General features: G+C 43.8%; 94 protein-coding genes, 20 tRNA genes, 3 rRNA genes, 4 pseudogenes and 1 riboswitch (2 of these 122 running past the window's edge). Of the genes and pseudogenes, 43 read left to right on the forward strand and 78 right to left on the reverse strand.

Annotation, left to right across the window (positions count from 1 at the left end; genetic code table 11):
- The 7 genes from leuA to thiQ all read left to right on the forward strand — a co-directional run.
- Positions 1 to 1,287 carry the 3' portion of a 2-isopropylmalate synthase gene (gene leuA, locus Q7674_RS19980; RefSeq protein ID WP_305423199.1) on the forward strand. The gene continues 255 nt to the left of window position 1, outside the view, so the window shows 1,287 of its 1,542 coding nt (coding positions 256-1,542); its start codon lies beyond the left edge, outside the window; its stop codon occupies positions 1,285 to 1,287.
- 61 nt (positions 1,288 to 1,348) lie between these two features.
- Complete coding sequence (leuB, locus tag Q7674_RS19985) at positions 1,349 to 2,437, forward strand: 3-isopropylmalate dehydrogenase (RefSeq protein ID WP_045063532.1); 1,089 nt, start codon at positions 1,349 to 1,351, stop codon at positions 2,435 to 2,437.
- Positions 2,438 to 2,450: 13 nt separating this feature from the next.
- Positions 2,451 to 3,884 (forward strand): 3-isopropylmalate dehydratase large subunit, encoded by a 1,434-nt coding sequence (gene leuC / locus Q7674_RS19990; protein ID WP_305423200.1) that lies wholly within the window; start codon positions 2,451 to 2,453, stop codon positions 3,882 to 3,884.
- Positions 3,885 to 3,899: 15 nt separating this feature from the next.
- The gene (leuD, locus tag Q7674_RS19995) at positions 3,900 to 4,502 is read left to right on the forward strand and encodes a 3-isopropylmalate dehydratase small subunit (RefSeq protein WP_008989818.1); all 603 of its coding nucleotides are present in this window, start codon (positions 3,900 to 3,902) and stop codon (positions 4,500 to 4,502) included.
- 263 nt (positions 4,503 to 4,765) lie between these two features.
- Positions 4,766 to 4,878, forward strand: a riboswitch (TPP riboswitch).
- Positions 4,879 to 4,964: 86 nt separating this feature from the next.
- Positions 4,965 to 5,987, forward strand: a complete 1,023-nt coding sequence (gene thiB / locus Q7674_RS20000) for a thiamine ABC transporter substrate binding subunit (RefSeq protein WP_237156773.1) — start codon at positions 4,965 to 4,967, stop codon at positions 5,985 to 5,987.
- Positions 5,988 to 6,029: 42 nt separating this feature from the next.
- Positions 6,030 to 7,610, forward strand: a complete 1,581-nt coding sequence (gene thiP, locus Q7674_RS20005; protein WP_305424168.1) for a thiamine/thiamine pyrophosphate ABC transporter permease ThiP — start codon at positions 6,030 to 6,032, stop codon at positions 7,608 to 7,610.
- Positions 7,597 to 8,331: a thiamine ABC transporter ATP-binding protein gene (thiQ, locus tag Q7674_RS20010; RefSeq protein WP_023932265.1), complete on the forward strand. Its 735-nt coding sequence runs from the start codon at positions 7,597 to 7,599 to the stop codon at positions 8,329 to 8,331. The genes thiP and thiQ overlap by 14 nt, the downstream gene beginning before the upstream one ends.
- 82 nt (positions 8,332 to 8,413) lie before the next feature.
- Here the strand turns inward: thiQ and Q7674_RS20015 are convergent, their stop codons facing one another.
- The gene (locus Q7674_RS20015) at positions 8,414 to 9,790 is read right to left on the reverse strand and encodes a PhoH family protein (protein WP_045063525.1); all 1,377 of its coding nucleotides are present in this window, start codon (positions 9,788 to 9,790) and stop codon (positions 8,414 to 8,416) included.
- A 323-nt stretch (positions 9,791 to 10,113) separates the two neighbouring features.
- Between Q7674_RS20015 and rapA the strand changes: the two genes are divergently transcribed.
- The 3 genes from rapA to Q7674_RS20030 all read left to right on the forward strand — a co-directional run bounded on the left by rapA (position 10,114) and on the right by Q7674_RS20030 (position 14,958).
- Positions 10,114 to 13,032, forward strand: a complete 2,919-nt coding sequence (rapA, locus tag Q7674_RS20020; protein ID WP_045063524.1) for an RNA polymerase-associated protein RapA — start codon at positions 10,114 to 10,116, stop codon at positions 13,030 to 13,032.
- 151 nt (positions 13,033 to 13,183) lie between these two features.
- Positions 13,184 to 13,891: a bifunctional tRNA pseudouridine(32) synthase/23S rRNA pseudouridine(746) synthase RluA gene (rluA, locus tag Q7674_RS20025; protein ID WP_043128848.1), complete on the forward strand. Its 708-nt coding sequence runs from the start codon at positions 13,184 to 13,186 to the stop codon at positions 13,889 to 13,891.
- A gap of 113 nt (positions 13,892 to 14,004) precedes the next feature.
- Positions 14,005 to 14,958 carry a D-2-hydroxyacid dehydrogenase gene (locus tag Q7674_RS20030; protein ID WP_045063521.1) on the forward strand — a complete coding sequence of 318 codons (954 nt, stop codon included), beginning with the start codon at positions 14,005 to 14,007 and terminating at the stop codon, positions 14,956 to 14,958.
- 65 nt (positions 14,959 to 15,023) lie between these two features.
- Here the strand turns inward: Q7674_RS20030 and djlA are convergent, their stop codons facing one another.
- Positions 15,024 to 15,875 carry a co-chaperone DjlA gene (gene djlA, locus Q7674_RS20035; RefSeq protein WP_023932270.1) on the reverse strand — a complete coding sequence of 284 codons (852 nt, stop codon included), beginning with the start codon at positions 15,873 to 15,875 and terminating at the stop codon, positions 15,024 to 15,026.
- A gap of 172 nt (positions 15,876 to 16,047) precedes the next feature.
- Between djlA and lptD the strand changes: the two are divergent.
- From lptD to Q7674_RS20065, 6 genes and pseudogenes are all read left to right on the forward strand, one after another.
- Positions 16,048 to 18,457: pseudogene (gene lptD, locus Q7674_RS20040) on the forward strand (LPS assembly protein LptD).
- A 45-nt stretch (positions 18,458 to 18,502) separates the two neighbouring features.
- Entirely contained in the window at positions 18,503 to 19,804 is a 1,302-nt protein-coding gene (surA, locus tag Q7674_RS20045; protein ID WP_045063517.1) for a peptidylprolyl isomerase SurA, read from the forward strand.
- A gap of 10 nt (positions 19,805 to 19,814) precedes the next feature.
- A complete protein-coding gene (pdxA, locus tag Q7674_RS20050; protein ID WP_305424170.1) occupies positions 19,815 to 20,807 on the forward strand; it encodes a 4-hydroxythreonine-4-phosphate dehydrogenase PdxA in 993 nt (330 codons plus the stop codon).
- Positions 20,804 to 21,628 carry a 16S rRNA (adenine(1518)-N(6)/adenine(1519)-N(6))-dimethyltransferase RsmA gene (rsmA, locus tag Q7674_RS20055; protein ID WP_045063516.1) on the forward strand — a complete coding sequence of 275 codons (825 nt, stop codon included), beginning with the start codon at positions 20,804 to 20,806 and terminating at the stop codon, positions 21,626 to 21,628. The genes pdxA and rsmA overlap by 4 nt, the downstream gene beginning before the upstream one ends.
- A 110-nt stretch (positions 21,629 to 21,738) precedes the next feature.
- Entirely contained in the window at positions 21,739 to 22,131 is a 393-nt protein-coding gene (gene apaG, locus Q7674_RS20060) for a Co2+/Mg2+ efflux facilitator ApaG/CorD (RefSeq protein WP_179946574.1), read from the forward strand.
- A 34-nt stretch (positions 22,132 to 22,165) separates the two neighbouring features.
- The gene (locus Q7674_RS20065; RefSeq protein WP_045063514.1) at positions 22,166 to 22,981 is read left to right on the forward strand and encodes a symmetrical bis(5'-nucleosyl)-tetraphosphatase; all 816 of its coding nucleotides are present in this window, start codon (positions 22,166 to 22,168) and stop codon (positions 22,979 to 22,981) included.
- 61 nt (positions 22,982 to 23,042) lie between these two features.
- Here Q7674_RS20065 and folA read toward each other — a convergent pair whose 3' ends face one another.
- From folA to rplU, 7 genes are all read right to left on the reverse strand, one after another.
- Entirely contained in the window at positions 23,043 to 23,525 is a 483-nt protein-coding gene (gene folA / locus Q7674_RS20070) for a type 3 dihydrofolate reductase (RefSeq protein WP_045063512.1), read from the reverse strand.
- 35 nt (positions 23,526 to 23,560) lie between these two features.
- A complete protein-coding gene (locus Q7674_RS20075; protein WP_008989834.1) occupies positions 23,561 to 24,037 on the reverse strand; it encodes a threonine/serine exporter family protein in 477 nt (158 codons plus the stop codon).
- Positions 24,034 to 24,825, reverse strand: a complete 792-nt coding sequence (locus tag Q7674_RS20080; protein WP_045063606.1) for a threonine/serine exporter family protein — start codon at positions 24,823 to 24,825, stop codon at positions 24,034 to 24,036. The genes Q7674_RS20075 and Q7674_RS20080 overlap by 4 nt, the downstream gene beginning before the upstream one ends.
- Positions 24,826 to 24,965: 140 nt before the next feature.
- Positions 24,966 to 26,138 carry an Obg family GTPase CgtA gene (gene cgtA, locus Q7674_RS20085; RefSeq protein ID WP_008989836.1) on the reverse strand — a complete coding sequence of 391 codons (1,173 nt, stop codon included), beginning with the start codon at positions 26,136 to 26,138 and terminating at the stop codon, positions 24,966 to 24,968.
- A gap of 82 nt (positions 26,139 to 26,220) precedes the next feature.
- Entirely contained in the window at positions 26,221 to 27,147 is a 927-nt protein-coding gene (locus tag Q7674_RS20090; RefSeq protein ID WP_305423203.1) for a DMT family transporter, read from the reverse strand.
- A gap of 66 nt (positions 27,148 to 27,213) precedes the next feature.
- Positions 27,214 to 27,471 carry a 50S ribosomal protein L27 gene (gene rpmA / locus Q7674_RS20095; RefSeq protein WP_005369901.1) on the reverse strand — a complete coding sequence of 86 codons (258 nt, stop codon included), beginning with the start codon at positions 27,469 to 27,471 and terminating at the stop codon, positions 27,214 to 27,216.
- Between the two features lie 18 nt (positions 27,472 to 27,489).
- On the reverse strand, positions 27,490 to 27,801 hold the full coding sequence (gene rplU / locus Q7674_RS20100; RefSeq protein ID WP_008989838.1) for a 50S ribosomal protein L21: 312 nt from the start codon (positions 27,799 to 27,801) through the stop codon (positions 27,490 to 27,492).
- 277 nt (positions 27,802 to 28,078) lie between these two features.
- Between rplU and ispB the strand changes: the two genes are divergently transcribed.
- On the forward strand, positions 28,079 to 29,050 hold the full coding sequence (gene ispB / locus Q7674_RS20105; RefSeq protein ID WP_023932282.1) for an octaprenyl diphosphate synthase: 972 nt from the start codon (positions 28,079 to 28,081) through the stop codon (positions 29,048 to 29,050).
- A gap of 124 nt (positions 29,051 to 29,174) precedes the next feature.
- Positions 29,175 to 29,366, forward strand: coding sequence for a hypothetical protein (locus Q7674_RS20110; RefSeq protein ID WP_008989841.1), 192 nt, complete (start codon positions 29,175 to 29,177; stop codon positions 29,364 to 29,366).
- 73 nt (positions 29,367 to 29,439) lie between these two features.
- Here the strand turns inward: Q7674_RS20110 and mdh are convergent, their stop codons facing one another.
- A complete protein-coding gene (gene mdh, locus Q7674_RS20115) occupies positions 29,440 to 30,378 on the reverse strand; it encodes a malate dehydrogenase (protein ID WP_045063510.1) in 939 nt (312 codons plus the stop codon).
- 392 nt (positions 30,379 to 30,770) lie between these two features.
- Here mdh and argR point away from each other — a divergent pair, with 392 nt between their 5' ends.
- From argR to Q7674_RS20130, 3 genes are all read left to right on the forward strand, one after another.
- Entirely contained in the window at positions 30,771 to 31,241 is a 471-nt protein-coding gene (argR, locus tag Q7674_RS20120) for a transcriptional regulator ArgR (protein ID WP_008989843.1), read from the forward strand.
- A 261-nt stretch (positions 31,242 to 31,502) separates the two neighbouring features.
- Entirely contained in the window at positions 31,503 to 32,486 is a 984-nt protein-coding gene (locus Q7674_RS20125; protein WP_045063509.1) for a TAXI family TRAP transporter solute-binding subunit, read from the forward strand.
- Between the two features lie 121 nt (positions 32,487 to 32,607).
- Complete coding sequence (locus tag Q7674_RS20130; RefSeq protein ID WP_305424172.1) at positions 32,608 to 33,996, forward strand: IS4 family transposase; 1,389 nt, start codon at positions 32,608 to 32,610, stop codon at positions 33,994 to 33,996.
- A gap of 44 nt (positions 33,997 to 34,040) precedes the next feature.
- Here the strand turns inward: Q7674_RS20130 and Q7674_RS20135 are convergent, their stop codons facing one another.
- Entirely contained in the window at positions 34,041 to 34,655 is a 615-nt protein-coding gene (locus tag Q7674_RS20135; RefSeq protein WP_008989845.1) for a flavin prenyltransferase UbiX, read from the reverse strand.
- 13 nt (positions 34,656 to 34,668) lie between these two features.
- Positions 34,669 to 36,021: a UDP-N-acetylmuramate:L-alanyl-gamma-D-glutamyl-meso-diaminopimelate ligase gene (gene mpl, locus Q7674_RS20140; protein ID WP_045066263.1), complete on the reverse strand. Its 1,353-nt coding sequence runs from the start codon at positions 36,019 to 36,021 to the stop codon at positions 34,669 to 34,671.
- A 199-nt stretch (positions 36,022 to 36,220) separates the two neighbouring features.
- Here mpl and fbp point away from each other — a divergent pair, with 199 nt between their 5' ends.
- The 3 genes from fbp (at position 36,221) to Q7674_RS20155 (ending at position 38,294) form a co-directional block, all read left to right on the forward strand.
- Positions 36,221 to 37,234, forward strand: coding sequence for a class 1 fructose-bisphosphatase (gene fbp, locus Q7674_RS20145; protein WP_045066265.1), 1,014 nt, complete (start codon positions 36,221 to 36,223; stop codon positions 37,232 to 37,234).
- A 130-nt stretch (positions 37,235 to 37,364) separates the two neighbouring features.
- A complete protein-coding gene (gene ppa / locus Q7674_RS20150; RefSeq protein ID WP_008989848.1) occupies positions 37,365 to 37,895 on the forward strand; it encodes an inorganic diphosphatase in 531 nt (176 codons plus the stop codon).
- A gap of 33 nt (positions 37,896 to 37,928) precedes the next feature.
- A complete protein-coding gene (locus Q7674_RS20155; protein WP_237156809.1) occupies positions 37,929 to 38,294 on the forward strand; it encodes a rhodanese-like domain-containing protein in 366 nt (121 codons plus the stop codon).
- Positions 38,295 to 38,379: 85 nt separating this feature from the next.
- Here the strand turns inward: Q7674_RS20155 and tamB are convergent.
- The 3 genes and pseudogenes from tamB to Q7674_RS20170 form a co-directional block, all read right to left on the reverse strand.
- Positions 38,380 to 42,135, reverse strand: a pseudogene (tamB, locus tag Q7674_RS20160) (autotransporter assembly complex protein TamB).
- A complete protein-coding gene (gene tamA, locus Q7674_RS20165) occupies positions 42,132 to 43,859 on the reverse strand; it encodes an autotransporter assembly complex protein TamA (RefSeq protein WP_045066270.1) in 1,728 nt (575 codons plus the stop codon). The pseudogene tamB and the gene tamA overlap by 4 nt, the downstream one beginning before the upstream one ends.
- Before the next feature lie 522 nt (positions 43,860 to 44,381).
- Positions 44,382 to 44,588, reverse strand: a complete 207-nt coding sequence (locus tag Q7674_RS20170; RefSeq protein WP_023932289.1) for a DUF1107 domain-containing protein — start codon at positions 44,586 to 44,588, stop codon at positions 44,382 to 44,384.
- A gap of 224 nt (positions 44,589 to 44,812) precedes the next feature.
- Between Q7674_RS20170 and Q7674_RS20175 the strand changes: the two are divergent.
- Positions 44,813 to 45,363, forward strand: a pseudogene (locus Q7674_RS20175) (YtfJ family protein).
- 313 nt (positions 45,364 to 45,676) lie between these two features.
- Positions 45,677 to 46,528, forward strand: coding sequence for a TIGR03899 family protein (locus tag Q7674_RS20180; RefSeq protein ID WP_023932291.1), 852 nt, complete (start codon positions 45,677 to 45,679; stop codon positions 46,526 to 46,528).
- A gap of 256 nt (positions 46,529 to 46,784) precedes the next feature.
- Here the strand turns inward: Q7674_RS20180 and Q7674_RS20185 are convergent.
- From Q7674_RS20185 to cysG, 12 genes are all read right to left on the reverse strand, one after another.
- A tRNA-Asp gene (locus Q7674_RS20185) sits at positions 46,785 to 46,861 on the reverse strand.
- 65 nt (positions 46,862 to 46,926) lie between these two features.
- Positions 46,927 to 47,042 (reverse strand): 5S ribosomal RNA (rrf, locus tag Q7674_RS20190).
- Between the two features lie 85 nt (positions 47,043 to 47,127).
- Positions 47,128 to 50,018: ribosomal RNA gene (locus Q7674_RS20195) — 23S ribosomal RNA — on the reverse strand.
- A gap of 260 nt (positions 50,019 to 50,278) precedes the next feature.
- Positions 50,279 to 50,351: transfer RNA gene (locus Q7674_RS20200), tRNA-Ala, on the reverse strand.
- Positions 50,352 to 50,398: 47 nt separating this feature from the next.
- Positions 50,399 to 50,475, reverse strand: a tRNA-Ile gene (locus Q7674_RS20205).
- Between the two features lie 72 nt (positions 50,476 to 50,547).
- A 16S ribosomal RNA gene (locus Q7674_RS20210) occupies positions 50,548 to 52,099 on the reverse strand.
- The 16S, 23S and 5S rRNA genes sit together here with 3 tRNA genes alongside, the layout of an rRNA operon.
- 651 nt (positions 52,100 to 52,750) lie before the next feature.
- Positions 52,751 to 53,491, reverse strand: coding sequence for a 3'(2'),5'-bisphosphate nucleotidase CysQ (gene cysQ / locus Q7674_RS20215; RefSeq protein WP_201798098.1), 741 nt, complete (start codon positions 53,489 to 53,491; stop codon positions 52,751 to 52,753).
- Positions 53,492 to 53,518: 27 nt separating this feature from the next.
- The gene (gene cysC, locus Q7674_RS20220) at positions 53,519 to 54,142 is read right to left on the reverse strand and encodes an adenylyl-sulfate kinase (protein ID WP_045064913.1); all 624 of its coding nucleotides are present in this window, start codon (positions 54,140 to 54,142) and stop codon (positions 53,519 to 53,521) included.
- A 22-nt stretch (positions 54,143 to 54,164) separates the two neighbouring features.
- On the reverse strand, positions 54,165 to 55,892 hold the full coding sequence (locus Q7674_RS20225; RefSeq protein WP_045064915.1) for an SLC13 family permease: 1,728 nt from the start codon (positions 55,890 to 55,892) through the stop codon (positions 54,165 to 54,167).
- 5 nt (positions 55,893 to 55,897) lie between these two features.
- Complete coding sequence (cysN, locus tag Q7674_RS20230; protein WP_305423209.1) at positions 55,898 to 57,322, reverse strand: sulfate adenylyltransferase subunit CysN; 1,425 nt, start codon at positions 57,320 to 57,322, stop codon at positions 55,898 to 55,900.
- 10 nt (positions 57,323 to 57,332) lie between these two features.
- Complete coding sequence (gene cysD / locus Q7674_RS20235) at positions 57,333 to 58,241, reverse strand: sulfate adenylyltransferase subunit CysD (protein ID WP_008986127.1); 909 nt, start codon at positions 58,239 to 58,241, stop codon at positions 57,333 to 57,335.
- Between the two features lie 13 nt (positions 58,242 to 58,254).
- Entirely contained in the window at positions 58,255 to 59,667 is a 1,413-nt protein-coding gene (gene cysG / locus Q7674_RS20240) for a siroheme synthase CysG (RefSeq protein ID WP_045064944.1), read from the reverse strand.
- 418 nt (positions 59,668 to 60,085) lie between these two features.
- On the opposite strand from cysG, the gene Q7674_RS20245 reads away from it, so the two are divergent.
- The 4 genes from Q7674_RS20245 to Q7674_RS20260 all read left to right on the forward strand — a co-directional run bounded on the left by Q7674_RS20245 (position 60,086) and on the right by Q7674_RS20260 (position 64,125).
- Positions 60,086 to 62,053, forward strand: coding sequence for a bifunctional 2',3'-cyclic-nucleotide 2'-phosphodiesterase/3'-nucleotidase (locus Q7674_RS20245; protein WP_305423211.1), 1,968 nt, complete (start codon positions 60,086 to 60,088; stop codon positions 62,051 to 62,053).
- A gap of 75 nt (positions 62,054 to 62,128) precedes the next feature.
- Positions 62,129 to 62,713 (forward strand): Crp/Fnr family transcriptional regulator, encoded by a 585-nt coding sequence (locus Q7674_RS20250; protein WP_045064918.1) that lies wholly within the window; start codon positions 62,129 to 62,131, stop codon positions 62,711 to 62,713.
- Positions 62,714 to 62,803: 90 nt separating this feature from the next.
- Complete coding sequence (locus Q7674_RS20255) at positions 62,804 to 63,268, forward strand: GNAT family N-acetyltransferase (protein ID WP_045064919.1); 465 nt, start codon at positions 62,804 to 62,806, stop codon at positions 63,266 to 63,268.
- Positions 63,265 to 64,125 (forward strand): DMT family transporter, encoded by an 861-nt coding sequence (locus Q7674_RS20260; RefSeq protein ID WP_045064920.1) that lies wholly within the window; start codon positions 63,265 to 63,267, stop codon positions 64,123 to 64,125. Before Q7674_RS20255 ends, Q7674_RS20260 begins: the two co-directional genes overlap by 4 nt.
- A 90-nt stretch (positions 64,126 to 64,215) precedes the next feature.
- On the opposite strand, the gene Q7674_RS20265 is transcribed toward Q7674_RS20260, so the two are convergent.
- Positions 64,216 to 65,091, reverse strand: coding sequence for a LysM-like peptidoglycan-binding domain-containing protein (locus tag Q7674_RS20265; protein WP_045064922.1), 876 nt, complete (start codon positions 65,089 to 65,091; stop codon positions 64,216 to 64,218).
- A gap of 124 nt (positions 65,092 to 65,215) precedes the next feature.
- On the opposite strand from Q7674_RS20265, the gene bamJ reads away from it, so the two are divergent.
- Together bamJ and Q7674_RS20275 are read left to right on the forward strand one after the other, a co-directional pair.
- Positions 65,216 to 65,836 (forward strand): BamJ family beta-barrel-assembly machinery protein, encoded by a 621-nt coding sequence (gene bamJ, locus Q7674_RS20270; RefSeq protein ID WP_008986120.1) that lies wholly within the window; start codon positions 65,216 to 65,218, stop codon positions 65,834 to 65,836.
- 183 nt (positions 65,837 to 66,019) lie between these two features.
- Positions 66,020 to 66,535 (forward strand): DUF2780 domain-containing protein, encoded by a 516-nt coding sequence (locus tag Q7674_RS20275; RefSeq protein WP_008986119.1) that lies wholly within the window; start codon positions 66,020 to 66,022, stop codon positions 66,533 to 66,535.
- A 74-nt stretch (positions 66,536 to 66,609) separates the two neighbouring features.
- Here the strand turns inward: Q7674_RS20275 and Q7674_RS20280 are convergent, their stop codons facing one another.
- From Q7674_RS20280 to Q7674_RS20315, 8 genes are all read right to left on the reverse strand, one after another.
- A complete protein-coding gene (locus Q7674_RS20280) occupies positions 66,610 to 67,374 on the reverse strand; it encodes a phosphoadenylyl-sulfate reductase (protein WP_045064923.1) in 765 nt (254 codons plus the stop codon).
- Positions 67,367 to 69,058: an assimilatory sulfite reductase (NADPH) hemoprotein subunit gene (gene cysI, locus Q7674_RS20285; RefSeq protein ID WP_305423215.1), complete on the reverse strand. Its 1,692-nt coding sequence runs from the start codon at positions 69,056 to 69,058 to the stop codon at positions 67,367 to 67,369. Before cysI ends, Q7674_RS20280 begins: the two co-directional genes overlap by 8 nt.
- The gene (locus Q7674_RS20290; RefSeq protein ID WP_045064925.1) at positions 69,058 to 70,875 is read right to left on the reverse strand and encodes an assimilatory sulfite reductase (NADPH) flavoprotein subunit; all 1,818 of its coding nucleotides are present in this window, start codon (positions 70,873 to 70,875) and stop codon (positions 69,058 to 69,060) included. Before Q7674_RS20290 ends, cysI begins: the two co-directional genes overlap by 1 nt.
- Positions 70,876 to 71,041: 166 nt before the next feature.
- Positions 71,042 to 71,272, reverse strand: coding sequence for a hypothetical protein (locus Q7674_RS20295; RefSeq protein ID WP_008986115.1), 231 nt, complete (start codon positions 71,270 to 71,272; stop codon positions 71,042 to 71,044).
- A gap of 150 nt (positions 71,273 to 71,422) precedes the next feature.
- Complete coding sequence (locus Q7674_RS20300) at positions 71,423 to 72,052, reverse strand: TIGR04219 family outer membrane beta-barrel protein (RefSeq protein WP_023932176.1); 630 nt, start codon at positions 72,050 to 72,052, stop codon at positions 71,423 to 71,425.
- Positions 72,053 to 72,238: 186 nt separating this feature from the next.
- Entirely contained in the window at positions 72,239 to 72,481 is a 243-nt protein-coding gene (gene pspG / locus Q7674_RS20305; protein WP_008986113.1) for an envelope stress response protein PspG, read from the reverse strand.
- A 247-nt stretch (positions 72,482 to 72,728) separates the two neighbouring features.
- A complete protein-coding gene (dusA, locus tag Q7674_RS20310; RefSeq protein WP_045064945.1) occupies positions 72,729 to 73,745 on the reverse strand; it encodes a tRNA dihydrouridine(20/20a) synthase DusA in 1,017 nt (338 codons plus the stop codon).
- 577 nt (positions 73,746 to 74,322) lie between these two features.
- Entirely contained in the window at positions 74,323 to 74,565 is a 243-nt protein-coding gene (locus tag Q7674_RS20315; RefSeq protein WP_008986111.1) for a hypothetical protein, read from the reverse strand.
- Positions 74,566 to 74,940: 375 nt separating this feature from the next.
- On the opposite strand from Q7674_RS20315, the gene zur reads away from it, so the two are divergent.
- From zur to Q7674_RS20330, 3 genes are all read left to right on the forward strand, one after another.
- Positions 74,941 to 75,384 carry a zinc uptake transcriptional repressor Zur gene (gene zur / locus Q7674_RS20320; protein WP_008986110.1) on the forward strand — a complete coding sequence of 148 codons (444 nt, stop codon included), beginning with the start codon at positions 74,941 to 74,943 and terminating at the stop codon, positions 75,382 to 75,384.
- 39 nt (positions 75,385 to 75,423) lie between these two features.
- Entirely contained in the window at positions 75,424 to 75,885 is a 462-nt protein-coding gene (locus Q7674_RS20325; protein WP_008986109.1) for a chemotaxis protein CheX, read from the forward strand.
- Between the two features lie 229 nt (positions 75,886 to 76,114).
- Complete coding sequence (locus Q7674_RS20330; protein ID WP_008986108.1) at positions 76,115 to 76,321, forward strand: cold-shock protein; 207 nt, start codon at positions 76,115 to 76,117, stop codon at positions 76,319 to 76,321.
- Between the two features lie 73 nt (positions 76,322 to 76,394).
- On the opposite strand, the gene pgi is transcribed toward Q7674_RS20330, so the two are convergent.
- Positions 76,395 to 78,047, reverse strand: coding sequence for a glucose-6-phosphate isomerase (pgi, locus tag Q7674_RS20335; protein WP_043128802.1), 1,653 nt, complete (start codon positions 78,045 to 78,047; stop codon positions 76,395 to 76,397).
- 255 nt (positions 78,048 to 78,302) lie between these two features.
- On the opposite strand from pgi, the gene Q7674_RS20340 reads away from it, so the two are divergent.
- Positions 78,303 to 78,722 (forward strand): secondary thiamine-phosphate synthase enzyme YjbQ, encoded by a 420-nt coding sequence (locus Q7674_RS20340; protein ID WP_023932170.1) that lies wholly within the window; start codon positions 78,303 to 78,305, stop codon positions 78,720 to 78,722.
- A gap of 50 nt (positions 78,723 to 78,772) precedes the next feature.
- Here the strand turns inward: Q7674_RS20340 and Q7674_RS20345 are convergent.
- The 3 genes and pseudogenes from Q7674_RS20345 to Q7674_RS20355 form a co-directional block, all read right to left on the reverse strand.
- Positions 78,773 to 80,041, reverse strand: a pseudogene (locus Q7674_RS20345) (BamA/TamA family outer membrane protein).
- Between the two features lie 27 nt (positions 80,042 to 80,068).
- A complete protein-coding gene (alr, locus tag Q7674_RS20350; RefSeq protein WP_045064929.1) occupies positions 80,069 to 81,148 on the reverse strand; it encodes an alanine racemase in 1,080 nt (359 codons plus the stop codon).
- A gap of 27 nt (positions 81,149 to 81,175) precedes the next feature.
- On the reverse strand, positions 81,176 to 82,573 hold the full coding sequence (locus Q7674_RS20355; RefSeq protein ID WP_008986103.1) for a replicative DNA helicase: 1,398 nt from the start codon (positions 82,571 to 82,573) through the stop codon (positions 81,176 to 81,178).
- A gap of 246 nt (positions 82,574 to 82,819) precedes the next feature.
- On the opposite strand from Q7674_RS20355, the gene Q7674_RS20360 reads away from it, so the two are divergent.
- Positions 82,820 to 83,572 carry a DUF481 domain-containing protein gene (locus tag Q7674_RS20360; RefSeq protein ID WP_305423219.1) on the forward strand — a complete coding sequence of 251 codons (753 nt, stop codon included), beginning with the start codon at positions 82,820 to 82,822 and terminating at the stop codon, positions 83,570 to 83,572.
- 89 nt (positions 83,573 to 83,661) lie between these two features.
- On the opposite strand, the gene rplI is transcribed toward Q7674_RS20360, so the two are convergent.
- From rplI to nsrR, 7 genes are all read right to left on the reverse strand, one after another.
- Complete coding sequence (rplI, locus tag Q7674_RS20365; RefSeq protein ID WP_008986101.1) at positions 83,662 to 84,114, reverse strand: 50S ribosomal protein L9; 453 nt, start codon at positions 84,112 to 84,114, stop codon at positions 83,662 to 83,664.
- Positions 84,115 to 84,152: 38 nt separating this feature from the next.
- Positions 84,153 to 84,380 (reverse strand): 30S ribosomal protein S18, encoded by a 228-nt coding sequence (gene rpsR, locus Q7674_RS20370; protein WP_002539422.1) that lies wholly within the window; start codon positions 84,378 to 84,380, stop codon positions 84,153 to 84,155.
- 15 nt (positions 84,381 to 84,395) lie between these two features.
- Positions 84,396 to 84,698, reverse strand: coding sequence for a primosomal replication protein N (priB, locus tag Q7674_RS20375; RefSeq protein WP_305423221.1), 303 nt, complete (start codon positions 84,696 to 84,698; stop codon positions 84,396 to 84,398).
- A gap of 9 nt (positions 84,699 to 84,707) precedes the next feature.
- Complete coding sequence (rpsF, locus tag Q7674_RS20380) at positions 84,708 to 85,094, reverse strand: 30S ribosomal protein S6 (RefSeq protein WP_008986099.1); 387 nt, start codon at positions 85,092 to 85,094, stop codon at positions 84,708 to 84,710.
- 271 nt (positions 85,095 to 85,365) lie between these two features.
- Positions 85,366 to 86,100, reverse strand: a complete 735-nt coding sequence (gene rlmB / locus Q7674_RS20385) for a 23S rRNA (guanosine(2251)-2'-O)-methyltransferase RlmB (protein ID WP_045064932.1) — start codon at positions 86,098 to 86,100, stop codon at positions 85,366 to 85,368.
- The gene (gene rnr, locus Q7674_RS20390) at positions 86,097 to 88,664 is read right to left on the reverse strand and encodes a ribonuclease R (RefSeq protein WP_305423223.1); all 2,568 of its coding nucleotides are present in this window, start codon (positions 88,662 to 88,664) and stop codon (positions 86,097 to 86,099) included. Before rnr ends, rlmB begins: the two co-directional genes overlap by 4 nt.
- 140 nt (positions 88,665 to 88,804) lie before the next feature.
- Complete coding sequence (gene nsrR / locus Q7674_RS20395) at positions 88,805 to 89,236, reverse strand: nitric oxide-sensing transcriptional repressor NsrR (protein WP_008986096.1); 432 nt, start codon at positions 89,234 to 89,236, stop codon at positions 88,805 to 88,807.
- A gap of 103 nt (positions 89,237 to 89,339) precedes the next feature.
- On the opposite strand from nsrR, the gene hmpA reads away from it, so the two are divergent.
- On the forward strand, positions 89,340 to 90,542 hold the full coding sequence (hmpA, locus tag Q7674_RS20400; RefSeq protein ID WP_045064934.1) for an NO-inducible flavohemoprotein: 1,203 nt from the start codon (positions 89,340 to 89,342) through the stop codon (positions 90,540 to 90,542).
- 83 nt (positions 90,543 to 90,625) lie between these two features.
- On the opposite strand, the gene motX is transcribed toward hmpA, so the two are convergent.
- From motX to Q7674_RS20460, 12 genes are all read right to left on the reverse strand, one after another.
- Complete coding sequence (gene motX / locus Q7674_RS20405) at positions 90,626 to 91,264, reverse strand: flagellar protein MotX (RefSeq protein ID WP_392397302.1); 639 nt, start codon at positions 91,262 to 91,264, stop codon at positions 90,626 to 90,628.
- Positions 91,265 to 91,432: 168 nt separating this feature from the next.
- A complete protein-coding gene (locus tag Q7674_RS20410; protein ID WP_305423226.1) occupies positions 91,433 to 92,749 on the reverse strand; it encodes an adenylosuccinate synthase in 1,317 nt (438 codons plus the stop codon).
- Between the two features lie 122 nt (positions 92,750 to 92,871).
- Complete coding sequence (locus Q7674_RS20415; protein WP_008986092.1) at positions 92,872 to 93,066, reverse strand: DUF2065 domain-containing protein; 195 nt, start codon at positions 93,064 to 93,066, stop codon at positions 92,872 to 92,874.
- A gap of 73 nt (positions 93,067 to 93,139) precedes the next feature.
- Positions 93,140 to 94,144: a protease modulator HflC gene (hflC, locus tag Q7674_RS20420; RefSeq protein ID WP_305423228.1), complete on the reverse strand. Its 1,005-nt coding sequence runs from the start codon at positions 94,142 to 94,144 to the stop codon at positions 93,140 to 93,142.
- Between the two features lie 2 nt (positions 94,145 to 94,146).
- Positions 94,147 to 95,313 (reverse strand): FtsH protease activity modulator HflK, encoded by a 1,167-nt coding sequence (gene hflK, locus Q7674_RS20425; protein WP_008986090.1) that lies wholly within the window; start codon positions 95,311 to 95,313, stop codon positions 94,147 to 94,149.
- A gap of 54 nt (positions 95,314 to 95,367) precedes the next feature.
- Positions 95,368 to 96,657 (reverse strand): ribosome rescue GTPase HflX, encoded by a 1,290-nt coding sequence (gene hflX, locus Q7674_RS20430; protein WP_008986089.1) that lies wholly within the window; start codon positions 96,655 to 96,657, stop codon positions 95,368 to 95,370.
- A gap of 25 nt (positions 96,658 to 96,682) precedes the next feature.
- Entirely contained in the window at positions 96,683 to 96,949 is a 267-nt protein-coding gene (gene hfq / locus Q7674_RS20435; protein ID WP_008986088.1) for an RNA chaperone Hfq, read from the reverse strand.
- Positions 96,950 to 97,035: 86 nt separating this feature from the next.
- Positions 97,036 to 97,971, reverse strand: a complete 936-nt coding sequence (gene miaA / locus Q7674_RS20440; protein WP_008986087.1) for a tRNA (adenosine(37)-N6)-dimethylallyltransferase MiaA — start codon at positions 97,969 to 97,971, stop codon at positions 97,036 to 97,038.
- A gap of 1 nt (position 97,972) precedes the next feature.
- Positions 97,973 to 100,168 (reverse strand): DNA mismatch repair endonuclease MutL, encoded by a 2,196-nt coding sequence (gene mutL / locus Q7674_RS20445; RefSeq protein ID WP_305423230.1) that lies wholly within the window; start codon positions 100,166 to 100,168, stop codon positions 97,973 to 97,975.
- Positions 100,169 to 100,170: 2 nt separating this feature from the next.
- A complete protein-coding gene (locus tag Q7674_RS20450) occupies positions 100,171 to 101,922 on the reverse strand; it encodes a LysM peptidoglycan-binding domain-containing protein (protein WP_305423231.1) in 1,752 nt (583 codons plus the stop codon).
- A 5-nt stretch (positions 101,923 to 101,927) separates the two neighbouring features.
- Positions 101,928 to 102,392, reverse strand: coding sequence for a tRNA (adenosine(37)-N6)-threonylcarbamoyltransferase complex ATPase subunit type 1 TsaE (gene tsaE, locus Q7674_RS20455; protein ID WP_008986084.1), 465 nt, complete (start codon positions 102,390 to 102,392; stop codon positions 101,928 to 101,930).
- Between the two features lie 5 nt (positions 102,393 to 102,397).
- Positions 102,398 to 103,882: an NAD(P)H-hydrate dehydratase gene (locus Q7674_RS20460; RefSeq protein ID WP_045064941.1), complete on the reverse strand. Its 1,485-nt coding sequence runs from the start codon at positions 103,880 to 103,882 to the stop codon at positions 102,398 to 102,400.
- A 187-nt stretch (positions 103,883 to 104,069) separates the two neighbouring features.
- On the opposite strand from Q7674_RS20460, the gene queG reads away from it, so the two are divergent.
- Positions 104,070 to 105,203 (forward strand): tRNA epoxyqueuosine(34) reductase QueG, encoded by a 1,134-nt coding sequence (queG, locus tag Q7674_RS20465; protein WP_045064942.1) that lies wholly within the window; start codon positions 104,070 to 104,072, stop codon positions 105,201 to 105,203.
- 728 nt (positions 105,204 to 105,931) lie between these two features.
- Here the strand turns inward: queG and Q7674_RS20470 are convergent.
- From Q7674_RS20470 to orn, 18 genes are all read right to left on the reverse strand, one after another.
- Positions 105,932 to 106,007 (reverse strand) — tRNA-Gly (locus Q7674_RS20470).
- Positions 106,008 to 106,060: 53 nt separating this feature from the next.
- Positions 106,061 to 106,136 (reverse strand) — tRNA-Gly (locus Q7674_RS20475).
- A 53-nt stretch (positions 106,137 to 106,189) separates the two neighbouring features.
- Positions 106,190 to 106,265 (reverse strand) — tRNA-Gly (locus tag Q7674_RS20480).
- A gap of 52 nt (positions 106,266 to 106,317) precedes the next feature.
- Positions 106,318 to 106,393 (reverse strand) — tRNA-Gly (locus tag Q7674_RS20485).
- A gap of 53 nt (positions 106,394 to 106,446) precedes the next feature.
- Positions 106,447 to 106,522, reverse strand: a tRNA-Gly gene (locus tag Q7674_RS20490).
- A gap of 52 nt (positions 106,523 to 106,574) precedes the next feature.
- Positions 106,575 to 106,650, reverse strand: a tRNA-Gly gene (locus tag Q7674_RS20495).
- A 3-nt stretch (positions 106,651 to 106,653) separates the two neighbouring features.
- A tRNA-Met gene (locus Q7674_RS20500) sits at positions 106,654 to 106,730 on the reverse strand.
- A gap of 72 nt (positions 106,731 to 106,802) precedes the next feature.
- Positions 106,803 to 106,878, reverse strand: a tRNA-Gly gene (locus tag Q7674_RS20505).
- 2 nt (positions 106,879 to 106,880) lie between these two features.
- A tRNA-Met gene (locus Q7674_RS20510) sits at positions 106,881 to 106,957 on the reverse strand.
- 71 nt (positions 106,958 to 107,028) lie between these two features.
- Positions 107,029 to 107,104, reverse strand: a tRNA-Gly gene (locus Q7674_RS20515).
- 2 nt (positions 107,105 to 107,106) lie between these two features.
- Positions 107,107 to 107,183 (reverse strand) — tRNA-Met (locus tag Q7674_RS20520).
- A 71-nt stretch (positions 107,184 to 107,254) separates the two neighbouring features.
- Positions 107,255 to 107,330 (reverse strand) — tRNA-Gly (locus Q7674_RS20525).
- Positions 107,331 to 107,333: 3 nt separating this feature from the next.
- Positions 107,334 to 107,410, reverse strand: a tRNA-Met gene (locus Q7674_RS20530).
- A 72-nt stretch (positions 107,411 to 107,482) separates the two neighbouring features.
- Positions 107,483 to 107,558 (reverse strand) — tRNA-Gly (locus Q7674_RS20535).
- 2 nt (positions 107,559 to 107,560) lie between these two features.
- Positions 107,561 to 107,637 (reverse strand) — tRNA-Met (locus Q7674_RS20540).
- A gap of 71 nt (positions 107,638 to 107,708) precedes the next feature.
- Positions 107,709 to 107,784 (reverse strand) — tRNA-Gly (locus Q7674_RS20545).
- 2 nt (positions 107,785 to 107,786) lie between these two features.
- Positions 107,787 to 107,863 (reverse strand) — tRNA-Met (locus Q7674_RS20550).
- Between the two features lie 130 nt (positions 107,864 to 107,993).
- Positions 107,994 to 108,539, reverse strand: coding sequence for an oligoribonuclease (gene orn / locus Q7674_RS20555; RefSeq protein WP_008986081.1), 546 nt, complete (start codon positions 108,537 to 108,539; stop codon positions 107,994 to 107,996).
- 72 nt (positions 108,540 to 108,611) lie between these two features.
- On the opposite strand from orn, the gene rsgA reads away from it, so the two are divergent.
- The 3 genes from rsgA to Q7674_RS20570 all read left to right on the forward strand — a co-directional run bounded on the left by rsgA (position 108,612) and on the right by Q7674_RS20570 (position 111,752).
- Positions 108,612 to 109,664, forward strand: coding sequence for a small ribosomal subunit biogenesis GTPase RsgA (rsgA, locus tag Q7674_RS20560; protein WP_305423235.1), 1,053 nt, complete (start codon positions 108,612 to 108,614; stop codon positions 109,662 to 109,664).
- A gap of 200 nt (positions 109,665 to 109,864) precedes the next feature.
- Positions 109,865 to 110,737 carry an archaetidylserine decarboxylase gene (asd, locus tag Q7674_RS20565; RefSeq protein WP_045065593.1) on the forward strand — a complete coding sequence of 291 codons (873 nt, stop codon included), beginning with the start codon at positions 109,865 to 109,867 and terminating at the stop codon, positions 110,735 to 110,737.
- Between the two features lie 298 nt (positions 110,738 to 111,035).
- Positions 111,036 to 111,752, forward strand: coding sequence for a carbonic anhydrase (locus Q7674_RS20570; protein ID WP_023932152.1), 717 nt, complete (start codon positions 111,036 to 111,038; stop codon positions 111,750 to 111,752).
- A gap of 275 nt (positions 111,753 to 112,027) precedes the next feature.
- Here the strand turns inward: Q7674_RS20570 and epmA are convergent, their stop codons facing one another.
- Positions 112,028 to 112,996: an elongation factor P--(R)-beta-lysine ligase gene (gene epmA, locus Q7674_RS20575; RefSeq protein WP_107229666.1), complete on the reverse strand. Its 969-nt coding sequence runs from the start codon at positions 112,994 to 112,996 to the stop codon at positions 112,028 to 112,030.
- A gap of 525 nt (positions 112,997 to 113,521) precedes the next feature.
- Here epmA and frdA point away from each other — a divergent pair.
- Positions 113,522 to 115,343, forward strand: partial view of a fumarate reductase (quinol) flavoprotein subunit gene (gene frdA, locus Q7674_RS20580; RefSeq protein ID WP_045065591.1) — the 5' portion only. The gene runs 2 nt beyond the window's last position; the window shows 1,822 of its 1,824 coding nt (coding positions 1-1,822); its start codon is at positions 113,522 to 113,524; its stop codon straddles the right edge of the window (only 1 of its three bases is visible, at position 115,343).

The raw sequence follows: 115,343 nt of genomic DNA on the forward strand, positions 1-115,343 counted from the left end.
GAGTCCTTAAAAGTCGCAGAAGCTTTTCGTATTCATACTTTTATTTCCACTTCTACCGTTCATGTCCAAGACAAACTGCGTCGCAGCTATGATGACGTGATTGAGATGGGTGTTGCCGCAGTTAAACGTGCTCGCAATTATACCGATGATGTCGAGTTTTCTTGTGAAGATGCAGGCCGTACTCCTATTGATAACCTGTGTCGTATGGTAGAAGCTGCGATCAATGCAGGCGCGAACACCATTAATATTCCAGATACCGTAGGCTACACCCTACCAAGTGAATTTGGTGGCATCATCACTCAGCTATTTAACCGTGTACCAAATATCGATAAAGCCATCATCTCGGTTCACTGTCATGACGATCTAGGAATGTCTGTTGCGAACTCAATGGCGGCGGTTCAAGCGGGTGCTCGCCAAGTGGAAGGGACGATTAACGGCTTAGGGGAACGTGCGGGTAACTGTTCGCTAGAAGAGATCGCAATGATCATCAAAACCCGTCAGGAGCTACTTGGCGTGACGACTAATATCAAACACGATGAAATTCATCGCACCAGTAAAATGGTCAGCCAACTATGTAACATGCCTATTCAGGCCAACAAAGCGATTGTCGGTGCTAATGCCTTTAGTCACTCCTCAGGTATTCACCAAGATGGCATGCTAAAGAATAAGAACACCTATGAAATCATGACACCAGAGTCTATTGGTCTGAAAAACCAAGCACTAAACCTAACCAGCCGTTCCGGTCGTGCAGCAGTGAAAAGCCATATGGATGCCATGGGTTACACCGAAAACGAATACAACCTAGATAAGTTGTACGCTGATTTCCTAAAACTGGCAGATCGTAAAGGTCAGGTGTTTGATTACGATCTTGAAGCACTGATGCATTTTTCCAACCTACGTGATGAAGATGACTACTTCAAACTCAATTACCTAAGTGTGCAATCAGGTAGCGTAATGGCAACCACCAGCATCAAGCTGCAATGTGGTGATGAAGAAAAGTGTGAAGCAGCTGTCGGCAATGGTCCGGTTGATGCGCTATACCAATGTATTTACCGTTTAACGGGTTACGACATCGTATTGGATAAGTTTGATCTAACCGCCAAGGGTGAAGGTGAAGATGGCTTAGGTCAGGCAGATATTATCGCAAACTACAAAGGCAGAAAGTACCACGGTACTGGTCTCGCAACAGATATTGTTGAAGCTTCTGGTCAAGCCCTACTGCATGTTATTAATAGTATTCACCGTGCAGATCAAATTGAAGAGATCAAACAGCGCTCTGCTCATTGAGCTAATAGCAAACCCAGATAACAAATTTTAATGTTTAAATAATTACGGAGAGCAACAAGCCATGGCAGGTTCTTACAAAATTGCAGTTCTACCCGGTGACGGGATCGGCCCAGAAGTAATGCAGCAAGCACATAAAGTGCTAGATGCTGTTGAAGCTAAATTTAATCTCACTTTTGCCCGCACAGAGTACGATGTGGGCGGTATTGCTATCGACAACCACGGCAGTCCACTACCTGATGCAACCCTAAAAGGTTGTGAAGAGGCTGACGCTGTACTATTTGGTTCTGTCGGTGGCCCTAAATGGGAACATCTTGCGCCAAACGATCAACCTGAGCGTGGTGCCCTACTACCGCTACGTAAACACTTCCAACTATTTTGTAATCTTCGCCCAGCACAGATCCACCGTGGTCTTGAGAAGTTCTCGCCACTGCGTGCTGATATTTCTGAGCGTGGCTTTGATATTGCGGTAGTACGTGAACTAACGGGCGGTATCTACTTTGGTCAGCCAAAAGGTCGTGAAGGTGAAGGCGATCAAGAAAAAGCGTTCGATACTGAAGTTTATTACCGTTATGAGATTGAACGTATTGCCAAAATTGCCTTTGAATCAGCACGTCTTCGTAGCAAGAAAGTGTGCTCGATTGATAAAGCGAACGTACTACAAAGCTCAATTCTATGGCGTGAAGTGGTCGAAGAAGTGGCAAAAGACTACCCAGATGTCAGCCTTAGCCACATGTATATTGATAATGCGACGATGCAGCTTATTAAAGATCCTTCGCAGTTTGATGTGATGCTATGTTCAAACATCTTCGGCGACATCATTTCGGATGAATGTGCCATGATCACAGGATCTATGGGTATGTTGCCATCCGCCAGTCTTAACCAAGACAAGTTTGGCATGTACGAACCTGCGGGCGGCTCTGCACCTGATATTGCCGATAAGAATATCGCCAACCCTGTGGCACAGATCCTATCAGCAGCACTGATGCTACGTTACAGCCTTGGCGAAGAAAAAGCCGCACGCGCCATCGAGCAAGCAGTATCACAAGCACTGGAAGCCGGCGAACTCACCGCCGATCTTGCCAGTGATAAACCTGCATTAACCACCTCTGAAATGGGCGATAAGATCGCTGCATACATTCAGCAAGCATAAGGGAGCATGAGCAATGTCGAACACTAATAATAGCGCCCCTAAAACGCTTTACGAGAAAGTTTACGATGCCCACGTTGCTGTTGCTGCACAAGGCGAAAACCCGATCCTGTATATCGATCGCCACTTAGTACATGAGGTGACATCACCACAGGCTTTTGATGGTCTGCGTGAAAAAGGTCGTAAAGTACGCCAAGTATCAAAAACCTTTGCAACCATGGATCACAATGTCTCTACTCAAACTAAAGACATTAATGCCTCTGGTGAAATGGCACGCATTCAAATGGAAACGCTAGCCAAAAACTGTGAAGAATTTGGCGTCACCCTGTACGATCTAAACCATAAATATCAAGGTATTGTGCACGTTATGGGCCCAGAGCTAGGTATTACGCTACCGGGTATGACCATTGTTTGTGGTGACTCACACACCGCCACTCACGGTGCCTTTGGCGCGCTAGCCTTTGGTATTGGTACTTCTGAAGTTGAGCACGTTCTAGCAACTCAGACCCTAAAACAATCTCGTGCCAAGACCATGAAGATTGAAGTAAAAGGTAAAGTTGCTGAAGGTATTACCGCTAAAGATATCGTCCTTGCGATCATCGGTAAAACCACGGCTGCTGGCGGTACGGGTTATGTGGTGGAGTTTTGTGGGGAAGCCATTACCGATCTGACCATGGAAGGTCGTATGACCGTCTGTAACATGGCAATTGAACTAGGCGCAAAAGCCGGTTTGATCGCACCCGATCAAACCACGTTTGATTATATTAAAGATCGTGAATTTGCACCCAAAGGCGCTGAGTTTGATGCTGCAGTAGAGTATTGGACATCACTGAAATCGGATCCTGATGCCGAGTTTGATGCGGTAGTCACCCTTGATGCGAAAGATATTAAACCACAAGTGACATGGGGAACTAACCCTGACCAAGTGATTGCCGTTGACGAGCCAATTCCAACACCTGAAAGCTTTAACGATCCAGTAGAAAAAGCATCAGCGGAAAAAGCCCTCGCTTACATGGGGCTAGAAGCAGGTAAAACACTGTCTGATTTTTCTGTTGATAAGGTATTTATCGGTTCATGTACCAACTCACGTATTGAAGATATGCGTGCAGCAGCAGCGATTGCCAAAGGGCGTAAAGTTGCCCCTAATGTTCAGGCTCTGGTTGTGCCAGGTTCAGAGCAAGTTAAAGCACAAGCGGAAAAAGAAGGGCTAGATAAAATCTTTATTGAAGCCGACTTTGAATGGCGTCTACCTGGGTGCTCAATGTGCTTGGCAATGAATAACGATCGCTTAGGTCCCGGTGAACGTTGTGCCTCAACCAGTAACCGTAACTTCGAAGGTCGCCAAGGTCGTGATGGACGTACTCACCTAGTAAGTCCTGCGATGGCAGCCGCCGCGGCATGTGCAGGTCACTTTGTCGATATTCGTCAACTAGACGCAGCTTCTGCGTAACAAAAGGATGTGAACATGACTGGTTTTAAACAACACACTGGGCTTGTCGTACCGCTAGATGCTGCCAACGTCGATACCGATGCGATTATTCCAAAACAATTTTTGCAGAAAGTCACCCGAACTGGATTTGGTAAACACCTTTTCCATGACTGGCGTTTTCTTGATGATGCAGGCGAGCAAAACAACCCTGAATTTGTAATGAATGCCCCACGCTATCAAGGTGCAAGTATTCTGCTTGCTCGTGAAAACTTTGGCTGTGGTTCATCTCGTGAGCACGCACCATGGGCACTGGCTGATTACGGGATCCAAGTAATGATCGCACCAAGCTTTGCCGACATTTTCTACGGTAACTCGATCAACAACCAAATGGTGCCTGTTCGCCTAACCGAACAAGAAGTCGATGAGCTATTCCAATTTGTTGAAGCCAATGAAGGTGCTGAGATCAACGTCGATCTCGAAAAGATGATCGTCACCGCAAACAGTAAAACCTATTCATTCGAAATTGATGAATTCCGTCGCCACTGTTTGCTTAACGGTCTAGACAACATCGGCTTAACGCTACAACACGAAGATAAGATCGCCAGCTTTGAGAGCCAAATCCCTCGCTTCCTTGCTTGATCATTCATCATTTTAAACTTCATAGACGCCCTTTGTGGGCGTTTATTTTTTGTCGCTAATAACAAAACAAACAATAAAAGCAGGTTTTAGTCACCAAATACTCTATAGCCGTTTAGAAAAACGATTGCTTACTATTATCAAGGAATACAACATCTTGATGAGAGAGTGTTAATACTGCCATTGCTTTAAATAATATGCGCTTTGTCTACAACAGGCCGTGTATTCAGACGCTATCACTTATTTTCAGTAACAGGTACAATGCATTGTTCTCATTGGGGAGCCTGTTGGCTGAGATTGTTAAGCATACATGCTTTATACAGAACCCATCGAACCTGAACCAGGTAATGCTGGCGTAGGAATTGAGATACTCGAACATTTAACTAGGTGTTCGAGTCTGCTGCACCGCACGATGCGACAGCTCTCAAACCTGTGCCGCTCTCTCTTTCTATTTTTGTCCATAGGATGTCGGACATATCGGAGCGCATAGTGAAAAAAACAACCACTCTTCTAACACTTATCTCATTGTCACTTATCGCAAGCAGTGCTTTTGCTGCCGACAATACTCTCAATGTTTACACCTACAGCTCATTTGCATCTGAATGGGGTCCAGGCCCTGTGATCAAGAAAGCCTTTGAAGCGCAATGCAATGGCTGTAAGGTGAATTTTGTTTCACTAGAAGATGGCGTCTCTATTTTAAATCGTGTGCGTCTTGAAGGTAAAAACAGCAAAGCCGATATTCTGCTAGGGCTTGATAATAACCTGATGACAGAAGCGAAAAACACTGGATTACTAACAACCTCTAACGTTGATACCAGTAAGCTAACACTACCCAAAGGCTGGAGTGACAAGACGTTTGTTCCTTATGACTATGGTTATTTTGCCTTTGTCTACGACAGTTCAAAACTGCCAAATCCACCAGCAAGTCTTGATGCCTTGATCAAAGATCAAAACATTAGCGTGATCTACCAAGATCCTCGTACCTCAACGCCAGGCCAAGGTTTAATGTTGTGGATCAAGTCTGTCTATGGCGATAAAGCACCGGAAATGTGGCAGCAATTGGCAAAACACACCGTCACTGTAACCAAAGGCTGGTCAGAAGCTTATAACATGTTTTTAAAAGGCGAGTCAGATATGGTGTTGTCATACACCACATCACCTGCTTACCACATCATTGCTGAGAACAAGCATCAGTACAAAGCGGCTGATTTTAAAGAAGGTCACTACATGCAAGTAGAAGTCGCAGCGAAGATGAAAAATAGCCCACACCCAAAACTGGCTGATGAGTTCATGCAATTTATTGTCAGCGATGCTTTCCAATCACAAATCGCTACCCACAACTGGATGTATCCAGTGACAAAACAAAGCTTACCGAAAGGATTTGATGAGCTCACCGTACCAAGTAAAGCCCTTGAGTTTAGTGCCGATAAAGTGGCAACACACCGCAAAGCTTGGATCCGAGAGTGGCAACAAGCATTGACTCAATAATGGTTTAAGACTTTGAACAAACGCATCACCTTATTGCCCGGTATGATCAGTGCCGGGCTGATCATTTTCGTTGTCGTTTCTGCGCTGTATGCCTTAATCAGTGAAGCTGGCGACTGGCAACTTGCAACCTTATGGCATGATCCCTACCTGCGTCATGTAACGGGTTTTAGCTTCTATCAAGCGTTCCTCTCAACGCTACTTAGTATTATTCCAGCGATCCCCATCGCCTATGCTCTTTCTCGTCGTCAATTTATCGGCAAAGCCCTACTCCTTCGCCTCTTTGCGATGACATTGGTCATGCCCGTCTTAGTGGCCGTTTTTGGTTTGCTATCTATTTATGGCAAAAGCGGCATCATCAGCGACAGTTTGGGAACACTTGGCTTACCACCATTAAATATTTATGGCTTAAGTGGGATCTTACTGGCACATGTATTTTTAAACCTGCCGCTTACAGTACGCTTTTTACTGCAAAGCCTCGATGGTATTCCTGCTGAACAACATCAACTTGCTGCTCATTTAGGGATCACAGGATGGAGTAAGTTTCGCTTAATTGCATGGCCTCGACTACGCCAACAGCTACCGCACATTGCCGACTTAGTCTTCATGCTGTGCTTTACCAGTTTTGCGGTGATCATGTCATTAGGTGGCGGTCCTAAATCCACCACGATTGAACTTGCGATTTATCAAGCGCTTCGTTATGACTTTGATTTAGCAACTGGTGCTATTTTGGCGCTATGGCAAATGCTGCTGTGTTGTTCGTTAGTATTGATCACTCAACGCTTTGCTAAACCCCTCTCAACCCTAAATGGCTCGATCAATAAAATGGTGGTGAACTATCACGATCACTGGCGTGCTAAATGTTGGGATACCTTTTGGATCATCGTAGCATTACTGTTTGTCGTACCACCAATTTTCGCTGTGGTCGTTTCGGGTATTAACCGCCAATTGCTTAGTATCTTAGAGCAAGAGCAACTCTGGTCAGCGATTTATAATTCACTGCATATCGCCCTGTTTTCTTGTGTTCTCGCTTTCTGTGCTGGGGTGATGATTTTGATCACCAGTCGCAGTTTACGTTTAGCCCGTCGCAAGCTTGCCGCCGATGGTATCGAGATGATAGGTACCGTGATTTTAGTGACGCCGGGGCTGGTACTCAGTACCGGGATCTTCTTATTATTACGCCACTACACCGATGCTTATAGTGCTGCATTTTGGGTCGTAGTCTGTGTTAATGCCCTAATGGCGCTGCCGTATGTGATCAAAACATTAAGCCAACCAATGCTACATCTAGCGCAACAATATAATCCGTTATGTCGCAGTTTAGGTATGACACATCTATCACGATTACGCTTAGTTGAATGGCGTGCATTGCGTGCTCCTATCGCTCAGGCTTTAGCGATAAGCTTTGTGTTATCACTGGGGGATTTAGGTGCGATTGCATTATTTGGCAGCCAAGATTTTCAAACCTTGCCATTGTATTTATTTGAATTAATGGGCAGTTATCGAATGGATGCAGCAGCAGTTGCAGCACTCATTCTACTATTACTCAGCTTAGGTTTATTTAGTGTTGTCGAGTTTTTGGTTGTGACTCGCCATCGCCAAGGAGTTCATCATGCTAAACATTAATCAGCTCAACTATACCTATTTACCTCAACATAAAAATGAGGTGCCGATGGCATTGAGCTTTGATGTTCAACTTGAGCAAGGTGACATCGCCGCCCTTATTGGCCCAAGTGGTGCGGGTAAAAGTACTTTATTGGCGCTTATTGCAGGCTTCCTCGTGCCTGATAACGGTGATATTACGATTAATGGTGCATCTATCTGCCAGCTAGAGCCTGCGCAACGTCCGCTATCTATGCTATTTCAAGAGCACAATTTATTTCCCCACCTTAGTGTGTTTGAAAATATTGCATTGGGAATAAACCCTAAGCTCAAACTCACGACAGAGCAAAAACAGCGGGTGATTGATAGTGCTAAACAGGTAGGGATTGATACCTACCTTGAGCGTTTACCTGAACAGCTTTCTGGTGGTCAACGTCAACGGGTTGCGCTTGCGCGTTGTTTACTCCGTGATCGCCCTCTGCTGCTGCTTGATGAGCCCTTTTCAGCGTTAGATCCTGCGCTTCGCGCTGAAATGCTGACGTTAGTGAAACAACTGGCGAAAGAGAAAAACATCACGGTATTAATGATCACCCACAGCCCTGATGACGCCAGAAAAATCGCCGATAAATGTATTTTTATTGATGATGGCAAAATTAAAACGGCAGGTGTAACGCAAACAATACTTGATAATCCAAACATACCTGAGCTGAAAAAATACCTCGGATTAACGCCTACTGTGATTTGATTTATCTCTATCTACAATTAATTAACGACAAAAAAGCGAGCACCTAATGTGCTCGCTTTTCATATCTATTAAACAATGTGAATTAGAGGTTTTCTTCAGCAAATTCTGCAAGGCGGCTTCGCACCACACCATTGAGATAAATGTTGGCGCTGCCTTCGAAGTTTTTAAAGCGCTCAACAATGTAAGTTAGCCCTGATGTCACAGGCGATAAGTAATTCGAGTCAATTTGCGCTAAGTTACCCGAACAGACAATTTTAGTTCCTTCACCACAACGGGTGATAATGGTCTTGATTTGAGAAGCGGTTAAGTTTTGGCACTCATCCAATAATACAAAGGCATTTTGGATCGAGCGTCCGCGCATAAAGTTAATCGATTTAAATTGAATATTCGCTTTATCAAAAATGTACTTCATTGAGCCATCAGTACACACATCATGCTTATGAAGTGCTTCCATAGTATCGGTAACGGCAGCAAGCCAAGGCATCATTTTCTCTTCTTCTGTGCCCGGTAAGAAGCCGATAGATTCTGCAATTTCAGGTGTATTACGAGTGACAATGATCTTGTCATACATCCCTTTTTCAATCACCTGCTCAAGTGCTGCAGCCATCGCTAAGATGGTTTTACCACAGCCCGCAGGGCCCGTTAAGATCACCAGATCAATGTTTGGATCGAGCATGGCATCAAGTGCCATTCCTTGATAAATGTTTTTCGGGGTAACACCCCATGCTTGTCGATGCATTAACCGCTCTTGGCTAATGTCTTTGATGGTGACTGTTTCTTCATTAATACGCTGAATTCGCGCAGCAAAATCACTGCCTTCATCAACAAGGTACTGGTTTATATAAGGAGTCTCAAAAAGTGATTTAGGGAGTGTGTGCAGTGTCGCTCGGCCTTTATTTTCAGATTGGCACTCAGCAACGTTATCCCAAAAGTCACCACTGTAACGATGAAAACCTTTACTTAATAAGGCAACATCATCAATAAGTTGGTCGGTACGATAATCATCAACATGTAATACACCTGCACCTTTAGCGCGCAATCGCATATTAATGTCTTTGGTCACTAATACCACAGGTCGTGGCGCATGTTTTTGTTGCAGAAAAAGAACACTGTTAAGGATACGGTTATCACCTGCTTTATCACTAAAAGCATGAACCGTTTCTTTTACTTCATAATCGGCAAAAATAGAGATTGTGCCGCTATGTGCGACCGTGTCATTGAAAGGAATACCTGCTGAGATTTGCTCAGGTGGCGCATCGTGAAAAATATCTTCTAACGCACGTATGGCGACTCGTGCATCACGAGAAACATCACGTTTACTGTCTTTAATTCTGTCCAATTCTTCCAGTACCGTCATGGGAATAACCACGTCGTGTTCCTGAAATGAAAAGAACGCCAGAGGCTCGTGGAGCAGAATATTTGTATCTAGTACAAACAGTTTCCGTGCGGCGTCGTCCATAGGCACCTCCTTGGTTGTCTGGACAGCGATAATTTAGCTATCACTCTTTTAGCTTACGTCATAATTTACAATCCGGTTTAATTCTGACGTTTTTCTTATTAAGCCCTCTCTAAATGAAAGTTTTATGATGATTTTACTGTGACGTATTTTCATCACTTTCACCGTGACCTTAATCACATCATGCAGTAACATTACTCCCCTTTTTTGAGCTATGCACAAATTTCAAATTCTAGCGTACACTTATCTTCAGTGTCGCTTATTAATAAACTGCATAGCTTAATGCACTCTCTTTGATATCAAATAATTAGAAGGTTTCTACCACTATGCCATTTGCTTTGGGTCAACGTTGGATCAGTGATACAGAAAGTGATTTAGGTCTAGGTACCGTTGTCGCTCTTGAACCAAGAACGGTTACCTTGATGTTCCCCGCATCAGATGAAAACCGCCTATATGCACGTAATGATGCCCCTGTTACCCGTGTCATGTTTAATATTGGTGATGTGATTGAAAGCCATGAAGGTTGGTCACTAAAGGTAGAAGCGATCAACGAAGACAATGGTGTGATCACTTATATCGGTACTCGCACTGATACCGAAGAAGAAAATGTCTCGCTACGCGAAGTTTTCTTAAGCCACCAAATCCGTTTCAACAAGCCACAAGATAAGCTATTTGCAGGTCAAATCGATCGCATGGATCGCTTTGCATTGCGTTACCGTGCGCTAAAAAACCAATACGAGCAGCTTAAGAGCCCATTACGTGGTTTGTGTGGTATGCGTGCAGGCTTGATCCCCCATCAGCTATACATCGCCCATGAAGTAGGTCGTCGTTACGCACCTCGTGTTTTACTTGCCGATGAAGTTGGTTTAGGTAAAACCATTGAAGCAGGCATGATCATCCACCAACAAGTGCTATCAGGCCGTGCTGAACGTATTCTGATCGTGTTACCTGAAACCCTACAGCACCAATGGCTAGTTGAAATGATGCGTCGTTTCAATCTGCACTTCTCAATCTTTGATGAAGAGCGTTGTGTTGAAGCCTTTGCTGATGCGGCCAACCCTTTTGATACCGCGCAATATGTGCTGTGTTCTTTAGACTTTTTACGTAAAAGCCGTCGTCGCTTTGAACAAGCACTAGATGCTGATTGGGATCTACTGGTTGTCGATGAAGCGCACCACCTTGAGTGGAGTGAAGATAAGCCAAGTCGCCAATACCAAGTGATTGAAGCACTAGCTGAAAAAACACCGAGCGTACTGCTACTAACCGCAACACCTGAGCAATTAGGTCGTGAAAGTCACTTCGCACGTCTACGTATTCTCGATCCTGATCGTTTCTACGATTACGAAGCGTTTGTTGAAGAAGAGCGTCAATATGAGCCTGTTGCTGATGCCGTAACTCAACTGCTTTCTGGTGAGAAACTCAATAACGACGCTAAAAACACCTTAACAGAGCTGTTATCTGAGCAAGATATCGAGCCAATGTTGCGTGTTATCGAAGATTCAACGCAAGACGATCCTGAAGCTTTAACGGCACGTCATGAGTTGATCAACAACCTGATGGATCGTCATGGTACGGGTCGCGTATTGTTCCGTAATACCCGCTCTGCAATTACAGGTTTCCCTCAACGCCACCTAAACATGTATCCGCTAGCAATGCCAAGCCAATACACTACTGCAATGCGTGTAGCTGCAATGATGGGCGGCAAAATGGGTGTCAACGAGAAAGCAATCAAGCTGCTGTATCCTGAAGATATCTACCAAGAGTTTGAAGGTGAATCTGCAACTTGGTGGAACTTCGATCCTCGCGTGAACTGGCTGCTAGATATGCTAAAAGCCAACCGTAACGAGAAGGTATTAGTGATCTGCTCTCGTGCACAAACAGCACTTACGCTAGAACAAGCACTGCGTGAACGTGAAGGTATTCGCGCTACTGTGTTCCACGAAGGTATGTCGATCATCGAGCGTGATAAAGCAGCCGCTTACTTTGCGCAAGAAGAAGATGGCGCACAAGTATTGCTATGTTCGGAAATTGGTTCAGAAGGTCGTAACTTCCAGTTTGCTAACCAATTAGTGATGTTTGATCTACCAAGCAATCCAGATCTGCTAGAGCAGCGTATTGGTCGTTTGGATCGTATTGGTCAAAAACGTGAAATCGAAATTCATGTACCTTACCTAGAAGGGACTTCTCAAGCACTATTGGCACGTTGGTTTAACGAAGGTTTAAATGCCTTTGAAGAAACGTGTCCAACAGGTCGTGCGGTTTATGAAGAAGTCAGTGAAGATCTGATCACCTTACTTGCTAGCGATAAGCATGATGTTGAAGCGCTAGAGTCTGTGATTCAACGCAGTGCAGAAATGCACAGCGAGCTAAAAACAAAGCTTGAGCAAGGTCGTGACCGCCTATTAGAAATTCACTCTAATGGTGGTGAAGAAGCACAAAAACTGGTTGAAGAAATTGGCGCAAAAGATGGCGATACTAACCTGGTGACTTTCGCACTTGGCTTATTCGATACCATTGGTTTGAACCAAGATGACAAAGGTGAAAATGCGATTGTTGTGACGCCTTCAGAGCACATGATGGTGGCAAGCTACCCTGGCTTACCTTACGACGGCTGTACCATCACATTTGATCGTGATACGGCACTATCTCGTGAAGATATGCACTTTATCAGTTGGGAGCACCCAATGATCCAAGGTGGTATCGAGTTACTACTTAGCGAAGGTGTCGGTACAACAGCGGTTTCTCTGCTTAAGAACAAAGCACTACCCGTTGGTACACTGCTACTTGAGCTGATCTACGTGGTAGACGCACAAGCACCAAAACAATCAGGTATTGGTCGTTTCTTACCGAAAACCCCAATCCGTATTCTGCTTGATGGTAAAGGCAATAACCTATCGGCTAACGTTGAGTTTGAAGGCTTTAACCGCCAGCTAAGCCCTGTTAATCGCCACCTTGGTAGCAAACTGGTTAACTCAGTACAAAAAGACATTCATACCTTAATTGAGTTTGCAGAGCGCGAGATCAGTAAAGAGTTAGATGTGGTTCGCAGCCAAGCGCAAGCTGAAATGGAAGCAACACTACGTGCTGAGTTTGATCGTCTACAAGCGTTAAAAGCAGTTAACCCGAATATTCGTGATGACGAATTGGAGTTAATCGAAAGCCAGATTAATGAGCTGACAGGCTACATTGAGAAAGCTCAGATCCAATTAGATTCACTACGATTAATTGTTGTGAGCCATAACTAAGCCACGATAGATTGATAACAATGAAAAGCCGTGAGTATTTAAACCAATACTCGCGGCTTTTTTCTTAAACCCCTTCGCCAAACATACCAATTTGCTACTATTCATATTAGTATTCAGCCCGTTTTTTTCACCTTAACCCTGCGAGCGCATCATGAAACCATTGCCAGTGCTGAACTACAATCCACCAACAGATCCATGGTTGGATACCCTTTTTCTTGATAGCGACATTATTGCGGTTAATAAGCCTTCCGGCATACTGTCAAACCCAGGGCGTGCACCTGAGCACCATGACAGTATCTTTGCTCGTGTCCTCGCTGAGCACCCAGAATCCCAAATCGTCCATCGTTTAGATATGGGCACTTCAGGTCTCATTGTGCTGGCACTTAATAAATATTCTGAGCGTCATTTAAAAGCACAGTTTCGTGAACGTGAAACACAAAAAGTTTACTACGCCCGCGTATGGGGACATATCGCGCAAGATACGGGCACCGTTGATCTGCCACTGATCTGCGATTGGCCAAATCGTCCTCGCCAAAAAGTGTGCTTTGATGATGGTAAACCGTCTGTGACCCATTACGAAGTGGTTAGCCGAGATGAGAAAACCACTTTAGTTCGCCTGCTTCCAGTAACGGGTCGCTCTCACCAGCTACGCGTACACATGCAAGCATTAGGTCACCCAATTTTAGGCGACCAATTCTATGCAGCCGATGAAGCGCTTGAAGCTTCTCCTCGTCTATTACTCCATGCTGCAGAGCTGACATTTACTCATCCCGGAACAGATGAGCCAATGCATTTATTCGCACCTTGTGAGTTCTACCCAGATGCGCCTACACAAACGATTTTTAATAAAAAGTCGTAACGGCAATCACGCAATAGCAATCAAAGAGATGATTAGATTGTAAGTACAAACAATGCTAGCTTAGTTGCTAGCATTTTTATTTCAGCGGAACGTGACGTTCCATGGAGCTTACAATGGAACATATCGTCTTTTTAGATCGCGCAACCATTCCAAGCCATATCACTATCCCTCGTCCACGCATTCCTCATCAGTGGACTCAATACCAGCTCACCAAGCCCGAGCAAGTGATTGAACGCTTACAAGATGCCACCATCGTTATTAGCAATAAAGTTTTACTCACTGCCGATATTTTATCTCAGTTGCCAAAGCTAAAATTTATCGCCATTGGCGCAACGGGAACCAATAATGTCGATATTAATTATTGTCATCAACATCACCTTCCTGTGGCGAATATTCGTGGTTATGCGACACGCTCAGTCCCTGAACATGTGATTGCAATGATATTTGCTTTAAAACGTAATATTTTTGGCTATCAGCAAGATATCATCGCTGGCGAGTGGCAAAAACAACAACAATTTTGTTTTTTCACTCACCCAATTAGTGATATTGCAGGATCAACCTTGGGTATTGTAGGTAAAGGAAGTTTAGGGCAAGCGACAGCAAACTTAGCTAAAGCGCTGGGGATGAAGGTGCTATTTGCAGATCATAAAGGGACAAGTATATGTCGTGATGGCTACACTCCTTTTAATGACGTATTACAACAAGCAGATATACTGAGCTTACATTGTCCACTGACACCAGAGACCCAAAACTTAATCACTAGAGTTGAGCTTCAGAAAATGAAGCCGAATGCGATTTTAATTAACACTGGACGTGGCGGCTTAGTCAATGAACAAGACCTAGTCGATGCATTGCTACATCAAGATATTGCAGGTGCTGGTTGTGATGTGTTTACTACAGAGCCACCAGCTGATGATAATCCATTATTACAGTATGCCCATTTACCGAACTTATTACTCACTCCACATGTCGCTTGGGGCTCAGATTCAGCCATTACAACCTTAGTTGAGCAGCTGATTGAAAATATTGAATACTTTTGTAATGGCAAACCGCAAAATCTCGTTTAAATATCAGCCCAATAAAAAAGCGAGCTCGAGGCTCGCTTTTTTATTTATTCAACGCAGGCTTTTGATTATTTAAATCCTTTCTCTTTTCGGATCAAATCATATGCGGCTTGTAGCTCTTGGGTTTTCTGTTTAGCGATTTCCATCATCTCTGGTGGTAAACCTTTTGCAGCCAGTTTATCAGGGTGATGTTCGTTCATTTGCTTACGATAAGCACGCTTTACATCTTGTGCTGAAGCATTTTCATCAACGCCTAATAGATTAAATGCATCTGCTAATTGATCACGACTTGGTGGCGCTTGGTAACTACCGCCTTGCTGTTGATACTGCTGATGGAAGCCACCTTGTTGGAAACGAAACGCCGCTTCTTGCATACGTAAACGTTGCTCAAGTTGTGCTTCTGAGAAACCAAGGTAACGCGCAATGATGTGCAGTAACTGACGCTCTTTCGGGTGAATCGAGCCATCAGCAAATGCAGCTTGAATTTGTAACTCTAAAAAGAACTGTAATAGATCTGCACGACCTGCACGGCTACGCACTCGATTTAGTGTCTCTTCTAACGGAAAGTTATCTTCTTTGCCTTCACGAAATGCATTTTGTGCTTGAAGGCGAGACTCTCCTTGTAAGCCCATACGATCCATGATCGCACTTGCAACACGGATTTCTTCTTTTGTTACACGCCCTTTAGCTTTTGCGACATGTCCCATAACTGCGAAGCAAGCATGAAAAAAGGCAGCTTGCTGCTCTGCACTGCTAGCTCGGTTTTGTCCAAATCCAGCAAAACCGCCATTCATCTGACGGGCGTACGCCTTATCAAACTGATGACCAATAAATAAGCCAATCAACAATCCAGGCAATTTACCAATGGAGAGGCCAAGTAACGCACCAATAATTTTTCCCCATATACCTGTCTTCTGCATTCTATACTCTCTGGTAATTTGTTAAATTTTTTCAAGGTTTACCCAACAGCATGCGCTGAAAAGATGCTGTCTGGTCGAATTTGCATTATGATAGCTGTCATTTATCGGGAATGCTTGTAAAAAGCGCAATTATTCGCCTTGCTCTCAAACTGATACAGGAATGTTGAATCTGATGTCACTTACCTCTCACAGCTTACTTGCCACCATGATTGGCCTTGCCATATATGGGATAGCGATGGCAGAAGATGCCACTTCTTTACATAAAGATATCAACAATAAACATGCTGTAGCAGAAGATCAAAGCACAAATAAAGCAATCGCTAATGATCCTTTAGCTATGGTACGTGGTGTTTGTATCGCGCCAGAAGATCGCAAAGAAGATACCAATAACTTACCAATACACATTGAAGCAGACAGTGCAAAAGCTCAGAACGAGCATCAAGCTGTTTACACTCGGTGATGTAATTGTTCAGCAAGGTACCCGTACTATTGCAGCAGATAAGGTAACACTAAAACAACCAGAAAATATTGTTACCGCCAAGGGCAACGTTTTCTACCACGACGGTGGTATTGAAATGGAAGCCAAACAGTTACAAAGTGATCTTGATACCAAAGATTCACAAATGGATGATGCCGTCTACCGTATGACCTGTCAGGCAGGTCGTGGTGAAGCAGAGCAAATCGACAAGCGTAATGTTGATGGTACTCAATTCTACAAAATGAAAGACGGTACCTACACCACCTGTCCTGAAGGCGATAAAAGCTGGCGCTTTGCGGCAGGATCGCTAGAGCGTGATGGTGAATCGCCTTTTGCCGATCTCTACAACGCGCGCTTTGAAGTGCTTGATGTGCCTGTATTCTATTTACCTTGGTTACGTGTCCCAGTAACAGATGAGCGTATGACAGGTTTCCTATACCCAACGTTAACCTATGGTTCACGCAACGGTATGGAGTATGAAGCGCCGTTCTATTGGAATATCGCACCGAACTACGATTTAACCTTAACGCCGAAATACATGAACCACCGTGGTTTACAAACAACAGCGAAGTTCCGCTACTTAACTGATTTAGGTGAAGGTCATTTAATTGGCGAATACATGGGGCGAGATAAGAAAACTGATTACGATAAACGCTGGGGTTTCCAATGGAAACACAGCGGGATCATTGATGAAAACTGGCTGGTTGATATCGACTATAGCAAGGTCAGTGATTACAAGTATTTTGACAGCGGCTTAGATTCCAGCATTGGTGAGCGTGAAGATAACAACCTGCTCCAAACAGCAGAGGTGTCTTACCGTAATACTAATTGGGATACCATGCTAATGGTGCGTGACTTCCAACCACTAACGGTGGATGGACAGGGTACACAGTATCGTTTAATGCCTCAGCTATCATCAACTTACTATCGTAACAACTTAGGCTATGGGCTCGATTTTAAAATGCCAATGAGCATCAGTAAGTTCGATAACGACGCTAAAAACAAACCAACAGCGGATCGCATAACGTTAGAACCAACCCTAACGCTACCTTATGCGACGCCGTGGTGGTCTGTAACTACACAAGCAAAAGTTAACTACGCCCATTACAATCAAGACAAGAAAGAATCTGGCTTAACAGATCTAAAAGATAATGTTGATCGTGTCGTTCCTGAATTTCGTGTCAACAGTAGCCTTTACTTTGAACGTGATACCTCTATTTTAGGTAGCCACTACACCCAAAGTTTAGAGCCACAGATTCAGTACCTTTACATTAAAGATGTTGATCAAAAAGGGATTTATAACCCGTTTGATTATGTTGGTGGTGGCTATGATTCAACTCGCTTACAACAAGATTACTATGGCTTGTTCAGTGATCGTACCTACAGCGGCAATGACTATATTGCGCCTGCGAACCAATTCACAATTGGTGCATCAACCCGTTACTTTGACGAAGATTTTAAGGAACGATTTAGCCTATCTGTAGGTCAAATATTCTATATTGATAAGCCAGTTAACAAAGGAACGGATAACAAAGAAGCGAAAAGTTATTCGGCAACCGCGGTTGAAACAGAATTTAACCTTGATGATAACTTGTTCTTAAAGAGTTCAATGCAATATGACTCAAGTGAAAATGAAATCCAGCAAGGTAGCACTACCGTTGAATATCGTAACGGTGGAGTATTTATTCAACCAAGTTACCGTTACGTATCTAGCGATTATCTAACCAAGTACGTTAATAACCCGAACCCAATCATTCCTGGCACCAAAGATAAACGTGATGGTATTTCACAATTAGGTTTATCCGTAGGCTTCCCTGTGAGTGATAGTATTGATGTAAAAGCGGACTACTTCCAAGACATGAATGTCAACAAGATGCTGGAAAGTAAAGTCGGCTTCACTTACCGCTCTGCATGTTGGATGATTGGTCTTAGCTACAACCGTTATGCGAAAGATCCACTATCACAAGACTTTACTGAATATGATAGCAACGTAAGCTTCTCATTCAGCTTACTGGGTTTACAAGGTATGCGACCATTTGGTAAATCATCGGATGATGGCGGTAATATTTTGTCTTACGGCGATCCGTTCACTCTTAACAATTAATGTTTAGGCGGTACCTGTGCCGCCTCATAACCTGATGGAATATAAATGAAAAAGTGGAAGTATTCTGTACTTAGTCTAATGATGATGGGCATGTCAGCAACCAGCATGGCAGCACCTCAAGAGCTAGATCAAGTTGTCATGACTGTTAACGATGGAGTGATCCTACAAAGCGACGTTAACGCAATGCTTAAAACCGTTCATCTAAACGCTGCTGAAGAACACCAACAGTTGCCACCTAATGACATTTTACGTCAGCAAGTGATGGACAAGTTGATCATGGAAAACTTACAGATCCAACAAGCAAAACAGCTTGGGATCCGTATTGATGATAGTCAGCTAGATCAAGCGATTGCAGATGTTGCTAAACAACGTGGTATGACTGTCGATCAACTTCGTCAAACATTAGCTAAAGCAGGGATCTCTTACCCTATGTTCCGTGAACAAATGCGTAACGACATGCTTGCATCAGAAGCGCGCACCGTGATTGTTCGTAAGCGTGTAAATATTCTGCCACAAGAAGTGGATGCGCTAGCAAAACAAATGGCTAAGCAAACACAGCAAAACGTACAATACAACATCAGCCAAATTCAGATTCGCGTTGATGAAGATGCTGATAAAGCAGCACGTGATAAAGCTAAGCAAGAAGCAGAAGATATTGTTGCTCAGCTAAAGAAAGGCGCTGATTTCTCGCAACTGGCTTACCGCTACTCAAAAGGTCCGAAAGCCTTAAAAGGTGGTGAATGGGGCTGGATGAGCAAAGAGGAAATGCCAACTATTTTTGCTGATCAAATTCAAAATAATGGTAAGGATGCGATCATTGGTCCATTCCGCAGTGGTGTGGGTTACCACATCCTAAAGATCAACGACGTAAAAGGCATGCCTAGCGTCTCTGTGGTTGAAGTGAAAGCTCGTCACATTTTGATCAAACCATCAGTGATCCTAAGCGATGCTGCTGCGAAGAAAGAGCTTGAGCAAATTCGCCAACGTATCATTAGCGGTAAACAAAGCTTTGCTGCAGCAGCGAAAGCTTACAGCCAAGATCCAGGTTCAGCCGCTAATGGTGGTGAGCTAGGTTGGCAGGTGCCTGATATGTACGCGCCAGCATTTAAAGACAAAGTAGAAACGCTTCCTGTTGATAAAATCAGCGAACCGTTTAAATCAGCGTTTGGTTGGCACATTGTAGAAGTAGAAGGTCGTCGTAAAGTCGATCGTACTGATGCAGCAATGAAGAACCGTGCAGCACAAATCCTATTTAACCGTAAGTTCAATGAAGAAGCGCAAACCTGGCTACAAGAGCTGCGTGCTGGCGCTTACATTGAACAAATGAATAAGGTAAATAATGACTAACACAAGTACAGTGACTAACACGCAACGGATTGCAATTACCCCTGGTGAGCCTGCTGGAATAGGCCCTGATTTAGTCATTGCCTTGTGTCAGCAAGATTGGCCGCACCAACTTGTCATTTGTGCTGACGCACAGGTTATGGTAGAACGTGCGGCTAAATTAGGTTTACCACTAAACATTTTACCCTATCAGCCAGAGCTTGCTGCAAAGCCGCATCAGGCAGGAACTATCACAGTGGCACAAATTGATCGTGCTGTTGATGTTATTCCAGGCGAGTTAGACGAACGAAACGGCATGTATGTGCTATCGACGTTACAACGCGCAGCTGAAGGATGTATGAATGGCGAGTTCGCCGCGCTTGTAACAGGCCCTGTACATAAAGGGGTCATTAACCGAGCAGGTGTCTCATTTAGTGGTCATACCGAGTTTTTTGCACAACAATCAGAAACCGCACAGGTTGTGATGATGCTTGCTACCGAGGGATTACGAGTTGCGTTAGTTACCACTCACATTCCTCTTGGCTGTGTATCAAAAGCCATTACTGAAGCGCGATTAAAGCAAGTAATTCGTATATTACATGCAGATCTTGTCAGTAAATTCGGTATTCCATCACCGAAAATTTACGTGTGCGGTTTAAATCCTCATGCTGGTGAAGATGGTTGTTTAGGGCGCGAAGAAATCGACGTAATTTCTCCCACTCTGGAACAACTACGCCAGCAAGAGTATATGGATCTTATCGGCCCATTACTAGCTGATACTATTTTCCAAGAAAAATATTTAGCTGATGCCGATACGGTATTGGCAATGTATCACGATCAAGGGCTACCGGTGCTGAAATACAAAGGCTTCGGTAAATCCGTTAACATTACGTTAGGGTTGCCCTTTATCCGAACTTCAGTAGATCATGGTACCGCACTGGAACTCGCAGGTACCGGACAGGCAGATACAGGTAGCCTTTGGACAGCGCTATCTCACGCCCTCGAATTGGTAGATAAACAAGCATGAGCAGCGATCAAGTCCATCTAGGTCACCGCGCCCGTAAGCGCTTTGGTCAGAACTTTTTGAACGATCCGTACATCATTGATGGCATTGTGTCAGCAATTAACCCGAAACCAGGTCAGAACTTAGTTGAGATCGGCCCTGGTCTAGGTGCAATCACAGAGCAAGTCGGTAAACTAGTTGATAAATTTACTGTTATCGAACTTGACCGTGATCTTGCAGAGCGCCTTGAGAATCACCCAGATCTAGCTTCAAAGCTAACGATCCACCAAGGTGATGCGATGCGCTTTGACTTTACGCAACTTATTAAAGAAAACAATAAGCTACGTATTTTTGGTAACTTGCCATACAACATCTCAACCCCTTTAATGTTCCACATTTTTGAATTCCACAAAGATGTGCAAGACATGCACTTCATGCTACAGAAAGAAGTGGTTAATCGTCTTGCGGCAGGCCCAGGTAGCAAAGCATATGGTCGTCTAACGGTCATGGCACAATACTACTGTCGTGTAATGCCAGTACTGGAAGTACCGCCAGAGTCTTTCGTACCAGCACCAAAAGTAGATTCAGCAGTGGTACGTTTAACTCCTTACGAAACACTGCCATACCCATGTACTAACCTAAAATGGTTAGATCGCGTATGTCGTGAAGGCTTTAACCAGCGTCGTAAAACTATCCGTAACTGTTACAAAGCACTCTTCACAGCTGAGCAGTTAGAAGCGCTAGGTATTAACCCATCTCACCGCCCTGAAAACATCACTGTTGAACAGTTTGTTGCGATGGCTAACTGGTTAGATGCCAATTACCAAAAAGATGAGAACGCCTAAATTTATTTGAAGTGCGTTACACGAAAACCCCGAGAGCCTCACGGTTATCGGGGTTTTTCTTTCTTTGTGTTTGAATAAAGCTAGAATGAAAGAAGATCATACACAAAAGGATGTTGTCTGTGAGTATAACTTCTCCCCCAACAATCAAATGTTATGTTGTTACCCATTATCTCGCCGATCAATCCGAGCCAGATGAAAACCGTTACGTTTTTTCCTATACCATCACCATTCATAATCTTGGTCGAGGTCAAGCCCAGCTACTTAAACGCCACTGGTTGATCACCGATGCCAATGGCAAAAAGTTAGTCATCGACGGTGAAGGCGTGGTAGGTAAACAACCGGTAATTCAAGCAAGTGATGACTATACCTATACCAGTGGTACAATCATCGATACCCCGATCGGTGTAATGCAAGGCCATTACATAATGGAAGACGGGAACGGTAACAGCTTTAAAGTGGACATATCTCCATTTCGTTTGGCGATGCCCAATATTATTCACTAGCTGTGTCACTCACTTTCCTCAATACGAGAGCACTATGGCAACCTACCTTGTTGGTGATATTCAGGGGTGCTTACCTGATCTAAAAAAGCTCCTTTCTCAAGCAAACTTCAATCCAGAATACGATCAACTATGGCTTGCTGGCGATCTGGTGGCTCGTGGTCCAGAGTCATTGGAAACCCTACGCTTTGTAAAATCATTAGGTGATAGCGCCCAAGTAATTTTAGGTAATCACGATTTACATTTACTTGCAGCGGCAAACGGATTAGCACGTTTGAAGCCTAGTGATAAAACCCAAGCGATTTTAGAAGCGCCTGACTGCAACGAATTATTAGATTGGTTGCGCCACCAGCCACTATTAGCAGAGCACCCTGACTTTCCTCTTGTGATGGTACACGCAGGCATTAGCCCACAATGGTCACTGGCAACAGCACGTCAACGAGCCCGCCATGTCGAGGCCCTGCTACAATCCGATCGCTATGTGTGGCTGTTAGAAAACATGTATGGCGATGGGCCTGATTTTTGGCAAAAAGATCTGAGTGAATTAGAGCAACTTCGCTATACCATCAATAGCTTTACCCGTATGCGCTTTTGCGAGCCAGGTGGGCGTTTAGATATGCATTGTAAAGTAGAGCCGGGAAATCCAGATGTCGGCAGTTTAATCCCATGGTTTGAAGTAAAACGTGCAGAGCCGATTGAGAAAACCATTATCTTCGGTCATTGGGCGGCGCTAATGGGACATACGGATGAACACTGTATCGGGCTTGATACGGGCTGTGTATGGGGTAATAGTTTAACGATGCTGCGTTGGGAAGATGGCAAACGCTTTGTTACTGAGTGTCCAATCTATTAACTTGCGTAGTGTTTGAAAATAGAATAATGCCCACCATTTTGTGGGCATTATTTACATTTAATTAATCACGTTCAAGCACAGTAAAGTCCATCGCATACGCATTTTTTTCATCAGCAGCATAGTGCTCTGTACTCACTTGATGCCAGCCATCCCCCCATTCAGGAAAGCGTGTATCACCATCAAGATCAGCATCAATGAACGTCAAATACAAACAATCGGCTTGCGCTAAACAAGCTTGGTAAATACTGCCACCACCGATAATCATCAGCTCTTCAACATCGCCAGCCGCTTGCTTTGCGGCATTAATATCACCGACCACCGTGATCCCTTCAGCATGAAAGTCAGGATTTCGGCTGATCACGATATTATGGCGACCCGGTAGTGGACGACCTATCGATTCAAAGGTCTTACGCCCCATCACCACAGGCTTCCCTAAAGTACATTGTTTAAACCAAGCAAAATCAGCAGGCAAATGCCATGGCATCGCATTTTCTTTTCCAATTACTCGATCATGTGCCATTGCAGCGATCATACTGATCTTCATCTTTAGGGATCTCCTTTTAAATTCGTGAAGCTAGGTTATACCACAGGACGACGTCGATAGAACAATAATCCCGGCATCGCTAAACCAATCGCTAATGCCGCAACAATAAAGATCGCTTTTAATACGTTCTCAATCATCAATCCCCATAATTCCATCGAAAAGCCGCGGTGATTGATCTCGACTATCGCAATCATTGCCTTATAAGCAAACACGCCGGGTACCATAGGGATCATCGCAGCGACCGTAAACACTTTAGGGTGAGCTAAAAAGCGATGTGACCAATGCACACCAATCATTCCCACCACAGTAGCAGCGGCAAGTGTTGCCCATTCAATCGGCATCCCCCAATGCATTAAAAGAAAGCGAGTGCCATGTCCTAATCCGCCACCGATAGCACAGTACTTCAGCGCTTTTGGCGGTACATTGAACACTAATGCAAAGCCAACCGCAGGGATCATCGCAAATAACATATCATTACCAAGCGCGATCAGAAGCTCCAACAACGCATTCATAATAACCACCCCCACACATTCAGTACGTTCATCGCAGCAACAATACCAATGCAAGTGGCAAGCGTCAGTAAACTCGCCATCGTCCATCGTGCTAAGCCCATTGATGGATACCCTTTCACCATATCAGCGACCGCATTAATTAAAGGAAAACCCGGTACGAGCATTAAAACGGAAGACGCCATGGCGATAAAAGGCTTATCGCCTATTTGGTACACCTGAGCAAATCCTGAAATAAGCGTGGTGACAAATGCGGTGAAAGCAAAGTTTATCAAAGGGTTGAAATGACAATGGGCAATTTCTTGACGGACAAACATACCAATAGAAGAGGCAATAAAGGTAACAAAGAAAACAGGCCAATCGCCACCTGCTAAGCGACTAAATGAAGCACAAGAAAGGCCGATCATGATGATCACTAATAAACGAGGATAACGTGGAGGCTGAATTAGCTCGAGTTTGTTATGAACATCTCTAAGATCCATTAATCCACGTTCAGTCAAAATGCAGATCCGTTGGATCTCAGTGACAATCTGCATGTTGATCCCACCGTCTCGGCATTGGCGAGTGGTGGTAATGCAGCTTCCCATGTGACGAGTGCTAATCACCATTGAACTAGCAGATAGCGATACCTCAACACTTTCTACCCCTAATGCCAGCCCTAAACGTCGTGTTACGTCCATTACCAAAGCGCTTTCTGCGCCATGCTGTAATAGACGCTGACCAGCCGATATGGCTAATCGTGTAATTTCTCTTTGCTCAGGCTCCGAAAGTGGGACTATTTCACGCTCCATGTAGCTTGTCATGCCTCATCCATAATGATTGGTTACTTTTCGTACCACTAAGCATATCGGATTAGATCACACTTTATTTTGATAAGGCACAAAAAAAGCCGTACCTCTCAGTACGGCTTTTTCGACACAATCAAATCAGATTATGGCTTGTAGATGATTTCAACATCGTAATCATCTTCATTCCAATCATCCCAATCATCATCGTCGTCATCATCTTGCGCTTTCTTAAGCTGCTCTGCGTGGTAGTCATCCCACTTAAAGTCAACTTTATCTTCTTTCGTTTCTTCTTCAACGTACGCTTCGCGAGGCAATGCTTCAATTGCTTCCATCAGATCGTAGGTAAGCTCTTTCGTGCCCATACGATTAAGTGCAGAAATGCTGTAATACTTATCTTCCCAAGCAAGGGCTTCGAGTACTTCAGTCATTTTCTCTTGCGCTTCTTCTTCATCAAGCAGATCAGCTTTGTTGAAGACAATCCAACGCGGCTTATTACCAAGCTTATCGCTGTATTGCTCAAGTTCGTTGATAATTGTAAATGCGTTTTCTACTGGATCAGAGCCATCCACAGGAAGTAGATCGATCATGTGAAGTAGTACACGACAACGCTCTAAGTGCTTAAGGAAACGAATACCTAAGCCAGCACCATCAGCAGCACCTTCAATTAGACCCGGAATATCAGCAACCACGAAATTACGGTCTGAATCCACACGTACCACACCTAGGCTTGGTACTAGGGTTGTAAACGGGTAATCAGCCACTTTTGGCTTAGCCGCTGATACAGCACGAATGAAAGTGGATTTACCCGCATTCGGTAAACCAAGCATACCTACGTCCGCTAATAGTAATAGCTCGAGACGAAGGTGACGAACTTCACCCGCACTACCCATGGTCTTTTGACGAGGCGCGCGGTTTACAGATGATTTAAAGCGAGTGTTACCAAGGCCGTGGAAACCACCTTTAGCCACCATCACTTTCATGCCGTGCTCAGTCAGATCGGCAATCACTTCACCTGTATCTTCATCAACAGCACGTGTACCTACAGGCACAGTTAGCACCTTATCGGCACCACGTTTACCTGTACAGTTACCACCACGACCGTTCTCACCACGCTCAGCAGCATGGAAACGTTCAAAACGGTAATCAATCAGCGTATTAAAGTTTTCATCAGCTAGTAGGTAAACGTCACCGCCGTCACCACCGTCACCACCGTCAGGACCGCCTTTCGGGATATACTTTTCAGTACGAAAACTTACTACGCCGTTACCACCGTCACCGGCATCAACTTTGATAACTGCTTCATCTATAAACTTCATTCTTTTCTCCGCACTCTGGCGTTTAACATACGATCATGATCACCAATGCATCATGATGTAGTAATACTTGTCATCGACCTGATTATTTGTGCTGGCGAATAAATTTATGGCCTATAGCACAGCATATCGCACCGCTTACCACTACCATTGCTCCGAGGTAACCCCAGATATTCAGCGTCACCGCTGCAACATATTGTGGACAAGCAAGGCTGGCGAGATCGACAAATAATATAGTAAACAAAGGAGTCAGCGTGATCACTGCACTCACTTGCGAGGCTTGCCAACGTGACATTGCTTCAGCAAAGGCACCATAGCCAACAAGCGTATTAATACAACAGAACATCAACATCGCAAGTTGACGATCATCCATTGCAAAGATCTGTTCAGGTTGTGCCATCGGCGTTAAGATCAAGGCACAGATCACATAGATCATCAGCAAAATTTGTGCTGATGTAAACTGCCTTAATAACCACTTCTGTGCAAGGCCATATACCACCCACACAACAGCAGCCGCCACAGCTAAACTCACACCTAGAGTATAACCAGAAAAACTGGTAAACAACTCAATTAAGCGTTCGTTAAAAAACAATAAAAGGCCGCCAAGTAAACAACTCACACCAATGATCTGATGTTTGGCGAGCTTTTCTTTAAACACCCATGCACTGGTCACCAACAGCCCCACAGGCGCTAATTGGATAATGACTTGTACAACAGGTGGATTAAGGTATTGCAACGAGCGATTAAATAGAACGAAATTACCTGCAAGCCCCAAGCTTGCAACCAGTAATATCAATCCACCTACTCGTCCAATATTTGACACGCTTGGTAACTGTTTTTTCCAGCCTAACAGTAGGCCTAAGCCCACAGAGGCAGTAATAAATCGATACCAAACGATGGTAAAAGGGTCCATTACTTCAACAGCTTGCTTCATCGCAATTGGTAACGCGCCCCAAAAGACTGCCGTTGTTAATGCGAGGAAAAAGCCGATCATAGGGCCACGATCGCGCATAAACCCTCCAGATATAAAAAGCCCCGCCAATAGGCAGGGCTTTAATCTTCGTGTCAAAGTTGAATATTATTCAGCTTCGATAGATACGAATTTACGGTTCTTAGGACCTTTAACTTCGAACTTCACTTTACCGTCAGATAGAGCGAATAGAGTGTGGTCTTTACCTAGGCCAACATTGTTACCAGCGTGGAACTTAGTACCACGTTGACGAACGATGATGTTACCTGCTAGTACAGATTCGCCACCAAAACGCTTAACACCTAGGCGTTTGCTTTCTGAATCGCGACCGTTGTTAGTAGAACCGCCAGCTTTTTTGTGTGCCATCTTTAAATTCTCCTGTTATTAAGCGCTGATGCCAGTAATTTTGACTTCAGTGAACCACTGACGGTGGCCCATTTGCTTACGAGAGTGCTTACGACGACGGAACTTAACGATTTTAACTTTATCGCCACGACCGTGAGTAACAACTTCAGCAGTTACTTTACCGCCAGCTACAAAAGGTGCGCCTACAGTAACTTCTTCGCCGTTAGCTACTAGAAGTACTGAGTCGAATTCAATGCTAGCGCCAGTTTCAGCGTCTAGTTTTTCTAAGCGTAAGGTTTGGCCTTCGCTTACACGGTGTTGTTTACCACCACTTTGGAAAACAGCGTACATGTCTTACTCCGCTTGTCCGCATAGGCCATATGCCACGTATATTGGGCTATGGGTATGCGCTTAATCTTGTCATCAATAGGGCGCAGATTCTACGTAAAAATAAGGCTTATGGCAAGCCATTATGGAAAGAAAATTGATGAAAAGCTGCTCAACAAAAAAAGTCTTTGAAATAGCGCACGTTGGGGTTATGAAGATAGGGCTGTTTTAGTGTAAGATTCGATTAATCATTCGAATCACTTTTCCGCCCTACGTGGCTAACAATCTTGCTGGATGTACAATGGATTTTAAAGCTATCCAAGCGCTCACCGCCAACGATATGGCCCAGGTCGACGCGAAGATACAAGCGCAACTTAACTCTGATGTTGCTCTTATCAATCAACTAGGTTTCTACATTGTCAGTAGTGGTGGCAAACGCCTACGCCCAATGCTAGCTGTACTTGCAGCTCGTGCATTAGGTTACGATGGTGAAAAACATACAACTGCAGCCGCTTTTGTTGAATTTATTCACACCGCAACATTATTGCACGATGATGTGGTTGATGAATCAGACATGCGTCGTGGAAAAGAAACCGCCAATGCTGCCTTTGGCAATGCTGCTAGCGTACTGGTTGGTGACTATATTTATACTCGCTCATTCCAAATGATGACAAGCCTACGATCTTTAAAGATCCTCGACATCATGAGTGAAGCTACCAACGTGATCGCAGAAGGTGAAGTATTACAGTTAATGAACTGTAACGATCCTGACACGACAGAAGATAGCTACATGCAAGTTATCTACTCAAAAACAGCACGTTTATTTGAAGCATCGACTCAAATCGCAGCAATTATTGCAGATGCTCCAGCTGAAATCGAACTTGCCTTCCAAGAGTACGGTCGTTACTTAGGTACAGCATTCCAACTTATCGATGATGTACTTGACTATATTGCTGATGGTAAAGAAATGGGCAAAAACGTGGGTGATGATTTAGCAGAAGGTAAACCGACGCTACCATTGCTTCATGCGATGCACCACGGTAATGCTGAACAAGCAGCGATGATCCGAGAAGCGATTGAGAAAGCCAACGGCATGGAGAAACTAGATGCTATTCTAGCTTGCATGCATGAACATGGCTCACTGGAATACACTCAAAAACGTGCAGAAGAAGAAGCAGAGAAAGCCATTGCAGCCTTAGCGCCTATTGCTGACTCTGACTATAAAGAAGCATTAATTGCACTGGCTCATATGGCGGTACAACGCAATAAATAAGCTTTCACTTCACAACGAAAAGACCTGCTATTTTGGCAGGTTTTTTTATACCTCACATCAGACGATCATGATGATCTATACTTTAAATCAACCTATTTCTTTTGCTTATTAGTAGGAGTGAATCATGGAAATAACCCAATTAAAGGTTGGTATGTGGGTAGAATCGTTTCATGGGGTGGGTAAAGTGATCGGTATTGATCAACAAAACAATGCCGTGATCATTGAGCACAAAGATGATCATCAACTGCGATCTGTGGAATGCAATGAACTCGTTGATCAGCCACAATTACATACTGGTTGTGATCGATACTATTAAGACGGTAAAACGGCGTAGTTAGGTAATAAAAAAGCGACTTATGAAGCCGCTTTTTCTCTTTTATTTATCGCAATTACTTCGCTGCGAACTCTTCACCTAGCGTAATATCGCCTTTTAGCGTCTCTAGCATGCTCTCCATTGCAGATTGCTCAAAGTCACTTAATGAACCGTAGTCCATGACTTCTTCCACGCCTTCTTTACCTAGAAGCACAGGCTGTGCAAAGAAACGGGCATACTTACCATCACCTTCAACATAAGCACATTCGACAATACCTTGCTCACCTTGCAGCGCACGAACAAGTGCAAGACCAAAGCGACATGCCGCCTGACCCATAGAAAGTGTTGCAGAACCACCACCAGCTTTAGCTTCAACCACTTCAGTACCCGCATTTTGGATACGTGGTGTCAGTGCTTTGATTTCTTCTTCAGTAAACTCAACACCTTCAACCTGTGATAATAGAGGCAAGATAGTAACGCCTGAGTGACCGCCAATAACAGGAACACGAATATCACAAGGTGCTTTATCTTTTAGCTCAGCAACAAACGTTTCAGAACGGATCACATCAAGCGTTGTAATACCGAACAGTTTACGTTTGTTATAAACGCCAGCTTTCTTTAATACATCTGCCGCGATTGGCACTGTTGTATTAACAGGGTTAGTGATAATACCTACGCAAGCTTCTGGACACACTACTGCAATTTTTTCTGCTAATGATTTAACGATACCTGCGTTTACGTTAAACAGATCCGCACGATCCATACCTGGTTTACGTGCAACACCTGCAGAAATAAGGACAACATCAGCCCCTTCTAATGCTGGTGTTGGATCTTCACCTGCATAGCCTTTGATAGTAACAGGGGTTGGGATATGGCTAAGATCTGCAGCAACACCCGGCGTAACCGGTGCAATGTCATACAGGGCAAGATCTGAGCCAGCAGGTAGACGGTTTTTAAGTAGCAGAGCAAGTGCTTGACCGATACCACCAGCAGCGCCAATTACAGCAACTTTCATGTTCGTTCTCCTTTACGATAGAAGTATCTTTTTTTATTAGTACATCTTATTTGAATACCACTTTTAATGACCAAATAAGAAGATTAATGGGACGTTATAGCAAGCTGATAACAAATACAATCGCCAGCCTCGCGCTTTGCGAAGTTGCGCAGAAACCCATTTTATTGACCTATAATCTCACACTCAGAAAACACTTTTATTCAAACAAATGAGAATTTAATCAAATAGCAGTTTATGTTATTCAATAAAAACAATAACAAAGATTGTTTTACGCTTTATGCATATTGCTTACCTCTGATAATGCAAAAATCAGATTTCATGCAGTTTGTTTGCTAGTTAGTGATAGGTTATGCAAAAATACCTTACCTCGTCCCTGTAGATAATATTTATTTATGCGAAATTCAGATAAACAAGAGCGCTTAGTAAAAGCGTTTAAAGCAATTCTAAAGGAAGAAAAATTTAGCTCTCAAGGTGAGATCGTTGACACCTTGAAGGCTCAGGGTTTCGATAATATCAACCAATCTAAAGTGTCTCGTATGCTAACCAAATTTGGTGCGGTACGTACACGTAATGCAAAAATGGAAATGGTGTATTGTCTACCTGTTGAGTTAGGCGTCCCAACTACAACAAGTCCATTAAAAGATCTTGTGATGGATGTTGGCTATAACAGCGCATTAGTGGTTATTCACACAGGTCCTGGAGCCGCTCAAGTGATCGCTCGTCTATTAGATTCACTTGGTAAAGCTGAAGGTATCCTTGGTGTAGTTGCTGGTGACGATACAATCTTTATCACCCCAACTAATACAGTAACGACACTTGAATTATACGATTCTGTGTGTGAGCTGTTTGAATACAGTAAGTAAGTTGTTTGGGTCTATTTAATTTCACAACTAAGAGAAATATCAAATAGACCCGGCAACCTCCAGTAGCATATTCCTCATTTTCTTACCTACGAATCTCCTAACCTTTCGCGATTTTCATCTTATTCTTCTGTGAATTGGGCGTTCGCGCACAAACAAAAACCGAGTCTCTCAACCTCATTTGCTATGATGAACATTCGATTTATCCATTAATACGCTCTTACTTCATATTTTACTCATTGCATGATTAGAAAGGATTCGTTCATGACATTAAGAAAAAGAGTAATGCTTAGGCTGTTAACACTCGCTTGGTGCAGTGTTATAACCACCGCCTATGCACAAAGCTTTATCACTATCGGGACTGGCCCTATTAATGGCGTTTACTACCCGACAGGTGGTGCCATCTGTAAGCTCGTCAATCAAGAGCGCCAACAACACAATTTACGTTGTTTGGTCGAATCGACAACAGGATCGATATACAACATCAACAAACTTAAAGATCAAGAATTTGACTTTGGGATCGTGCAATCTGATTGGCAATTTCATGGCTATAACGGCACCAATCAATTTAGCTCTCAAGGCCCATATAATAAAATGCGTGCGATCCTGTCGCTGCATGATGAGCCTTTTAATATCATTGTCCGTAAAGACGCTGGTATTAATAACTTAGAAGATCTGAAAGGCAAAAGGATCAATATTGGTGAAACAGGATCCGGCGATAGGGCTACCATGAAAATCGTCATGGATAGTCTCGGATGGGATCATAATGATTTTCAACATGTCTCCATTCCACCAGCAGAACGTTCAGAAGCATTATGTAATAACAAAATAGATGCTTATATCTTTTTGGTTGGTCATCCTAATGGCGCAATAAAAGAAGCTGCGGTGTACTGTAATGCGAAAATGATCTCAGCAAAGGGAAAAAATATCGAGAAAATCATTTCAACGCACCCTTTCTACGCCAAATCCATTACCCCTAATGGAATTTATAAAGGGATCAACAAAGATATTGAAAGCTTTGGTGTTTCAGCCACCCTAATCTCAAGCACAGATGTCTCAGACGAAACAGTTTACGCTCTCACAAAATCTATCTTTGAAAACTTTGATACCTTTAAACGTCTTCATCCCGCGTTTGCGAATTTAAACAAAACCGATATGCTAAAAAATGGTTTATCTATTCCCTTTCACTCCGGTGCGGTTCGCTATTATCAAGAAGCAGGCTATCTGCAAGTAAATGAGCAGTATTAAAAAAGCCCGCACAATTGCCTGTCTCTTATACACAAATCCCTAAGCCAATGCTTGGGGATTTTTTTGAACTAATTTTATGTTTCATGATCTGATCATCTAAGCAATGATAAGGATGATTATGATGACCTATATAGAACCAACGCTTTGGGCTCAAAAACAATTCGGTCAAGCCGATCTTAATGACCCAAGACGCACTCAAAGACTCGTTGCTCTAGCTACCTCTCTGGCTGAACAACCTGGTATCCCTATCTCAAAACTCATCATCTCCCCAGCCGATATGGAAGGGGCTTATCGCTTTATTCATAATGACCAAATCAAAGCAGAAGATATTGCAGAAGCTGGATTCTATGTCACAGCACAAGAAGCTTTTGAACAACAAACACTGCTTGCATTGGAAGATACCACTTCTCTAAGTTACTCACATCACAGCATACAAGATACACTCGGGCATTCCAATCAAGGTAATCGACACCGAGCAATGTTCGTTCATTCAACGTTGCTTTTTGCTCCCGAAACTCACACTGTAGTTGGTTTAATCGAACAACAACGCTGGACCCGAGATATTGAAAAACGTGGTCAAAGACACCAGCACGCAACTCGACCATACAAAGAAAAAGAAAGTTATAAATGGGAACAAGCATCTCGCCATGTTGCAGAGCGACTAGGCGAGAAAATGTCAGAGGTTATTTCTGTATGTGATAGAGAAGCCGATTTATTCGAGTACCTCACTTACAAGCACGAGCAACAACAACGATTTATCGTTCGCTCAATGCAAAGTCGCTGTATCGAGGAGCATGATAATCGTCTTTATGACTACGCTTCCAAGTTGTTATCAGCAGGAAGCAAAGAGCTAAAAATACCGCAAAAAGGCGGTCGTAAGTCTCGCACGGCTCATCTAGACATCAAATATGCTCCCGTGACACTTAAGTCTCCCGCTAATAAAAAAGAGTTCGATAATATCTCTCTCTACTATGTTGGATGTATAGAGCAAGGTGAGAGTGACGACAAGCTCGCATGGCATTTACTGACATCAGAGCCTGTAACGAACAAAGAGGAAGCACTTAACATCGTCAGTTATTATGAGCGTCGTTGGCTGATAGAAGATTTTCACAAGGCTTGGAAAAGTGAAGGCACGCAAGTTGAACAACTGAGAATGCAAAGTAAAGATAACTTAGAAAGGCTCAGTGTTATTTTGGCATTTATTGCTACTCGTTTACTCCAGTTAAGATTTATGAACGAATCTAAAGAGTTATCTAGTAGTTGTTGTGAACGGGTGTTAAAAGGTAAAGCGTGGAAGCTTATGTGGTTAAAATTGGAGAAGAAAAAACTGCCCAAAGAAGCACCAAATATATCGTGGGCTTACAAAAGTATTGCACGGTTAGGTGGTTGGAAAGATACCAAGCGGACGGGTCGCGCTTCTGTAAAGACATTATGGCAAGGATGGTTTAGGTTACAAACCATCCTTGAAGGATATGAATTAGCTAAGTATCTTGAACACAATGACTTGTGATCAAGAGACAGGCACAATTGCGGGCTTTATTTATGCTTAAGCTATTAGCGTTGATCGTATCCCCATCGAGGAACGAGACCTTGCTCCACACCAAGGTGATCGAGAATTCGAGCCACCATAAAATCAATCAAATCATCAATTGACTGAGGTTGGTGATAAAAACCGGGAGCAGCAGGCATTACCGTCACGCCGAGCTTTGATAATTTCAGCATATTTTCTAAATGGATCGTGGAAAATGGTGTTTCACGTACCACCAGCAATAACTGGCCTCGCTCTTTGATCACCACATCTGCAGCACGCTCAATCAGATTATCAGACATCCCATAAGCAATAGATGCTAATGATCCTGCCGAGCATGGACAAACAACCATTTGTTTCGGAGCTGCCGAGCCAGATGCCACAGGTGAGAACCAGTCATCTTTACCGCAAACAATCAGTTTGTCAGCATCACAATGAAGATGCTCCACCAGTTGTTCACGCGCTTTATCTGGCGATGCCGATAACTTCAAACCATGCTCTGTTGCTAAAACCACACGTGCAGCCGATGAAATCAGTAAGTACACCTGATAATTAGCTGCCAATAAACATTCTAACAGTCGCAGCCCATAAGGAGCACCCGATGCGCCAGTCCATGCAAGCGTTATACGCTTATCCGTCATTCCCATTTCCTACTTACTTTGCTAATGCGGTTAATAGCTTGTCATGAATACCGCCAAAGCCACCGTTACTCATCACTAAAATGGTATCGCCTGGCTTTGCTTGCTCCACAATACGCTTAACCAGTTCATCAAGATCACCACTGCAATAGGCAGGTTGAGAACATTGCTGTGCGATCTCTTCTACCGACCATGGAATATTGGGTGGTTGGAAGAAGAACACTTCATCAGCCGCATGTAACGATGGTGCAAGATCGTCTTTGTGAACACCCAGTTTCATGGTGTTTGAACGTGGCTCTAACACCGCAAGAATACGTGAATCACCGACTTTCGCGCGTAAACCACCAAGAGTGAGTTCAATTGCCGTTGGGTGATGAGCAAAGTCGTCATAAACCGCAACGCCATTTTCTTCGCCTTTTAGCTCTAAGCGACGCTTGGTATTAATAAATTTCGCTAATGCTTCACAAGCTAGATCTGGTGTGACGCCGACATGACGCGCAGCAGCTATCGCCATCAATGCATTATTAACATTATGATCGCCAACTAAAGACCAGCGTACCGTGCCAACATTATCGCCATCAAGATACACATCAAACACACTTCCATCTTCACGGTGTTTTTCTGCGCGCCAGTGACCATCACCACCGATATATTCCAACTCGCTCCAACAGCCCATTTCCAAGGTTTCATCGATATTCTTCACCCCTTTTGGCGCTAAAATACGACCATTACCAGGTACAGTACGAACAAGGTGGTGGAACTGACGTTGGATCGCTTTTAGATCGTCAAAAATATCAGCGTGATCAAATTCCAAGTTATTCATGATCAAAGTACGAGGGTGGTAGTGAACAAACTTCGAACGCTTATCAAAAAAAGCACTGTCATATTCATCCGCTTCAACCACGAAGAACATGCTCTCACCTAGGCGTGCTGAAATACCAAAGTTACCTAAAACACCACCGACTAAAAAGCCTGGTTGATAACCACAATCTTCTAAGATCCAAGCCAACATACTAGCTGTGGTAGTTTTACCGTGAGTACCTGATACCGCCATTACCCAGCGATCATGTAATAAATATTCTTGTAGCCACTGTGGGCCTGAGGTGTAGCGTAAATTGTTATTTAATACGTATTCAACGCAAGGGTTACCACGACTCATGGCATTACCGATCACGACAAGATCAGGCGCTGGATCTAACTGAGCAGGATCGTACCCTTGAATAATTTCAATGCCTTGAGCTTCTAACATGGTGCTCATTGGCGGATAAACATTAGCGTCAGAACCAGTGACTGTGTGACCTAGCTGTCTTGCAAGCATTGCAGCACCGCCCATGAATGTACCGCAAATACCGAGAATATGAATGTGCATTACTGCTAGCTCCGTGATTAATTCGGCTCTTTTCACGCTTTCGCGTTACTTCGTTACCATAAAAAAGATCTTTATATACAATTCTTTATATAACAAAAAATACAGTTAAGCACTCGCCTTCGTCCCTAATAAGGAGGCCTAGCGCTATATTGTACTCTCTTCACCCGATGATATGACAACAAGATGCAAGGATTGTTTTATGGCAAATATTAGAACGCTTGGTGAATTCATTGTCGAGAAGCAGCATGACTTTCCCCACGCAAGTGGCGAACTATCATCTCTTTTAGGCTCGATCAAACTCGCCGCTAAAATTGTTAATCGTGAAATTAATAAGGCTGGGTTAGTGGATATTACTGGAGCAGCAGGCGATCAAAATATTCAAGGGGAGGATCAACAAAAGCTAGATGTCTATGCCAATGAAAAATTTAAAGCCGCTTTAGAAGCACGGGATCAAGTGTGTGGTATTGCCAGTGAGGAAGAAGATAACGCTGTTGGCTTTAATAAACCGCTAAACCTCAACGCCAAATACGTTGTGCTAATGGATCCTCTTGATGGTTCATCCAACATTGATGTCAATGTTTCGGTAGGCACCATATTTTCTATTTATCGCAGAATATCGCCTGTTGGTTCACCACCAACAGAAGAAGACTTTCTCCAACCGGGTAGCCAACAAGTCGCCGCAGGCTATGTCATTTATGGCTCTTCAACCATGCTCGTTTACACCACAGGCAACGGCGTTCATGGCTTTACATATGATCCATCCCTTGGCAGCTTTTGTCTCTCCCATGAAAATATGACCATCCCCCAAGACGGCGTGATTTATTCCATCAATGAAGGTAATTACATTCGTTTTCCAATGGGCGTGAAGAAATACATCAAGTTTTGCCAAGAAGCCGTACCTGAAGAAAAACGCCCTTATACCTCACGTTATATTGGCTCCCTTGTTGCTGATTTCCATCGTAACTTACTAAAAGGCGGTATTTACCTCTACCCAAGTACTGCTAGTTACCCTAACGGAAAGCTGCGCCTACTTTATGAATGTAATCCAATGGCATTTCTAATCGAACAGGCTGGCGGTAAAGCAACGGATGGTTTTCAGCGGATCTTAGATATTTCACCAACCGAATTACACCAACGTGTGCCTTTCTTTGTTGGATCCACCAACATGGTTGAGAAAGTCGAAGGTTTCCTTCGTGAATATCCTGATGAGTAAATAGAGGCGATACGTGTCGCGCATTTGATTGTGCGACACCGCAACGACGATGATTTGCTTTTGTTTTTGTTTACAGTCATTATAATTTTAACAAACAACAACATCTCATTAACCTTAGAAGGAATTAGTCATGAGCCTTAATCAGGTCCCTGCTGGCAAGGATATCCCAGAAGATATTTACGTTGTTATTGAAATCCCTGCAAACGCAGATCCGATTAAATACGAAGTAGACAAAGACACTGGTGCAATTTTTGTAGACCGTTTTATGTCTAGCCCAATGTTTTACCCATGTAACTACGGTTATGTAAACAACACCCTATCACTTGATGGTGATCCGGTTGACGTATTAGTCCCAACGCCATTCCCGCTAGTACCAGGTGCTGTGATCCGTTGTCGTCCTGTGGGCGTATTGAAGATGACTGATGAGTCAGGTGAAGATGCGAAAATCGTAGCAGTGCCACACAGCAAGCTAAGTAAAGAATATGATCACATTAATGATGTGAACGATCTTCCTGAACTACTAAAAGCACAAATCACTCACTTCTTCGAGCGTTACAAAGAGCTTGAACCAAACAAGTGGGTAAAAGTAGAAGGTTGGGATAACGCAGAAGCTGCTAAAGCTGAGATCTTGACATCCTTCGAGCGTGCTCAAAAGAAATAACAATGATGTAAATCTATCAATAGCGGTGGAAGTATGATGAAAAAGACACGTAGCTTAACTGCCCTCTTATTTACTCTCTTTCCCGCTATTTCATTTGCTAAATACGTCACACCAGATGAGTTTTGGCAAATCGAAAAAGCTCAACAACCTTTAATAATTGATGTTCGTACTCCTGAAGAGTTCAGCAAAGGTCATCTAGCTAACGCGATCAATATTCCTTTCGATCAAATTACCACAATCGAAAACTATCTCACCGATAAATCAAAACCTATCTTACTGTATTGTCGCTCAGGTCGACGCGCTGAGCTGGCTGAGAACACGCTCTATACTCTTGGCTATAAAGAAACCTTTAACGGTATGAGCTACCAATTATTACAAACAGCGAAACCCAAGGACTAAAAGCATATGTCGATGAGTCAAAATAGATTGACATAAAAAAACCCAACGCTACAGCATTGGGTTTTTGTTTTTCGCATGGTAACGATTAGTCAAATTCAAATTGGTACAGTAAGTCGACCGCCTGATCTAATCCAGACACCGCCTCTACATACAAATTCTTCATTAAACGGTAACGTAGCGTAAATTCATCTACTTGGTTAAAGATACCCACACCATACTTCACCTGAAGACCTGGGGCAATATAGCCACTAATTTGTACCTGTGAATCATCACCAGCACCAGCCGTTGATAAGCTAAGATCTTTAATGCCTACCGCTTCACCAACATCACCAACCAGTTGACCGCTTTGTGCTAGACCCATACCAATTAAGGCTGTTGTCATTGCGCTATTCGAGCCACCATCACCTCCACTGTCAATGTTACGTCCAGTTAGGATATAAGACAGTGCGTTTTGTTGTGGCATTGCAGGATCTGAGAAAATCGTCACTTCAGGCTTATCAGCCGAACCTGTTACTTTCACACCCGCAATTACGTCATCTTCGATATTGTCAGGATCACGGATCGCTTCAATCGATAAGAATGGCTGATCAGCAGGGCCATTAAACAAGATCTGACCTTTACGGATCAGTAGCTCTTGACCTAATGCGCGATAGAACGAACCTTTGGCAATATTCACTTCACCATAAATCATCGGCCCTTTACCGTCTTGGCGAACATTAAGATCACCTAATAGACCAGCTTTCAGACCAAAGGCTGACAATTTAACATCATCACCTACATGCACCATGATATTGGTTGTAATATCAAATGGTACCGATTTCTTCGGCTCTACTGGCTCTAAGTTATCTTTTAAGATCACCTGATCTTTAGATACCGCAATCGCAGATTTTGGTAATTGGTTAACCGTAATACGACCCCACGGGATACCAACTTTACCAGTAATATCCGCTGACTTTGGCGTCGCTTTGATCGTGAGATCTGGCGATACTTTCAAAGACACCATTGGTGGAACACTAACCTGTAGCTCTTTACCATTAATGTTTAGCTCAGTTTTCCAATTAGCCATATCTTGCCAGTCACCCATACCACGTAGCAGTAACTGACCATCAGGGGTATATATATCACCCATCAATGTGGCGTTATAACCCGTAAAGGCTAACTTGATCTCAGCATTCTTAATATCTAATGGTACTTTACGACCTGTTGCCTGTAACTTCGATACTTGAATAGAACCGTTAACTGCAGGGTGCATAATCGGACCCGTGACTTGCAAGTTGGTATCTACTTGACCATTAAACTGATGATAATCTTTTATCACAGGCTCTAAGAACGCCAACATGAAACGATCCAGTTTCACATTCGCATTAATACGCTTATCACCTTGTAAGTTAGTGATCTTCGCATTACCAGATAAATCACCATTATCTTTCACAGCCACTAGCCAGTTAGCATTAAGTACATCGTTTTGCATCTCTGCATTCACGGTCACTTTATCCCAACCTAGGGTTAATGGTTTATCATCCGCAGCTACTTGCTGAGTAAATCGGCCGCTTGGCATCAAAATATCAGCTTTCACGTAAGGTGCCGCTTTTGGTGACCACTTCGCTACAACATTCGCACCAAGCTCGCCTTTCACGCTCATCTCATCAGGAATGAACGGCTTCAATAAATCAAAGTTGAACTGCTTGATTGCCAACTGCGCTTCACCTGATGCACCCGCCGTCAGATCCTGAGTTAAACAGATCCCTGCTTTTCCTTGCTGCCAACAATGCGCACCTACGGTTGCCATGGCTGTTTTAAGATCGTAACGAATTGGTGTTGGGTGATTCAGTACCCACTCTCCAACTGGTGTAGTAAAGTCGCCTTTCTGCAACATACCTTGCCAGCCAGTCTTACGATCTAACTTACCTGTTAGCAATAGCTCTGTACCAACAGGCTCACCTTTGACATTGACTGATAAGCGATGATTTTGCTCGGTACCTGTAAACACCACATTCATATCATCCAGTGTTACCGTATCAAACTTACCTTTCTTCGCCGTGAGGCTTACATCTGCTTTTAACGAAGGCAGTGGTGTCACGTTACCTTTCAGATCAAAAGAAGCAAGGCTTGCTACTTTCTGCCAACCTAGGTTATCACCTGCAAGATCAAGCTTCACATCAGGCTCAGCCATTTTACCCGACAGTTTTACATCACCATTGATGCGGCCATGTAAACCTGCGAGTGATTTCGATAGATCAGGGGCATGAATATCAGCGATTAAATCCCATGTTTTATCTAGCTTACCTTTTGCCACTAAACCATTAGGACCATGCTTTAACGTTAGGCCTTGCGTAGTAAATTTAAGATCTGTGCCTTTACCTGTAGGATCGGAAGCATCCAGTTGACCATGAAGATCTAATGGTTGCTTCATGATTGAACCATTTACCATCAGCTCAGGTAATTTTACAAACCAGCCACCTTTCGCGGTTAAGCCACCAGACGTTGTTAGCTTGCCACTTAAATTACCTTCCGCTTCAGGCCATTGTTTACCCGGTTGAATATTGGTAAATGCCAACTGACCTTGCCAATTAACAAGATCTTTCCAGCTTGCTTTGGCATTACCTTTAATAGAACCACCTAAGGTATCTACATTCAGTGAAGACAAATCAACAGAAGCTAAGTCACCTTTACCTTCTAAGTTGAATTTCACGTTAGGCATCGGCTTACCATCAACGTTACTTTTCGCATTAAATGTGAAGCCTTTTAAACTACCTTTGGCATTAATATCGGTATTCGCGACAGTAAATTCTGCTTTTTTATCAATTGACTACTGTAAGTGCTTACTTGTGACTTTAAGATCAAACGGCAGATTAGGATCTAATGGCAAAAGTTTACCTTTCACTAAAGCGTCCAATTTACCTTTTAACGTCGCATCCAATGCCAATTTTGCCAGTGATCCTGAAGCCTTCAATTTGAGCTTATGACCTTGAACCGGCTTCATCGCGATGTTCGCATCAGCATCAAGGGTTAACGGATAATCACCTTTAAGCTCAACATTTGCTTTAGCATTCAATGTCGCTTGAGGCGCTTTAAGCTCTAGCGTATCAATGGTGACATCACTGTCTTTTGCTTTTGCAATTAACTCGAGTAAAGCGACTTTTTGCGGCGTTTCTCCCGCTAGTTCAAAGTCTTTAATCGTGAATCGCTCAATATCAAACGACATTGGTAACACGACGTCAGGCAATTTAATTGCTTCTGCTTTTTTCGTCGTTTTTGTCTTTGCCGTAGGCTTTTTGTCTTCAGGCTTTGATGGTGCTAAAGACAGTTTAATGCCATCCCAATCCGTTGGCTTCAACGTGACATGGCTACCTTCGAGATCTGCAGCTGTCGAGAAGTGTTTCCACTTCACTTTATTAGCAAGAATGTCTAAATCGATATCATCGAGCGTAACCTTCTCAATATGGATCGGTAACGGCATCGAAATATCAGTAACAGGCTCAGAAGGCTCTTCTGGTTTATCAGAAGATGGTGGAAGTTCTGGCATAGAGAACTTCACCCCTTTTACGCCTAAATCAGATACACAAATCGCTGGCGTTAATAAACAGCTATCATTTAATGTTAAATTCAGCTGATTAACCGCAAGATCGATACTGCCATCTTTATAGCTAACATTCTTAAATTCAAATCCATCAAGCAGAGCACCTTGTGCCTCGCCAATAGATAATGCAGGTAACGCTTTTTGAGCGCCCCATGCGGCAACTTTTATCCCCGCAGGCGTGTAGAGCAAAGCTGCTACCGCAATTACGAGTAAAAGTAATAAAGCGAGTACGCCAAGCGAAATACGCTTAACCCAAATCATAATTCAGGACCTAATGTAAAGTGGAGCTGGAACTTGTCTTTTTCTTTCTTATCAAGTCCCCAAGCAAAATCGAGACGAATTGGACCAACAGGTGATACCCAACGAACTCCTACGCCTGTACCGCGTTTCCAATCTGGTGAATCATTCCATGCCGAGCCATAATCGTAAAAGACTGCACCCCACCAATCACCGTAGACACGGTATTGATATTCAATGCTAGATGTTGCCATATACTGACCACCAATCATGCGCCCTTCACTATTACGAGGAGAAATAGATTGATACCCATAACCACGTACACTGTTATCACCACCAATGAAATAACGCAGTGAAGGTGGAACATCAGTCACATCATCAGCCAGTACCGCACCGCCATCTAAGCGGAAAATACCACGCTGGTTTTCACCAAAACTACGGATCCAGGCACTCTTTGCTTGCAAGCGAACAAAACTGGTATTAGAACCAAGAGACTTATCAGCAAAATCAACCGAGAAGTTATATTTACTGCCTTTAGATGGGAACATGCCACCTACCATGTCACTCTTGCTATAAGAGATCCCTGGCATTAAGACATTAAAAACACCTTTCTCATTATCTTTGCCGCCTTGAGTATAATCTTCCGTCATCCAACGAAGTGATGCCGTACGGTTCCAACCAGAATCTAAACGCCAGTGACGCTCAACGCCGACACCAAACTGAGTACTTACTGTGTCATGGCTATCAACATAACGAATACCACCCACAATTTGGTAGTAGTTATTTAACACATCATCCAATGGGATCTTGTAGGCCGCTTCAACCTTTGGCTCAACCTGAGAGATCTCAGATTTTAAGTAAAAACTATGGCCTTTACTGGTGAACCATGGCTTCTTCCAATTGAACTTCAATCTTGGGCCTAAGTCAGTGGAATAACCGATACCCGTTTCAAATTGATTGCGAACTTGGGGAGTTACGACAACATGAATAGGGATCGCATCATCTTTGCGCTCCTTCACATCGCCACCGACAAAAATAGAAGAAAACCAACCAACGTTAGATAAACGCTCATTGTACTCACCTAATTTTGACGCAAGATAAGGCTCATCTTCGGTATAAGGGATCATCGAACGTAAGCGATTATCATCAATCTGACTACCTTGGAAAGTTGTCTCACCAAAGGTGTAACGATGCCCAGAATTGAAATCGATGGTGACAAACGCTTCATTACGGCTAGGAACAATTTCTAACGTGCTTTTCGTTAGCTCGGCATCAAAGTAACCACGTCGAACTGCAAGGCTAGTTAACGACGATTTAAACGCTTCATATTTGCCCTGATTTAAAGGTTCACCAATGCCCAACCCGCTGTCTTTTACTAACGACATAAAAGCAGGATCATCCTTCGCATCACCAGTAATATTCAAGTTACTCTTGCTAATATGCGTTCGTGGACCTTGATCAACCGTAACCACAATTTTGGTTTTCGAACCGCTGCCTGTTACTTGATAATCATATTTAGGCTGATAGTAACCTAACGCTTGTAGTGCTTGGCTGATCTCATTTAATACCTGCTCTTTAAAACGCAGCGTCGCACTATAATCATCTTTTGATATCGCTGATAAATACGCATCAACGTTATCTTCAACCTTTCCATTAAGCCCTTTCACTTTCAATGAAGAGGCCATAGCTGGGCTAGATAACACCAGAGCAAATGATGTCACTCCCAACCATTTAAAAACTTTATTCATTCTATAATGTTTCTTCGCGAAATTTAGAACTAACCCACAAGATCATTTTGACAAAGCCATTACTAACTTCCAACCTTTGTCTTTTGAAAATTTATGAATATTGATGTCCACAAACATTTATCTAATATTTTTCCAAATATTTATAAAAATTAACAAAAAGAACGCCATTAAAATTGACTAGCGAAGTGGACAAACAAAAACATCTCACTTAACTCAAAATAATCGCACTAACCTACTTCAACAGCAGCGCGCGCGAACGGCATCTATAAATATTGACAGATAAAAGTAAACAACCAGCAATCATTCAAATTGTATCTAACTCAACTCAAACAAATGTAGATCAGTTACCTACTCTTTTTTGAGAAAATCATAACTAAACACAAAGAATGCGACAAAGTCATAATTATTGATGAATAGCATTATTTAGAAGTAGGCATAACATAGCCAGTAAAAGCGTGTTATGAAAGACATATTCAATAAGCATTGCGAAACAGGAAACGTCATTGTTCGTTGTATGTATTTTCACACCACAACCGACAACGTTTGAATTTCTCGATTCACTTCCGTTAATACATTTAATGCTTTGAGATCAGCAGATTTTGGCGGTAATAAACGTCCACTATCAAACTCAAAGCCACCAATACCAACAATAAAAATACGCCCTCGAAAATAGCTTTTTACATAACGTGCAACTTGCAATGGACGATAAGTTTTAAAAATTCTCAGCATATTATCCTCACATAACGGCTTACATAGGTAGACCGTAAAACGTAGGTTTTGTTTCATCCCAACAGTAGTAATGCAAACAATTTGCCAAGCTTTCTCATTTTTCAGATATACGTGAATAGCAACCATTTCGATCGCTACAAAGTTAACAAAAACGCGACGTGGTACAACCAGATCAACGAAGATTAACTATCATAATGACACGCCTATTTAGAAAGAGAATCACAATGAAATCAAAAGCACTTCTATTCTTACTTGCAACACTTCTTCCCTCTCTCACCTATGCGAGCAATGTAAAAGATGGCAGCATGCTGCCAGGTGTAACAGTCACCAATAAAGGGGAGCTGGTTTTAAAAGGTAGCGATATTAGTTATCAATCTTGGCGAAGCACAAAGCTCACAGGAAAAATGCGTATTGTTTTTGCTATCGCAGGTAGAAGCGCAGCTAAAGAGCTCAATGCACCACTAGTTGCAGCGATCAGCGCAGCCAAATTCCCAGAAGATAAATACCAAACAACAACTATCATCAACCAAGATGATGCGATTTGGGGCACAGGAAGTTTTGTAAAATCAGCGACGGAAGACAGTAAACGACAATATCCATGGTCATCAATTGTCTTAGATAGTAAAGGAATTGTACAAAAGACATGGGATTTAAAAAAGAAAGCTCAGCTGTTTTCGTACTAGATCAATCAGGGAAAGTGCTTTTTGCTCATGAAGGGAAACTTTCGCCTAGTGAAATTAAACAAGTGATCAACTTAGTTCAATCTAACCTGTAATCACAGTGAGTCACCTCAATACCAAGGGGTGGCTTTTCTCTCCTAGCAATAGTCCTTATAAAGAATTCATTCTAGTTGTCGATATATCATTATTGGCTAATAAACCAAATGAGATAACTCACTAACGCAGAGTAACCAACGACTAAAATAATATCGGTAATATATCGATTTACTTTCTTCATATCTCGTTCCATCTCATCATTACCATTACTTTAACGTTAACATAAAAGTAACATTCAACCATTCAAATCCTAAATGGTGAGATGAAGATAACAAAAATAAAGAAAACATTTGTTAAGAGAATAACAAAAGCATGAGTAATAACAACGAAAGCATAAAAGCATCACGTGTAGCTGCTGTTTCAACAAAAGTACTCACTGACAGTAAAAATAAAATCAAAGCGATTGCTGAGAAGTTTTCTCTTTACGGAAAAATTGCACCTAAAAGTGAAGAAACATTAGAAACACGATTACAAGCAAGGCTCACTCAAAAACAGTTACTCGAACAAGCAAATTTAGAGCAAATAATTAAACTTAGTTACGATCTTTGTCATGACGAACCGACCCGAGATCCCGATCCTGACTGGTTAATTCGCTTTCTCGATATGGCAGAGCAGATCCACAATCCATCAATGCAAAAGCTATGGGCTAGAATACTAAAACAAGAACTCATTCAAGCAGGATCTGTATCGTTAAGAACACTACAAATACTGCAAACAATGACACATAGAGAAGCAATGGTCTTTCAAAAAACACTCGCTCTCACTTGCTGTATTGGAAATGATAAGAATAAGAAACTCTTAACAAGCATCAAACAAAGAAAAGGAAGCTTCAGCTTACAAAGAACCCATCAAAGTCATATTGATTATAGCCAGTACCAACTACCTTACTCATCAATACTTATCCTAACTGAGTTAGGGCTTATCTTAAGCACCGAGTTAGAAACGAATGCTATAAACCCTACAGAAAAGCTTAAATTCAGCTACCACCAATTAGCTTATGATTTATATCCAATCAGAAAAGGCTGCTCATTAACTTATTATCGCCTATCTCCAATTGGACAAGAGTTAGCTCACCTCATTGGCTCACAACCTAATGATACTTACCAGGAAGAACTGTATGAGGTATTACTAAAGTACTTCACCATTAGCTCAAAAGAAAAATAATAGGGTAAACAACAAAAGCTATCTATCGTATATAGTGTTAGATGAAGTTCATTTATTTAGATGTAAAAAGCCTCGCTATTTCATGCGAGGCTTTTTAATAAGTGGGATTCGAAACCTGCTCTCAGGCCTGACAGGCCGCTAAGCTCTCCAATAAAGAGACTAACCATCTGAGCTATCCTGCTCGCTCAGATATTTAATATCGTTATTCCAAACGCAAAAAAGCCCTAATCTTTCGATTAGGGCTTTTTAAAATAAGTGGCGGAGCGGACGGGACTCGAACCCGCGACCCCCGGCGTGACAGGCCGGTATTCTAACCAACTGAACTACCGCTCCACACGGAGATAAAACTTTCGTTTTATCCGACACCTGTCGTTCAGAACAAGTATCTTAAATTTGAAGCCTGGCGATGTCCTACTCTCACATGGGGAGGCCCCACACTACCATCGGCGCTATTACGTTTCACTACTGAGTTCGGCATGGGATCAGGTGGGTCCATAACGCTATGGTCGCCAAGCAAATTCGTTACAATCTTGAAAAGCTGATTCTCAAACACACGTTCAAGTGTTCTTGGAGTCCGTATAAAACCCCTTGGGTGTTGTATGGTTAAGCCTCACGGGCAATTAGTATCGGTTAGCTCAATGCCTCACAGCACTTACACACCCGACCTATCAACGTTGTAGTCTTCAACAACCCTTTAGAGACCTTAAAGGTCTAGGGATGACTCATCTTGAGGCTCGCTTCCCGCTTAGATGCTTTCAGCGGTTATCGATTCCGAACTTAGCTACCGGGCAATGCGTCTGGCGACACAACCCGAACACCAGCGGTTCGTCCACTCCGGTCCTCTCGTACTAGGAGCAGCCCCTCTCAATCATCCAACGCCCACGGCAGATAGGGACCGAACTGTCTCACGACGTTCTAAACCCAGCTCGCGTACCACTTTAAATGGCGAACAGCCATACCCTTGGGACCGACTTCAGCCCCAGGATGTGATGAGCCGACATCGAGGTGCCAAACACCGCCGTCGATATGAACTCTTGGGCGGTATCAGCCTGTTATCCCCGGAGTACCTTTTATCCGTTGAGCGATGGCCCTTCCATTCAGAACCACCGGATCACTATGACCTGCTTTCGCACCTGCTCGAATTGTCATTCTCGCAGTCAAGCGGGCTTATGCCATTGCACTAACCTCACGATGTCCGACCGTGATTAGCCCACCTTCGTGCTCCTCCGTTACTCTTTGGGAGGAGACCGCCCCAGTCAAACTACCCACCAGGCACTGTCCGTAACCCCGATAAGGGGCCAACGTTAGAACATCAAGCATACAAGGGTGGTATTTCAAGGACGACTCCATAACCGCTAGCGCGATTATTTCACAGTCTCCCACCTATCCTACACATGTAGGGTCAATGTTCAGTGCCAAGCTATAGTAAAGGTTCACGGGGTCTTTCCGTCTAGCCGCGGGGACGCAGCATCTTCACTGCGATTTCAATTTCACTGAGTCTCGGGTGGAGACAGCGTGGACATCATTACGCCATTCGTGCAGGTCGGAACTTACCCGACAAGGAATTTCGCTACCTTAGGACCGTTATAGTTACGGCCGCCGTTTACCGGGGCTTCGATCAAGAGCTTCGACCGAAGTCTAACCCCATCAATTAACCTTCCGGCACCGGGCAGGCGTCACACCGTATACGTCATCTTTCGATTTTGCACAGTGCTGTGTTTTTAATAAACAGTTGCAGCCACCTGGTATCTGCGACTCCCGGCAGCTTAGAGAGCAAGTCTCATCACCGCTAGGAGCGTACCTTCTCCCGAAGTTACGGTACCATTTTGCCTAGTTCCTTCACCCGAGTTCTCTCAAGCGCCTTGGTATTCTCTACCTGATCACCTGTGTCGGTTTGGGGTACGATTTCTTATAATCTGAAGCTTAGAAGCTTTTCCCGGAAGCATGGCATCAATGACTTAGTCACCGTAGTGACTCGACATCGTATCTCAGCCTTAAGATGGTCCGGATTTGCCTAAACCATCAGCCTACATACTTGGACCTGGACAACCGTCGCCAGGCTCACCTAGCCTTCTCCGTCCCTCCATCGCAATTATAAGAAGTACGGGAATATTAACCCGTTTCCCATCGACTACGCCTTTCGGCCTCGCCTTAGGGGTCGACTTACCCTGCCCCGATTAACGTTGGACAGGAACCCTTGATCTTCCGGCGAGGGAGTTTTTCACTCCCTTTATCGTTACTCATGTCAGCATTCGCACTTCTGATACCTCCAGCATGCCTTACAGCACACCTTCAACGGCTTACAGAACGCTCCCCTACCCAATATGCAAAAGCACATTGCCGCAGCTTCGGTGTATAGCTTAGCCCCGTTAAATCTTCCGCGCAGGCCGACTCGACCAGTGAGCTATTACGCTTTCTTTAAATGATGGCTGCTTCTAAGCCAACATCCTGGCTGTCTGAGCCTTCCCACATCGTTTCCCACTTAGCTATAACTTTGGGACCTTAGCTGGCGGTCTGGGTTGTTTCCCTCTTCACGACGGACGTTAGCACCCGCCGTGTGTCTCCCGGATAGTACTTACTGGTATTCGGAGTTTGCAAAGGGTTGGTAAGTCGGGATGACCCCCTAGCCTTAACAGTGCTCTACCCCCAGTAGTATTCGTCCGAGGCGCTACCTAAATAGCTTTCGGGGAGAACCAGCTATCTCCGAGTTTGATTGGCCTTTCACCCCTAGCCACAAGTCATCCGCTAATTTTTCAACATTAGTCGGTTCGGTCCTCCAGTAAGTGTTACCTCACCTTCAACCTGCCCATGGCTAGATCACTCGGTTTCGGGTCTAATCCTAGCAACTCATTCGCCCAGTTAAGACTCGGTTTCCCTACGGCTCCCCTAAACGGTTAACCTTGCTACTAAAATTAAGTCGCTGACCCATTATACAAAAGGTACGCAGTCACCCAACAAGTGGGCTCCTACTGCTTGTACGTACACGGTTTCAGGTTCTATTTCACTCCCCTCACAGGGGTTCTTTTCGCCTTTCCCTCACGGTACTGGTTCACTATCGGTCAGTCAGGAGTATTTAGCCTTGGAGGATGGTCCCCCCATATTCAGACAAGATAACACGTGTCCCGTCCTACTCGTTTTCACTGATAATACGTTGTCGGTTACGGGGCTATCACCCTGTATCGCAGAACTTTCCAGAACTTTCACCTAACGCAAAACTAGCTTAAGGGCTAATCCGGTTTCGCTCGCCGCTACTACCGGAATCTCGGTTGATTTCTCTTCCTCGGGGTACTTAGATGTTTCAGTTCCCCCGGTTCGCCTCGTGCTGCTATGTATTCACAACACGATACGTGCTTATGCACGTGGGTTTCCCCATTCGGAAATCCCAGAGTCACCGGTTTTTACTACCTTCTCTGGGCTTATCGCAAGTTAATACGTCCTTCATCGCCTCTGACTGCCAAGGCATCCACCGTGTACGCTTAGTCACTTAACCATACAACCCCAAGAGGTTTCAGTATGTTCAAACAACCAAGGTTTAAGTCTCTGATAAGGAGACGTTGGTTTTTCGCCGGACTCGATACAAGACACTTGAATGTGTATTGTTTTGAGAACTCGTTTTCATCTTTCGATGAAAACTGTAAATCAATCTATTGATTGAATTTACTAGTCAGCTTTCCAGATTGTTAAAGAGCATTGTGCTTATCGTTAGATAACCACTTTTTAAAAACACTCAAGAGAATGCGTTTAAAGAGGTGGAGCTATGCGGGATCGAACCGCAGACCTCCTGCGTGCAAGGCAGGCGCTCTCCCAGCTGAGCTATAACCCCAACGATATAAAAGACTTATTAACCGCCACTTTCTTCTGAGGAGAAAGTGGTGGGTCTGAGTGGACTTGAACCACCGACCTCACCCTTATCAGGGGTGCGCTCTAACCACCTGAGCTACAGACCCAAGTCTTTTTGCGTTCTTTACTATTAACCAAGCAATCTGTGTGGACACTGCATTCAACAGTCAGTCTTTAGGTAAGGAGGTGATCCAGCCCCAGGTTCCCCTAGGGCTACCTTGTTACGACTTCACCCCAGTCATGAACCACACCGTGGTAAACGCCCTCCCGAAGGTTAAGCTATCTACTTCTGGTGCAGCCCACTCCCATGGTGTGACGGGCGGTGTGTACAAGGCCCGGGAACGTATTCACCGTGACATTCTGATCCACGATTACTAGCGATTCCGACTTCATGGAGTCGAGTTGCAGACTCCAATCCGGACTACGACGTACTTTCTGGGATTCGCTCACTCTCGCGAGTTGGCAGCCCTCTGTATACGCCATTGTAGCACGTGTGTAGCCCTACTCGTAAGGGCCATGATGACTTGACGTCGTCCCCACCTTCCTCCGGTTTATCACCGGCAGTCTCCCTGGAGTTCCCACCCGAAGTGCTGGCAAACAAGGATAAGGGTTGCGCTCGTTGCGGGACTTAACCCAACATTTCACAACACGAGCTGACGACAGCCATGCAGCACCTGTCTCAGAGTTCCCGAAGGCACCAATCCATCTCTGGAAAGTTCTCTGGATGTCAAGATAGGTAAGGTTCTTCGCGTTGCATCGAATTAAACCACATGCTCCACCGCTTGTGCGGGCCCCCGTCAATTCATTTGAGTTTTAATCTTGCGACCGTACTCCCCAGGCGGTCTACTTAACGCGTTAGCTCCGAAAGCCACGGCTCAAGGCCACAACCTCCAAGTAGACATCGTTTACGGCGTGGACTACCAGGGTATCTAATCCTGTTTGCTCCCCACGCTTTCGCATCTGAGCGTCAGTCTTTGTCCAGGGGGCCGCCTTCGCCACCGAGTATTCCTTCAGATCTCTACGCATTTCACCGCTACACCTGAAATTCTACCCCCCTCTACAAGACTCTAGTCTGCCAGTTCAAAATGCTGTTCCGAGGTTGAGCCCCGGGCTTTCACATCTTGCTTAACAGACCGCCTGCATGCGCTTTACGCCCAGTAATTCCGATTAACGCTCGCACCCTCCGTATTACCGCGGCTGCTGGCACGGAGTTAGCCGGTGCTTCTTCTGTAGGTAACGTCAAACAATGCCGCTATTAACGACACTGCCTTCCTCCCCACTGAAAGTACTTTACAACCCGAAGGCCTTCTTCATACACGCGGCATGGCTGCATCAGGGTTTCCCCCATTGTGCAATATTCCCCACTGCTGCCTCCCGTAGGAGTCTGGACCGTGTCTCAGTTCCAGTGTGGCTGATCATCCTCTCAGACCAGCTAGGGATCGTTGCCTTGGTGAGCCATTACCTCACCAACAAGCTAATCCCACCTGGGCTAATCCTGACGCGAGAGGCCCGAAGGTCCCCCTCTTTGCTCCGAAGAGATTATGCGGTATTAGCTATCGTTTCCAATAGTTATCCCCCACATCAGGGCATATTCCCAGGCATTACTCACCCGTCCGCCGCTCGCCGCCCTTAACGTTCCCCGAAGGTTCAGTTAAGTCGCTGCCGCTCGACTTGCATGTGTTAGGCCTGCCGCCAGCGTTCAATCTGAGCCATGATCAAACTCTTCAATTAAAGTTTTGTTGGTCTTTCGACCAGCTCAATGAATACTGTTAATTCATCATAAATGATGAATGAATTGACTGTGCTGATACCGAAGTATCAAATTGGTCACTAGTATCATTGATAAATCTTTTTGACTAATCATTCAACGAGTGCCCACACAGATTGCATGGTCAAATTATTAAAGAACATTTAGCGCAACACATCGTGTTGGCCGAGGATGCGTATAATACACCGCGCTCATTTCAAGTCAACAATAATTTTAAATTTATTTTTTAAAACGCTTATTAGACTTGGCTTAAAACGACTTTTCTTATCTTTTTAAGATTGAGATAAAGTTTTAGCTTTAAGACTGCGATTTATCAAACTCAAAAAACATCGTTCAGATAATTTTCAAGCTAGTTTTTATTATAAACCGCTTAACTACAAGTTATACACAGGTTGTAAATAACTTACTAACCGTCCGTATTACCTGTCGATGGAGGCGCATTATAGGGAGGTCGTGAGATATAGCAATAGTATTTCAAGAAAAAAGTGTTAAATGCAAAAATTTCCAACGATAAGCCTTAAAATCATCACTTTTTGCACAATTTAACGAGTTTCTTATATCAAAAAGAAAAGGCATATGAGTAAACTCATATGCCTTTTCGTAATTTTTTAAGTTTAGTCTTTAATTGAAACAATAAATGACGAATTCAATAATTCTTCTCTGTGGTAATTCAGAGGTTGTCCATCAAGATCAGCAACAATAGCCCCAGCACTTTCTGCAACACACTGACCAGCAGCGGTATCCCACATCATTGTATGCCCTAGGCGTGGATAACGTTGAGCCCTGCCCTCTGCTACTAAACAGAACTTTAAGGATGATCCGACTTCCGTCATTTTATGCTCACCAATATGTTCTAGATATTGAGCAAGTTCTGGTGATGGATGAGAGCGGCTGCCAACAATTGTTGGTACTGTTGCCACTCTGACTTTAATTGGCTCACGCCCCGCTTTGGTTTCTAGCCATGCTTTTTCGCCATTCCCTAACCATGCTTTTTCTAATGCTGGCGCATAGACAACCCCTAATACAGGTTTCCCTTCTTTTATTAATGCGATATTAACGGTGAATTCGCCATTTTTACGAATGAACTCTTTGGTTCCATCAAGAGGATCAACTAACCAAAAGCTGTCCCAGTGTTGTCTTTCTTGCCAGTCAGTATGCGCTGACTCTTCTGAAAGAATGGGAATATCGGGAGTTAATTGCTTTAGCTTGGTAACAATAATTTCGTTTGCGGCAAGATCGGCATCGGTCACTGGACTACTATCTGATTTTTGTTCGATCTGAACCTGACCATGGTAACGATCCATAATGGCAGCACCGGCTTCTAAAGCGATGCTATATATTTCGTCGAGTAACATTGCCAATCCCTTTCTCCTTATTGTGTATTAGCTGATGATCTGTTGTGACTTAAGGTGTTCGATACACTGCGCCACCAGCTCTTCTATTGCGTGACTTCCTGCCGCTAAATGGATCTCAGGCGATAACGGCGACTGGTATTCCGAATCGATACCAGTGAATTGCTTGATTTCACCTGCTCGCGCTTTTTTATACAAGCCTTTCGGATCACGTTTTTCACACTCGACTAAAGGTGTATCAACAAAAACCTCAATAAACTCGCCATCAGGAAGAAGATCACGTACCAGCTGTCTTTCTTCTCGGTGAGGTGAAATAAACGCGCTCAGTACGATTAAACCCGCATCTGCCATTAGCACTGCAACCTCACCAATACGGCGAATATTCTCACGACGATCTTCACTGGAGAAACCTAAATCTCGGCATAAACCATGACGAACATTATCGCCATCTAATAGATAAGTGTGATGACCAAGCTCAGCCAGTTTGTTTTCCAGTGCACCAGCGACAGTTGATTTACCCGCACCGCTTAACCCTGTAAACCACAACACACAAGGTTTCTGCTGCTTTTGCTCGGCACGTAATGCTTTTGTTACGGTATGACGATGCCAAACAATGTTTTCGTTATCATCATGGACTTGTGGTGTGATTGTCATAACACACTCCGTTGTTTAGTGATTAGAAAGGAAATAACAGTGGGATCAAACTGAGAACAACCACTGAATAGACTATCGATATCGGCAATCCAATCCGTAGATAATCTTTTAATTTATAGTTACCAACGCTATAGACCAGTAAGTTGGTTTGATAACCGTAAGGTGAAATAAAGCTCGCACTCGCGCCAAATAACACCGCCATAATAAAAGGCATAGGATCAACGTTATAAGCCAATGCTAGGCTATAACCGATGGGGAATGATAAAGCGGCGGCGGCATTGTTAGTCACCAGCTCAGTCAATACTAATGTCATGAGATACACAGCTATCAATGCGCCATATATTCCCCAACCATTGAAAGCCGTGATTAACGCTTCCCCCATACGCTCAGATAACCCAGTACTTATCATCAATTGCGCAAGAGTGAGCGCAGAGCCTACTATCACCACAATATCTACCGGAAATCGGCGACGTAACTCAGTAAAAGAAATAATCCCAACCGCGACCATCACGAGTAAGTAAGCCGCTAGCCCCTTAATAATGGGCAGCACATCCAATAAAGCGAGCCCAATAACAGTAAGAAATCCCATTAATACTGCTGCACTTTTACTGTTATCTAATCGGGCACTGGAATCTAAGCCGTTTACTAATACGAACTCGCGATCTAACGTGGTTTTCTTCTGTTGAAAAGTTTTGCCCGGCACGATGACTAAGGTATCGCCAGCATGTAGTTCAATGTTACCCAATCCACCAGCTAGGCGTTCGTGACCACGACGAATGGCGACGACTACTGCATCAAAGTTTTCTCTAAAGCGTGTACTCTTTAAAGTTTTTCCTCTGATCCCAGCTGAATGGCTCACGATCACTTCCATCATGGATTGACCATTAAGGTGATGTTGTCCAAAAAGGTTCAACCCTTGGATTTCTTGTAAAGTAGTGACGCTTTCTACATCACCGCAAAATAATAAGGTATCCCCTGCTTTTAATTTGGTATCAGGGCAAACAGGTGCGATTGTTTCACCATCTCGGATCAATTCAGCTAAGAATAAACGGCGTAATGCACGTAAGCCGTTTTCAGCCACCGTTTTTCCGACCAGAGGTGAATCTGCTTTTACTCGCGCTTCAAGAAAATAAGGCAATTGATCGTCAGCATGATCATCATAACTTGGTAATAAGTGGCTAAGCGGAATAAGAATAGCCAGACCGATAACTAAAACAGCAAGGCCAATAACACTTGGCGCAAAGAAACTTAAACTCGGAAGTCCCGCATCTTCAACAAAGCTATTAATGATTAAGTTAGTAGATGTACCGATCAGCGTTAAGGTGCCACCTAAAATCGCCGTATAGGATAAAGGTAACAATAATTTAGAAGGTGCATGGCGTTGATTACGTTTAATGGCACCAATCAGTGAGACCACTACTGCCGTATTGTTAGTAAATGATGATAATAACGCGGTTGATAAACCGAGCTTAGTCACTACAGAGCTTTGACCGCCCTGTGAGATCTGACGCCCTACCCAACTTATCAACCGTGTTTTTTCTAATGCGATAGAAACAAGGATCAACAATACCAAAGTCAATAATGACGAATTAGTAAAGTTACCCGCCAAGGTAGGTAAATCGATCATGCCTGACTGAAAACCAATAAACGCAGCCCCTGCAAAGAGATAGGCAGGTTTGATCTTGGTTGCCAGTAAACAAAGAATGATCACTACCAACATAGCGAGAACGATCGCTTGCTCCCATCCCATGATGATTACCCTAGCAACTTGCTAAGATCTTTCGCATCCCAATGCGGGAAGTGCTTACGGATCAGGGCATTTAATTCAACTTCAAAGGCTGAGTATTGCGTAGTATTTTGTTTCGCATCTAACGCTTCACGAACCATACCCGCACCAACCGTTACATTGGTTAAACGATCAATCACAATGAAGCCACCGTTGTCTTTACACGCTTGGTAACTATCTACCGCAATCGCTTCATTTAAGCTCACTTCACACAGACCAATACCATTTAAGGGCAATGCTTCCGTTTTGAAGGTTTCAAGGTTGTTGATATCCACTTGGTGGCGAATAGCATCAACCGTACCGACGGTTTTCTTACCTGCTACTTTAATATCGTATTGGCGGCCTGTTTCTAATGGTGATTCCCCCATCCAAACAATATCAGCTAATACGTTATTACTTAGCGGTACAGTTTCCTCGCCAGCCACTAACGTATCACCACGGCTAATATCAATTTCATCAGCCAAGGTTACAGTGACAGCTAAACCTGGATGCGCCACTTCAAGATCACCATCAAAGGTAACGATACGCTCAACAGTGGATGTTTTACCTGATGGTAATGCACGTACTGTTTGACCAACACGTAATTCACCGGATGCCAATGTGCCTGCAAAACCACGGAAATCAAGATTAGGACGGTTAACGTATTGGACAGGGAAACGCAGCGCATCAGAGGTTTGATCTTGGGCTAGGTCAACTTTCTCTAATAACGTCAATAATGAGTCACCTTGATACCAAGGGGTTTTATCGCTCAAACCAACAACGTTATCACCTTCAAGTGCTGATAATGGCACTAGGCTAATATTGATATCACTATTCAGTTTTTTCGAGAACGCTAAGTATTCTTCACGGATAGATTCAAAACGCGCTTGATCAAAACCCACCAAGTCCATTTTATTAATCGCAACGATAAAGTGACGAATACCCAATAGACTCGCAATGTAAGAATGACGACGAGTTTGATCCAATACGCCTTTACGCGCATCGATCAAAATAACCGCGACATCACAAGTTGAAGCCCCTGTTGCCATATTACGGGTGTACTGTTCATGCCCCGGAGTATCGGCAATAATGAATTTACGTGCTTTGGTTGAAAAGTAGCGGTAAGCCACATCAATGGTGATCCCTTGCTCACGCTCAGCTTGTAAACCATCAACCAGCAGTGCCAAGTCAGGTTTATCACCTGTAGTACCGACTTTCTGGCTGTCGGTATGAATGGCTGCTAACTGATCTTCATAAATCTGGTGTGAATCATGTAATAGTCGACCGATAAGCGTACTTTTACCGTCATCCACTGAGCCACAGGTTAAAAATCGCAGCAGAGATTTATTATGGTGTTGGTCAAGGTAAGCTTCGATACCGAGCTCAGCGACCTGTTGTTCAATCACGCTATTCATTATTCTCTCCTTAGAAGTAACCTTGGCGTTTTTTCAATTCCATAGATCCGGACTGATCGTGGTCAATCGCTCGGCCTTGTCGCTCACTCGATGTTGCCACCAGCATCTCTTCAATAATGCCAGGCAGCGTATCTGCGGTTGATTCAATGGCTCCCGTTAGCGGGTAACAGCCCAAGGTTCTAAAGCGCACACTCTTTTGTTCAATGGTTTCACCTGGCTGTAGTTCCATACGATCGTCGTCGACCATGATCAACATACCATCGCGCTCAACGACAGGACGCACTTCCGATAGGTATAACGGTACGATTTCAATGCCTTCAAGGTAAATGTATTGCCAAATATCAAGCTCAGTCCAATTTGATAGCGGGAAGACGCGAATGCTTTCGCCTTTATTGATTTGGCCGTTATAGGTTTTCCATAGCTCAGGACGCTGGTTTTTCGGATCCCATGTGTGGTTCTTATCGCGGAAGGAATACACGCGCTCTTTCGCTCGAGATTTTTCTTCGTCACGACGTGCGCCACCAAAAGCGGCATCAAAACCATACTTATCCAGCGCCTGCTTCAAGCCTTGGGTTTTCATGATATCGGTATGTTTTGATGAGCCGTGAACAAACGGACTACATCCCATCGCCAACCCTTCTGGGTTTTTGTGTACCAATAGATCAAAACCGTATTTTTCTGCAGTTCGATCGCGAAATTCGATCATCTCACGGAATTTCCAATCGGTATCAACGTGCAGCAATGGGAACGGAATTTTCCCCGGATAAAATGCCTTGCGTGCAAGGTGTAACATCACCGATGAATCTTTACCGATAGAGTACATCATCACTGGATTATCAAACTCAGCCGCTACTTCACGGATAATGTGGATACTTTCCGCTTCTAACTGCTTGAGGTGGGTTAAACGTTTCGGGTCCATCTCTCTCTCCATACTATGCCAGTTTAACTACCGCATCTTGCTGCTGTAGCGACTGTTCCTGTTTTGTGAACCAATCTAATTTCGTCGATAGGTTTACCACCTCTCCTACAACAATCAGCGAGGGAGAAGCAGCGTGTTGAGCTAATTGAGCCAGTTCGCTTAACTGACCTTTTAATACTTTTTGCGTTTTCTGCGTGCCACGTTCAATGATGGCTATCGGAGTGTCTGCACCACGACCGTGCTCTAATAATTGCTGTTGAATATGACTCGATTTCATCAAGCCCATATAAATCACTAAAGTCTGCTTACCACGAGCCAGCGTTGACCAATCCAAGGTGTCACCATCAGGCTTTAAATGCCCAGTCACAAACATGGCAGTTTGGGCATAATCACGGTGAGTGAGAGGAATACCAGCATAAGCGGTAGCACCTGCAGCGGCAGTAATACCCGGTACGACTTGAAATGGAATATCAGCATCAAATAGCACTTCTAATTCTTCACCACCGCGGCCAAACACAAACGGATCGCCACCTTTTAAACGCACGACACGCTTACCTTGTTTGGCATAGTGAACAATTAAACGATTGGTTTCTTCTTGCGGCACGCTGTGAAAACCTGCTTTTTTGCCAACACAGACTAGCTCTGCATCACGGCGAACAAGATCCATGACTTCATCAGAGACTAAATAGTCATAAAGCACGACATCGGCCTGTTGCATTAACTGCAATGCACGAAGAGTTAGTAATCCTGCATCACCTGGACCTGCCCCAATTAATGCCACTTGGCCTTGAGGAGGTGCTTGATGGGTTAATGCCACCAGCTCTTGTTCGGCTTCTTGCTCACGACCTGCAGCAACTAAATCACCAAATCGTCCGTTGAAGGCTTGCTCCCAGAAATAACGACGAGCAGAAAAAGACGAAACAGTTTGTGATAAACGCTGACGGAAATTACCTGCGATAGTCGCCATACGTCCTAAATGTTGTGGTAGTAACGCTTCTAGCTTTTCACGTAATAAGCGAGCCAGTACAGGAGCTTGGCCTGACGAAGAAATCGCGATAATGATTGGGGAACGATCAACAATAGAGGGAACAATGAAGCTGCAACGTTGGGTATCATCTACCACATTCACCAACACTTGACGTTGATTGGCTGATTGATACACCAGGGCATTAACAGATTTGCGATCCGTTGCCGCGATAGCTAAGAAAATGCCATCAAGATCGTCAGGTGAAAAGATCTCACCTACATGTTGAATTTGTCCTTGGGCTAATGCAGCAGTGAAATCCGCATTTAACGTTGGGGCAATGACACGCACATCAGCCCCTGCTTTTAATAGCATACGGGTTTTACGCCACGCGCTGTCATCACCACCGACAACCAAACACGGTCGACGCTTTAAATCTGCAAAAATTGGCAAGTAATCCATCATTAGCCCCTCTTTTTATCCCTAGATGCACTATAGAGGGGGCTAGATATTACTTGAAATTCTAAAATTTCATTTTTTATTCCAAAATGTTTAGCAAAACGCTGCCTTTTCGCCAAAATGAAACTAATCAGAGGCTTTCGCTATATAAAGACGAATATATAGTGATAAATCTCACTTTTATTGCCTGCACTAGGGAAGCAAGCAAATCGCTCCCCTAAACGTTATGCCTTTTCTGTCTAGGTTATGACGAATAACTCACCTTCAAATGAGTTAAATCGAACCGCAATATTCGATCTCAGTAACACTCCATCAAAAAAAACGAGATCGATAGCACAATAGTGCGACACAGCTAACAGCGTTTATCAGCATATTTGATACCTTACGCCTGCTTTTTTGCCTACCCCGTTTGGAGATATTCATGACGTTATCAGCTAAGCCTTTATCAATTGCGATCCTTGGCGGTTTACTCACGCTTGCAGGCCCTGCTACTGCAGACACCATCAAGCTACGTATCCTAGAAACAACCGATATCCATACCAATGTGATGGATTACGATTACTACAAAGATAAACCAACGGACAAAACAGGCTTAGTGCGAACAGCAACGTTAGTTGAGAAAGCACGCGGTGAAGTAACAAACAGCGTATTAGTTGATAATGGTGACTTGCTACAAGGTAGCCCTATGGGTGACTACATGGCAGCCAAAGGGATCAAACACGGTGAAGTACACCCTGTTTACAAGGTAATGAACCAACTTAATTACGATGTGGGTAACATTGGTAACCACGAGTTTAACTATGGTTTGGACTTCCTTGATACCAGCATTGAAGGTGCTGACTTCCCTTACATTAATGCTAACGTTTACGATCTAAAAACAGGCAAAAACCTATTTAAGCCTTACCTTATTAAGGAATACACCTTCAAAGACATCGATGGTAACGATCAACAAGTGAAGATCGGTTACATCGGTTTTGTACCGCCACAAATCATGGTGTGGGATAAGAAGAACTTAGAAGGTAAAGTGGAAGCAAAAGACATTAAGCAAACCGCTGAGAAATTCATTCCACAGATGAAAGCAGAAGGTGCTGACATCATCGTGGCAATTCCACACTCAGGTGTTGCGGCAGACCCATACAAAGTAGGCGCAGAAAACTCGGTTTACTACTTAACACAAGTTAAGGGCATTGATGCGATTGCCTTTGGTCACTCACACGCAGTATTCCCGAGCAAAGATTTTGCTAACCTACCGGGCGCAGATGTAGAGAAAGGTACGATCAATGGTATTCCTGCTGTAATGCCGGGTCGCTGGGGCGATCACGTGGGTATCATGGACTTGGTGCTGGATAAAGATGGCAACAGCTGGAAAGTGACTTCAGCACAAACTGAAGCTCGCCCTATTTTCGACAAAGCGACGCAAAAGCCTATCGTTGATGCCGATCCTAAATTAGTCGCAGCCGTAAAAGTGGATCATAACGCGACTCGTGATTTTGTTAACCAACCAATCGGTAAAGCAAGCGATGTGATGTACAGCTACCTTGCACTGGTACAAGATGATCCAACGGTACAAATCGTTAACCTTGCACAGAAAGATTATGTTGAGCGCTTCATTCAAGGCGATCCTGATCTAGACGGTATCCCTGTTCTGTCTGCTGCCGCTCCATTTAAAGCTGGCGGTCGTGGTAACGATGCAACCAACTTTACTGAAGTAGAAGCAGGTCAGCTGACTTTCCGTAACGCTGCTGACTTATACTTGTACCCAAATACCCTTGTTGCAATGAAAGTGACAGGTAAAGAAGTAAAAGAGTGGCTGGAGTGTTCTGCTGGTCAATTTAACCAAATCGATGTTAACAGTGATAAACCACAAGGTTTGATCAACTGGGATGGTTTCCGTACTTACAACTTCGATGTGATTGATGGCGTAACTTACAACATCGATATTTCACAACAAGCGAAATATGACGGTGAATGTAAGGTGGTGAACCCAACAGCAAACCGTATTAAAGATCTAACTTTCAACGGTAAGCCTGTTGCTGACAATCAAAAATTCATTATCGCGACCAATAACTACCGAGCTTACAGCGGTAAGTTTGCAGGTACAGGTGAGAAGTTTGTCGCGTTCGCATCACCAGATGAAAACCGTACTGTACTTTCAGACTACATCAGCCGTGTAAGTAAAGAGAAAGGCCAAGTAATACCGAGTGCTGATAACAACTGGCACTTCACACCACTGAAGAGTGATAAAAAGTTAGATATTCGCTTTGAAACCGCCAATAGTGAAAAAGCAGCCAAGTTCATTAAAGACAAAGGTCAGTACCCAATGACCCAAGTTGAAACAACACCAACTGGCTTTGCTATTTACCAATTGGATTTACAACACGCGAAATAATCGTCGTAATAAAGTAAGCTATCAATACCGCAGCACTGTCTGCGGTATTTTTTTACTGTTAAAGAGTGAGCTACCATGAAGCATTCCGCACAACTTTCTCAACTTGCCGAATTTCTTCAACAATTTGGCGCAGAGCAAACCACCATTGACGAAACATTAGCACACGCTCAAATATTAGAACTGCCTACTCGTCATATCTTGCTCAATCAAGGTCAACAAGCTGAGCAATTTTACTTTTTACTCGATGGACTGTGCCATGCCTGTTATCTCACTGAAAACGGTAAACAATTCAGTAAAGAGTTTTATTGGGATCAAGATGCGTTAATTGGCTTTGAAGGGCTGATCACCCAATCCCCGTCGCCTTTTCTATTAGAAACCTTATCAACCAGTCAGCTTATTGCACTACCGATTGCGTTAATTGAAACATGGCGTGCCCAAGGCTTAACACTGTATATCAACTTATTAGAACGTCAGTTGGTGTTTAAAGAAAACAAAGAGCGCTTTATGTTGATGTACAGCCCTGAAGAGCGATACCAATTGTTTACGCAAAGTTTTGCGGAGCTTAATTTTAAACTAACGGACTACCAGATTGCGTCGTACCTAGGGATCACGCCGATTAGTTTAAGCCGCATTAAAAAAAGGCAAGCACAGCCACAATAATACAACGAAATTAACAATGGTTAATGAGGCATTGAAAGACTCAGGTTACTATGAAGATAACTTTGTTTATCGCCTAAAAGAGAACACCTGATGCTTACTTGGCAATGCCTTTCTTTTGCACAACTCACACCCCACCAGCTTTATGATGCACTAAAGCTTCGATCTGATATTTTTGTCGTCGAGCAAACCTGTGTTTACCCTGATCTTGATGATAATGATCGCGAGGATGATGTTTACCACCTACTCGGTTATCAAGATGGCAAACTGATCGCTTACTTACGCTTATTACGCCCGGGGCTTACTTACGATAACGTCAGCATTGGTCGTGTGGTCACAGCACAAGAAGCACGTGGTAATGGCATCGGTCATGAGCTCATCAAACAAGGACTCGCCAACGCTGCCCGTCTTTGGCCGAATGCAACGATTGAGATCGGTGCGCAAGAGCATCTCATTCATTTTTATCGTCAGCATGGATTCGAGCAAACTTCTGAGATGTATCTTGAAGATGGCATTCCGCATGTTGATATGATCCTGACCCAAGGCCAGCCAAGATGAAATTAAGTGCCGTTTCACTGGGAATTTTATTACTCGTATTCGGCAACTTATCTGCCTCGCTTTCTGATGTGGCAGTCAAACTACTCAATGGCGAAGTTCACCCTTTTCAATACATGTTTCTTCGCCAAATATTAAGCCTAGTGATCATTCTGCCGTTATGGTTATCGCAAGCTAAGCCTAAACGTGCAGTAGGTAGTTGGAAGATCAATACTATTCGCGCTTACTTAGTGTTAGCAGGAAGCTCAATGTTATTGGTTGCGCTGACTTATCTACCTTTAGCAACAGCAAATGCATTGTTTTATGCCGCGCCTCTGCTGATGATCCCATTATCTATGCTGTTATTAGGTGAGAACCCCAGCAAAAGCAAAGTGATAGCCACAGCGGTTGGCTTTATTGGTATTCTCATTGTATTACGCCCCACCCAATTTCACTGGGCAGCCATTGCAGCATTAGGTACAGCGACCACATTGGCACTTTACAATGTCTTGGTACGAAAACTGCCAGAGTCTCAAAGTGTTGCGACTACACTATTTTGGACTTGTGTACTATCGCTTCCTGTTGCAACCCCACTAGCATGGTATTTCTGGCAACCAATATCGATGGAAAACCTTGGCTTAATTGCTGCCAGTGCCCTGTTTACGTTGGGTTATCAAGGCTGTGTGGTCATGGCTTATCGCCAAAGTGAAACCCATCAAATCGGGCTTGCAGAATATTCAGGACTGATATTTGTCGCCATCTTTGGCTGGGTTTGGTTTAACGAAAGTTTAGATGCGCTCACCCTATTCGGTATTTTATTGATCATTCTGCCGATGATGCCAAAACCGAGACGCAAACACTTAACGCCAATGAATCCTTAAACATTCGCTCTCAATATAGAGAGTAATAATAGAAAAAGCCCACTTCAGTGAACCGAAGTGGGCTTTTTAATAATTGTATTTAGGTATAGCTTATTGGCGGTAATAACCACCATTACTACGACGGTAATAAGTGGCAGAAATACCGTTACCATCAATCTTCAAGCCATCAATTTGACCATTACTGTTAACACGATACGTCAGCATTTGACCTGCCTGTACATTACTGATCGGCTTACCCGCACCTTCTACTTTCGCAATGGCGAATAAGTCAGATAACGGCAATGAGCGATCTCTAAAGACACTAGCTAATGTTTTACCCGCAGGCACTTTATAACTTACCCATTGACCAGCAGAAGCAGGAGCTACCGCTTTAGGTTTGCTCGTTGTTGATGAATTAGAAGTTGATGAGCTAGATGTTGCAGGCTTCGCAGGTGTCGTTGCTGCTGGCTTTTGCGTAGCCACATCGATCACATATGCTTTACCACCATTAAGAGGGTAAATTTTTTGCAACTTAGGCTTTTTCTCAGGCGCAGGACCGTTATCTTCCAAGCCGCCCACCGCTTTCATACGTTTGTCTTCTGTTAAATCTGCCGTATCTAATACCACATCAGCACGTTTACTCACCGCTGTATTAGCAACATTATTTGATGCTGTTCCACCAGCCACATTCGTTGTCGTTTGAGTATCCGCGACACCACCAAGATTTAGCTGAATATCACGACGAACGGAAGTTGCTGGGCTATCATCTTGTTCTAGTTGTGCCGATGATGGCAACATCAATACCGCAACAAAAATCGGTACCAGGATCATCAGCGCCCAGCGATGAAAACGTGGAAAGCGATGCCAAGTACGGCTTACACCTTCTTTAAGCTGGCGACATTTTTCGGTGATCCCTGAGATATTAAAATTCACACTGCGTCGTTGTGACGCTTGTTTTGTTTTCGAACGGCGTTTGGCCTGTCCCATATACAGCACTCCAGAGCTTCATATGTCACGCAATTTGCGAATAATGGTTACAAACGTTTACCCATGAGGGGCGAAACTGTTATCCTGCTTGCTTTAATTCATTCTACATTAAGAGATGACGATAATGTCTGACGTTAAACTAGATACAGTTGAGTCTAAAGCAAGCTACGGTATTGGTCTTCAAATGGGCCAACAACTAGCTCAAAGCGGTCTTGAAGGCCTAAACGTAGCAGCAATTGCTAAGGGTATCGCAGCTTCTCTTGCTGGCGAAATGCCAGAAATCGAAGTTGATGAAATCAACAATGCACTACGTGAACTTCACACTAAAGCAGACGAAGCTCGTCAAGCTCAAGCTAAACTAGCAGCTGCAGAAGGCGAAGCGTTCCTAGCTGAAAATGCACAGCGTGCAGAAGTTACTGTAACTGATTCTGGTCTTCAATACGAAGTTCTAGTTGAAGGTAACGGTGAAATCCCAACTTCTGACAAGCAAGTACGCGTGCACTACCACGGTATGCTAACAGACGGTACTGTTTTTGACAGCTCTGTTTCTCGCGGTCAACCTGCAGAATTCCCTGTAACTGGCGTTATCGCTGGTTGGGTTGAAGCTCTACAAATGATGCCTGTAGGTTCTAAGTGGAAACTATACATCCCACAAAACCTAGCATACGGTGAGCGTGGCGCAGGTGCTGCAATTCCTCCATACGCTGCACTAGTATTCGAAGTTGAGCTACTAGATATCCTATAAGATATTGCTTCTTCTTAAAAAACGACGCTTCGGCGTCGTTTTTTTATATCTATCGAACAGTGTTTATTGGGTGAAAACACAGTTTTCAGGCTAGATTAAGTCGCCATCATCGTTTTAAATAGGCAATCATTACAAAAATTATAACTACACTAGGATAGTGATAGCTCAATGAAGGAGTACCCCATGGAAAAACGTCGTATCTTAACAACTGTCATCGCAACCGCTTTATTATCAACTAGCGCGATGAGCCACGCATTCAGCCTTACCGATCTATCGAATGCGCTAGGGGGTGAAAAATCCGATCAAGTCGCTACCCAAATTGCTGAAAACCCATTAACTCAAGCATTAGTAACGGGTCTTGGTGTTAAACCAGAGCAAGCAGCAGGCGGTGCAGGCGCACTATTAAGCATGGCTGCAAGTGAATTAACTGGCCCACAAAGCCAAGAACTAACCAAATTAATTCCTGGTGCAGAAAAGCTAACTGAATCATTACCGCTAGGTTTAGGTCAGTTACTCGGCACCAAAGAGAACATCGATAAAGTGTTCTCACTACTGGGCATGAATCCTGGTATGGTTAATCAATTCGCACCAATCGTGACGCAGTTCTTAAGCGAACGTGGTGCAAGCAATGAACTGGTTGGCGCATTAAACAAGATTTGGAGCCCTGTAACATCAGCAGCCCCTGTGACTGCGAAATAACAACTGGCTTTTATAGAAAAGTAAAAGGGCGAGATATTCTCGCCCTTTTATTTTATCGCAATGAATAGGAGGGATCAGATACCAGAACCATCAGATTCAGTATCGTTGTCTTCATGCAAACCACATTCGCGCTTAAGACCAAAGAAACGAGTCTCTTCTTCTTTCATCCCCGGCCGCCATTTCTCTGTGGTATGCACATCACCAACCGATAAATACCCCTGCGCTTTTAATGGATGGTAAGGCAAATCGTACTGTTTAAGGTACTGATCGATTTGCTCATTACTCCAATCAATTAATGGCAGGAACTTAAAGCGACCATTTTGGATAGCAAGTACAGGCAGTGTGGCACGAGAGCTTGATTGTTCACGGCGCAGCCCTGAGAACCACGTTTTTACTTGAAGCTCATCTAACGCACGGCGCATCGGCTCAACTTTATTCAGTCGGTTATATTGCTTAATGCCATCGACACCTTGCAGCCATAGTTGACCATAACGTGCCTCCTGCCATGCCGCACTTTGTTTGGCACTGTAGACATGCAGGTTGAGCTCTAACTGCTTGGTTAAACTATCGATAAACTGATACGTTTCTGGGAATAAATATCCAGTATCGGTCAATACCACCGGAATATCGTGTTTTACCTTGGTCACCAAATGCAGCATAACAGCCGATTGAATACCAAAACTTGATGCTAACGCAAACTCACCATCAAGGTTGTCGATAGCCCAGCTTACTCGTTGCTCCGCCGTCATTTCCTCCAGCGCGGCATTAATTTCAGCCAGCTGAATAATTTGACTCACTTTAGGCAGCTCAAGTAACTCAGCCAGTTGAAATTTAGCCATAGAAATCCCTCTTCGATACTTTTACTTCTTCAATGATGCCAGCACGAATAGTGAAATCACCAAAATCTTCGCCTTCTTGACGCTCTGTCGACCAACGACTGACTAACCCGTCAATTTCATCCATGATTTGTGCTACCGTAATATTTTCACGGTACATCTTAGGAACACGAGTACCATTACGGTTACCGCCTAAGTGCAGGTTATAACGCCCTGGCGCTTTACCAACGAGACCAATTTCCGCCAACATCGCTCGACCACAACCATTCGGACAGCCTGTCACACGCAAAATGATGTTTTCATCTTTCTCTAAACCGTGTTTTGCCAAAATGCCTTCAACATCGGTCACAAACTCAGGTAGGAAACGTTCGGCTTCTGCCATTGCTAACGGACACGTTGGTAGTGATACACAGGCCATTGAGTTTTTACGCTGCTCACTGACACCATCATCAATCAAGCCATGATCGCGCGCGATCTTCTCGATCTTCTTTTTGTCTTTCGCTAACACACCCGCAACAATTAAGTTTTGGTTAGCCGTCATACGGAAATCGCCTTTGTGTACTTTAGCAATTTCAGCAACATCGGTTTTTAACGGCTTGTTTGGGTAATCAAGTAAACGACCGTTTTCGATAAACAGTGCTAAGTGATGCTTACCGTCGATACCTTCAACCCAACCAATGCGATCACCACGATCTGTGAACTCGTATGGGCGACTGTCTTCAAACTTCACACCCGCACGTTTTTCAACTTCCGCTTTAAATACATCACTACCTACGCGGTCTAACGTGTACTTGGTTTTTGCATTCTTACGGTTTGAACGGTTGCCCCAATCACGCTGAGTGGTAACAACTGCCGCTGCCACATCTAATGTTTTCTCTAATGGAATAAAACCAAAGTCATCGGCACGACGAGGATAGGTGGACTGATCACCATGAGTCATCGCTAAACCACCACCAACTAACACGTTAAAACCCACTAGCTTGCCGTTATCAGCAATCGCAACAAAGTTAAGATCGTTGGCATGAACATCAACATCATTTTGCGGCGGGATCACCACCGTGGTTTTAAACTTACGCGGTAAATAATTACTGCCTAAGATTGGCTCTTCATCAGTTGTTTCTAGCTTTTCACCGTCTAACCAAATTTCCGCATACGCACGAGTTTTTGGTAGCAAGTGTTCACTGATCTTTTTCGCCCACTCGTATGCTTCTTGGTGAAGCTCAGATTCCACTGGGTTAGTCGTACACAGAACGTTTCGGTTAACATCACCCGCTGTAGCAATAGAATCAATACCAATACTGTTTAGCGTTTGGTGCATCAATTTAATGTTTGGCTTTAACACACCGTGAAACTGGAAAGTTTGACGAGTGGTTAAACGGATACTGCCGTAAGAGGTATGCTCATCAGCAAACTTATCAATCGCTAACCACTGCTTAGGCGTGATAATACCGCCCGGCATACGTGCACGTAACATCACGTTATGCAGTGGCTCTAATTTTTGTTTAGCACGCTCGGCACGGATATCACGGTCATCTTGCTGGTACATGCCGTGGAAACGGATCAACTGGAAGTTATCAGCCGTAAAACCACCGGTCATACGATCGCCCAGATCCTGCTCAATAGTCCCGCGAAGAAAATTACTCTCGCGCTTTAGACGTTCGTTATCTGATAATTTTTGATCAGTCATTAGTACACATCCCTTTGATAGCGCTTATCCTTACGCAGATCATTTAGATACTGCTCAGCCTGCTCGCGCGTTTTATTGCCTTGTTGCTCAATCACTGTGATCAGCGCTTGATGAACATCTTTTGCCATTTGGTTAGCATCACCACACACATAGACATGTGCGCCATCTTGTAGCCACTGCCACACTTGTGCAGCTTGCTCTAAAATGCGGTGTTGAACATAGACTTTCTCAGCTTGATCACGGCTAAATGCCACATCAATTTGCGTCACCACACCATCTTTTAGGTATTTCTGCCATTCAACTTGGTATAAGAAATCTTCAGTGAAAGTGCGGTCGCCAAAGAATAACCAGTTCTTACCTTCTGCATCACGGTTCTCACGCTCTTGAACAAAAGCACGGAATGGCGCAATACCGGTACCCGGACCAATCATGATCACCGGGGTATTATCATCAGCCGGCAGCTTGAAGTTATTGTTGGTTTCAACAAATACTTTTACTTCACCGCCTTCTTCTAAACGCTGGGCTAAGAAGCTTGATGCGCCGCCTTGGCGTTGTTCTTCACCTTGTGCGTATTCAACCACACCTACTGTTAGGTGTACTTCTTCACCCACTTCTTCTTGGCTTGAAGCAATGGAATATAAACGCGGCGTTAGACGACGAAGTAAGCCTGTTAGTTGCTCTGCGGTTAAGGCCGTTTTCTTCTCACCTAACACATCAATGATTTGTGTTTTCGCAGAGTACTCACGCAGTTTTTCACGATCTGCCACCAGCTTTTCTAGCTTTTTACTGCCTGAAAGCTCGGCATACTTAGTCACAAACTGTGGGTTAGAAGCGGTGATTTCGTATTTGCTGATAAGTGCTTCACGTAGACTGATAGATGCGCCATCAACCTCAATAGAGCTATCTGCATCTAAACCGAGCTTTGCGATAATTGCATCAACCAGTTGTGGATCATTGTCATACCACACGCCCAATGCATCACCCGGTTGATAAGTCAGACCGGACTCTTCCAAATCAATTTCAATGTGACGAACATCTTTACCTGAGTTACGTCCTGTGATTTTTTGGCTTACCGATAAGTTAGCAGTGTATGGATTTTGTTTATTATAAGAAGAGACTACCGCTGGCTTTTGACCTACAGGTAACTGAACCACTTCAGCTTCACCTGTTGATAACGTTTCTTTGGTTTTTGCTAACGCTTTTTGACGCCACTCGGCAGCAGGCGCTTCATAATCAACGTCACAATCGAGGCGCTCAAGCATTGGCTGCGCGCCAAGTTTAGCTAAGTAGCTATCAAAGTCTTTTGCTGTTTGACAGAAGAACTCGTAGCTTGAGTCACCTAAACCAATGACTGCATAGTTCAGCTCTGGTAATTTAGGTGCTTTTTTCGATTGTAAAAACTCATGTAATTCAATCGCATCATCAGGTGCTTCACCTTCACCGTGGGTAGAGGCCACGATGATAACGTGCGTTTCTTTCGCTAAGTTTTTACCTTTGTAATCGCCCGCAGAGAAAAGTTGCACTGCGATATCTGCCGCTTCTGCTTCTTCTTTTAATGCTTCAGCAACGCCCTTAGCATTGCCTGTTTGCGAGGCGTAAATGATGGTGAGTTTACCGGCTGGTTTTGCCGCAGCCAGTACATTATTTTGTGCTGCAGGATCTGCAGCCGTTTGCGGTTGGGTTTGGCTTAATCCCCAAAAGTAGCCACTGATCCACGCAAGCTGTTGTGGCGACGATGCTGCCGCAGCTTGTTTCAGTTGATCCATTTGTTGATCATTGAGTGGACTGGCTAAAGCCGATAATTCCTTCACTAACATGACACGACGATCCCTATTCATTGCGTACTGTTAGATTAGCCATTTCATTAAATAACAAGAAAGAATAGATAAGAATGTTTTATAACCTTTTTAAAGGTTAATAAAAAAACAAAAGCGAGATAACGGCTATTATCTCGCTTTTATTGGGTAGGTATTTTTACTTATTTTAATACTCGTCAGCGATCCTAACTTGATGAAATCCAACCTCGAATGCTTGTTGTGTTGCACTATCAATATCACTGTAACAGCGTTCACTTCCTGCTCCGTCTGTTAATGGCACTAATCCCCCACGACGATGACGAAATTCAACAATGTAACCATCACCAATGGAAGGCTCTACCACGGCTTCAACTAACTCTTGGGTAGCATAAAGGTGCTTTAGCTCAGTTAGCGTCATAACCTTACTCCCTATCCTGCTGTCACTTATTTTGGCTCAGTCTAAAAGATCGATTGCTCATATTTAAAAATGGTACAAAATCCTAAAAACAGCCAATAAAAAAACCACGATAGTGTCGTGGTTTTTATTAATTCGTTAGCTCAAGAAGACTTAGAAGTCGACTTCAACACCTGCGAACCAGCCATCTAAATCAACGTCGCCAGTATTTTTCGCTTTATCAAAATCGTAATCCATCATGCGGTAACCACCACGGATGTTTAGATCTGCAGCCACTAAACCAATGGTGTATTTCACACCCGCTTGGCCGTCAAATAGGCGTGTGCCGTCAAAGTTACCTGCGTTTGCTTGAGCAAATACAGTTAGTGGCGTTGCTGGAATGCCGATCTCTGCATTACCGTATAGCGTTGGCTGCCAATCGCTGAAACGATCATCATTGTTTAGCTTCACGCTACCAAATTTAGAAACTGTCACACCAAGATCTAACGCAACAAGATCGTTATCCAAAATTTCGTAGTACGCTGTTAAATCACTTTGTTCAAATGCAACATTACCCGTATCGATATTGTTGTAACGAACCATAAAGTTAGGTACTAGTGGAATAAAATGTTCGATTGATGCGTAGTAAGAACCAGATGTGTCATCACTTTTGTTGCCATCAACTTTAGCGTTTGCAAACCATGCATCAGCACCCACTTTAACACCTAAAAGGGTATCTGCTTGTGCTGGTACAGCTGACGCTAATGCTACTGCTGCTGCAACTGAAAGCATTACTTTTTTCATGCCGAGTCTCCGCTCTTCATCATTAATAATTTTTAAAACGGCGAAACTATACCAGAAACAGTAAAAAAACACTGCTCTTATCTCTTTTGATCATCTTTTTGAGCTGAAGATATCAAAAACAACTATTTATTATTTTATCGGCAGTGTTTTCATCAAAATATCATATCGATGCTAGCAGCAGTGCAATCAGTAACGACGACTACGAGACAAACGTTCTTTGTAATTTTGTACTTCTTTATTATCTCGTACTAACCAAATCACCACCGCAATCAGCAAAATCCAAGGTAATAATTTAATCACTAATCCCAGCATGCCAACCACTGCCATAATGGCAAATCCGGCAGCCACTGCGATCATCATGCCTATAATGCTGACACCAGTAAAAACCAACACTAATGCAAAAGTCAGTAAAAATAGAAACTCAAACATCACTTACCCCTTATCCTTAATTTCATCCTCGTTACTTTTACATGACTCATTTAGAGCGACAAAAACAAGTAACGGTGAATACGATTTACCTTTATTACCAATGTATATTGCACAAACCACGCCAAACAAGAGCCAACATTAAATCCTTTGTTTTCATAAAGATATAAAAAAGGCCAACCCTTGCGGATCAGCCTTCTACTTATAAATTAGTAAAACTCACTCATTAATAGTGATTTTCACCAACGAGTTACACATCTAAATGCGCAGGGATTTTATCAAGTGCTTGCTGTACCACTTCAATACCCGCTCCCGGTTTGTGTGCATTCTCACTGATGTGGCGACGCCATTGACGTGCACCCGGCATGTTTTGGAATAAACCCAGCATATGGCGCGTAATATGACCCAGGTATGAACCGTTCGCTAATTGCTTTTCAATGTATGGGTACATCGCTGCAACCACTTCACGACGTTTCATCACAGGGCGTTCGCTACCAAATAAACGTTGATCCACTTCTGCCATTAGGTATGGGCTTTGATACGCTTCACGACCAACCATCACACCATCCATATGTTTTAGGTGCTCTTCCATTTCTTCAAAGGTTTTAATGCCACCATTGATAGCCATGGTTAAATGAGCAAAATCTTGCTTTAGTTGGTAAACACGTGGGTAATCCAGTGGCGGAATTTCACGGTTTTCTTTCGGGCTTAAACCACTTAACCATGCTTTACGCGCGTGGATAGTAAAGTTATCACAACCACCTTTATCTGACACTACATGGATAAAGTCTTTCAAGAACTCGTAAGAATCTTGATCATCAATACCAATACGGGTTTTCACGGTAACAGGAATATCAACCACATCACGCATTGCTGTTACGCACTGTGCTACTAGCTCGGCTTCACCCATTAAACATGCACCAAACATACCGTTTTGAACACGATCAGACGGACAACCTACGTTTAGGTTAATTTCATCATAGCCACGCTCTTGCGCTAGTTTTGCACAACGCGCCAAATCAATTGGGTTTGAACCACCTAATTGCAGCGCGACTGGGTGCTCTTCCTCGTTATAAGCAAGAAAATCACCTTTACCATGAATAATTGCACCTGTTGTTACCATTTCGGTGTACAACAAGGCTTCTTTACTCATAATGCGGTGGAAGTAACGACAGTGACGGTCAGTCCAATCCAGCATCGGTGCGACAGAAAAACGCTGCATTGGAAAATCGCCTGTAACACTTTGAGTTGACAAGTTATTTTTCATTGTCTCGTCTACAACATTTGTCATTTTTATACCCTGTTTGGATTGGTTTACGTATTAAGTTCAGAACTTTACCCCCTATTTACGTATCTACTTCACGATAAGATCGCTCAATAATAAGAGACATAATATAAGGCGTATTCTGAAGAAAGCGGATTCTACCCTAAAACGCCGTTGAGCCAAAGGGGAACCCATATACGAAACACTATCGAATAACGCCCCTAAAATGAAAAGGGCCTTGAACATAGTCCAAAGCCCTTCACTTACAGTTTCTATTTAAAAGCATATTGCTGTTATTTTGTCATATTCTCGCTTTTATACATGTCAGCAAATACTGGCTTATATAACGCAACAAACTTGTTCATAAAACATGTCATGTTAGATCTCCAATAAATAATGTATGCATTCACGAACATTGTTAGCTCATCTCATGACGTCGCTACCGTAAACGGGGATTTAAAAAGCTAGCTTCGCACAGCATCAGGTTATTTTTATTATTTTCTAGTTGATGCTACGTCATTATTACAATGAGAATAACAGTATTGATTAAAAGAAAAATTTATTACATTTAGAGGATAAATTACTTATCCGCTGCTGATAGTAGCTTCTCAGCAAACGTCATTTTTGTATTCGCTGTTGTGATCACAATACCTGAGTGTGATTTATCTGCTGTACCATTTACAGCGTAGTGGCATGCTGACGTCGCTGTATTTTGTGGTGCATCAAATTGTACGTTACCTGTAAATGCACCATCTTTTGCAGAAGCTGTAAAAGAAGTAGCAATAATAGCGGCAGTCAGTGTTGCTTTGATCATGGTGTTCATCGGTAAACCTTCTATTTTATAATTATGAATAAACGCATCTCACGTTTCGATGGCGCTATATTAACAATTACCCAAAAACACACAATACAACCAAAATACAAAAGATTATTACCAAAAGGTAATAATTAGATTTTTATCACTCAATGACTCACTGACAAAAAATAACGAACAGAACTAAAACAAGTCTAAAAGGAATATTTCGAGTCATCGCAATCACTAATGTAATAACCTCCCCTTTAGTTATTCTTATTTCTCCCGTTCCGTGATCATCAACACGAAATCTTACTGCTTATTACAGCTTCAACACTAAGTTACGGTAAGTTTCTGGGTGGCTGTGATAAAATAAGAACGTTATTGTTGTTTTTTTGAGGTTTTATGGCGGATCAAGCCCAACTATTAGCCAAAGCACAACAGCTCTGTGAAGAACGAGGTGTTCGGCTGACGCCACAACGTTTAAAAGTGTTAGCGTTGATCATTGAGCACCACAGTTCTGTTAGTGCTTATGAATTACTCGATCTCCTTAAGATCTCTGAGCCACAGGCAAAACCACCAACAATTTATCGTGCTTTAGATTTTCTATTAGCACAGGGCTTTATTCACAAAGTCGAGTCTACCAACAGCTATATTGCATGTTGTGTTCTCGGCCATGCCGATCACTGCTCACAACTGTTAATTTGTGATGAATGTGGTTGTGTAGAAGAGTGCCATGACGATGAACTCGCAAAACTACTTCGTCAAAAATCAGAAAAATTTGGCTTTAAGATCAATCATCACGTTGTTGAAAGCCATGGTGTTTGTGAGAAATGCCAAACCAAGTAAACCAGTCATTTAACCTTAACTAACAGTCTAAAGATTATTATGCGCGCAGAGTTTATTAACCCTTTTCTTGCTTCACTGATCAATGTGCTTAATACCATGGCATCAATGCCGATGACACCGCAAAAGCCAAGATTAAAGAAAGATGAAATTGCCCGTGGTGATGTCTCCGGATTAATTGGCATGATTGGTCCTAAAACCAAAGGCTCTATGTCGATCACCTTTGAACAGGAATTAGCCCTTGAGATCATGCAACGCATGCTTGGAGAACGTCCTGCTGGTATCAATGAAGATGTCACCGATATGGTAGGTGAAATTACCAATATGGTGACTGGTGGTGCTAAACGTACACTTGCTGAAAGTGGCTATGATTTTGATATGGCAACGCCAGCTGTTGTATCCGGCAAAGGGCATACCATTACCCATAAGTGCGACAACGCAATTATTTTAATGCCGTTTGATTCTGAATATGGCAAAGCTTATATCGAAATTTGCTTCGACTGATTTTTCACTCTCACAGCACTACTCTGCTGCACAATTAACTAACGGCTGGTTGATTGTGCTTACCCTTCCTATGTCTTTATTTATTAAGAGCTTTATTAATACCTTAATTCTTAAATAAAAGACTACTCATCGCCATTAATTCGGTCTAGACTAGATATCGTCATACGCACCTTGTCACCTATTGATAAGCGATGACTGCATATTATCTGTCTAAAAGGGAAAGACGTACATGAGTAAACTGACTGGAACCGTAAAATGGTTCAACGATGACAAAGGCTTTGGTTTTATTTCTGGCGCGGATGGTAAAGATGTGTTTGTACACTTCAGCGCAATCCAAGCTCAGGGACGCCGAACCTTACGCGAAGGCCAAAGTGTTGAGTTTATCGTAACTGATGGTCAGAAAGGTCCACAAGCTAGCGAAGTTGTTGCACTATAAAAGCCATTGCTAAGATGATAGAAAAACGCCGCTAATTAGCGGCGTTTTTATTTATCAGTACATTAACTTAGGCTTATGCACGCCATTGTTTGAATGCATTGATCAAACCGTTCGTTGAGCTGTCGTGGCTTGCAATGGTTTCAGCGTTGTTTAGCTCTGGTAGAATTTGGTTTGCTAACTGCTTACCAAGCTCTACACCCCACTGATCGAAGCTGAAGATGTTCCAAATTACACCTTGAGTGAAAATCTTGTGCTCATATAGCGCAATCATTGCACCTAATGTGTAAGGTGTAATTTCTTTCACTAAGATTGAGTTTGTTGGACGGTTACCTTCAAACACTTTAAATTCAACCAGATCTTTCACATCTTCTAGTGACTTACCTGCGGCAATAAATTCAGCTTCAACTTGCTCACGGCTCTTACCAAATGCTAATGCTTCTGTTTGTGCGAAGAAGTTAGCCATTAGTTTTGGATGGTGATCACCCAGTGGGTTATGGCTAATTGCAGGTGCAATGAAATCACATGGGATCAGTTTTGTACCTTGGTGAATTAGCTGGTAGAACGCGTGCTGACCGTTTGTACCAGGCTCACCCCAGATGATTGGACCTGTTTGGTAATCTACAGGGTTACCACCACGGTCAACATATTTACCGTTTGATTCCATGTTACCTTGCTGGAAGTATGCAGCAAAACGGTGCATGTATTGGTCGTACGGTAAGATTGCTTCTGTTTCCGCACCGTGGAAGTTGTTGTACCAAATACCAATAAGCGCAAGGATCACAGGTAGCTTTTGCTCTAGTGGTGCTTCTGCGAAATGCTTATCCATCGCATGACCACCGTCTAGTAGCGCAACGAAGTTATCAAAACCGACTGCTAGACAGATTGATAGACCGATTGCTGACCATAGTGAGTAACGACCACCAACCCAGTCCCAGAACTCGAACATGTTATCAGTATCGATACCAAATTCAGCGACAGCTTCGCCATTAGTTGAAAGCGCAGCAAAGTGCTTAGCAACGTGTGCTTTATCTTCAGCTTTTGCTAGGAACCAATCACGTGCAGATAATGCATTAGTCATAGTCTCTTGCGTTGTGAAGGTTTTAGATGCGATTAGGAATAGTGTTGTTTCTGGGTTGAGATCTTTTAGCGTTTCAGCAATGTGCGTGCCGTCAACGTTAGATACAAAGTGCATGTTTAGGCGAGTTTTGTAAGCGCCTAGTGCTTCAGACACCATGTAAGGACCAAGATCTGAACCACCGATACCGATGTTAACGATATCTGTAATTTCTTTACCTGTGTAACCTTTCCACTCACCGCTGATGATGCGCTCTGAGAAAGACTTCATCTTCTCAAGTACCGCATTAACAGCTGGCATTACATCTTCACCATCAACCATGATTGGTGTATTGCTACGATTACGCAATGCTACGTGAAGTACTGCACGATCTTCTGTGCGGTTAATTTTCGCGCCACTGAACATGTCAGCAATCGCAGCATCTAGCTCAGTCTCTTTAGCAAGCGCAAATAGCTTAGTTAGGGTTTCTTCAGTGATCAGGTTTTTCGAGTAATCGACTAGGATATCTGAGCCAAATTGCGCAGAAAACTTAGAGAAGCGCGCATTATCATTGGCGAATAAGTCGCTAAGTTGGAAATCTTGAGCTTGTTCAAAGTGTGCGGTTAGATCTTGCCACGCTTGGGTTTGCGTTGGGTTGATGTTCTTCAACATAAAAATATCCTAATTTTGTTATGTTCATCTTCCGCTCTCATTGTGTTCCTGCGAAAGATCCCCGATTTATGCTCGTTAGCCTATGATAAAGGCTTCTTTATAATTTTTTGATCACTCGTGATAATGCGACGAAAGGCATTGATCGTCATTGCGTTCAATCACGAAAACTTGAATGCATCATACCTGTATTTCGCATCAATGTAATAATGCGAATAACTAATTAAACTAAAAGGTTAAACCTATAGGTAAATAGCCATGTGGTATCAAAAAACAATTAATCTTACTCCTCAAAAGCGTGGTTTTCACCTGATCACTGACGAAATAGAGCAACATTTAACTGAGATCCGACCTTTAACGGTAGGATTGGTGCATTGTTTCATTCAACACACCTCAGCTAGCCTGACCATAAACGAAAATGCTGATCCGACGGTTCGTTACGATATGGAGCAACACTTTAACCGTTTTGTGCCAGAGCGCGCTCCCTATTACCAACATACTTATGAAGGTGATGATGACATGCCAGCGCATATCAAAAGCTCATTGCTTGGTAACAGTATTTCTATTCCTATTTCACAAGGACGCTTAGCTCTAGGAACATGGCAAGGTATTTACTTAGGTGAGCACCGCGACCACGGTGGCGCTCGCCGTGTCGTGATCACCATTCAGGGTGAATAAAAACACAAAAGCGCGGCTTATCTTCATCAATAAGCTGCGCTTTCTATTCATTAAAACGGTTGGTTAACCATGACTCTGAAGATACTCTCTTCATTGCCCCACGCCATTTCAGTACGTACAACGACTCCTTCAACTTGGAATCTTACCGCACCACCTGCGCTCCATTTCATGCTCGAGTGCAGCTCCGAAACGTTATAACTGTCAGCCACTCGCCCTACATCAGCAAATGCAACCCACTGCCACCATGGCACGTCGTACCAATTAAACACCTACCAATCGCCTAGAGGTTGCCATTCTGGCATTACACGATATTCTGCGCTGTAACTAATGGCTGAGCGTCCAACAAAGCGTCCAGTTTGATAGCTACGCAAGCGATATAAACCGCCAAGCTTTACCCCTGCATATTCAGGTGGGCGATGATAACCATGCTCAGCATCAGTGTTATTCCAACTAGGGGTATCAGCTGTATAAACGTTAAATGCAAATACTTGCTGATCAAATAGATTGTCCCATTTACCCAAATCCCAATACCAGCTTTGGTTAAGCTCCCACTTCCACCAGCTTGTTTGATCGGAAGTATCAGGGGCATAAGTCAGCTTAATCTGAGTTTTACTCCCTTGTGTCGGATTAGCACTTCGATCTTGGTTATTCCACTCAAAACGGGTTTCTAAGCCCCAAACGCTATCGTTAGTGGCAAAATCAGAAGGAGGAAGTTGAGTGTTATTTGCAAACTTACGTGCTTGATAGAACGGACGCAAATCAATTGATGAGACGCCACTTTCCCAAGGCGTGTGCCCTGTGAGTTTACGTGATGGATATAGTGCCGCTTTGATTGGATCATGCTTAGCTTGCCCGATAGGCAATATATAACGGGCACTTAATTGATGCAGTGCTTCTTGCGCATCGGCAATGATCATTTCGTCTGCATGGGAGTTAATTTGTGCTGCTTTACCAACGTAGTAATTAAAATCTTTATAATCACCACTGTAGAGCTCTGCGCCAAATAACCAACGGCTATCCGGTGATAGTGCATAATTGTAAGCACCTAAATAGGTCATCCAAGTGCCTTTATCTGTCACCAGTCCGGCACCTAGTAAAGATGCTTGAGGTTGTCCGGCTTTTTTCACTACACCTACCACACCCGCAGAAAGCCCCATGCTATCGGTAGAAAACATAAATGGCACTGCTGCAATGTCAGAATCCGATGTTTCTGACTTAGGCGATGCATGAATATCTACTGGTTCATTTTCAGCATGAATGTCCGCTGAAACCAACAAAGCCGCGGCAATTGCCACGGCTTTTATTTTTCTTTCTTCCATTAAAACAAATCGTCCAACGCTGAGTTGTTATGTGTATGCCATCGCAACTCGTGGGGTTAATTTTGTAATAAGCTCATAAGCAATGGTGCCAATGTGCTCTGCAACGATTTCAGCAGGTAATCCTTCGCCCCATAAAATAGCAGTATCACCAACTTTATCTTGCGCATCAGGACCCAAATCGACCGTTAGCATATCCATAGAAACACGACCTGCCATTGGTACAATACGACCATTAACCAGAACGGGGGTACCATTGGGTGCTGAACGTGGGTAGCCATCACCGTAACCAATCGCAATCACACCCATTTTGGTGTCTCGCTCACTGGTCCAGATACCACCGTAACCGACTTTTTCCCCTTTCTTCACATCACGTACCGCAATAATGCTCGACGTTAATGTCATTACCGGCTTTAAATCGTAAGCTGATGCATAACGCTCAGGCTCATTAAACGGTGATACACCGTACATGATGATCCCTGGGCGGATCCATTCTAACTGACTGTCAGGCCAAGCTAACACGCCAGCCGACGCCGCCAGTGAACGTTCACCTTGATAATCTTGGGTAAGATTTAAGAAAGTATCTAACTGCTGCAATGTAATGTCTGAACTTAAATCGTCAGCATTACCAAAATGACTAATAAAGCGCAGTGGCTTAGCGACGTTCTCACACGCATTTAAGCGCGCCATAAAATCAGTCAGATCTTCAGGACGTACACCTAAGCGGTGCATACCCGTATCAATTTTTACCCATACCTTCACTTGGCTCTCAAGTTCAGCTTGCTCAAGTGCTTCCAATTGCTCTATCGAGTGCACCACAGTATGAATATTATTGGTCACTAATACTGGTAAATCACTCGGTGCGTAGAAACCTTCTAATAACAAGATAGGTTTTACTACTCCACCTGCACGTAACATTAAGGCTTCTTCAATACGTGCCACACCATAGGCATCAACATTAGTCAGGCTTTGGGCTACTCGCAGTAGTCCATGTCCATAAGCGTTTGCTTTAACGACCGCTAAAATTTTACTGTTCGGTGCTTGTTGACGGATCAGACCCAAATTATGAGCCAAAGCGTCGGTATCTATATGCGCGGTTGCTGCTTTCATCCAAAATCCTAAATAATTTTCTAACGCTTACTCTTCGTCGTAAGCAGGGCCAGCATAGTTATCAAAGCGAGAGAACTGGCCTTGGAAGGTCAGGCGAACGGTACCAATAGGACCATTACGTTGCTTACCTAAAATAATTTCAGCGATCCCTTTTAGGGCACTGTCTTCGTGATAAACCTCATCACGATAAATAAACATAATTAAGTCGGCATCCTGCTCGATCGCACCAGATTCACGCAAGTCTGAGTTAACAGGGCGTTTATCAGCACGTTGCTCCAACGATCGGTTAAGCTGCGATAGCGCAACAACCGGGACGTTTAATTCTTTCGCAAGGGCTTTTAGTGAGCGAGAGATCTCGGCAATTTCTAAGGTACGGTTATCTTGCAGACCCGGCACACGCATAAGCTGAAGGTAATCGATCATAATAAGGCTTAAACCACCATTATCACGGGCAATACGACGTGCACGAGAGCGTACTTCCGTCGGTGTCAGACCAGAACTATCATCAATGTACATATTCTTCTTCTCCATCAGAATACCCATTGTTGATGAAATACGTGCCCAGTCTTCATCATCTAATTGACCAGTACGAATTTTAGTTTGGTCGACGCGTGATAGTGACGCCAACATACGCATCATGATCTGCTCTGCGGGCATCTCTAACGAGAAAATAAGTACAGGTTTTTCTTGCTCCATTGCTGCGTTTTCACACAAGTTCATCGCAAACGTGGTTTTACCCATCGATGGACGCGCCGCCACAATGATCAAATCGGAACCTTGCAAGCCTGCGGTTTTCTTATTCAGATCAGTAAAGCCTGTGGATACACCTGTTACACCATCTTGTGGTGATTGGTATAAGATCTCGATACGCTCTAAAGTCTTTTCTAAGATCGTATCAACGTTTTGCGGACCTTCTTTATCGTTAGTACGTTGTTCCGCAATCGCAAAAACTTTACTCTCCGCCATATCCAGCAAATCTTCACTGGTGCGGCCTTGAGGATCATAACCAGCATCTGCAATCTCGTTCGCTACACCAATCATGTCACGAATAAGTGCGCGCTCACGCACAATATCAGCATAGGCTAAGATATTTGCCGCAGACGGGGTATTTTTCGCAAGCTCGGCTAAATAAGCAAAGCCACCGACATCATCAAGCGTGCTAGATTGTTCTAGGTGCTCAGATAAGGTGATTAAATCTAGCGGTTGGCCTGCTTCTAATAGTGCAGCCGTTGCCTGAAAGATAATCCGGTGTGGACGACTGTAGAAATCATTAGCCACCACTTTTTCAGCGACCATATCCCACTTTTCGTTATCCAACATCAAACCACCAAGAACAGATTGCTCAGCCTCTAGCGAGTGAGGCGGCATCTTAATGGCGTCCATTTGGTTATCTTTAGGTTTTTTCGGTTTACTATTATCTGCCATAGAAATTGCGCATTAGCCAAGAACAAGAATGAAGCGTATTAGTATACCTCATCCATTCGGATCTGAGCAGTCATAAACGTATGACTCTTATCAAACCTCTCTGCTATTAATTATGCGCCTTTTTGAAGTAACTGGTAGTTGAGTACAACGATTCCTAACCAAAAGCTGACAAATTTGAGTTAGAATGCGGACGCACAATGCTTATCATCAATCATGCTTATTCGACGACCTGCCGTGGGAGGAACTTTGGCAAGATACCTACTGACTTTATTGCTGCTTGCCAATACGGCAGCTTACGCTGCTGACGATCAAGACACTGAAGATACCTCACCCACACATTTTAAAAGTGAAGTTGGCTTAGGCTTTACCTCACTGGCAGGGAATTCTGATTCACAAACCTTAAATGCCAATTACAATCTGGAATACATCAACGGACGTTACAAAACCGATGCTGATACCAGCCTGTTAATGGCGAAGAAAAACGGTGAAGAAGATAAGCGTAAAATCTCGACTAATCTAAAATCCCAAATGATGATCCGAGATGGTTACTACCTGTATGCCAATGGTAGTTATATTGATGACCGTTATGGCCCTTACTATGTGGACTCCCTAGTCTCTGCTAGTATCGGTTACCGTTTATTTAGCTACGAGACTTTCCAAACCTTGATCGATATCGGTCCGGGCTTTCGTCACCAAGATCCGAATCTGGATGAAATCGATGGCGATATTGTCAAACCAGAAGTGGTAAATGAAGGGGTATTACAAAGCTCTGTCACCATGTCATGGAAACCACTGAAAACCTTAACTCTCGACAATAAAATCAATGTGGTCGCAGGTAAAAGTAACACCACAATCCAAAACGATTTATCTGTCACCAATTCCATTACCGATAATCTAGGCTTAAGTGTTGGCTTTAACTATACCTATTACACTTGGGTACCAGCCAACATGAAGAATTTCGATTCCAGTACAATTGTCAGCTTGATCTATAGCATGTAATCAGTACGAGACAGCTGAAGGTTTGCCGAAATGCAGATACAAAAAAACCAGCCCGAAGGCTGGTTTTTTTCTATTAAAGCTAAAAGCTATTACTCTGCAGCAACAACGTTTAGTTTAACAGTTGCGAATACATCAGAGTTTAGCTGAACGCTAACTTCGAATTCGCCAGTAGTACGTAGTGCACCTTCAGGTAGACGTACTTCGCTCTTAACTAGTGAAACGCCAGCTGCAGTTACAGCGTCAGCGATGTCACGAGTACCGATAGAACCGAATAGTTTACCTTCGTCACCAGCTTTAGAAGCGATAACTACTGCTTCTAGAGCGTTTAATGCTTCAGCGCGAGCTTGAGCAGCAGCTTGTTGCTCAGCAACTTTAGCTTCTAGCTCTGCACGACGTGCTTCGAACATTTCAACGTTAGCTTTAGTTGCCATTACTGCCTTAGCTTGTGGGATAAGGAAGTTACGAGCGTAGCCAGCTTTAACGTTAACTTGGTCGCCAAGGCCACCTAGGTTAGCGATTTTATCAAGTAGAATAACTTGCATTATCTTGTCCTCTATAAAAGTCTAAAAACTACTACCGATTACTGATGCTTGTCAGTGTATGGTAGAAGTGCTAGGTAACGAGAACGCTTGATAGCGCGAGCTAGCTGACGTTGGTATTTAGCGCGAGTACCAGTGATACGGCTAGGTACGATTTTACCAGCTTCAGTGATGTAGTTTTTTAGAGTTGCTACGTCTTTGTAGTCAATCTCTTGTACGCCTTCTGCAGTGAAACGGCAGAATTTACGACGACGGAAGAAACGAGCCATGGGCTATCTCCTGATCTAAATTATGTCAATGTGATCGGCATGCAATACTAATTTACCAATGCCATTTCGGCTAGTTTGATAAGAGATAAAACCTCCTACCTTAACATTGCTTCCGATAGCTAAATCTTGAGTGAGTACTTGTTGACCGTTGCCGCTGACTACCACGTTAATATAGCAATATACTTGACGTGGTAAGCCGACTTCCTGTTGTATCGAGCGATGCTCAAGCACAAAGTGACAATGAGAAATGCCCGCAGGAGATTGGCTTCGTTTGGGTTCTTTAGCAATAAAGCCAACTAACTCCAGACGATTGGTCATTGATACAAATTACTCAGCAGCTGCTTCGCCTTCAGATTGTGCTTCTGCACGATCTTCACGCTTAGTGAAACGCTCTTCTTTAGCCTTCATCATTGGAGATGGCTCAGTAACAGCGTTCTTAGTACGCATGATCATGTTACGGATCACTGCGTCGTTGAAGCGGAAGTTTGACTCAAGCTCGTCAACTACAGACTGCTCAGCTTCAACGTTCATTAGAACGTAGTGTGCTTTGTGCAGTTTGTTGATTGGGTAAGCCATTTGACGACGGCCCCAATCTTCTAGACGGTGAATCTGACCACCAGAATCTTTGATAGCAGCAGTGTAACGCTCGATCATGCCAGCAACTTGCTCGCTTTGATCAGGGTGCACCATGAATACGATTTCGTAATGACGCATAGGTTGCTCCTTACGGATTATTCAGCTTCCCTTGTTGGCTCGGTTATCCTGGGGAAGCAAGGAACTAAAAAAAGAACCGAGAATTTGGACAACGGATAGTACAGAGAATGATCACCCGAAGCAAGATAATTCTAATCAACCTACCGAGGTTTTTACGCTCAACTGGCAAGTTATCTTGACTGTTTGTACAGACCAACAAAAACACCCTTATCCAATCGCTTGAACAAGGGTGTTTATCACGCTATCTCACTCTATGTGAGCAACGATGCTTCTAGCTGCGCTGACGTACGGCTTCAAATAAGCAAATACCAGACGCCACAGAAACGTTAAGGCTTGATACCGACCCCGCCATTGGAATTTTGATCAAATCATCACAGGTTTCACGGGTTAAACGGCGCATACCTTCACCTTCCGCACCCATTACGATACCAAGAGGGCCAGTTAGTTTGCTGTGGTAAATATCATGCGTCGCTTCTCCTGCGGTACCCACAATCCACACGCCTTTCTCTTGTAGTGCACGCATGGTACGCGCCAAGTTAGTCACACGTACTAGCGGAACAATTTCAGCTGCGCCACATGCTACTTTACTTGCAGTCGCGTTAAGCTGCGCTGAGCGATCTTTTGGTACCACAACAGCAATCGCACCTGCAGCATCTGCATTACGTAAACACGCACCTAAGTTATGCGGATCTGTTACGCCATCTAGGATCAACAGCAGCGGATTTTCTTTACCAGCAAGCAAATCATCAAGATCGTTCTCGTTGTATTGTTTGCCAGGACGAACACGGGCAACGATACCTTGGTGAGAAGCACCTTTCACTTTGTCATCAAGGGCTTTACGACCAGCTTCTTGAATCGTAATACCCAGCATTTGTAGCTCGTTGATCACAGGCATTAGACGCTCATCTTGACGGCCTTTTAGCGCAAACACTTCAATAAAGCGCGCTGGATCAGAAGCTAATACGGCTTTAACGGCATGGATACCGAAAATCATTTCATTACTCATGAGTTACTATTCTTCTTTGCTGCTCGTTCTGCTTTACCTGCACGCGATTTTTTCTTCTTACGTGCTTTCGTCGGTCTTCTTTTACGCTCTATGGTCGGCTTTTCATCCGACTTACCGCGCTTTTTCTTCTTCGGCTTTTTCTTCTCGTCAGCCAAAGGAATAGCGCCTTCTTTTAACTTTTTGCGTACTGATGAACGTTCGCGTTTTGCTTCAATGCGTTCTTCAGGTTTCGCTTCACCGCCTTCAACTTTATACACTTTCATGCTTTGACGACGAAGACCATCGGCTTTACGTAAACGCTGCTTTTTCTCACGACCTTTCGCCGTTTTACCCGCACCACGTTGTTTACGCTCTGAGCCAACAATATCAAAGTCAATTTGGCGATCATTTAAGTTAATTGATGCAACTTTCACTTTGACGGTATCGCCAAGGCGATAAACAACACCAGAGCTATCACCCACCAGACGCTGACCAATTGGATCATACTGGTAGTAATCGTTCGCAAGGTTTGAAATGTGTACCAAGCCATCAATGTTCAGCTCGTTTAAACGAACAAAGAAACCAAAGCCCGTCACATTGGCAATCACGCCTTCAAATGCATCACCTAAGTGATCTTGCATATATTCACATTTTAGCCAATCTGACACATCACGGGTTGCATCATCAGCACGACGCTCGGTCATCGAACATTGCTCACCTAATGCATCTATTTCATCAAATGAGTAATGGAAGCCACCTGTTGCAGTACTGCGACCAGTATTACCTGCTTGCTTAGCAATTAAGTATTTAATCGCACGGTGCAAGGTTAAATCTGGGTAACGACGAATTGGCGAAGTAAAGTGCGCGTATTCAGTCAATGCCAAACCAAAGTGACCAATATTGTCACCTTGATAAACTGCCTGCTTCATTGAGCGTAGCAGCATGGTTTGAATTAATTCACGATCATTACGCTCTTGGATTGCATGCGCAAGCTCTGCGTAATCTTTTGGTGTTGGCTCTAAACCACCACCAAGTTGTAAGCTTAGCTCACCAAGGAAATCACGGAAGCCCTGTAAGCGCTCTTCTCCTGGCGTATCGTGAACACGGTACAACGCTGGCTCTTTAGCACTTTCAACAAAACGTGCTGAAGCGATGTTCGCTAAAATCATACATTCTTCGATGATCTTGTGAGCATCGTTACGCACAGCTGGCACGATACGATCGATCTTACGATCAGCATTGAAAATGAACTGGGTTTCTACCGTTTCAAATTCAATCGCACCACGCTCTTCACGCGCTGATTTCAGCACTTTATACATGCTGTACAGCTCTTCTAGGTGCGGCACTAATGGCTCATAACGAGCACGTAGCTCTTCATCACCGTCCAACATTTTACTTACTTTGGTGTAAGTTAAACGGGCATGTGAATTCATTACCGCTTCGTAGTGCTTGTAGCCTGTTAGCTCACCGGTTTCTGAAATGTTCATTTCACACACCATACACAAGCGATCCACTTGTGGGTTCAATGAACATAAACCGTTAGATAGCACTTCAGGCAACATTGGGATCACTTGCGATGGGAAGTAAACCGAGTTACCACGTTTCACCGCTTCATTATCTAGTGCTGATTTTGGACGAACGTAGTAGCTCACATCAGCAATCGCAACCCATAAACGCCAGCCGCCATCGGTGTTACGCTCACAGTAAACCGCATCATCAAAGTCACGTGCATCTTCACCATCAATGGTTACTAATGGTAATTGACGTAAATCAACACGGTCTTGTTTCGCTTCCTCTGGCACTTCTTCGGTCAGATTCTTAATTTCTTTTTCAACTTCTGACGGCCACTCATGAGGAATATCATGGGTACGCAATGCGATATCAATCTCCATACCCGGTGCCATGTTTTCACCCAGTACTTCAACGATGCTACCTACTGCATTATGTTGACGTGTTGCACGCTGATTGATCTCAACCACCACTACATTACCCATACGTGCGCCTAAACGGCCATCTTTCGGGATAATGATATCTTGCGCAATACGAGAATCATCAGGCACAACATAGCCCATGCCGTCTTCTAAGAAGTAACGACCAACAATTTGTGCTTTGGTTTCTTGCAGCACTCGCACTACACGTGCTTCTTTACGACCGCGCTTATCTTCGCCTGCCGCTTGCGCCAAAATGTAATCGCCATGCAATACACTGCGCATTTGGTGATTAGGTAATAACAAATCGTCATCTTTACCTAATGAACCTTCTGGACGTAAAAAGCCAAAACCTTCACGGTAGTCAATCACGTAACCTTTAATCAAATCAAGACGCTCCGGCAATGCATAACATTGACGACGCGTATAAATTAATTGGCCATCACGCTCCATCGCACGTAAGCGACGGCGTAAGCCTTCATAGTGGTCATCGCCTTCTAGCTTAAGCTCAGCAAACAACTGGTCACGACTCACCGGGGTACTAAAACCACGAATCACTTCTAGTAAGTGTTCACGGCTTGGGATCGGGTTTTCATAATTAGATGCTTCGCGATCGCGAAAAGGGTCGACCGGTAAATCGGTAGTACCTTTAGACATAAATTTTTCCTGTAGGCCAAGCTATACCTGAAGTATATCTGGCTCTTAGGTGATCAGACGGGAACAGCCCTAATAACATTGCTGTTCCACTAAATTTTGGGAGGAATAAACAAACTGAATATATACCAAGTGATCAACTATCACTGGTTAGAGCTATTTAACAAATCCAGCAAAGGGGCGTTATCTTCTACCAAACTTAACAAAGTATGATTATCTAACTCGGCTAAAAATGCTTCTCGTGCATTTGCCAATATGCCCTTTAATCGACAAGCGGGTGTTATATGACAAAAGTCAGCACTGCAATTAACAATTTGTAATGGCTCGATAGCGCGCACAACATCACCAACAATGATCGTACTTGCAGGCATACCTAAACGAATACCACCATTCTTTCCGCGTACCGTTTCAACATAGCCTAACTGACCTAATTTATTGATAATTTTAACCATATGGTTACGTGACACATTATACGTTTCAGTCACTTTTGTGATACTTGCTAATTCGCCTTCAGGCAAAGATGCAAGATATATCAAGGCGCGTAGGCCATAATCGGTAAAACTGGTTAACTGCACAATCGTCCCTCCTGCTGTTATTTTAATCTTCTTATTGACTAAAAGATACAGATCAGATACAACTTATAACATATATTATAAATACATGTTTAAGGAAGCGCTCATGCTTAATCAAAAAACGATCGATATTGTTAAAGCGACTGCCCCTGTCATTGCAAAAGCAGGCCCTGTGGTAACACAGCATTTTTATCAACGTATGTTTAGCCACAATCCTGAGCTAAAAGATGTTTTTAACATGAGCCACCAGCAAAATCGAGAAAACAACGGCCCTTCTAGTCAGCAAGAAGCACTGTTTAATGCGGTATGTGCTTACGCAAATAACATCGACAACCTTGCAGTATTACTACCAGCCGTTGAAAAAATTGCCCATAAGCACACCAGTTTTTTAATCACGGCTGAGCAATACAACATTGTCGGCACTCACCTACTTGCAACTATTGATGAACTATTATCGCCAGGACAAGAAGTGCTTGATGCGTGGGCGGAAGCTTATGGTGTGTTAGCCAATATATTTATTAGCCGCGAAGAAGAGATCTACCAAGAAAATGAGAATAAAGATGGTGGATGGCGTGGTACTCGTGAGTTTATCGTTACCAACAAACAACAAGACAGCCAATTCATTACCAGCTTTACTTTCAAACCCGTTGATGGCGGTAAAGTTGCAAACTACAAACCAGGACAATATCTAGGTATTTACCTCAATGCTGACGAGTTAGAAAACCAAGAAATTCGTCAATACAGCTTATCTTCAGCACCGCAAGACGATCAGTACCGTATTTCAGTTAAACGTGAAGTCCAAGGTAAGGTCTCTAACTACCTACATGATCACATTAATATTGGCGATAAAGTCATGCTGGCAGCACCAGCTGGTGACTTCTTTTTGGAGGTTGATGCTAAAACACCTGTCACCTTACTCTCAGCAGGTGTCGGCTTAACACCAACTCTTTCAATGCTTGAATCATTAACCGAACATCAAGCGTCAGTTAACTGGCTACATGCTACTGAAAATGGCGTGCAGCATGCTTACAAAAAACAGGTTAAAGCACTAGCAGAAAAACATGCTCACATCCAAGATCTGACTTGGTATAACGCACCGCTTGATACTGATCTTCCTGCTGAAGATTATGATTACCAAGGACTCATGGATCTTAGCAAAGTGGCTACACAACTTGCTGATGATAAGATGCAATTCTATTTCTGTGGTCCTGTTGGCTTCATGCAAAGCATCGCCAAGCAACTACTAGCATTAGGCGTTAGTGAAGATCGAATTCACTACGAATGCTTTGGTCCTCATAAGATTTTGTAATTCACCTTAAGAGCTTCTTAAGTCAAACAAAAAAGCACAGCTTATGCTGTGCTTTTTACTATCTTGAACAATTGAAACCATACTTACCATAGTGTCGATCGCTGCTTGGCTCGCGCAATAATATTCTCTGGCATTCTTTGCTCTAATCGATGGCGTAAGTTTTTAAGCTGACGATACAAAGATTGGTTATCCGTTGTGGTTTGATACAACCAGCGATAGGCATCTTCATAATCCAATGGGCTACCATGATCTGATACCAATAGCTCAGCTAATTGCAATCGAGCCTTAATATTACCCAGTGCTGCCGCCTCTCGCAGGTAGGGAATCGCACGCTCTCTATCTTGCTGTAGTAAAATACCACGAGAGTAATAACGTCCTAACTGCTCCAAGGCAACTGGCGATCCTTGCTGTGCTGCCTCACGCATGTAATACAAGCCTTGTTCAATGTCTTTCGGGACACAAACGCCCCACGCTAACATATCACCATATAAAAACTGATAAGACGGTGATTCAACCCGCTCAGCTCGGGCCTTAATATCTTGTACTAATTGGCAGTCATCTGCTTTTACCTTTTGCAGATGTTGATTAGTTGCAAATAACTTGATGAGTTCGTCATCGGTATAAACAGGTACAGCATCACCCACATCATTTAATGCATAAGCTGAAGGCAGCAATAAATGGCTGACCAAAAGCAATATTGGAAGCTTCGTCATTATCATGATCTCAGGTTAAGGAATAATTCTTTATCGACGTATCATCAAAAGACTTTAGCTAACTTCGTTCTTGCCGTGATGATCTTGCTCCCATAATTCCAGCATTATGCTTCATCTGTGCAACAGGCATAAAAAAACCAGCTCGAAAGCTGGTTTTTATCAAATTCACATCAGCGATTATTCACCGTATGGGTGAACCTTGATGATTGTCTCGTTACGGTCAGGACCTGTAGAGATAATATCGATTGGCACACCAGTTAGCTCTTCGATACGAGCGATGTAATCTAGTGCTGCTTGTGGAAGCTCTTCTAGTGATTTAACACCGAAAGTCTTCTCGCTCCAGCCTGGCATTGTTTCATAAACAAGCTCTAGACCTTCGTACTCGTCAGCTGCCATTGGAGATACTTCTAGGATCTCGCCAGTCTTAGTCTTGTACGCAGTACAGATTTTTAGCTCTTCTAGACCATCTAGTACGTCTAGCTTAGTTAGACAGAAACCAGAGATAGAGTTGATTTGTACCGCACGACGCATAGCAACAGCATCGAACCAACCAGTACGACGTAGACGACCAGTTGTTGCACCAAACTCGTGTACAACAGTACCTAGGTGCTTACCTACTGGATCTTGCTTGTCTAGACCATCGTATAGCTCAGTTGGGAAAGGACCTGCACCAACACGAGTACAGTAAGCTTTCGCAATACCTAGAATGTAACCTAGGTGACGAGGACCAAAACCAGAACCTGCAGCAACACCACCAGCAGTTGTGTTAGAAGAAGTTACGTACGGGTAAGTACCGTGGTCGATATCAAGCAGTGTACCTTGTGCACCTTCGAACATGATCTTGTCGCCACGTAGACGTGCGTCATCAAGTTCTTTAGTTACGTCGATAACCATTGAAGTTAGGATATCAGCTTGTGCCATCACACCTTCAAGTACAGCTTCGTAGCTTACAGGCTCAGCATTGTAGTAGTGCTCAAGTTGGAAGTTGTGGTAAGCCATCACTTCTTTAAGCTTCTCTGCAAACGCTTCTTTATTGAAAAGATCGCCAACGCGAAGACCGCGACGTGCAACTTTATCTTCGTATGCAGGACCGATACCACGACCAGTTGTACCGATAGCTTTTTTACCACGAGCTGCTTCACGCGCTTGGTCAAGAGCAATGTGGTAAGGAAGAATAAGTGGACAAGCTTCTGACAGGAATAGACGCTCACGAACAGGGATACCACGCTCTTCTAGTGGACCCATTTCTTTCATAAGTGCATCAGGAGAAAGCACAACACCGTTACCGATGATGCATTTAACATTGTCTCGTAGGATACCTGATGGGATCAGGTGAAGAACAGTTTTCTCACCGTCAATAACTAGGGTGTGACCAGCATTGTGACCGCCTTGGTAGCGAACCACATATTTTGCATCTTCGGTCAGTAGGTCAACGATTTTACCTTTACCTTCGTCACCCCATTGGGTGCCAAGAACGACTACATTATTTGCCATCTTTCTTCATCTATCAGTAGTTAAAAAGGGATTCTAGCACCTTAACATTCACCTTGCAGTCATTTTTTAGCCATATGGAACATTTCTGCAAGCTAACTGTCACGATTGTGTGCTTATGTATTTTACATCTGTCTATACATCATATACGCAATAACAGTTCCTGCAACGACTAAACAGCCGCCAATACGTCGCAAAGTATTATCATTTTGTTGGCTTAACTGGCTAACCATTTCTCGCCATCCGCGAGGTGCCAATAATGGACCAAGCCCTTCAACCACCAACACAAGCCCTAATGCCATCCAAATTGTGTTCGACATGCTCTTTTTATCCCATAAAAAAAGACAAGGCCGAAACCTTGTCTTTACAATCACTTATATCAGTTCTGATACGTTAGTTTGCTTTAAGCTCTGAATGATTCATGTACTTAAAGAATTCATTGTTAGGATCAACAACTAATACATCGTTCTTCGAATTGAAACTCTTCTCGTAAGCTTTTAGTGAACGCCAGAAGCTGTAGAACTCTGGGTTTTGACTATAAGCTTTAGCGTAAATCTCAGCCGCTTTCGCATCCGCGTCACCACGGATAACCTGCGCTTTACGCTTCGCTTCAGAAAGAATTGTTGCCACTTCTAACTCTGAACGTGCACGTAATTCTTCAGCACGTTGACGACCTTGGGAGCGGTAACTACGCGCAACTGATTCACGCTCTGCACGCATACGGCGGTAGATAGACTCACTGATCTCATCCGGCAAGTTGATTTTCTTAATACGGAAATCAACCACTTCAATACCTAAATCTTTCGCGCTATCGCGAGTTTCATTAAGTACGTCTTCCATGATTTGATCACGTTGACCTTCAACTTCTTTAACAAGTACTACGCCTTCAATCACATCTAATGCAGCTTGAGCTGCTTTAGTTTGTGCAACGTCAGACTTATCTTTCGCTGCACTCGCACCGCTATCTTTACCAGAAACGATCTGCTTAATTTCTTTCGCACCGATTTCAGCACGTAGGCTATCAACAACTTTACGCTTTAATAGCGTTTCAGCAGTCGATGTATTACCACCACCTGTTGCCAGGTAGTACTTGCCAAAATCTTTGATACGCCATTTAACATAGGTATCAATGATTACGTCTTTTTTCTCAGCAGTTAAGAAACGGTCAGCTTGATCATCCATGGTTTGGATACGTGCATCAAGATCGTGTACACGGTCAAACACAGGCACCTTAAAGTGCAAACCTGGCTCGTAAATTCGGGCAACTTCAGTATTGTTATCTTTTAAGATACGACCGAAACGCACCACGATACCACGCTCGCCTTCCTTCACCACAAACATTGACATCAATAATAGAGCAATAAAAATCACTACTACTGGGATCATTAACTTACGCATAATTAATATCTCCCTTGACGGCCAGTTTCAGCTCGTGGAGCTGGTGCGACTGGAGCTGGAGTTTCCACTTTTTCTAACTCAATACCATCTAATCGGTCTGAACTACCTTGCTGCTTCACCGCTTGGTTAGACTGACTCATCAGCTTATCCAATGGGATATACATCATGTTGTTACTATCGCCCGATTTAGTATCGATCAATACTTTACTTGTGTTGCTGTAAACGCGTTCCATCGTATCTAGGTATAAACGCTCACGTGTTACGTCTTTAGCTGCTAGGTATTGAGGTAGCAACTTATCAAACTGTGCTACGTCACCCAGTGCGCCATTAACCACGCGCTCAGAATAACCTTCCGCTTCGTTCTTCAGACGCTCAGCACGACCCGTTGCTTTTGGCAAAATGTCGTTACTGTAGGCTTCTGCTTCACGAACGAAACGCTCTTCATCTTCTCGCGCTGCAATCGCATCATCGAATGCATCTTTCACCGCTTCTGGCGGACGAGCAGACTGGAAGTTCACATCAACAACACGGATACCCATGTCGTATTTTGCAATGATTTTATCAATCGCCGTTTGAGTATTCGCACGGATTGTTTGACGACCCGTCGTCAATGCCTGATCCATGGTTGAATCACCAATAACAGCACGTAATGCTGAATCTGTTGCTTGACGCAAACTGTCATCAGCATTTGTCACGCTAAACAGGTATTTTTCTGCATTATCAACGCGGTACTGAACATCCATTTCAACTTTCAATACGTTTTCGTCTTTCGTTAACATCAAGCCTGATGCACGAAGAGAACGAATCGCCTGAACGTTGACAGGAATAACTTCGTCGATAAAGGTTGGTTTCCAGTTCAGACCCGGTTGAACCTCTTTCTCTACTTTACCGAAACGTAACACAACACCTTGTTCTGCTTCGCCGATAGTATAGAAACCAGAAAAACCCCAAACTGCCGCTGCTAAAACAGCTACAGCTCCCAAGCCAACAGCACTACCGCTGCCACTCGGTCCTTTTTTATTTCCAAACACACCACCGACTTTACGACTTAGTTTTGAAAAAACTTCATCGAGATCAGGTGGTCCTTGTTCACGTCCACCGCGATTGTTATTACCCCAAGGGTCTTTATCATCACGGCCGCCGTTGTTTCCAGGCTCATTCCACGCCATTATAGAACTCCATCAATATGATATGACGACAGTTTTTATTACTCTAGCAATCCATTAAGCAACGATAAAGTCATCTAACGAAGTACTTTCTCTTTTTTGTAACCGAGACCATTCCGCCAAGGGTAAACGAATATCAATCATCAGATAGCCATCTGATTCATACTCTTCTCGCAAAATGCATCCAAGCTGATAAAACTTACTGCGAATACGACCAATCATCTCAGGTGGAATACGCAAAGTATGCGCCACCATAGTACCTGATAGACGCTCGGTTAATGCTTGGAATAACAAGTCGATGCCTTGTCCTTCCATGGCTGAAACCCAAACACGACGAGGAACACCTTCATCATCTCGTTCAATTCGCGGTTCAGCGTGCTCTAAGTTATCAATCTTATTCATGACAACCAGCGCTGGCACTTCACCTGCGTCGATTTCTTCTAATACCGTTTCTACCGCTTCAATGTTTTCACGGAAGCGATCATCACTCGCATCAACCACATGAAGCAACAGATCCGCTTCTTGTGTTTCTTTTAGGGTAGCTTTAAATGCTGCCACTAGATCATGAGGAAGATGTCGAATAAAGCCCACAGTATCTGCCAAAATAGCAGTACCCACATCTGCGACTTCAATTTTACGTAGTGTTGGATCTAGGGTTGCAAACAGTTGATCGGCGGCGTAAACCCCCGCATCGGTGATCCGATTGAAGAGTGTTGATTTACCTGCGTTGGTATATCCCACTAATGAGATCGTTGGAATTTCTGCACGATTACGTGCTCGTCTTCCCTGATCACGCTGTTTAGCCACTTTCTCTAAACGACGTAGAATTGTTTTAATTCGTTCTCGCAATAAACGTCTATCTGTTTCTAGCTGCGTTTCACCAGGTCCACGCAAACCAATACCACCCTTTTGTCTCTCAAGGTGAGTCCAACCACGAATCAATCGGGTTGAGATATGACGTAACTGTGCTAACTCAACTTGCAACTTACCTTCATGGGTACGTGCACGTTGGGCAAAAATATCTAAGATCAAACCTGTTCTATCAAGTACACGACATTGGCAGATTTGCTCCAAGTTACGCTCTTGAGCGGGAGACAAGGAGTGATTAAAGATAACGATGTCAGCTTCCGCTGTTCTTACCGCGTCGGCAATTTCCTGCGCTTTACCTTCACCCACATAATATTTAGGGTGCGGAGTCTTACGGCTACCTGTTACAACATGTAGTGTATTGACTCCAGCCGAGGAGACCAGCATTTCAAACTCGCTGAGATCTTCCCATTCCCCTTCTTGTGTGAAGTTAATATGGACAAGAATCGCCTGTTCACCTGCTTCATAACGGTCAAACAAGCAATTAACTCCTTATGGAAGAATTTTATTCTTCAGTTTTTTCTGGTCGCTCAGCGCCTGCTGGGCGATCACCTGCATGGTGGTGATTCACTGGACGAGCAGGAACCACTGTAGAAATCGCATGCTTATAAACCATTTGGTTCACGGTGTTTTTAAGTAGAATCACAAACTGATCAAAAGACTCAATTTGGCCCTGTAGTTTGATACCGTTTACCAAGTAAATTGAGACCGGAATTCGTTCACGACGCAGCGCATTTAAAAACGGGTCTTGCAGAGATTGCCCCTTAGCCATTATTTCTTTTCCTTATTTGTTTGTAGTTGTATTAGCAACGAACAAAAACTAAAAATACGCAAAGCAGTTCAGAGTATACACGTTAATTAAACATCACATCTAACTGAGTTTGTGACTGTTTGTAACGCGGAATCCACATCACTACTATCCAACCAGGTCAAATCTTTCCAACCGCGAAGCCAGGTGATTTGACGCTTTGCCAATTGACGGGTAGCACAGATACCACGGAACACCGCTTCATCTAAGTCATAATTCCCGTCCAAATATTCCCACATCTGGCGATAACCAACACAGCGGATAGAAGGAAGTTCTAGGTGAAGATCACCACGCTCGTGCAAAGCACGCACTTCCTGCTCAAAACCTGCCTCGATCATCTTATTAAACCTAAGTTCAATGCGCTGATGCAGTACAGCCCTGTCCATGGGAGCTATTGCAAATTGGTGAACCTTGTAAGGTAAAGATTCACCTTGAGTTTTTGTTAACTCAGTTAAAGTTTTACCCGAAATACGGAAAACTTCCAATGCACGAGACAATCGCTGAGGATCATTTGGATGAATTCTTGCGCCAGCAACAGGATCAATCCTTACTAATTCATCATGTAATGCTTGCCATCCAAACTCAGCCGCATCTCGTTCAATGCCTGCGCGAACCTCAAGATCTGCTGCAGGTAAAGGCGATAAACCTTCCAATAAAGCCTTGTAGTACAACATAGTACCACCAACTAATAAAGGAATTCGCCCTGCTGCAACTATATCAGCCATTTCTTTCAGTGCATCAGCACGGAAGTCTGCAGCCGAATAACTTTGCGCTGGATCACGAATATCGATCAAACGGTGCGGTGCTAATGCAAGTTCATGCGCATCAGGCTTTGCTGTACCGATATCCATCCCTTTGTAAATAAGGGCAGAATCAACACTTATCAACTCAACTGGCAGCTCTTCTCGTAAACGGATCGCAAGATCCGTTTTGCCAGATGCTGTTGGTCCCATTAAAAAAATGGCTTGAGGTTGTGGCTTGGTCATATTATTTAAATGCTTCTATTGCTGCTTGCATGTCTACTGGTCGAAGTAATTGGCTTTGATGATCCACCAATAGCTCTCCCCATAGTTGCTCTAATTCAGAGACTAGCTGAATGGCTTGCGACAAACTGTAATTTGCCACAGGACTAATGCATTGTTCAGCTAACCAATTTAATAACTTGTCCCACCCTTGGGCTTCTTGATCTTCACTGACCGCAAGCAGGTAGGTTAACAAATTTGGGATCAACTGTTGAAGGTTTTGCTGCCTTAACGGCATACAAACTGACATGATTATAATGCCATTTTTTCCTTTTGCTTTCAGTTGAATGCCGAGTTGTTTAAGTAACGTAGCATGTTGCTCGGCACATGCAATTAAATCGCCCTCAACGGGAACGGATAATGGGATCAACAGAGGCTGTGGTTTTAACCCTTCCGTCTGCGCTAAACGAAATTGGCCTATATAACGCAAATACTCTGCTTTATCTAACGAAAGTAATACCACTTGTGGATCTTGATGCATCAATAAATAACGCTCATCCACCAAGCACAATGCTTTGCCTAACCCTGTCGCTTTACCGCCAAGGGCATTTTGCTTCACCGATACAACAGGCTGTGGAGCTGTGGCTTGCCACTCACGGCGCGGCTCTGCAACACGTGATTCCGAAGGTCGAACTTCAGGTGTCACCTGTTGTGTTTCCGCTGGCGCTTCAGTTTCTAATAACTGTTGATAAGCTTTAATCTCTGCAGGCGTCGGCCCTTCAGGTTGCACAGGGCGTGATGGAGATGCTGATTTAGCTTGGCTTGTAGCTGCATAGCTTCGACTTTCATAATTGCCACTACGTGATTCACTCGCGTTATGTTCATAACTTTGATGCTCACGAGGATCTCGTTGTGATGGCTGATAAGGTGTTGAATGAGAAGCGCCATTAGATTGAGATCGCCCAACAACACTTGCCGTAGCCACTGCAGATGATTCCTTACCTATATCATAGTCATTAGCATAGGAAGCTTGTGATGACACGTCGCTTTGCCACTGTGCTGCTGGTAACTTATTAGGATAATCCGGCGTTGCATCAATTGCTTGTGCTACACGCTGTGTGACTTGCGATAACGGCTCAATCACCACGCCATCTTCATCCACCTCTATACTTTGCGCACTCGCGCGAGTAGGTGATTGATAATGGTGTTGATCTTCTTCTAACGCGCCTTGTTGAAGCGCACTTTGCAAAGCTTGGTAGATAAAATCATGCACCAAACGGGCTTGATGAAAACGAACTTCGTGTTTAGCAGGATGCACATTGACATCCACTTGATGCGGATCGACATCAATATAAAGCACGTATGCCGCATATTGATCGGCACGTAAGCTCGATTCATACGCCTGACGGATCGCATGGTTGATCAGCTTATCTTTCATCATCCGCCCATTCACATAACAATATTGAATATCGTTTTGTGCACGCGCACCTTGCGAGCTACATACCCAACCTGAGAGTTTTAAATCTCCGTGAGCTAACTCCACCACCAAAGCATGTTGTAAAAAGCCAGAGCCACAAGCGGTGGCTAAACGACGCTCTTTTTGAATATCGGTTTGTGCTGCGCGATATTGGCGAATGATCTTACCGTTATGACGCAACGTGATAGCAACATCAAAACGGCTTAATGCGATACGTTTGATCAATTCATCAATATGATTAAATTCGGTTTTTTCTGTTCTTAAAAACTTACGGCGAGCTGGCGTATTGAAGAAAAGATCGAGAACTTCTAGGGTTGTCCCTACCGGATGGGCCGCAGGTTTTAACTGCACTTCCATGTCTCGCCCTTCAGCATAGGCTGACCACGCTTCTTCTTGCGCTTCGGTACGTGAAGTTAACGTTAAACGAGAAACGGAGCTGATACTGGCAAGCGCTTCACCACGAAAGCCTAAGCTTACGATCGCTTCCAGATCATCAAGGGTAGTAATTTTAGAAGTGGCGTGACGGCTAAGGGCCAGACTGAGTTCGTCTTTAGGGATCCCTTTTCCATTATCGCGAATACGAATAAAGTGGCTGCCCCCCTTTTCGATATCAATATCGATCCGAGTTGCACAAGCATCTAAACTGTTTTCAACAAGCTCTTTGACTACAGAAGCTGGGCGTTCAACAACTTCACCCGCTGCAATCTGGTTAGCCAGCCGAGCGGGTAAAATCTGAATCGGCATAATTAACTTCTTGGAATGATTAGCGTCTGTCCTACAGCTAGTTTATCAGAACGTAGCTTATTCGTAGCACGAATAGTTGCAACTGATACACCATATTTATCCGCAATCTTACTCAAAAACTCACCACGCTGAACCTTATGGTGCACATATTTCGGTGCTGGTACTGCGATTTTCAGTTTCTGCCCAAGCATGACATTATCTGATTTTAGGCGGTTAAGTTGGCGGATACTGCTCATGGTAACACCATATTTTTGAGCAATCTTACCTAAATACTCACCGCGAACCACTTTATGCACAATAACTTTTGTCGAAGCCGATGACTTCGTACTTGATGTCGATTTTGCAGCCGTTGACGAGGTAGTCGCCTTAACAGGCGCCGAAGACGACGCCGTTTTAATGTTACTTGGAATAATCAACACTTGACCAATATTCACTGAATCTGACTTCAGGTTATTCGCCGCCTTGATTGATGCCATCGATACCCCATATTTCTGCGCAATCCCACTCAGTGATTGACCTGAGGTCACCTTGTGTTTACTGCCTCGACCTTTTAGGCGTGACGCAAACAATGTGCCTTCCGGTGGATTCGCTTCAAAATACTGTAGTACGCCTTTGTACACGGCATTCGCTAATTGGTTTTGGTGAGACGCGGTATTTAGTAAGCGCTCTTCCGTTGGGTTAGTAATAAAGCCCGTTTCAACCAATAGCGATGGAATATCCGGTGACTTTAAAACAGCCAAACTTGCGTACTGTGGTGATGTTTTATGTAGACGTGCCACTTTTCGTAATTCACGAAGCACACGGCTAGCCACATCGTAACCTTCCTTTTGCGAGTAGCTAAACTGCAAATCAAGCACTGCACGACCAAGATACTTATCTTTGGTGTTGTTAGACAATACATCACCACCACCAAGTAGCTCTGATTGTTTCTCGCTTTGCTCTAACCAACGACCGATTTCAGTATTCGCACGACGTGTATTTAATACCCATACAGATGCACCACGAGGTTGCGGTTTCGTAAAGCCATCAGCGTGAATAGAAACTAAAAGTAGGGCTTTATTCTTACGCGCAATTTCAGAACGCTTACCTAGCGGAACAAAGTAATCGCCGCGACGCGTTAATACCGCACGCATACCTGTTGTGGCATTAATTTTAGCAGCCAACTTTTTAGCTACCGCTAATGTCACATTCTTTTCGTATTTACGTGTTGGACCAATAGAACCAGGATCATCACCACCGTGACCAGCATCGACAGCAACCACGATATCTGCAGTTCCTGATGGCATTTTCGCTAAGTTATTGGCGGTCGCTTGCTCTTCTGCTTTCTCTTCTTTAGCGCCGACAGTTTTCGCACTACCATTTGGAATGTCTAAAACCAGACGGTACCCGTAGTTGCCTGTTGGCGACAAAGAAAAGATTTTCGGCGTTACACCACGCTTAATTTCAAAAACCAGTCGTGTAGCCCCTTTTTCAGGCGCAGTACTTTTACGAACTTTGGTTAAAATATCGCTTTTATTAACGGTAATAGGCAGTTTAGTTTTAATTGAGGTGTCTTTTAAATCCACCACTAAACGAGAAGGCCCCGCTAACGAGAAATGAGAATAATCCGCCTTGCTTTGCAGATCTAACACAACACGTGTTTCATCTGGTGCTGGTAAAATTCTCACTCCCTTTAGTTCATTTGCAAAAACGGAGGTTGAACTAACTAACCCTGCTCCTACGACAAGGAGCTTTAAATACGTCCGTAACGCCATCCTAATTAACTCAACTTCAAATGATTGATCAATGTTGCGCCGTATTCCGTCTTAGCGCGGATCAATACTTTCCTCTGCTCACCGTGATAACACATTTCTAATTCAAGATCAGGTTGAGGTAATAACCCTTCCCCTTTTTCAGGCCACTCCACTAAGCAAATAGCATCATGGGTGAAATAATCACGAATTCCCATAAATTCTAATTCTTCAGGATCTGCAAGGCGATACAAATCAAAATGATACACTTGCCAAGGAGCAAGATCATAAGGTTCAACTAGAGTATAGGTTGGACTCTTAACATTACCTTGATGACCTAACGCACGAATGAAACCACGACTAAATGTGGTTTTGCCTGCGCCCAGATCGCCATGAAGATAAATCGTTGTTTGTTGCGTACAGGCTTTAGCCAGCTTAAGGCCAAAATCTACAGTTGCCTGCTCATCAGCAAGAAAAGTTTCAAATGTTTGCATGGTTTTTATCTTGGATTGATTAGTTGACGAATAAACGGAAATAAATCGGATGCCAGCATACCACGCTCTCCGCTTTGCGCACACAAATCTGCAGCTTGAGCATGGATCCATACACCAGCATAGGCAGCTTCAACCAAGCTTAACCCTTGACCAAGCAAGGCACCTATAATACCTGATAATACGTCTCCCATCCCGCCTGTCGCCATACCTGGGTTACCGCTCGTGCATACCCACAATGTTTCACCATCGTAGATCAATGTGCCAGCCCCTTTTAGCACCACCACGCCACCGTAGTTTTGTTGCAATTGCTTGATCGCAGAAAAGCGATCCGCTTCGATATCCGCAACAGACACATTCAATAACCGCGCCGCTTCGCCAGGATGAGGCGTAATAATGCGATTCACTTTAAAATCTGGCGTACTTGCCAATAAGTTAATCCCATCCGCATCAACCACACAGGGCTTATCGGTATGATGACAACTAGCAAACAAAGCTTTGCTCCATGGCGACGTGCCAAGTCCAGGCCCCAACACTAAAACATCAGCCCAAGCCAATCTGTCACAGACTTCATTTGACTCTTCTTGCCAACCTACCGCCATTATCTCAGGTCTGGCAGTGACAATTGACAATACATTGTCAGGTTGTGTCACAACAGCCGTAAGCCCGGCACCAGTACGGGCACAAGCCTCCGCACATAGTCTTATAGCCCCCGCCATACCATGAGATCCCCCCACACATAACACGCGCCCATAAGAGCCTTTATGTCCAACACGTGAGCGAATGGGTAATAACGGAAGTAACATATCAGCGGTAACACGCAATGCAGATGGAGAGGTTATTTGAGATAAATTTTCACCGACATCGAGAGATGAAAAATAACGCTCACCACAATATTGTGCGGCTTGCCCTGTTACCAATCCCTGTTTAAAACCGATAAACGACAATGTTTGTGAAGCCTTAATCACCTTTCCTAACACTGCCCCTGTATCAGAACACAAGCCTGATGGTACATCGACAGCAATAATAGGTGTTTTTTGCTGGTTAATCCAAATGATACGTTCAGCAATATCTAAACGAGGCGCGCCGTGAATACCAATGCCGAGTAAGGCATCGATGATTAAATCATACTGTTCAATGGGCGGCTCTTTAATCGTATTGCCGCCAGTAGCAAGCCAGCGCTGTCGAGCCTTCGTCGCATCAGATGATAAACGCTCAACCGTTTCCATCTCCCAAACAGTAACGTCTAGTCCTGCTTGCTGTGCTATTCGCGCAACGACATAACCATCACCGCCATTATTTCCTTTACCACAGCACACCAATAGCGCTGAGCATTGAGGATACAACGAACCAATAAGCTCAAAAACAGCTTGTCCTGCTGATTCCATTAACTGGTACAAAGTGATCGCATGTTGCGTAGCTAGCTGTTTTTCACCCTGTTTAACTTGCTCTGAAAGATACAAAGCTTGAGGAATAGAATTGATAATCTTCATGGATAATGACCTTTTCAACCTAGCAGCAACTATACTGAACCCAAAATAAGAATAGTTAATTTTATTTCTCTAATTCCTTCACTTCTGAGGTAACTCTCCCATTCTCCTGTCGTAGATCTCCCTATGATCCCAACAGGAATATGCTAGAATGCGCCCCCTTTCATTTAGCGCAATACAGAGCTCAGTTATGACTATCGATTATCAACAGCTTGCTGATCAAATCAAAACTTGGGGACAAGAGCTTGGCTTTCAGCAAGTCGGCATCAGCGATATTGATTTGTCACAACACGAAGCAGAGCTACAGCGCTGGATCGATGCTGGTTATCACGGTGAAATGGATTGGATGGCACGCCATGGCATGATGCGTGCGCGCCCTGCAGAACTGTTACCGGGAACCATCCGCGTGATCAGTGTGAGAATGAATTACCTTCCACCTGATGCTGGTTTCGCTCAAACCTTAAAGCAACCACACAAGGCCTATATTAGTCGATATTCATTAGGTCGTGATTACCACAAATTGATCCGCAACCGCCTAAAACAACTAGGCCAACGTATCGAACAAGTGGTTGGTCAATTTGGCTGTCGCCCGTTTGTTGATTCAGCGCCAATATTAGAACGTCCTTTAGCGCAAAAAGCGGGACTAGGGTGGACAGGGAAACACTCACTGATCTTAAACGAGCAAGCAGGTTCATGGTTCTTCTTAGGCGAGTTATTGGTAGATATTCCGCTGCCTGTTGATATTCCAACCGAAGAGCAATGCGGTAAATGCGTAGCTTGTATCACCAGTTGTCCAACCGGAGCGATTGTCGAAGAAGGGGTCATCGATTCACGTCGTTGTATATCATATATCACCATTGAGTTTGATGGCGTGATCCCAGAGCAATATCGCACTGCAATGGGCAATCGTATTTACGGTTGTGATGATTGCCAACTTGTATGCCCTGTTAATCGTCATGGTCAGCTAACCAATGAAGTTGACTACCATTGTCGAGATAGCTTATATCAACAAGATCTGCTTACCTTATATGCATGGGATGAAAAAACCTTCTTAAAAAATACCGAAGGCTCCGCGATCCGCCGTATTGGTCATATTCAATGGTTAAGAAATATCACCATTGCACTTGGTAACGCCCCTTATCAATCAGAGATCATTGAAGCACTTTCAACACGACAAGGTTTAAGTGATTTGCTCGATATTCATATCGAGTGGGCATTAGAGCAACAAGAGCTCAAAAAAGTGCAAAGTGAACTAGAAATATTACCGACAAAAACCAAACGCTTAGTACGGATCATCGAGAAAGGATTACCACGAGATGCATAAGTCACACGGGGGATATGTGGAAAACTTTTAAAGGGAGGTAAATATTATGGGGATAGATAAAGATTAAACACAGGGAGTGGATAACATAATTAAGATAGTTATCCCAAAGATGTATACCGAAGAACAACTGTTGAAAAGTCGGTATAAATATGAAACTTAACCATTTAAAACAAACAGTTATACTGCTAATAAGTCACTGTGAATAATGTTAATTAAACAGTATTCAAATAACATTTCAAAGTTACTAACATATCATCAGCACATCTAATCAACCAACTTACCCACAGAAATAATAGTGTGGATAACTCTGTTAATTCTATTGTGATATAACGGTGAAATACTACGCTAAACTGAGATTAATGAACCAACTCAAAGCGATTTAAGCTAAAAGTTGTACAGCAATGCGGTATCAACATTACTGATTTATAACCATAACTAAGGAAAAGAGCGTACGCCTTTACAGCGTGATAAAACAACATGACATACTTTGTATTTTGCTGAGACAGCAAAACAACCTTATAGAAGGTTGCGATACAAAATAAAAGATGTTGTCGAAGCCGATCGCTTCTAAGTGGGCTTCGTAGTCGGAACTAGAAACACTTGAAGCAGTACACTGATGATATCGGTAATCGAATACCCCAGGAATACTACATTAGGACTATTACTTCACAGCAATAGTTCATCGAACAAGTCGATGATGAACTCAACCTGTTGGTTAAGTATAAAATTGGAGCGACACACGAGGTTCGAACTCGTGACCTCAACCTTGGCAAGGTTGCGCTCTACCAGCTGAGCTAGTGTCGCATAAGCTAGGTCTTTCACCTAACGCTCACCGTTTTCACCGTGAACTATCAAATTGGAGCGACACACGAGGTTCGAACTCGTGACCTCAACCTTGGCAAGGTTGCGCTCTACCAGCTGAGCTAGTGTCGCATAAGCTAGGTCTTTCACCTAACGTTCACCGCTTTCGCCATGAACTATCAAATTGGAGCGACACACGAGGTTCGAACTCGTGACCTCAACCTTGGCAAGGTTGCGCTCTACCAGCTGAGCTAGTGTCGCATAGCTAGGTCTTTCACCTAACGTTCACCGCTTTCGCCATGAACTATCAAATTGGAGCGACACACGAGGTTCGAACTCGTGACCTCAACCTTGGCAAGGTTGCGCTCTACCAGCTGAGCTAGTGTCGCATAAGCTAGGTCTTTCACCTAACGTTCACCGTTTTCACCATGAACTATCAAATTGGAGCGACACACGAGGTTCGAACTCGTGACCTCAACCTTGGCAAGGTTGCGCTCTACCAGCTGAGCTAGTGTCGCATAGCTAGGTCTTTCACCTAACGTTCACCGTTTTCACCATGAACTATCAAATTGGAGCGACACACGAGGTTCGAACTCGTGACCTCAACCTTGGCAAGGTTGCGCTCTACCAGCTGAGCTAGTGTCGCAAGTGGTTGCGGGGGCCGGATTTGAACCAACGACCTTCGGGTTATGAGCCCGACGAGCTACCAAGCTGCTCCACCCCGCGTCCGATTTTTCACCTGTTTTAAGTTGGGTGACAACTATTTTTGTTTACCGCTAACAAGCCATAAACGCAATTTGGAGCGACACACGAGGTTCGAACTCGTGACCTCAACCTTGGCAAGGTTGCGCTCTACCAGCTGAGCTAGTGTCGCAGTGGTTGCGGGGGCCGGATTTGAACCAACGACCTTCGGGTTATGAGCCCGACGAGCTACCAAGCTGCTCCACCCCGCGTCCGATTTTGCACCTATTTTAAGTTGGGTGACAACTATTTTCGTTTACCGCAGAAGCCATGAAACTCAATTTGGAGCGACACACGAGGTTCGAACTCGTGACCTCAACCTTGGCAAGGTTGCGCTCTACCAGCTGAGCTAGTGTCGCAGTGGTTGCGGGGGCCGGATTTGAACCAACGACCTTCGGGTTATGAGCCCGACGAGCTACCAAGCTGCTCCACCCCGCGTCCGATTTTGCACCTGTTTTAAGTTGGGTGACAACTATTTTCATTCACCGCCGTAGCCATGAATTTCAATTTGGAGCGACACACGAGGTTCGAACTCGTGACCTCAACCTTGGCAAGGTTGCGCTCTACCAGCTGAGCTAGTGTCGCAAGTGGTTGCGGGGGCCGGATTTGAACCAACGACCTTCGGGTTATGAGCCCGACGAGCTACCAAGCTGCTCCACCCCGCGTCCGATTTTGCACCTGTTTTAAGTTGGGTGACAACTATTTTCGCTTACCGCTAACAAGCCATAAACGCAATTTGGAGCGACACACGAGGTTCGAACTCGTGACCTCAACCTTGGCAAGGTTGCGCTCTACCAGCTGAGCTAGTGTCGCAGTGGTTGCGGGGGCTGGATTTGAACCAACGACCTTCGGGTTATGAGCCCGACGAGCTACCAAGCTGCTCCACCCCGCGTCCGATTTTGCACCTGTTTTAAGTTGGGTGACAACTATTTTCATTCACCGCCGTAGCCATGAATTGCAATTTGGAGCGACACACGAGGTTCGAACTCGTGACCTCAACCTTGGCAAGGTTGCGCTCTACCAGCTGAGCTAGTGTCGCAGTGGTTGCGGGGGCCGGATTTGAACCAACGACCTTCGGGTTATGAGCCCGACGAGCTACCAAGCTGCTCCACCCCGCGTCCGATTTTTATTGAAAGGAAACAAACACGTTATCTCCTTTCGAGGCTGCGCATTATACGACTAAAATTTACTGATGCAAGGGTTCTGAAGAAAAAAAAGAATTTTCTTTTTCAAGTGCTGATTTAAGCATCAAATTGTAAAAATATTCTCTCGATAGTAGCGTAATTCATCAATTGAGTCGCGAATATCATCTAGCGCTAAGTGGCTGCCCTTTTTACTAAAACCATCTAATAGCTCTGGTTTCCATCGACGGGTTAATTCTTTTAGCGTACTCACATCTAAATAGCGATAATGGAAGTATTGCTCAAGCTCAGGCATGTGCTTATACAAGAAGCGACGATCTTGACCAATACTGTTACCACAGATAGGTGAAACGCCTTTAGGCACCCATTGTTCTAAAAATGCGATGGTTTGCGCTACCGCTTGTTGCTCGGTTACGGTGCTTTTACGAATACGATCAACTAATCCACTATTCGTGTGTGTATTAGTGCACCAGTCATCCATTTTTGCGAGCTCTTCTTCCGATTGATGAATCGCAAGTACTGGCCCTTCAGCTAAAATGTTTAGTTGAGGATCAGTAACAATCGTCGCTATTTCAATGATTTTATGGGTTTCTGGATCTAAACCTGTCATCTCCAGATCGATCCAAATAAGATTCTTATCGCTGATTGTCATTCGATATTGCCTATTTTGTGACTAAACCATGTATGATAATACCGAAAGCTAACCAAACTGAACGATATTCTTGTGGCAAAAAAGAAAAAGCTAACTAAAGGTCAGAGCCGACGCGTTCGCTCAAACCAAAATAAACGCCTAAATCGCGATAAAGATGAAGTCCAATGGGATGAAGCCCTATTGGAAAGTGCGCGTGAGGGGCTCGTGATCACGCGCTTCGGTCAACATGCTGATGTAGAAGATCCCGAAACAGGCATTATTCACCGATGCAACCTTCGTCGTAGCATCCAAAGCCTGGTGTCTGGCGATCGCGTAGTATGGCGTCCTGGTGTAGAAACCCTGCAAGGTATTGCCGGAGTGGTTGAAGCCGTGCATGAGCGTCAATCCATGCTAACTCGTCCTGATTACTATGACGGTGTAAAGGCCGTTGCAGCCAATGTCGATCGCATTGTGATTGTGTCAGCGATTTTACCTGAGCTATCTCTAAATATTATCGACCGCTACATTATTGCCGCAGAAACTATCGGTATTAAACCGCTTATTGTGGTGAATAAAGTCGATCTACTTAATCCTGAAGAACGCAAAGCGGTGGAAAAGACGCTTTCTCTTTACGAAAAAATTGGCTACCACGTTCGTTTAGTCAGCACCAATACAGGTGAAGGACTTGATGGCTTAAAACAAGACTTAAAAGATCATACCAGTATTTTCGCAAGCCAATCTGGCGTGGGTAAATCAAGTATGGTGAATGCACTGATGCCTGAAGTCGAAGCGGATGTCGGTGATGTATCTGAAAACTCTGGTTTAGGTCAACACACAACTACAGCTGCACGCCTGTATCACTTTGCAGAAGGCGGCGATCTGATAGATTCTCCTGGAGTTCGTGAGTTTGGTTTATGGCACTTAGAGCCAGAGCAAGTAACCGAAGCCTTTATTGAGTTTGAAGATTATCTTGGTGGTTGTAAGTTCCGCGACTGTAAACACAAAGACGATCCTGGCTGTATTCTTCGTGAAGCCGTAGAGAAAGGCGAGATCAGTGAAGAGCGTTTTAACAGCTATCACAAGATCATTGATAGCATGTCAGAAAACATCGCTAACCGTCAGTTCTCTCGCAATAAACCCGATTAAACACTTACCCTAAGTGCGTATCTCTGTGCACTTAGGGGATCCCCTTATCCTTTGAATCTCCTCTCAAAACCTTCTCCACTAACGCAGATAAACTGACTTTCCCTAAAGAGTTAGGTATTATTGCCTGTTCGGGTTATTCTCACGAACATCAAAAGAATAACTAGACTATTGATTAAGTGATATTTTTCGGAAGATTAATTGTGCTAGATAAGATTAAGATTGGTCTGCAATATTGCACGCCAAAGCATGCGCTAACGCGTTTAGTGGGAAAACTGGCTTCATTAGAAGGCGGTAAAGTAACCACTGCGATCATTCGCTGGTTCATCAAACAATACAATGTTGATATGGCGGAAGCACGCAATCCCGATCCAGCCGCTTACCCAACCTTTAATGCTTTCTTTGTTCGTGAATTAAAAGATGGCGCGCGTCCTATCAATGGCGATGCTCGTATTATTAGTCATCCTGCCGATGCTTGTGTAAGCCAACTGGGTCCAATTAAAGAAGGTCGCCTCTTTCAAGCAAAGGGTCACTACTTTGATGCTTGTGAACTATTAGGTGGCGATAAAGCTCTTGCTGATGAGTTCATCGGTGGTGACTTTGCGACACTTTACCTATCACCAAGCGATTATCACCGCGTACACATGCCATGTGACGGTACTCTACGCCAGATGATTTATGTACCAGGTGATTTATTCTCGGTTAACCCGCTAACAGCGGAAAACGTACCAAACCTATTTGCACGTAATGAACGCGTAGTCTGTATTTTTGATACTGAGTTTGGCCCATTGGCACAAATTCTTGTTGGCGCAACTATCGTTGGTAGCATCGAAACCACATGGGCTGGTACGGTAACACCACCAACAGGTCCAGAAGTACGTCGTTGGGACTACCCAACAACAGGTACAGAAGCAATTGTGCTGAAAAAAGGCGAAGAAATGGGTCGCTTTAAACTTGGTTCAACGGTAATCAACCTATTCCCGAAAGATACCATCCGTTTTGTAGAAGAGATGAAACCACTACAAACGACACGTATGGGTCAACCTTACGCTGAGCAGATCACTCCAGAGCAGTGATTTAACAAGCAATAGAAAAAGGGCTGAACACAGCCCTTTTTTATTACCTCAAATACACAACACGTATCTTAATCGCAGATAGCTTCATTTTCTTACCGCTATTTCACTGAAGATTCAGCGATACTTCCTAGATTCTAAAATTTTGAACCCGCAAAAAAGATAATCTGATTTTCCTTTCTATCGCATTCGACTTACCATCATACCTAAATAGAATAAACATCGTTATTTCAGATAATAATCTGTCAATCTAGACGAGCCGCGCTTTCTCTCAATGACGCGATACAACAAAGGTACTCCCATGATAAAAAAAACATCTGCTCTTCTTTTAGCCCTGCTTGCAGGAACATCTCTATCTGCACAAGCGGCTGACTGGGGATATGGCAATAGCACCGAGCACTGGTCTGACAGTTACCCAACCTGTGGCTTAGGCAAGAACCAAAGCCCGATAAACATTACTTCAGCACTCAAAGCGAACCTCGCGCCACTGCGTATTGAGTACAACGGTAAAATCACCAGTATCACCAATAACGGTCACACTGTAGAAGCAAAGGTCAGCGGTGATAACAAGCTGATTGTCGATGGGGATACCTATACCTTAAAGCAGTTTCACTTCCATACACCATCTGAAAACTACATCGATGGTAAACAATACCCATTAGAAGCGCATTTTGTGAATATGGATGATAAAGGCAATATTGCAGTTATTGCTGTGATGTTTGAAAACGGCCTACGTGAGAACAATGCTCTTAGCTCTTTACTCAAAAACATCCCAACTAAAGGTAATACCATCGACTTCACCGATGATCTGAGCCCGAATAACCTTCTTCCTCGTGAACGTGAGTATTATCAATTCAATGGCTCACTAACGACACCACCATGTACTGAAGGTGTGCGCTGGTTTGTATTAGAAACACCACAATACAGCTCAAAAGATCAAACCGAGAAACTAAATCAAATCATGGGTAACAATAACCGCCCAGTACAACCGATTAATGCTCGAATTATTGTTGAATAGACCGCTCCGCAAATAATAGTGATAACTATTTGCATTTAAATACTAAATTATCTATATTTATGAGCTGAAGATAAGATGCCTTGAAATCCTACTTGCTGACTATCTAAATGAATTTAAGCTGTTTTAGGTAAATCTGCGGTCGCCCTGATACCGTTCCCTCTGACTGTTCAACCACACTCAGATGTATCAGCTTGATTTACCTTATATGAAAAAGCACGGTTAATACCGTGCTTTTTTGTGTCTTCAGAAACGTAGTGTTTCAATCAGGCTGTAAGTTATGCGCGATCAATCGGAAAGGCGGTGACTTTCTCAATATGATCAAGCCCCATTGCTAGCATGATCAAGCGATCAATCCCTAACGCCACCCCCGCACAATCAGGGAAACCAGCACGCAATGCATTAACGAGATTCATATCAATTGGCTGAGGTTGTAATCCCATCTCAATACGTTTTTGGTTGTCTTTTTCGAAGCGCTGTAATTGCTCATCGCCATTGGCAAGTTCATGGAAGCCATTCGCTAATTCAATGCCTTTAAAATACACTTCAAAACGCTCTGCCACACGAGAGTCCGTTGGGTTAATTTGTGCTAATGCCGCTTGTGAAGCTGGAAAGTCATACACAAACGCTGGCACTTGCTGACCAATTTTACCTTCAACACCAATACTAAATAACAGTTGTAATAAGGTATCGCGATCTTCTTCTGGCTCGGCAATATCAGACAATCCAAGGGCTGCTGCCGCCACTTTAAGCTCTGTCATTGAGCCAGTTAAAGGGCATACCCCTAGTTGATCAATAAAGGCTTGTTGATACGTCATCTTCTCAGCTGCGCCACAACCTAGGACCAATTGCAGCAAATCGTCCATCTCATCCATTAATAAGTGATGATCAAAGTTCGGGCGATACCACTCTAACATGGTGAATTCTGGGTTATGGTAGCGGCCTGATTCTTCATTTCGAAATGACTTACAGATCTGGTAAATCGCGCCACTGCCAGCAGAAAGCAGTCGTTTCATGTGAAATTCAGGGCTGGTCATTAAATATAACGTTTGCCCATCAGCATAACCCGGCCCTACAAACTCGGTTTGAAAAGTATGTAAGTGAATATCAGTCACGGTCGCTTGGCTCATGGCAGGCGTATCGACTTCCATTACCTCACGCTCAGCAAAAAACTGACGAATAACTGCTAACAAATGAGCGCGTTGTTTTAACTGCGCAATCGAGGCCGTAGGCTGCCAAGTAGACATAACGTTTCTTCTTTCATGAAATAGTGACAATGGCATTATTTTATCAGAGCTCAGGAATATACGTCGCTTATTCCTTTGGTTTTCTCTTTTTCATGGAAGATATGAATACATTATGAATAAAAAATCGCGATACCATCAGCAAAAATATACCTTTAGCTCCCACCTTCCCGCTTTTTCTTTGTTATCAAACAATCAGCTCATTAATACCGGTTTATCGTTATCTATCACTTTGTTAATCGCCCCTCTACGCCTTTTAAGTTTTATTGAAACTGGATTTAATTAACATTTAAGAAACATAAAAACCAATAAATACAAAGAGATAAACAATTTAAAAACATGATCAATTGTGACAAATATCACACCATTTGTAATCTTCTTACATTTTTTGACTATTTCGGTAAAAACTTGCGTCTAAATCAATTTATCTAATAACAAGGTTTCATAGAATGCGCTCAGGATTTCAAGGAAAGATGCGCTGACCGCATCTTTTTAGTTTTTTTACCGTCTTACCTTCGGAGGATAGCTGTGAAGACTATTACCACAGATATCGCTGTAATCGGCGCAGGTGGTGCAGGCCTACGTTCTGCCATCGCTGCTGCAGAAGCTAACCCAGAACTAGAAATTGCACTGATCTCAAAAGTGTACCCAATGCGTTCGCACACCGTTGCGGCGGAAGGTGGCTCTGCTGCCGTGATCAAGGACGAAGATAGCCTAGATAACCACTTCAACGATACCGTTGGCGGTGGTGACTGGTTATGTGAACAGGACGTTGTGGAATATTTCGTTGAGAACGCAACGCGCGAAATGATCCAAATGGAACAATGGGGCTGCCCATGGAGCCGTAAAGAAAACGGTGAAGTAAACGTTCGTCGTTTCGGTGGTATGAAAGTTGAGCGTACATGGTTTGCCGCTGATAAAACTGGCTTCCACATGCTACACACCCTATTCCAAACATCTATTAAGTACTCTCAAATCAAACGTTTTGACGAATACTTCGTGGTTGATCTTCTAGTTGAAGAAGGTGAAGTACAAGGCCTTATCGCAATTCACATGTCTGAAGGCGAACTGATCTGCATTAAAGCAAAATCAGTGATCCTAGCAACCGGTGGCGCTGGTCGTGTTTACCACTGTAACACCAACGGCGGTATCGTAACCGGTGATGGTATGGCTATGGCTTACCGTCATGGTGTACCACTTCGTGACATGGAATTTGTTCAGTACCACCCAACAGGTCTTCCGGGTACAGGTATCCTGATGACAGAAGGTTGTCGTGGTGAAGGCGGTATCATCGTTAACAAAAACGGTTACCGTTACCTACAAGACTACGGTATGGGCCCTGAAACACCAGTAGGCCAGCCAAAGAACAAATACATGGAATTAGGCCCACGTGACAAAGTGTCACAGGCTTTCTGGCATGAACAACAAAAAGGTAACACCATCAAGCACCCTCTAGGTGATGTGGTACACCTTGATCTTCGCCACCTAGGTGAAGAGTACTTACATGAGCGTCTACCGTTTATCTGTGAACTAGCAAAAGCTTACGTCAACGTCGATCCAGCTAAAGAGCCAATTCCAATTCGCCCAACGGTGCACTACACCATGGGTGGTATTGAAACTGACGCACATTGTGAAACGCGCATTAAAGGTCTATTTGCAGTAGGTGAATGTGCTTCTGTTGGTCTTCACGGTGCTAACCGTCTAGGTTCTAACTCACTGGCTGAGTTCGTAGTATTTGGTCGTGTTGCGGGTGAGAACGCCGTGAAACATGCCGCTGAATTTAAAGGCTGGGACGACGCTTCTATCAATGCACAAATCGATGCTGTTCAAGCGCGTATCGATGGCCTAATGGCACAAGAAGGCGACGAGAACTGGGCTGATATCCGCACTGAAATGGGTCATACCATGGAAGCGGGTTGTGGTATCTACCGCCAAGAAGATTTGATGCAAGCTACGATTGAGAAACTTGCTGAGCTAAAAGAGCGCTACAAGCACATCTTTATCAAAGATAAAGGCAAAGTATTTAACACCGATCTGCTATACGCAATCGAAGTGGGTTACGGCCTAGAAGTGGCTGAAGCGATGGCGCACTCTGCGATCAATCGTAAAGAATCTCGTGGTGCACACCAACGCCTTGATGACGGTTGTACTGAGCGTGATGATGTTAACTACCTAAAACACACCTTAGCGTTCTACAACAATGGCGATGCACCAATCATCGATTACAGCAACGTCACTATCACTAAGTCGCAGCCAAAAGCACGTCTATACGGTGCAGCAGCCGATGAAGCAGCAGCAAAAGACGCCGCTGAAGCACCAGCAGTAACTGAGCAACAAGAGGAACAGGCAT

The organism is Photobacterium leiognathi, from assembly GCF_030685535.1.
In the GTDB taxonomy this organism is placed as follows: domain Bacteria; phylum Pseudomonadota; class Gammaproteobacteria; order Enterobacterales; family Vibrionaceae; genus Photobacterium; species Photobacterium leiognathi.

What these genes read in the sequence shown, in the direction of transcription:
- leuB (WP_045063532.1), top strand. Translation starts at nt 1,349, where the DNA reads ATGGCAGGTTCTTACAAAATTGCAGTTCTACCCGGTGACGGGATCGGC.
- leuC (WP_305423200.1), top strand. Translation starts at nt 2,451, where the DNA reads ATGTCGAACACTAATAATAGCGCCCCTAAAACGCTTTACGAGAAAGTT.
- leuD (WP_008989818.1), top strand. Translation starts at nt 3,900, where the DNA reads ATGACTGGTTTTAAACAACACACTGGGCTTGTCGTACCGCTAGATGCT.
- thiB (WP_237156773.1), top strand. Translation starts at nt 4,965, where the DNA reads ATGTCGGACATATCGGAGCGCATAGTGAAAAAAACAACCACTCTTCTA.
- thiP (WP_305424168.1), top strand. Translation starts at nt 6,030, where the DNA reads ATGATCAGTGCCGGGCTGATCATTTTCGTTGTCGTTTCTGCGCTGTAT.
- thiQ (WP_023932265.1), top strand. Translation starts at nt 7,597, where the DNA reads ATGCTAAACATTAATCAGCTCAACTATACCTATTTACCTCAACATAAA.
- Q7674_RS20015 (WP_045063525.1), bottom strand. Translation starts at nt 9,790, where the DNA reads ATGGACGACGCCGCACGGAAACTGTTTGTACTAGATACAAATATTCTG.
- rapA (WP_045063524.1), top strand. Translation starts at nt 10,114, where the DNA reads ATGCCATTTGCTTTGGGTCAACGTTGGATCAGTGATACAGAAAGTGAT.
- rluA (WP_043128848.1), top strand. Translation starts at nt 13,184, where the DNA reads ATGAAACCATTGCCAGTGCTGAACTACAATCCACCAACAGATCCATGG.
- Q7674_RS20030 (WP_045063521.1), top strand. Translation starts at nt 14,005, where the DNA reads ATGGAACATATCGTCTTTTTAGATCGCGCAACCATTCCAAGCCATATC.
- djlA (WP_023932270.1), bottom strand. Translation starts at nt 15,875, where the DNA reads ATGCAGAAGACAGGTATATGGGGAAAAATTATTGGTGCGTTACTTGGC.
- surA (WP_045063517.1), top strand. Translation starts at nt 18,503, where the DNA reads ATGAAAAAGTGGAAGTATTCTGTACTTAGTCTAATGATGATGGGCATG.
- rsmA (WP_045063516.1), top strand. Translation starts at nt 20,804, where the DNA reads ATGAGCAGCGATCAAGTCCATCTAGGTCACCGCGCCCGTAAGCGCTTT.
- apaG (WP_179946574.1), top strand. Translation starts at nt 21,739, where the DNA reads ATGTTGTCTGTGAGTATAACTTCTCCCCCAACAATCAAATGTTATGTT.
- Q7674_RS20065 (WP_045063514.1), top strand. Translation starts at nt 22,166, where the DNA reads ATGGCAACCTACCTTGTTGGTGATATTCAGGGGTGCTTACCTGATCTA.
- folA (WP_045063512.1), bottom strand. Translation starts at nt 23,525, where the DNA reads ATGAAGATCAGTATGATCGCTGCAATGGCACATGATCGAGTAATTGGA.
- Q7674_RS20075 (WP_008989834.1), bottom strand. Translation starts at nt 24,037, where the DNA reads ATGAATGCGTTGTTGGAGCTTCTGATCGCGCTTGGTAATGATATGTTA.
- Q7674_RS20080 (WP_045063606.1), bottom strand. Translation starts at nt 24,825, where the DNA reads ATGGAGCGTGAAATAGTCCCACTTTCGGAGCCTGAGCAAAGAGAAATT.
- cgtA (WP_008989836.1), bottom strand. Translation starts at nt 26,138, where the DNA reads ATGAAGTTTATAGATGAAGCAGTTATCAAAGTTGATGCCGGTGACGGT.
- Q7674_RS20090 (WP_305423203.1), bottom strand. Translation starts at nt 27,147, where the DNA reads ATGCGCGATCGTGGCCCTATGATCGGCTTTTTCCTCGCATTAACAACG.
- rpmA (WP_005369901.1), bottom strand. Translation starts at nt 27,471, where the DNA reads ATGGCACACAAAAAAGCTGGCGGTTCTACTAACAACGGTCGCGATTCA.
- rplU (WP_008989838.1), bottom strand. Translation starts at nt 27,801, where the DNA reads ATGTACGCTGTTTTCCAAAGTGGTGGTAAACAACACCGTGTAAGCGAA.
- ispB (WP_023932282.1), top strand. Translation starts at nt 28,079, where the DNA reads ATGGATTTTAAAGCTATCCAAGCGCTCACCGCCAACGATATGGCCCAG.
- Q7674_RS20110 (WP_008989841.1), top strand. Translation starts at nt 29,175, where the DNA reads ATGGAAATAACCCAATTAAAGGTTGGTATGTGGGTAGAATCGTTTCAT.
- mdh (WP_045063510.1), bottom strand. Translation starts at nt 30,378, where the DNA reads ATGAAAGTTGCTGTAATTGGCGCTGCTGGTGGTATCGGTCAAGCACTT.
- argR (WP_008989843.1), top strand. Translation starts at nt 30,771, where the DNA reads ATGCGAAATTCAGATAAACAAGAGCGCTTAGTAAAAGCGTTTAAAGCA.
- Q7674_RS20125 (WP_045063509.1), top strand. Translation starts at nt 31,503, where the DNA reads ATGACATTAAGAAAAAGAGTAATGCTTAGGCTGTTAACACTCGCTTGG.
- Q7674_RS20130 (WP_305424172.1), top strand. Translation starts at nt 32,608, where the DNA reads ATGACCTATATAGAACCAACGCTTTGGGCTCAAAAACAATTCGGTCAA.
- Q7674_RS20135 (WP_008989845.1), bottom strand. Translation starts at nt 34,655, where the DNA reads ATGACGGATAAGCGTATAACGCTTGCATGGACTGGCGCATCGGGTGCT.
- mpl (WP_045066263.1), bottom strand. Translation starts at nt 36,021, where the DNA reads ATGCACATTCATATTCTCGGTATTTGCGGTACATTCATGGGCGGTGCT.
- fbp (WP_045066265.1), top strand. Translation starts at nt 36,221, where the DNA reads ATGGCAAATATTAGAACGCTTGGTGAATTCATTGTCGAGAAGCAGCAT.
- ppa (WP_008989848.1), top strand. Translation starts at nt 37,365, where the DNA reads ATGAGCCTTAATCAGGTCCCTGCTGGCAAGGATATCCCAGAAGATATT.
- Q7674_RS20155 (WP_237156809.1), top strand. Translation starts at nt 37,929, where the DNA reads ATGATGAAAAAGACACGTAGCTTAACTGCCCTCTTATTTACTCTCTTT.
- tamA (WP_045066270.1), bottom strand. Translation starts at nt 43,859, where the DNA reads ATGAATAAAGTTTTTAAATGGTTGGGAGTGACATCATTTGCTCTGGTG.
- Q7674_RS20170 (WP_023932289.1), bottom strand. Translation starts at nt 44,588, where the DNA reads ATGCTGAGAATTTTTAAAACTTATCGTCCATTGCAAGTTGCACGTTAT.
- Q7674_RS20180 (WP_023932291.1), top strand. Translation starts at nt 45,677, where the DNA reads ATGAGTAATAACAACGAAAGCATAAAAGCATCACGTGTAGCTGCTGTT.
- cysQ (WP_201798098.1), bottom strand. Translation starts at nt 53,491, where the DNA reads ATGTTACTCGACGAAATATATAGCATCGCTTTAGAAGCCGGTGCTGCC.
- cysC (WP_045064913.1), bottom strand. Translation starts at nt 54,142, where the DNA reads ATGACAATCACACCACAAGTCCATGATGATAACGAAAACATTGTTTGG.
- Q7674_RS20225 (WP_045064915.1), bottom strand. Translation starts at nt 55,892, where the DNA reads ATGGGATGGGAGCAAGCGATCGTTCTCGCTATGTTGGTAGTGATCATT.
- cysN (WP_305423209.1), bottom strand. Translation starts at nt 57,322, where the DNA reads ATGAATAGCGTGATTGAACAACAGGTCGCTGAGCTCGGTATCGAAGCT.
- cysD (WP_008986127.1), bottom strand. Translation starts at nt 58,241, where the DNA reads ATGGACCCGAAACGTTTAACCCACCTCAAGCAGTTAGAAGCGGAAAGT.
- cysG (WP_045064944.1), bottom strand. Translation starts at nt 59,667, where the DNA reads ATGGATTACTTGCCAATTTTTGCAGATTTAAAGCGTCGACCGTGTTTG.
- Q7674_RS20245 (WP_305423211.1), top strand. Translation starts at nt 60,086, where the DNA reads ATGACGTTATCAGCTAAGCCTTTATCAATTGCGATCCTTGGCGGTTTA.
- Q7674_RS20250 (WP_045064918.1), top strand. Translation starts at nt 62,129, where the DNA reads ATGAAGCATTCCGCACAACTTTCTCAACTTGCCGAATTTCTTCAACAA.
- Q7674_RS20255 (WP_045064919.1), top strand. Translation starts at nt 62,804, where the DNA reads ATGCTTACTTGGCAATGCCTTTCTTTTGCACAACTCACACCCCACCAG.
- Q7674_RS20260 (WP_045064920.1), top strand. Translation starts at nt 63,265, where the DNA reads ATGAAATTAAGTGCCGTTTCACTGGGAATTTTATTACTCGTATTCGGC.
- Q7674_RS20265 (WP_045064922.1), bottom strand. Translation starts at nt 65,091, where the DNA reads ATGGGACAGGCCAAACGCCGTTCGAAAACAAAACAAGCGTCACAACGA.
- bamJ (WP_008986120.1), top strand. Translation starts at nt 65,216, where the DNA reads ATGTCTGACGTTAAACTAGATACAGTTGAGTCTAAAGCAAGCTACGGT.
- Q7674_RS20275 (WP_008986119.1), top strand. Translation starts at nt 66,020, where the DNA reads ATGGAAAAACGTCGTATCTTAACAACTGTCATCGCAACCGCTTTATTA.
- Q7674_RS20280 (WP_045064923.1), bottom strand. Translation starts at nt 67,374, where the DNA reads ATGGCTAAATTTCAACTGGCTGAGTTACTTGAGCTGCCTAAAGTGAGT.
- cysI (WP_305423215.1), bottom strand. Translation starts at nt 69,058, where the DNA reads ATGACTGATCAAAAATTATCAGATAACGAACGTCTAAAGCGCGAGAGT.
- Q7674_RS20290 (WP_045064925.1), bottom strand. Translation starts at nt 70,875, where the DNA reads ATGTTAGTGAAGGAATTATCGGCTTTAGCCAGTCCACTCAATGATCAA.
- Q7674_RS20295 (WP_008986115.1), bottom strand. Translation starts at nt 71,272, where the DNA reads ATGACGCTAACTGAGCTAAAGCACCTTTATGCTACCCAAGAGTTAGTT.
- Q7674_RS20300 (WP_023932176.1), bottom strand. Translation starts at nt 72,052, where the DNA reads ATGAAAAAAGTAATGCTTTCAGTTGCAGCAGCAGTAGCATTAGCGTCA.
- pspG (WP_008986113.1), bottom strand. Translation starts at nt 72,481, where the DNA reads ATGTTTGAGTTTCTATTTTTACTGACTTTTGCATTAGTGTTGGTTTTT.
- dusA (WP_045064945.1), bottom strand. Translation starts at nt 73,745, where the DNA reads ATGAAAAATAACTTGTCAACTCAAAGTGTTACAGGCGATTTTCCAATG.
- Q7674_RS20315 (WP_008986111.1), bottom strand. Translation starts at nt 74,565, where the DNA reads ATGAACACCATGATCAAAGCAACACTGACTGCCGCTATTATTGCTACT.
- zur (WP_008986110.1), top strand. Translation starts at nt 74,941, where the DNA reads ATGGCGGATCAAGCCCAACTATTAGCCAAAGCACAACAGCTCTGTGAA.
- Q7674_RS20325 (WP_008986109.1), top strand. Translation starts at nt 75,424, where the DNA reads ATGCGCGCAGAGTTTATTAACCCTTTTCTTGCTTCACTGATCAATGTG.
- Q7674_RS20330 (WP_008986108.1), top strand. Translation starts at nt 76,115, where the DNA reads ATGAGTAAACTGACTGGAACCGTAAAATGGTTCAACGATGACAAAGGC.
- pgi (WP_043128802.1), bottom strand. Translation starts at nt 78,047, where the DNA reads ATGTTGAAGAACATCAACCCAACGCAAACCCAAGCGTGGCAAGATCTA.
- Q7674_RS20340 (WP_023932170.1), top strand. Translation starts at nt 78,303, where the DNA reads ATGTGGTATCAAAAAACAATTAATCTTACTCCTCAAAAGCGTGGTTTT.
- alr (WP_045064929.1), bottom strand. Translation starts at nt 81,148, where the DNA reads ATGAAAGCAGCAACCGCGCATATAGATACCGACGCTTTGGCTCATAAT.
- Q7674_RS20355 (WP_008986103.1), bottom strand. Translation starts at nt 82,573, where the DNA reads ATGGCAGATAATAGTAAACCGAAAAAACCTAAAGATAACCAAATGGAC.
- rplI (WP_008986101.1), bottom strand. Translation starts at nt 84,114, where the DNA reads ATGCAAGTTATTCTACTTGATAAAATCGCTAACCTAGGTGGCCTTGGC.
- rpsR (WP_002539422.1), bottom strand. Translation starts at nt 84,380, where the DNA reads ATGGCTCGTTTCTTCCGTCGTCGTAAATTCTGCCGTTTCACTGCAGAA.
- priB (WP_305423221.1), bottom strand. Translation starts at nt 84,698, where the DNA reads ATGACCAATCGTCTGGAGTTAGTTGGCTTTATTGCTAAAGAACCCAAA.
- rpsF (WP_008986099.1), bottom strand. Translation starts at nt 85,094, where the DNA reads ATGCGTCATTACGAAATCGTATTCATGGTGCACCCTGATCAAAGCGAG.
- rlmB (WP_045064932.1), bottom strand. Translation starts at nt 86,100, where the DNA reads ATGAGTAATGAAATGATTTTCGGTATCCATGCCGTTAAAGCCGTATTA.
- rnr (WP_305423223.1), bottom strand. Translation starts at nt 88,664, where the DNA reads ATGTCTAAAGGTACTACCGATTTACCGGTCGACCCTTTTCGCGATCGC.
- hmpA (WP_045064934.1), top strand. Translation starts at nt 89,340, where the DNA reads ATGCTTAATCAAAAAACGATCGATATTGTTAAAGCGACTGCCCCTGTC.
- Q7674_RS20410 (WP_305423226.1), bottom strand. Translation starts at nt 92,749, where the DNA reads ATGGCAAATAATGTAGTCGTTCTTGGCACCCAATGGGGTGACGAAGGT.
- Q7674_RS20415 (WP_008986092.1), bottom strand. Translation starts at nt 93,066, where the DNA reads ATGTCGAACACAATTTGGATGGCATTAGGGCTTGTGTTGGTGGTTGAA.
- hflC (WP_305423228.1), bottom strand. Translation starts at nt 94,144, where the DNA reads ATGCGTAAGTTAATGATCCCAGTAGTAGTGATTTTTATTGCTCTATTA.
- hflK (WP_008986090.1), bottom strand. Translation starts at nt 95,313, where the DNA reads ATGGCGTGGAATGAGCCTGGAAACAACGGCGGCCGTGATGATAAAGAC.
- hfq (WP_008986088.1), bottom strand. Translation starts at nt 96,949, where the DNA reads ATGGCTAAGGGGCAATCTCTGCAAGACCCGTTTTTAAATGCGCTGCGT.
- miaA (WP_008986087.1), bottom strand. Translation starts at nt 97,971, where the DNA reads ATGACCAAGCCACAACCTCAAGCCATTTTTTTAATGGGACCAACAGCA.
- mutL (WP_305423230.1), bottom strand. Translation starts at nt 100,168, where the DNA reads ATGCCGATTCAGATTTTACCCGCTCGGCTGGCTAACCAGATTGCAGCG.
- Q7674_RS20450 (WP_305423231.1), bottom strand. Translation starts at nt 101,922, where the DNA reads ATGGCGTTACGGACGTATTTAAAGCTCCTTGTCGTAGGAGCAGGGTTA.
- tsaE (WP_008986084.1), bottom strand. Translation starts at nt 102,392, where the DNA reads ATGCAAACATTTGAAACTTTTCTTGCTGATGAGCAGGCAACTGTAGAT.
- Q7674_RS20460 (WP_045064941.1), bottom strand. Translation starts at nt 103,882, where the DNA reads ATGAAGATTATCAATTCTATTCCTCAAGCTTTGTATCTTTCAGAGCAA.
- queG (WP_045064942.1), top strand. Translation starts at nt 104,070, where the DNA reads ATGACTATCGATTATCAACAGCTTGCTGATCAAATCAAAACTTGGGGA.
- orn (WP_008986081.1), bottom strand. Translation starts at nt 108,539, where the DNA reads ATGACAATCAGCGATAAGAATCTTATTTGGATCGATCTGGAGATGACA.
- Q7674_RS20570 (WP_023932152.1), top strand. Translation starts at nt 111,036, where the DNA reads ATGATAAAAAAAACATCTGCTCTTCTTTTAGCCCTGCTTGCAGGAACA.
- epmA (WP_107229666.1), bottom strand. Translation starts at nt 112,996, where the DNA reads ATGTCTACTTGGCAGCCTACGGCCTCGATTGCGCAGTTAAAACAACGC.